Source organism: Pseudomonas sp. P9_2 (genome assembly GCF_034008255.1).
Lineage (GTDB): Bacteria > Pseudomonadota > Gammaproteobacteria > Pseudomonadales > Pseudomonadaceae > Aquipseudomonas > Aquipseudomonas synxantha_A.
On sequence record NZ_CP125376.1, the window covers coordinates 5,407,617 to 5,522,959 of the forward strand.

Consider the following 115,343-nt stretch of genomic DNA (forward strand, 5'->3'; position numbering starts at 1 on the left):
GGTAGAACGCCTGCCCAACCTGCAACGCTGCGGGCAGGTGCAGTGGAAAACGGCGACGTTCTTTCGCGGTGCCCACTGCCTGCCGGTGACCTGGTCATGAGCCGCGCTCGTCCACGCGTGATCGTCGCCGGCACCGCGTTCGGCCGCATCTACCTGCAAGCCTTGGCTCGTGCCCATGAGCGCTATGAATTGGTCGGCATCCTGTCGCGTGGCAATGCCTATTCGAAGGCCTGCGCCGATCACTACGGGGTGGCGCTGTACGAGGCCGTCGAGCAGGTGCCCGATAGCGTCGACATTGCCTGCGTGGTGGTGCGTTCCGGCGCCACCGGTGGCGTGGGCAGCGAACTGGCCCAGCAGTTCTTGCGCCGTGGCATTCACGTATTGCAGGAACACCCGGTGCATCACCGCGAAATCGCCGCGTGCATGCAGGCCGCGCGTCAGGGCCAGGCGGCCTATGCGGTCAATACGCTGTACCCGAATATCCTTGCGATCCGGCGTTTTCTGGCGGTAGCCGCGTACCTGCGTGAGCAACAAGGGCTGGCCTATATCGACGCGGCCTGTAACAGCCAGGTGGCCTACCCGTTGCTGGATATTCTCGGGCGCCTGGCCGGTGGTTTGCGGCCCTGGGTATTTGCGGCGCCGGCCGCCAGTGTCGGTGCGCAGCCCTTCACGCGGTTGAACGCCAGCTTCAATGGCGTGCCGATCAGCCTGCGCGTGCAAAACCAGGTGCATCCCCAGGACCCGGACAACCACTCGTTCCTGCTGCATCGCCTTGAAGTCGGCTGTGAAGGCGGCGTGCTGAGCCTGTGCGATACCCACGGTCCGGTGCTGTGGAACCCGCGCCTACATGCGCCACGGGACGACACCGACCGCCTGATCATGGCAGGCAAAGGCAGTGAACGATTGGCCGGGCCGAGCATGGTGGTGCTCGACCCGCACATACCCGCCAGCTATCACCAGGTGTTCAACCAGCTCTGGCCCGATGCGGTCAGCCTCGCCCTGGATGCGCTGTGCGCCGACATCGCCGAACCGGCGCAGCGCCTGCGCAGCGGCATATGGGCCACCGAGGTGTCGATGGCCTGGCGTGAAATGAACAGCCTGATCGGCATGCCGGAACTGATTGAACCGCCGATTCCCCGCGCGCTGCCGATGACCGAACTGCATCGCTGCGCCGACGCCGTACAGCCGCCTGGCGCTGACCCCAGCGCGCAACTCCTGGGAGCCCTGCCCTTTTGAACACTGCCCAATCCCGTTCGTCCTGCAGCCATGTGCTGCTGTGGGTTCGCGACCTGCACCAGGCGGTGGCGAACTTTCGCGCCGCCGGTTTCGAGGTCATCTACGCCACCGCCGAGGCCCGCGCGCAACACGCGCATATCTGGTTCAGCCACGGGCCGATCATCGAACTGCTCACCACCCCGCGTCATGCCTGGTTGTTCAAGTGGCCCATCGACTGCCTGGCCGGGCGTGGCGCCGGGCGGCGCATGTTGCGCTGGGCTGCCCAGGGTGAAGGTTTTTGCGACCTCGCGCTGCTCTGCGATGACCTGGCCCTGGCACCCCGTCTGACAAACCTGGCGGCCGGCGGCGTGGCCATGGGCCGGGTGGTGAAGTGGCAACGCACCTGTGCGGACGGCAGCCAGACGCGCTTTCGGTTTGTTTACCCACGGCATGAGCGCCTGCCGTTTCTGGTCACGCCCTATTCGCCCTCCCAGCACCCGCAGCGACTGATCCATCCCAACGGCGCCACGGGGCTGGCGGCCATTCACCTGGGCGTAAGCCCCGCCGATCACAGCGCCCTCAACCTGCTCGCGGGCGATGACCCGATGTTGCACCTGCAACCCGCCGAATTTACCGGCGTACAGGCGGTGCAAGTCGCCGGCCTGGCGCAACCATTGACGTTACACGGTGCGCAATTGCTGAGCTGCCCGACTGCACATGGAGATAGCCATGCTTGATGGATTCACAGACTGGCCCGAAGATTTTATCCGCCGCTACCGCGAGCAAGGCTACTGGCAAGGCGTGCCACTGGGCCAACTGCTGCGTGAACAAGCCCAGCGTACGCCGCAGCAAGAGGCGCTGGTGGACGGCAACCGACGCTGGAGCTACGCCGAGCTGGACCAACACGCCGACCGCCTGGCCGCCGGCCTCGCCGCGCGCGGGCTGGTCGCCGGTCAGCGCGTGCTGGTGCAACTGCCCAATATCGCCGAGTTTTTCAGCCTGACCTTCGCTCTGTTGCGCCTGGGCGCGATCCCGGTGTTTGCGTTGCCGGCCCACCGCGAACATGAACTGGCCCACTTGGCGCACCTTAGCCAAGCGGTGGCCTATGTGATTATCGACCAGCACCTGGGCTTCGATTATCGGCCCCTGGCGCGCACGTTGCGTAGCCAGGTGTCGAGCCTGCAACAGGTGTGGGTGGTAGGCGCGGCCGAGGAATTCGTGGCCCTGGCCGACTGCGTCGCCACCCCCCACCCGTTCCCGGCACCGGACGCTCGCGATGTGGCGGTGCTATTGCTGTCCGGCGGCACCACTGGCCTGCCCAAGCTGATCCCGCGCACCCATGACGACTATGCGTGCAATGCCCGGCTGGCGGCGCAAGCCTGCGGTTTCGACCGCCACACCCGTTACCTGGCGGCGCTGCCGGTGGCACATAACTTCCCGTTGGCCTCGCCGGGGGCACTCGGGGTGTTCAGTGTCGGCGCCACCCTGGTACTGGCGCCGGAACCAAGCCCCGACACCGCCTTCGAACTGATCGAGCGCGAACGCATTACCCACACGGCCTTGATCCCGCCACTGGTGTTGCTGTGGCTGGAAGTGGCGCAATGGTCCGACAACGACCTTAGCAGCCTGCAATGGCTGCAAGTCGGTGGCGCACGCCTCAAGGCCGAGATCGCCGCACGTATCCGCCCCACCCTGGGCTGTGGCCTGCAACAGGTGTACGGCATGGCCGAAGGATTGCTGTGTTTTACCAGGCTGGATGACCCGCAGGCGCTGGTCTTCGACACCCAGGGCCTGCCGCTGACCGCTGCGGATGAGATCCGTATCGTCGATGCCGACGATGTGCCGGTGGCTCCCGGCGCCGTCGGTGAATTGCTGGTGCGCGGGCCCTACACCATTCGCGGTTACTACAACGCTCGCGAGCACAACCAGCGCGCCTTTACCGCCGATGGCTTTTATCGCAGCGGCGACCTGGTACGGCGCCTGCCCGAAGGGCACTTGATCGTCGAGGGGCGCAGCAAGGATGTGATCAACCGGGGCGGCGAAAAGATTCCGGTGGAAGAGATCGAGAACCTGCTGCTCGGCCATCCGCTGATCCGCGATGTGGCGTTGGTGGCGCTGGCCGACGAGTTGCTGGGTGAGCGCAGTTGCGCCTGCGTACTGGCCCACGGCACGCCATTGGACCTGGCGTCGATCAACGCCTGGCTGCGCGAACGTGGGCTGGCGGCTTACAAGTTGCCAGACCGCTTGCAGGTGCTGCGCGAGTTTCCGCTGACGCGCCTGGGCAAGGTCAACCGCAAGGCCCTGGCGGAACAGGTGCTGGCCTTATGAGCCCGTGGCTGCGTGTATTGCGTGAGGGGCAACAGCCCCGCGCACGCCTGGTGTGCCTGCCCCACGCCGGTGGCAGCGCGAGCTTTTTTCGGCCGTGGCTGGCGCATTTGCCGGGTGACATTGACCTGTTGGCAGTGCAGTACCCCGGGCGCGAAGAGCGCTTCAACGAAGCGCATATCCCATGCCTGGCGACCCTCGCCAAGAACATCAGCCAGGCGTTGCTGACCTTGCCTGCGCGGCCCCTGTGGCTGTTCGGCCACAGCATGGGCGCGGCGCTTGCCTATGCCGTCGGCACGCTGCTGGAGGCCGGCGGTGTCGGCCCTGACCACGTATTTGTTTCGGCCCACGCACCGCCGCACCGGCAACCCTCCAGCGACCTGCATCGCCAGGACGACAGCGCGTTGATTGCCGACATCCTGCGCCAGGACGCCCAGGCCGCCGACCTGTGGGCCAACCCGCAGTTACGCACGCTGTTTCTGCCGGCGTTGCGCAGCGACTACCAGGCCATCGAAACCTGGCGCCCCGCGAACCTGCAGCCGTTAACGGCACCGCTGGACGTGCTGCTGGCCCGCAATGACGCCGAAGTCAGCCTGGAGCAGGCTCGCGCCTGGGCCGACCTGAGCCGCCATACCCCGGACATCCGCCTGTTCGACGGCGACCACTTTTACCTCAGGCATCAGCCGCGACCGGTGATCGACCACCTGTTGCAGCGCACCACCGACCTTCAGGGAGACGCACGATGAAAACCCCGGAACACTGCACTGGCCTTCACGACATTCGCCATGCCATCGACAGCCTCGACAAGCAGATCATCGACGCCCTCGGCCTGCGCATGCAATACGTCAAGGCCGCCTCCGCGTTCAAACCCGACCAGGCCAGCATCGCCGCACCCGATCGCGTTGCGGCGATGTTGCCCCAGCGCCGGCAGTGGGCGCAGGAGGTCGGGCTGGATGGCGAGTTTGTCGAGGGCCTGTTCAACCAGATCATCCACTGGTACATCGCCGAGCAGACGGCCTTCTGGCTACAGAAAAAGAGCCAGCGCGTATGAACGCGGCCGATTTGCTCAAGACCTTCCAGGCCGCGCACCAACGGGCGGTGGCGTACCAGCGCTCCGTTATTGCCGTCAGCGCCTACCCCGCGCCGACGCTGGCGCCCCTGGCACTGTACGAGGCCCATCGCCAGGGTTTCTTCTGGTGTGCGCACTCGCCGGACTTAAGTTTGTTCGGCCTCGGCTGCGCCTGGCAGATCGAAGCCTCGGGGCCCCAGCGCATGGCCGAAGTGGATCGCCAATGGTTCGCACTGTGCGCCGATGCGCTGGTGGACGGCCCGCATCCGCCCTTGCTGCTGGGTGGTATGCGCTTTGATGAGCAGCAGCCCTGCGCATCCCATTGGGCGCCGTTTGCCGATGCCAGCTTCCACCTTGCCCACTGGTTGCTCAGCGAGGACAGCCACGGGCGCTGGCTGCGCTGCCAGAGTGTGGTCGAGCCCGGCAGCGATCCTGCGGCCTTGGTGCAAGCAAGCCTGGCCGCCCTTGAACAACTGCTCAACCCAGCCGCCCACGTTGCTCCTGCCCCCCATGTATTGGAGCGCGTCGCACTGCCGCGGGATCAATGGCAGGCCAAGGTCGACACCGCGTTGAACGTCATCGCCCGGGGTGACTTGAGCAAGGTGGTGCTGGCGCGGCATATCGACCACCACCTGGACGCCGCGCTCGACACTGGCGCGGTGATGGGCCGCCTGCACGCTCGGCGTAACGCCTCGCACTTGTTCGCGATTCACCGGGGCGAACACTGCTTCATGGGCGCCACACCCGAGCGGTTGCTCAGTTGCGAGGCGGGCCGTCTCACCACCCACGCCCTGGCAGGCAGCACCCGTCGTGGGTGCAAGCCCAATGAAGATCAGGCGCTGGGGGAACGTTTATTGGCCGACCCGAAAGAGCAGCACGAGCATCGACTGGTGGTACAGACCATTACCCAAGCCTTGGGTGACAAGGTCAGCGACCTGCACGCCGCGCCGCACCCCGGCTTGCTGAAACTTGCCACCGTGCAGCATTTGAGCACGCCCATCACCGCGAGGCTCAACGCCGGCAAGCGCCTGCTGGACGGTATCCAAGCCTTGCACCCTACCCCCGCGGTCGGCGGTCTACCGCGCGCGCCTGCGCTGGATTTTATCCGTGAACACGAAGGCTTTGATCGCGGCTGGTATGCCGCGCCAGTGGGCTGGCTGGATGCCGAGGGCAATGGCGATTTTCTCGTGGCCCTGCGCTCGGCGCTGATCACCCCCAGGCACTGCCATGCGTTTGCCGGCTGCGGCATTGTCGAGGGCTCGCTGCCGGCCAATGAGTACGAAGAAACCCAGATCAAGCTGGCAAACATGCAACAGGCGCTGCAACTGGCCTGCCCTGCTGATACTGACGTGGCGTACAGCCAAACTCGCGGCGAAACACCGTATGCAAGTACTGCGCAGAGGTGAAGCCGCAGCGGGCGGCGATGTCGGCGATGGCCAGGTCCTGGTTCTCCAGGCCCTTGGCGGCGGCGGCGAGTTTGAAGCGCAGGATTTCGTCATGCACGCTGCACCCGCGCACCTTGCGAAAGTGCGCCTCCAATGACGAGCGTGAGACCCCGACATAGGCGGCGACCTGGTCGGTCTTGATCCCCTGGCACGCGTACTGGCGGATAAACAGCAATGCCTGCATCACATAAGGGTTACCCAGGGGCTGATGCAGGCTGGAGGCTTGCACGTTGATCGCGTCCGGCGGTACCAGCACCTGCGTGCCGGTGCAGGGTTTGCCGTGCAGCATCTGATGCAGCAAGGCCGCGGCAGTACGGCCCATGGTCTCGGTGCCCTGGATCACCGAACTCAGCGGCACCCGCGTCAGGGTGCGGGTCAGCGGGTCGTTGTCGATCCCGATCAGCGCCACCTCCTCCGGCACCGCAATGCCCGCCGTCAGGCAAGCTTGCAACAACTGCCGGGCGCGGGCATCGGTGACCGCGATAATACCGATGGGCTTGGGCAGGCTGTGCAGCCAGGCAATCTGCTGCTCCACCGCGCTGTCCCACAACGGCGCACTGGTGCCCAGGCCACGATAGATCTCCACCGGCAAACCATCGCGTTGCACCAGGCCGCGAAAGGCTTTCTCACGCTCCTGCGCCCAGCGATTGGCCTGGGCTTCGGGCAGGCTGAAACAGGCAAAGCGCGTCAGCCCGGCCTCGATCAAATGCTCGTAGGCCAGCTTCATCAAGGCGTAGTTATCGGTCGCGACATAGGGAATGCCCTTGGGGTACGCGCTGACGTCCTCGTAAGATCCCCCCACCGCCACCACAGGTATCCGACTCCCGGCCAGCGCCTCGCCGATCAGCGGGTCATCGAAGTCGGCAATGATGCCATCGCCCTGCCAGCGCTCGATACCGCGCAGACGGCAGAGAAAATCCTCTTCCAGGAACAGGTCCCAGGAAGCGCGGGTGCTGCTCAGGTAATTGCCGATACCGGTGATGATGCCACGGTCGTAGATTTTGCTGCCGTTGAAGAGCAAGGCGATGCGGTGCACGGGCGGTAGGGTTTTCATTGTTTTTGTCCTTGGGGCCGGTAGGTGCAGACTAGACCTCGCTGTGCAAAATCGCACTACACCTTGATGATTTTCATAATCAGCGGCCAGGGCGCCGTTGCTAGTATCCAGACACCGCCCAGAACAATAAGGAAACCGCCATGCCGTACTTCCCCGGTGTCGAGAAGGTTCGCTTCGAAGGCCCTGCCAGCGAATCCCCCCTCGCCTTTCGCCATTACGACGCCAACAAACTGATCCTCGGCAAACCCATGCGCGAACACCTGCGCATGGCCGCCTGTTATTGGCACACCTTTGTGTGGCCGGGGGCGGATATGTTTGGCATGGGTACGTTCAAACGCCCATGGCAGCGCAGTGGCGATCCGATGGAGGTGGCAATCGGCAAGGCGGAGGCGGCCTTTGAGTTTTTTTCCAAGCTGGGCATCGACTACTACAGCTTTCACGACACCGACGTAGCGCCGGAAGGCAGCTCGCTCAAGGAGTACCGCAACCATTTCGCACAGATGGTCGATCACCTGGAGCGCCATCAGGAACAGACCGGCATCAAGCTGCTGTGGGGCACCGCCAATTGCTTCAGCAACCCGCGCTTTGCCGCCGGGGCCGCGAGCAATCCCGACCCGGAGGTGTTTGCCTACGCCGCCGCGCAGGTGTTCAGTGCGATGAATGCCACGCTGCGTCTCAAGGGCGCCAACTATGTGTTGTGGGGCGGCCGTGAAGGGTATGAAACCCTGCTCAACACCGACCTCAAGCGTGAGCGAGAACAGCTCGGCCGGTTTATGCGCATGGTGGTGGAGCACAAGCACAAGATCGGCTTTACGGGTGACCTGTTGATCGAGCCCAAACCCCAGGAGCCGACCAAGCACCAGTACGATTACGACAGCGCTACGGTGTTCGGCTTCCTGCATGAGTACGGCCTGGAGAACGAAATCAAGGTGAACATCGAGGCCAACCACGCGACGTTGGCCGGGCACAGTTTTCATCATGAAATTGCCACGGCCGTGTCCCTGGGGATCTTCGGCAGCATCGACGCCAACCGCGGCGACCCGCAGAACGGCTGGGACACCGACCAGTTCCCCAACAGCGTCGAAGAAATGACCCTGGCCACCTATGAAATCCTCAAGGCCGGAGGCTTCAAGAACGGTGGCTACAATTTCGATTCCAAGGTGCGCCGCCAGAGCCTGGACGAGGTGGACCTGTTCCACGGGCATGTGGCAGCCATGGATGTGCTGGCGCTGGCCCTGGAACGTGCGGCGGCGATGGTGCAGAACGACACGTTGCAGCAATTCAAGGACCAGCGTTACGCCGGGTGGGAGCAACCATTGGGCCAGGCGGTGCTGGCAGGTGAGTTCAGCCTGGAATCACTGGCTGAACATGCGTTTGCCCACGAACTGAATCCGCAGGCCGTGAGTGGTCGACAGGAGATGCTTGAGGGCGTTGTGAATCGGTTTATCTACACCTGAGTGTCCTGTGGCGAGGGAGCAAGCTCTCTCGCCACAATGAGAGTCTTCACCTAGTGTCTTTCCAACAACAATAAAAGGACGCACCACCATGAAGTCATTCAAACGCACCCTGCTCGCCACTGCCCTGGCCCTGCTCGCCTTGCCGGTGATGGCCGATCCGGCCCATCCTAAAATCGGTTTTTCCATCGATGACTTGCGCCTGGAGCGCTGGTCCCGCGACCGCGATTACTTCGTCGCCGCCGCAGAAAAACTTGATGCCAAGGTCTTCGTGCAGTCCGCTGATGCCAACGAGCAAAAGCAAATCTCGCAAATCGAAAACCTGATCTCCCGTGGCGTCGATGTGATCGTGATCGTGCCGTTCAACGCCACGGTGCTGACCAACGCCGTAGCCGAAGCCAAGAAGGCCGGGATCAAAGTGGTGTCTTATGACCGCCTGATCCTCAACGCAGACATCGACGCGTACATCTCGTTTGATAACGAAAAGGTCGGTGAGATGCAGGCCAACGGCGTGCTGCAAGCGGCGCCCACGGGCAATTACTTCCTGCTCGGCGGCGCACCGACGGACAACAACGCCAAGGTGCTGCGCGAAGGCCAGATGAAGGTGCTGCAACCAGCTATCGACAAGGGCGACATCAAGATTGTCGGCCAGCAGTGGGTCAAGGAGTGGAACCCTACCGAAGCCTTGAGCATTGTCGAAAACGCCCTGACCCGTAATGACAACAAGATCGATGCCATCGTTGCCTCCAACGACGCCACCGCCGGCGGCGCGATCCAGGCCCTGGCCGCACAGAAGCTGGCGGGCAAGGTGCCGATCTCCGGCCAGGACGCTGACCTTGCGGCAATCAAGCGCGTGATCGACGGCACCCAGACCATGACCGTCTACAAGCCGCTCAAGCTGATCGCCACCGAAGCCGCCAAGCTCTCGGTGCAACTGGCGCGCAGCGAAAAGCCGACCTACAGCTCGCAGTACGACAACGGCAGCAAGAAAGTCGACACCATCCTGCTCACCCCAACGCCGTTGACCAAAGCCAATATCGACGTGCTGGAGAAGGATGGGTTCTACACCAAAGAGCAGATCGGCGGGCAATGACCGCCATGGCCGCCGACTACCTGCTGCAAATGAACGGCATCGTCAAAAGCTTTGGCGGTGTCAACGCCCTCAATGGCATCGATATCAAGGTACGCCCGGGAGAGTGCGTCGGGCTGTGCGGTGAGAACGGTGCCGGTAAATCCACCTTGATGAAGGTGCTGTCGGCGGTCTACCCCTACGGCACCTGGGAGGGCGAAATCCTCTGGGACGGGCAGCCGCTCAAGGCCCAGTCCATTCGCGAAACCGAGGCCGCCGGCATCGTCATCATTCACCAGGAACTGACCCTGGTGCCCGACCTGTCGGTGGCCGAAAACATCTTCATGGGCCACGAACTGACCCTGCCCGGCGGGCGCATGAACTACCCGGCGATGCTGCAACGGGCCGAAGTCTTGATGCGCGAACTCAAGGTGCCGGACATGAACGTGGCGCTGCCAGTGTCGCAGTACGGCGGCGGCTACCAGCAACTGGTGGAAATCGCCAAGGCTCTCAACAAGCAAGCGCGCCTGTTGATCCTTGACGAGCCGTCCTCAGCCCTGACCCGCTCGGAAATCGAAGTGCTGCTGGACATCATCCAGGGCCTCAAGGCCAAGGGCGTGGCCTGCGTGTATATCTCGCACAAGCTCGATGAAGTGGCTGCGGTGTGCGACACCATCGCAGTGATCCGCGACGGCAAGCACATCGCGACCACCGCCATGGCGGACATGGACATCGCACAGATCATCACCCAAATGGTCGGCCGCGAGATGAGCAACCTCTACCCCTCCGAGCCCCATGCAGTGGGCGAGGTGATTTTTGAAGCGCGCAACGTCACCTGCTACGACGTCGACAACCCCAAGCGCAAGCGCGTCGACGATATTTCGTTTGTGCTCAAGCGCGGCGAAATCCTCGGCATTGCAGGGCTTGTGGGCGCCGGGCGCACCGAACTGGTGTCGGCACTGTTCGGCGCCTACCCCGGCCGCTACAGCGCGCAGGTGTGGCTGGACGGCCAAATCGTCGATACGCGCACGCCGCTCAAATCGATCCGCGCCGGGTTGTGCATGGTGCCCGAAGACCGCAAGCGCCAAGGCATCATTCCCGACCTGGGCGTCGGCCATAACATCACCCTGGCTGTGCTCGACACCTATGCGCACCTGAGCCGCATCGACGCTGAGGCCGAACTGGGCAGCATCGACCAGCAAATCGCACGTATGCACCTCAAGACCGCCAGCCCGTTGCTGCCGATCACCAGCCTGTCCGGCGGCAATCAGCAAAAGGCCGTGCTCGCGAAAATGCTGATGGCCAAGCCCAAGGTGCTGATCCTCGACGAACCCACACGCGGGGTAGATGTGGGCGCCAAGTATGAGATCTACAAACTGATGGGCGCGCTGGCGGCCGAAGGTGTGTCGATCATCATGGTTTCCTCGGAGCTGGCCGAAGTGCTCGGCGTGTCCAACCGCGTGCTGGTAATCGGCGACGGCCAACTGCGCGGTGACTTCATCAACGAGGGGCTTACCCAGGAACAGGTGCTCGCCGCTGCGCTCAGCCAACACCCTAATAATCGGAAGACCGCGTAGATGAATCAGGTCAAACAGCTTTTCACCCGCTACAAAATGCTCGCCCTGGTGATCGCCGTGGCGTTCATCTGGCTGTTTTTCAGTTGGCAGACCGAGGGCGGCTTTGTCACGCCGCGTAACTTGTCCAACCTGCTGCGGCAGATGTCGATCACCGGCATATTGGCGTGCGGTATGGTGCTGGTGATTATCAGCGGCGAGATCGATTTGTCGGTGGGTTCGTTGCTCGGACTGTTGGGCGGGCTGGCGGCGATTCTGGACGTGGTCTATCACGTACCGCTGCTGGCCAACCTCAGCCTGGTGGCGCTGTGCGGGTTGATAATCGGCCTGGCCAACGGTTACATGACCGCCTATCTGCGCATCCCCTCGTTTATCGTCGGCCTGGGTGGGATGCTGGCGTTTCGCGGGATTTTGCTGGGGATTACCGGCGGCACCACCATTGCACCGGTGTCGCCGTCGCTGGTGTATGTGGGCCAGGGGTATTTGCCCCACACCGCCGGCATCGGGCTCGGGGTGTTGCTGTTTGCCTTGACGGTGTTCCTCACCTGGAAACAACGGCGCAACCGCGCACTGCATGGCTTGGCCGCGCACTCACTGATGCGTGACGGGTTGCGCGTGGTGCTGATCGGGGCGGTGCTGGCCGGGTTCGTCACCACGCTCAACCGCTACGACGGCATTCCGGTACCGGTGCTGTTGTTACTGGTGCTGCTCGGCGTGTTCAGCTACGTCACTCGCCAGACCGTGTTCGGCCGCCGCGTCTATGCGGTGGGTAGCAATATGGAAGCCACGCGCCTGTCGGGCATCAATGTGCAAGCGGTGAAACTGTGGATCTTCGGCATCATGGGCGTGATGTGCGCCCTCGCCGGCCTGGTCAACACCGCCCGCCTCGCCGCCGGCTCCCCGTCGGCGGGCAATATGGGGGAACTCGACGCCATCGCCGCGTGTTTTATTGGCGGCACCTCGATGCGCGGTGGCTCGGGCACGGTGTATGGGGCATTGCTTGGAGCCTTGGTGATTACCAGCCTGGATAACGGCATGTCGATGCTCGACGTGGACAGTTACTGGCAGATGATCGTCAAGGGCAGCATTCTGGTGCTCGCGGTGTGGGTGGATGTGAGTACGCGGGCAGGACGGCGCTGATTCGCCAGTCCCTCAGTACCATGGCAAACCGGTGGCGTGGCGCACATAGTCATGCCGCCATCCAGCCGACTGAGGGGCTCAGGCAATCAGTAAATGATCTTCCCATCAAATAGATTGTAAACATGCTCCGGCATTTTGGACGGCGAAGCGAGGTACACAAACAACTTCTGGCCCTGCTCTTTGAAAGCCAGCACCTGCAAAAATTCTCCAGCACCTATGGCAACATGGTCCTTCAAAAAGTCTGTCGACATATTCATTTTCGGCACAGACTCATCAAAAACATACACCACCTGCTGAGTGGCACGGGTTCGCTGCTTTGCCGCGCCTTTGGCCCACCCCTCCCATTCGGCAGAATTACGCACCGTTGCCGAAGCAGATTGGACCCCTGGGTCCTGGAACACTTTCCCAACACCATCTTTAAGCCTTTTCGCGCCTTCATCCGTAACAAAAGCTGAGCGATAAGCTTTGCCTTCATAAGGGTTCAATTGATTGAACTCGCCGAGAAACGCTTCAAGCTCAGGCGTGGTCTTACCCGCTCTCAGTGGTCCGTTGACAAAGTCGGAATCCGCGTGAGTGTAGGTTTCAATCCATTCGAACTCACCTGCATTACTCTCGCCCATGAGTGTCACCAGCGTCTTTGTAAACTGCTCGACCTCGTGTTCCTTGACGGGGAGTGCCATGTCGGCATGTTGTTGAGCAACGGCGCCCAACGTTTCCCGTGCCTGTCTGTATTTACGGGAAAAATATTCTTTCAGCCCGCCACCCGGGACGCCCATTTTTGCCCACACTCCCGCCTCATCCGGCTTGGCGGCAATACCGCTATATGCCAATTTCGAGGGGTCTTGCGGGTCGGGTACTTGCAGCTTGTAATGTTCACCATCTGCCACATCGGGTTTGTCAGCAACAAAATACTTCTTGCCCCTGAACTCCACCTCGCGCATTCCCGCAAAGGTTGGCGCTGGTGTGGACGGCGTAGTGGCCGGCGCATTGGATATTCGCGCCAGTTCAACTTCGTCGGGCTGCGCTGTAGGGTGCCATTGGTAACGATCATTGGCGCTGGCGTTAAACGGTATGAGCGGCGGCTCCTGCGCCTCTGCCCCGGCTGGCACCAGATCGTGCGCCAGCTGCAAAGCTGAAATGGCCGCTGCGGCATTGCCGCCCACGCGATCGTTAGCCGTCATGCCATAAATGGAGTCGTGCGCCCCGAAAACGATCTGGCCCAGATTGCCAACGACGGGTGCATAACCAAAGGTACTGCTCCACGCTTCTTTTACTGCCTTCCATCGTTGCTGCGAGGCGCCAAATACCTGTGTCTGGTCCTTCCACACCGCATTATTGGCATTTAACCCTTGGTACGTTGAGGCAATACCGGAACGGAGGCTGCCGTACTTCAAAAAATAATCACTGCCTCGCGACTTCGTATAATTAAATGTTTCCCACACCGGCACAGCCATGTCTTTGACTATATTTTGACGCCCCGGATAGGTAGCAAGATTGCCCGCAATGTAATGATCAAGCACCTCTCCAGCTTTGGGCCAATGCGCGTCTATACCGCCTTGCCTGTCGCTGGCGTTGAATCGACTAACGATGTCATCGCGATTTTCTTTGGCCCACTCGGAAAAGGCTCTATCGCCCGATATTTCACTGGCCTTGCCGCTCTTCAAATCAATCATCAACCCCTTATTGGGTCGATGCTCGACATTCCCATCAAAGGGCAAGTCAGGAATAAAGGCATAGCCTGCCAATGGGTAACCATAGAGATTGGGAATAATGACTTGGCCGTTCCAATATAACGTTCGATAGATCGCCTCTTGTGTTTCAACGCTTAACTGTTCGAAGCCAGTCTTATCGTTTAACAGGCTTTGCAAGGTGCCGCGCAGCACATAGACATCCGCTTTGCCCGAGCGCTCGGCCAGTGGCCCTGATTCATCGCTCATTGGCTTGGCTACCTCAGCTTCCCAATGGCGCTGGAGTCGCGCTCCCAACGCCTCCAGATCACTGACCCTGCTGCGGTCTTGTGGCTCGATTTGGGTTGTTCGGAAATTGACCAGGCCACCTTCCGATGTCCGGTCGTGCTTTAGCGCGCCGGCTGCTATTTCCCATGCAAAGTAGGTGCGTGTGTCCGTGTTGGTTTTTACCTGCGGCGTCCATTTCCCTACGTAAGTGTTGAATGTCACGCTGATTTTTTCATGGGGGTCGTACCCTGCGGCCAACAATCCGGCGCTAAAGTAACCTGCAGGTTCCAGGAACTGACGAGTCTGTTGGAACCGGATATTGCGCTCACCTTCGTTACCCCGTTCTACGCTATCGATCAGCGCGGTAACCCGGAGGGCATAAGCATCGATACACGGCAGCTGTTCTTCCAGGGTATTACGCAAGGAGCCCGTGAAAGGTCCATGGATGATCGCAGTGTAAAGCGCCTCTTGGGACAGAGGTCGTGCCAGAATGCTCGATGTTTCGCTGAGAGGATCAGCTGTATTGTTGCTGGGCAATTCCAGTGCGCTTGTCATCTCTGAATACGAGGGATCACCGGGCAAATAGCAATCGGGGCTCTGTGAAGAAAGATCATTCAAGAACATTGATGAGGTACCTTTTTCAGACAATTGCGATTACCCCACCTGACTGTCTGGTATGGGGCGTCCTGCGCTGGTGGCACTGACATACGCGGATCGTTCCTCGCGCTTACACCGGCCGTCAGGTGAGTCGCGCCTATACGCGAATAGGTTCCTTCAACAGGCACTGCACTTGTTACGTTTCCTAAACAATCCTTGCCGCCTTGTGCCTGCTGAGCAATCGGGGGCAAGCCCCACATTGGCCTGATTTTTTCCTTGGGTTATTGCGCATACAAACTAATTGTCCATAATGGACAAATAAGTTTATTCAGAGGCATCCATGTCCAATACCCCCCTCATCATCGATCAGGCACAGGCCCGTACCTTGCTGGCTCAAATCGACGTGCCCGCTATCCTGCGCAAGCTGTTTCGCGAGCTCGCCGCCGGGCAGGCAGTGCAGCCGGCGCAGCAGTTCGTGGAGTTTCCCCAAGGCGCCGGAGATTTCATCAATTACCTCGGAGTGCTGGCAGAAGATGGCGTGTATGGCGTCAAGACCTCGCCCTACATCGTGCGTGAACAGGGCCCGCTGGTGACGGCGTGGACCCTGCTGATGTCGATGCACAGCGGCCAGCCGCTGCTGTTGTGCGATGCCGCTGAATTGACCACCGCACGCACGGCCGCCACCACCGCATTGGCAGTCGATGCGCTGGCGCCGCTGTCGGCGCAGCGCCTGGCGATTATCGGCAGCGGCAAGGTCGCCCAGGCACACCTGCGCTATGTGCAAAACCTGCGTGACTGGCAGCACATCCGTCTGTATTCCCCAAGCCTTGGCAGTGCCAGCGCCGAAACGCGCGCGCAACTCAACGCGCTGGACCCGCGCCTGAGCCTCGCCGCCAGCTGCGATGCCGCGCTGCAAGACGCCGATGTGATTCTGCTCTGCACCTCCTCGGCAGGCCCTGTGATCGACCCGATGCGCCTGAGCAAGCCCGCGCTGATCACCTCCATCAGCACCAACGCACCGCGTGCCCACGAAGTGCCTCCCGTGTGCCTCGAACAGATGCAGGTGTACTGCGATTATCGCCAGACCACTCCGGATGCGGCGGGCGAAATGCTGATTGCCAGCGAACAGCACGGCTGGGATAAACGTGCAGTGCTCGGCGACCTGCCCGAGCTGCTCAGCGACATGGCGCAGCGCCCGGACCCTCAGCGCCATGTGTTTTTCCGCTCCATCGGCCTGGGCCTGGAAGATATTGCATTGGCCAATGCCCTGTACCAACGCCAGCGCTAATCAGGAGATTCACATGCACCAGGCAGACTTCATCATTATCGGCGGCGGCATTGCCGGCGCGTCCACCGGCTTCTGGTTGTCGCAGCACGCCAAGGTGCTGGTGCTGGAGCGCGAAAACCATCCGGCCTATCATTCCACGGGGCGCTCGGCGGCGCTCTACACCGCTGCGTACGGCACCCCGCAAGTGCGCGCGCTGACCCTCGCCAGCCGGGCGTTTTTCGACCAGCCGCCAGCAGGTTTCTGTGAACACCCACTGCTCACTGCGCGGGGCGAAATGACCGTCGATTTCACCGGTGACCCGGCCGAACTCGACAGTCAATACCTGAGCGCCAAAGCCACCGTGGCACAGGTGCAACGCTTGAGCGCCGACGAGGCCTGTAAACGCTTGCCGATCCTGCGCCGGGAAAAAGTCCACGGCGCAATCTATGACCCAACGGCGTGCGACATCGATACCGACGCCCTGCACCAGGGTTACCTGCGCGGCATCCGTCGCAACAATGGCCAAGTACGCACCGACAGCCATGTGCTGGGCTTGAGCCGCTTCGCCGATGGCCTGTGGCACGTGCGTACCCAAGATGCGACCTTCACCGCGCCGGTCATCATCAATGCTGCCGGCGCCTGGGCCGACCATATCGGCGGCCTGGCAGGCGCGGCCTCCATCGGTTTGCAACCCAAACGTCGCTCCGCATTTATCTTCGCCGGCCCGGACGGCGTCGATGCCCATGACTGGCCGATGCTGGTGGCCCTTGACGAAGCCTTCTACATGAAGCCCGACGCGGGCATGTTCCTCGGCTCGCCGGCCAACGCCGACCCGGTCCAGGCCCAGGACGTGCAACCCGAAGAGCTGGATATCGCCATGGGCATCTACCAGATCGAGGAAGCCACCACCCTGACCATCCGCCGCCCGACGCGCACCTGGGCCGGCCTGCGCAGTTTTGTGGCCGATGGGGATTTGCTCAGCGGTTTTGACCCACAGGTGCCGGGGCTGTTCTGGGTGGCGGCACAGGGCGGTTATGGCATCCAGACCTCACCGGCCATGGGCCAGGCCAGCGCTGCACTGGTGCGCGGCGAGCCGCTGCCCGAGCACCTCGTACAGTTCGGGCTGGACGCTGGTATGCTCTCCCCCGTCCGCCTGGAGCCCCTTTGATGAACACCGCTGAACACGACAACGTCATGCAGAACTTTCGTGCGATTGCCGACGCGATCGCCACGCTATTCTTTCCCCATGCGGAGGTGGTGCTGCACGACCTGCGCACGCAAACCGTCGACTACATCGCCAACAATCTGTCCAAACGCAGCCTGGGTGACGACTCGTCGCTGGAGGACATGCTCGACGGTGACGTCAGCGAAGTGAATATCGGGCCTTATGAAAAGCTCAACTGGGACGGCCAGAAAATCCGCAGCCTGAGCACCGTGCTGCACGACCACAACGGTCGCCGGCTGGCCGTGCTGTGCATCAACCTGAATATCTCACTGCTGGAAAACGCCAAGGCCGCGCTGGATCTGTTCCTGTCGCCGAGCAAGCTGATCGCCCAGCCGGACGCGCTGTTTCGTGATGATTGGCAGGAGCGCATCAACACCTTTCTGCATGGCTGGCTGCGTGAGCGTCAGTTGAGCCTGAACCTGCTGACCCGCGACCACAAACGTGAACTGGTGTTGGCGTTACACGCCGAAGGCGCGTTCAAGGGCAAGAGCGCGTCCAACTATGTCGCCAACGTACTGGGCATGGGGCGGGCGACGGTCTACAAGCATTTGAAGGAACTCAAGGGTTGAGCCCTTTCTGAAGACAGCGCCGCCCCCCTGTGGGAGCTGTCGAGCCCCAGCGAGGCTGCGAAGGGGCCGGCACGCCTGACCCACCGCTTTCGCAGCCTCGCTGGAGCTCGACAGCTCCCACATTGACCGCGTATTTCCCTGGATCAGTCGCCGTAAATATCGGCCTTGAAGTATTGCTGTGAAATCTTCTGGTACTCGCCACTGGCACGAATGCCGTCGATGGCCGCATTCAATTCGCTGACCAACTCGCCATTGCCCTTGCGCACCGCAATCCCCGCGCCCTCACCGACGTATTTCGGATCCTTGAGTTCCGGCCCCACAAACGCGTAACCCTGGCCGCGTGGCATCGAGAGGAAGTCACTCAAGGGGATGGTGTCGGCAAAAATCGCGTCCAGGCGCCCTGCGGCCAGGTCCATGTAGATTTCTTCGTTATTGCTGTAGCGCTTGACGTTGATGCCCTTGGGTTCGAACACCTCGGTGGCATAACGGTCGGTGGTGGTGGCGCGCTGTACGCCGACGTTCTTGCCCTTGAGGCTGGCGTACTGGTCATCCACCACCGCGCCGTCCTTCATCACCAGGCGTGAGGAGGTGAAGTAGTATTTGTGGGTGAAATCCACCGACTTCTTGCGGTCCTCGTTAATGGTCATGGACGACAGCGCCAGGTCGATTTTCTTGACCTTGAGGGACGGGATGAGACCGTCGAACTCACCTTCAACCCACACGCATTTGACCTTCATTTGCGCGCACAGGGCGTTGCCGATGTCGTAGTCGAAACCGACGATCTTGCCGTCGCCGGTCTTGGACGCAAACGGTGGATAAGCGGCCTCGATGCCGATGCGCAGGGTTTTCTCGGCAGCCAGCAGGTGGCTGGCAGCGAACAGGCTCAGGGCCAGGGCGGGAATAAGGTGGCGTTTCTTCATGATCGGGTTCTCGCGGGTTGTTGTTGGTTTGGCAAGAGTGAAGAAAAACGGACAGCAGCTTTTTTGTACTTATAATTCCATACTGGACTTTTATGCTCATCGCGTCAATTCAGAACAAACGCGTACGAAATGTGGGAGGGGGCTTGCTCCCGATAGCGGTGTTTCAGTCACATAGAGACTGACTGACACTCTGCTATCGGGAGCAAGCCCCCTCCCACACTTGGACTTACAGTGCTCGTGAGACCTTACTTCGACACCGGCATCGCAAACTCCGCACCCTGTTCAATACTCTCCGACCAACGCTGCATGATCGACTTCTGCTTGGTGTAGAAACGCACCCCCTCAGTGCCGTAGGCATGCATGTCGCCAAACAGGCTCTTCTTCCAGCCGCCAAAACCATGCCAGGCCATCGGTACAGGGATCGGCACGTTGATGCCAACCATGCCCACTTCAATGCGCCGGGCGAATTCGCGGGCGATGTTGCCGTCGCGGGTGAAGCAACTGACGCCGTTGCCAAACTCGTGGTCGTTGACCAGCTTCACCGCTTCGGCGAAATCGTTGACGCGCACGCAGGCCAGCACCGGGCCGAAGATTTCTTCGCGGTAGATGCTCATGTCTTGGGTCACGTGGTCGAACAGCGTGGCGCCAAGCCAGAAGCCGTTTTCCAGGCCGGGTTCGGTTGGCACGTAGTCACGACCGTCGAGCAACAATTGCGCGCCGGCCTGTACGCCCTGCTCGATATAGCCGCTGATGCGCTCCAGGGCGGCCCGCGAAACGATCGGGCCCATCTCGGCTTTCAAGTCGCGGCCGTCGGTAATGCGCAGCGTCTTGGCGCGCTCGCTCAAGGCAGCGATGACCTTATCCCCCACATCCCCCACCAGCACCGCCACCGAAATGGCCATGCAGCGCTCGCCGGCGCTACCGTAGGCAGCGCCCATCAGTGCATCGACGGTGCGCTCGATATCGGCGTCGGGCATCACCACCATGTGGTTTTTCGCCCCGCCCAGGCCTTGTACGCGCTTGCCGTTGCGGGCGCCGCTCTCATAGATGTACTGGGCAATCGGCGTAGAACCGACAAAGCTCACGGCCTTGACGTCCGGGTGTTCGATCAGCGCATCCACCGATTCCTTGTCGCCCTGCACCACGTTGAACACGCCTTTGGGCAAGCCCGCTTCACGCAGCAGCTCGGCCATGAACAACGAAGCGCTCGGGTCGGTGGGGCTTGGCTTGAGGATGAAGGTGTTGCCCGCCGCGATGGCGATCGGGTACATCCACATCGGCACCATCACCGGGAAGTTGAATGGCGTCACGCCGGCCACCACGCCCAGCGGCTGGCGCATGGTCCAGTTGTCCATGCCACGGGAGACCTGGTCGGAATGCTCGCCCTTGAGCAGGTTGGGAATGCCGCAGGCAAATTCGAGAATGTCGATGCCACGGTCGACTTCGCCCTGGGCGTCGCTGAAGACCTTGCCGTGCTCGGCGACAATGATGCGCGCCAAGTCATCCTTGCGCTCACGCAGCAGGTGCAGGTATTCAAACAACACGCGGGCGCGGCGGATCGGCGGGGTGTCGGCCCAGCCGGCGAATGCAGCCTGGGCGGCAGCGACGGCTTCGCCTACGGTCTGGCGGCTGGCCAGGGCCACGCGCGCGGTGACGTCACCGGTGGCCGGGTTATAGACGTCCTGATAGCGATCATCGCGGCTCACTCGCTGGTCGTTGATGTAGTGCTCGATGGTCGTGGTCATGGCAATGGATCCCAGGTGGGTAGCGTTGGGACACACGATAGGCTTTCGATTTGTTCCAAACCAGAGCAGAATCCAGAACTTATTGTCCTTTTATGCGAACAATACACTCATGGAAAAGGCTGAGATCGAAGGGCTGTGGACCCATATCCACTGGCTGTCGGTGCTGGAAGAACAAGGCACCTACACCGCCGCTGCGGCACGGTTGGGGGTGAGCAAATCGGCGGTCAGCCAGCGCATCTCCGATCTGGAGAAAGCCACCGGTACGCGCCTGGTGACCCGCACCACCCGCAGCGTGCGATTGACCGAAGCCGGGTTGTCTTTGACCCGCGAAGTGCGCAGTGCCTATGCGCAGATTGCCCGCAGCTTCTCGTCGGTGCGCGACTCCGCCGGCGAAATTCGCGGCCTGGTGCGCCTGACCGCCCCCGTGGCGTTTGCCCGGCAACAACTGGTGCCGCACCTTTCCGGCTTTTTGCAGCAGTACCCGCAAGTGCGCATCCAGCTAGACGTGTCCGACGCCTTGAGCTCACTGGCGGCCGAAGGCTACGACCTGGCGGTGCGCCACGGTTTCCAGGTGCCGGAGACGCATGTGGCGTGGAAGCTGTGCGATACCACCTCAGTGCTGGTGGCTACCCAGGACTACCTGCAACGCCACGGTGAACCGCGAACCCCGGCAGACCTGGGCGCCCACAACTGCCTTTACTACCCACGGGGCAGCGACCAGCCGGCCTGGACCTTCGAGCGCGGCAGCAAAAATATCGAGCGCACCACCGTGCCCATCGCCGGCAGCTTTTCCACCAACAACAGCGAGGCCTTGCGCGACGCGGCGCTCAATCACCTGGGCGTCGCCTTGCTGCCGGACTTCAGCGCGCATGCTGCCCTGGCCAGCGGCAAGTTAGTACAGGTGTTGAAGGGCTGGACGCTCAAGGGCGCGTTTGCCGATGAAATTTATCTGATTCGGCCCTACTCGCCCCATGTGCCCAGGTCCGTGACGGTGCTGGTGGGGTATTTGAAGGAAAAACTGTCGGGCGGGTTTCAATTCACTGGCGGCTGATGAAGGCTCGCTCCTACAGAGGACAGTGACCCAATCCTGTTGAATTCTTGCCTGATCCTCTGAACTTGAAGTCGATTGCATAGATAGCTGTTGCGCGGTGGTCTAGAGTTCGACGATGGGCGACGTACAGTCGCACCGTTCCTATAAGAATTTTGCAGCACCAACCGATGATCAGCAGGTGAGCCAGCCATGGAATTACGTATTAACCAAAAGGCCTATCAAGTCGAGGCCGAGGCAGACACGCCGTTGTTGTGGGTGATCCGCGACAACCTGGGCCTGACCGGCACCAAGTACGGCTGCGGCCTGGCCCAGTGCGGCGCCTGTTCGGTGCTGGTGGACGGCAATGTGGTGCGCTCGTGCGTGACGCCGGTAGCCGGGGTGGTCGGTCTCGAGATCACCACCATCGAAGCCATCGAGGCCGATGAAGTAGGCAAACGCGTGGTCTCGGCCTGGGTCGAGCATCAGGTGGCGCAGTGCGGCTACTGCCAGTCCGGGCAGGTGATGGCGGCCACCGCGCTGCTCAAGCACACCCCCGCTCCGTCGCAAGCGCAGATCGATGCGGCAATGGTCAACCTGTGCCGCTGCGGCACTTACAACGCCATCCATGCTGCCATGGATGGCTTGGCCGCCGGGAAGGAGACCGCCTGATGAATATGTCCGAGATTCTGCCCGGCGTTAAATTGGACGAGCCGATCAACCTGTCGCGTCGGCGCTTTCTCGCCAGTACCGCCGTAGGTGCGCTGGTCATCGGCTTTGGCTTGCCCCTGGGCTCGTCGCGGGTGCAGGCCGCCACCGGCGCTGCTGAACGCGGCACCCAAGTGCCGGCGTTCCTGGAAATTCGTCCGGACGGTAGCGTGCGCCTGCTCAGCCCCTTCATGGAAGGCGGCCAGGGCACCCATACCGCCATGGCACAGATCATCGGCGAAGAGTTGGATGCCGACCCCGCCACTTTTATCGTCGAAGCGGCCCCGCCGGGTGAAGCCTACGTGGTAATGGAAAACGGCCTGCGCATCACCGGCGGCAGCATGTCGGTGCGCATGAGCTACCCGACCATGCGCCGCCTCGGCGCCCTCGCCCGCGCCATGCTGATGCAGGCCGGCGCCGAGCAACTGCGCGTGCCGCTCAGCGAGCTGACCACCCAGCCTGGCCGCGTGGTACACGCCGCGTCCGGCCGCTCCGTGGGCTACGGTGAACTGGCCGGTCGTGCCCTCGATATGCCGGTGCCCGACCCCGCTACCATCACCCTGCGCGACCCTAGCCAGTTCCGTTGGATCGGCAAGCCGGTCAAACGCCTGGATGCCTATGACAAATCCACCGGCAAGGCGCTTTACACCATCGACCTTAAACTCGACAACATGCTCCACGCCGCCGTCCAGCACGCGCCGCGCCTGGGCATGAGCGTGGGCAGCCTGCGTAACCAGGCCCAGGTCGAGGCCATGCCGGGGGTGCATTCGGTTCATACCTTGCCAGGCGCCGTGGCGGTGGTGGCCGAACGCTGGTGGCACGCCAAGCGTGCGGTGGAGGCCATCCAGGTTGAATGGCAGGAAGCCGCTGCCGACTCGGCCGTACGGGCGATGCCGGCGGATTTTTCCAGCGACAAATACCGCGACTTCCTCGCCGCCCAACAGGGCCCGGCCCGCGATGACGAAAACCAGGGCGATGTGGCCGGCGCCCTGGCTGGCGCCAAGACTCGGGTCGAAGCCACCTACCATAACCAATACCTCAACCATGCCCAGCTGGAGCCGCCTTCAGCCTTGGCGCGCTTCAACCCCGACGGCACGCTTGAGGTGTGGCTGCCCAACCAGGCGCCGGACATGTTCCGCGCCGACATTGCCAAGCGCACCGGCCTCGCCACCGAGCAAATCACCCTGCACTCCCCGCTGCTGGGGGGCTTTTTTGGTCGGCATTTCCTGTATGACTCGGCTAATCCGTACCCGCAGGCTATCGCGCTGGCCAAGGCGGTCGGCCGCCCGATCAAGCTGATCTGGAGCCGTGAAGAAGAGTTCCTGCGCGATGTGTTGCGCCCGCTCGCCGTGGTGAAGTTTCGTGCCGCGCTGGACGACAAGGGCCTGCCGGTAGCCATCGAAGCGGTGAGTGCCACCGAAGGCCCTACCGAAGCCCTCAGTGGCAAACAGGGCGAGCAGATCGACCCCACCGCCCTGGAAGGCCTGTCGGGCAAGAGTTATGCAATCCCCAACAAGCGCATCGCGCAGATCTACGTCAAGGGCGCGCCCATGCTCGGCTACTGGCGTTCAGTGGGTAATTCCCTTAACGATTTTTTCTACGAATCATTCCTGGATGAGCTGGCGGACAAGGGCGGCCACGACCCGTATGAGTTGCGCCTGCACCTGCTGCGCGACAACCCGCGGCTGACCACCTTGCTGCAAGCGGTGGGTGAGCTGTCCGGTGGCTGGAAGCGTGGCCCCTACACCGCCGAAGACGGCACACGCCGTGCACGCGGGGTGGCCATGGCTTCGCCCTTTGGCTCTCACGCGGCGGTAGTCGCCGAAGTGTCGATAGAGAACGGCCAGGTCAAGGTCCACCATATCTGGGAGGCCATCGACCCGGGCAGCATCGTCAACCCGGCGATCATTCAAGCCCAGGTCAGCGGCGCGGTAGCCTTGGGGCTCTCGCAAACGTTGCTGGAGGAAGCGGTGTACGTGGACGGTATGCCACGGGCGCGTAACTACGACCTGTATCCGATCCTGCCGCCCTCACGTATGGCGCAGGTGCACGTGAAGATCGTCGAGAGCGGCGAAAAGATGGGAGGCATCGGTGAACCGCCATTGCCCGCCGTGGCACCGGCGGTGGTCAATGCGGTGGCACAGTTGACCGGCCAGCGCATCCGCAGCTTGCCGTTGAGCCGCCACACCTTCAGTTAACCCACAGGGAACGCCCATGAACAACCGCCGATTCGCAAGAACCGCAGGCTGGCTGGCGCTGCCCTGCCTGGTCGCCGCAGGCCTGCTGGCCTGGTACGTCACCCGCGAGCCCGCCTCGCCGTTTGAACAGCAACAGGCCACCAGTTTCGACCCTGCCTTGGTCAGTCGCGGCGAATACGTCGCGCGGGTGAGTGACTGCGTGGCTTGCCACAGCCTGGCCGGCAAGCAGCCTTTCGCCGGTGGCCTGGAAATGGCCACGCCTCTGGGGGCGATCCACGCCACCAACATCACCCCCGACCGCGAGCATGGCATCGGCACCTACAGCCTGGCCGACTTTGATCGCGCCGTACGCCAGGGTGTCGCACCGGGCGGCCGTCGGCTGTACCCGGCCATGCCCTACCCGTCTTACGTCAAGCTCAGCGACGACGATGTGAAGGCGCTGTATGCGTTTTTCATGAAGGGCGTGCAACCGGCCAACCAGCCGAACATCCCCAGCGATATTCCCTGGCCGCTCAACCTGCGCTGGCCCATCGCCCTGTGGAATGGCGTGTTTGCGCCCATTGCCACTTACGCCGCCAAGCCCGACCAGGACGCTCTGTGGAACCGTGGCGCCTACATTGTCCAGGGCCCCGGCCACTGCGGCAGTTGCCACACACCGCGTGGCCTGGCCTTCAACGAGAAAGCCCTGGACGAATCCGGCGCGCCGTTCCTCTCCGGAGCGCTGCTTGATGGCTGGTACGCACCCAGCCTGCGCCAGGACCCCAACACCGGCCTGGGCCGCTGGAGCGAAGCGCAGATCGTGCAGTTCCTCAAGACTGGGCGCAATGCCCATGCTGTGGTCTACGGCTCGATGACCGAAGCCTTCAACAACTCCACGCAGTTCATGCAGGACGAGGACTTGGCTGCTATCGCCCGCTATCTCAAATCACTGCCCGGTGACCCGCAGCGTGATGGCAGCCCCTGGCAGTATCAGGCGGTGACAGCGAGCCAGGATGTGCCCGGCGCCCACACTTACGCGACCCGCTGCGCCTCCTGCCACGGCCTCGACGGCAAAGGCCAGCCCGAATGGATGCCGCCCCTGGCCGGCGCCACGTCGGCACTGGCCAAGGAAAGCGCCTCGGCGATCAACATCACCCTCAACGGCTCGCAGCGCGTGGTGGCGGCCGGAATGCCGGACGCCTACCGGATGCCGGCGTTTCGTGAGCAGCTGTCCGATCAGGAAATCGCCGACGTGCTGAGCTACGTGCGTGGCACCTGGGGCAACAACGGTGGCGCGGTCGATGCAAAAGCGGTGAGCAAATTGCGCGGGCATACAGACCCGGCGAGCAGCAGCCCGATCATCCTGCATATGCGCTGAGTGATGCATGAACTGTGGGAGGGGGCTTGCTCCCGATGGCGGTGGCTCAGTCACAGTTATATTGACTGACACACCTATATCGGCAGCAGGCCCCCTCTCACATTTGGCCCGGGGACCTCTACTTGCTTTCGTCCGCCTTGCCTTCCTGCATCTGCACCGAAGACTTGCTGCCGCTGGTGTTGTCTTTGGTGGTGTTATCGGAACTGTCAAAACAACCGTGCAGCATGAACACACTGCACAAGCCCAGGCACATATATAACTTCTTCATGAGATTCCCCTAGCGATGTTTGGGTGATGCATCAGCCTATGCTGTATCAGGCTGGCGCAACCGCCCATATGTTCAACGCGCAGCCTCAGCGACTGACGAGTGGCTTGCCATCAACTCGCTAGCATTTGCGCACAACTAATTTGAGCTACCCTTGATCCGTTAAAGCCTGCTATCCGGTGACCCCATGGACACATTGACCAAAGCGCAAATCCAGCGCGCGCTTGCGAGGCGGCTGTGCAACTGCCGTGTCTCCTGCACGATCAATCCGGATAACAGCCTGTCGGTGACGGTGCTCGCGCCCGATGCCAACCAGTTCACCATCGCCAACATCAACCGTGCCCAGTATCACGGCGAGCCAGGGATCAATCGGCTCGTTCGGGAAATCCTGGAAGACATGGTGGTTTCGCGACAATCGTCGCGCCTCTCCTCCGTGGAGTAAACGCAAAACACAACGAGGCTTGCCATGCACGAAGGTGCACCTATCACGGCGTTGTCGTTGATGCCGAGTCATCTGGATTGAACAATCACTGACCAGCGCTTGCCTCACAGGAACACGGCTGCATCCGCCGCCCTTCGCATGAGGTATTGCAACATGTCTTACGATTATCAAGGCCCCGCCAGCATCATCACGGCTTCGCGTCACCTCGGAACCCAAGCAGATGAACGCCTCAACGAACACGTTGACGTAAATCTGACAGGGAGTGGTAAACCAACCCTGGTTCGCCTGGACTTTGACACTCCACTGGAGTGGCCCGGCCATCCCAATTTCGTCATGGTGAACTTGCCAGACGGCACCTCTTTCGGCGGTGTAATCGCTGAAATAGAGCGGCCAGCTGACGGAGCTGGGTGGGTAAAATTTACCGTGGATGACTGACTTCCACAGCGCTGCCAGCCCCCCATCGAATTGCCCGACAAGTTCTTTGAATTTTTTTTGACGTCAATTATCTGTAGTTCATGAGCATAGGGAGGCCTCATGAAAACCAACGAGCTATTTACCATCAAGTATCAACTTCACGGCGAGCCGAGGTCCTTTATCGTGCGTACGGCACGCATGAACAATGCTGAAGCATGGCATTGGGCCAGTTGCGATGCCGGCGTGGCGGTCATTCCCAGGTTCGGTCAAAACAACCTCAAGCGCGTGTCCAAGCCGATGGCGGAAAAATACGGCATTACCGATGTGCGCTGGTGCGGGGCAGAAGAAATTCAGTGGGCGGAGGGTGTCACACAATGAACAGTCAGGTGCTGGATTACACAATCAGTCAAAGGTGGGATGAGGAGATTGCGCAGAACACCCAGATGTTTTTCGAAGCGGATCGACTGGATGCGCAGGCGTATAACATCATCGAACACTACAGCGGCGATGCAACGACCTGGGCGCGCTTCACGGAGGCGAAGAAGCTTGCGGATGCGCAGCGGACTGCGGCTTATCGAGAGTGGATGCGTATACGGCGGGCGATGAGAACGTAGGAGCGAGCTTGCTCGCGAAAAACGTCAACGATAATGCGTAAACCTGAAGGGACGTGGCGCTTGTGAGTCTTTCGCGAGCAAGCTCGCTCCTACAAAAAAGACACGCCCCGTCCGGGGCGTGTCAGTCAACAAAGCGTGGACTGGTTTGTCGCTATCGGGGGCATGGGTGTCTACACACCTTTGGTGTGACGCCGGACCTGTGGGAGGGGGCTTGCCCCCGATGGCGACCTGACAGTTGACCAGGATGTTGGATCAGACCGAGTACATATCCGTTATTTAGGTAACGGCTGCTATTGGTTCCGCTTTTACAGCGGGTCACTTTGAAAAGCGCAAAGTAACCAAACGCTCTTGCCCCACCACTCGGCACCTCGCTTAGGCTCGGTGTGCCCGTAATCCGCCATGGATTTGGGGGGCCGCCGCCACGCGCCATCCATGGCGCGGGGCGGCTAAACCGGCATCCCTGCCGGTTTACCCCCCAAATCCCTGTCGAATTCCGGCCAGCGTGGTTTAACGGGGCGCCTCAGATCAAAAGCAGATCAAGAGCAAGATCAAGAGCGGCTCGCTTCGCATCGTGGTTAGCGTCGGCAGTGGCTACAAAAGTTGTGTAGATACCCATGGCTATCGGGGGCAAGCCCCCTTTCACATTTTAACGCTGCTTGAATCAGGGGGATGTGCCGATTCAAAGAATCGGCTTGCCCCCCGTCACGCCATAGCGTTCGCCAGAGATGTAACTGCCTTCATCCGACGCCAGCAACACATAGATGGGCGCCACTTCCACCGGTTGGCCTGGGCGGCCCAGTGGCGTGTTGCCACCGAAATCCTTCACCGACTCCTCGGGCATGGTCGACACGATCAACGGCGTCCAGATCGGCCCCGGCGCTACGCTGTTCACCCGAATTCCACGCTCGCCCAGCATCTGCGCAAGGCCGGCGGTGAAGTTGGCAATGGCACCCTTGGTGGCCGCATAGGGCAACAGAGTCGGGTTGGGCATATCGGAATTGACCGACGAGGTGTTGATGATCGAACTGCCTTGCGCCATATGCGGCAGCGCTGCCTTGCAGATGCGAAACATCGCCGTGATATTGACGTTGAAGGTTTTCACCCAATCCTCGTCGGGAATATCTTCCAGGGATTTATAGGTCATCTGGAACGCAGCGTTATTGACCAGCACATCGATACGACCGAACTTCTCGACGGTGTCATTGACGATCGCCCTACACTGCGCCGCATCGCCCAGGTCGCCGGGCAGCAACAGGCATTGGCGCCCTGCCGCTTCGACCCAGCGAGCGGTCTCCTTGGCGTCCTCATGCTCGTCCAGGTACGACACCGCGACGTCCGCGCCTTCGCGAGCAAAGGCAATCGCCACCGCACGCCCGATACCGCTGTCGGCGCCGGTGATCAACGCAATCTTGTTGGCCAGGCGCCCCGAGCCTTTGTAGCTTTGCTCACCGCAATCCGGCACCGGGTCCATCTTGCGCTGGTCGCCCGGAACGGGCTGCTGCTGGGGATTGAAGGGTGGTTTTGGGTAGTGGTTCATCGGATTCCCTCCTGTGTATGAATACTGTTGCGAGGGCGTGCCGAGCGCGATAGTTCAGAGCAATTTTCATAAAATCGGATAACCGTTGCCGACAGATTTCCCTTTTTGTTGTAGAAGCGAGCTTGCTCGCGAAAATCGTCAACGCTGACGCGTACTTTCTGAATGAACACGGCGCCTGAGAGTTTTTCACGAGCAAGCACGCGCCTACCGTTGCGTAATAAAAATGTGCTATCCCTATGCGCTAGGGACTCATACATGAACGTGAAGCCGGCACTCGCCACGTGGAAGAAAAAACCAGAACGCCCATGACTGAACACCGCCCCCCCACCGCCACAGAGTGGCTGATCCGCCAGGCCCAACCCGACGACGTACACGCCCTGGTTGAACTGGACGCCTACGCGGCTGCCCATGCCCACCGCCGCGTATTTATCCACGACGCCGTGGTTAACCAGCAATGCCTGGTGGCAGTCAGCGACCACGCGTGCGCCGGGTACCTGGTGCTCACCCACGACTTTTTCGATCACGGCTTTATTGCCCTTGTGGCGGTATCACCGACCTGCCAGCGCCAGGGTGTGGCCCTGCGCCTGCTGGCGGCGGCCGAGGCGGCCTGCAAGACGCCGAAGTTGTTCGCCTCCACCAACGCCTCCAATCGCGCGTCCCAGGCATTGATGACAAAGGCCGGATTCATACCCAGCGGGCAGATCGAGAACCTCGACGAAGACGACCCCGAGTGCGTGTACGTCAAATTCCTGCGCTGATCTGCATCAGGCCCAGGCGATCACCCACGCCGCCAGGTAAAGGCCCACACCAAACACGCCATGATTGATCAGGCTGCGCAGTCGGTTCTTGCCTGGCGTCGGCGTCCTGGACGATGCAAACCCGGCCCCCATGGCCGGCTGTATCACAAACAGCGGAACGGCCACTGTCACAACACCCCACGCCAGTGCAGGTACAAAGGTCGGCGCCAGCAACCAGGCATCGCCTTCAATCCACACCAGCACCCACGCGAACACCACTCCGGTGACGTAATGCGCGATCCAACCCAGGGCTACTTCACCTCGAACGGGAAGCGCTTGCCCAATGCTTGAATGCGCAAATCGCCCCCGGCACGCATGGCCGACCCAACGCCCAACGAACGCAAAATTCAGGGTCGGAACGCCAAGCACCTTCATCAGCAGCATCCACATATCCATCACCACGGTAGCCCCTGCCCCCAACAACACCACCTGTGCAACCCCTTCCAGCGCTGTCATACCTACCTCTTAGTCATGGACCCATTCAACCTGCGCAGGCATCATAGAAGTTGAAGTCAACTTCAAGTCAATGGTCTGTCTATGGATATCACCGAGGTCGTCAAACGCACGGGCATTGCTGCCCATACGCTGCGTTTTTATGAAAAGAAGGGGTTGATTACATCGACCAGCCCGCCCGGTGCTCGCCGTCATTTCGCAGCAGCGGTCGTTGAGCAGTTGGCGGTCATCGCCCTCGGGCGGGCGGGTGGCCTGTCGCTGGACGAGATACACGCCATGCTGTCACCCAATGGCCAGGCCAATGTGGATAGAGCGGTGCTGCTGGCCAAGGCCGACGAGATTGATGCCACGGTCAAACACCTGCAGGCGATGAGCCGGGGCTTGCGCCATGCGGCCGCCTGCCCTGCCCCCAACCACGCACAATGCCCGACTTTTCGCCGCCTACTCACCATCGCAGCAGCAGGAACCTTCAAGCGCGGCAGCGCCGGTCTCGCCAGGGTTCGGCCTGCTCACTCAAACACTGAGGCACTATGATTCGCCACTTTCAACCTGCCGACCTGGAACCCGTCCTGGATATTTGGCTGCAAGCGTCCATCCTGGCCCACCACTTTATCGCCCCCCCCTTCTGGCATGACCAACTGGGCGCCATGCGCGAGGTCTACCTGCCCAGCGCCGTGACCCGTGTGTTTGAAGCCGACGGGAAAGTGCTGGGCTTCAGTTGCGTATATGAAGACACCCTGGCGGCGCTGTTTGTCGCGCCTGAGCATCAGGGCAGTGGTATCGGTACACAATTGCTCAAGGACGCGCAGGCAGCCAGAACCTCACTTCAACTGAGCGTGTATTCGCAGAATGTTCCCAGCCTTCACTTCTACAAGAAGCACGGTTTTACCGTATTCAGAGAGCAACGGGACGAACACACAGGTCACCTTGAAACAGTGATGGGCTGGGCGCCTGATGGATTATTTGACCCACTGCCCTGATTACTCCAACCCGTATTGCACTCGACCTTTCCCATAAACGCCGCCAGCGCCTCCGGATCAGGCAACGGCGCCGCACTGATCAGCACGTTGGGCACATGGCACCACGCAAGCGCGGGCGAAGCGCGTTCGCCCTGACCATAGATCAATACATGACGAATCTGTGGGTTGTCCCTGATGAACCAGAGCAAATCGAATTTCACGCTGTGCGCCAGGGCGGCATTGATGATCAGCACATCCAGCGGCGTATCGCCGAACTCCACAGCACTGAGGACTTCATCCAGCCGGTGTATCGGCGCGATACGGTAATAGCCCAACTGGTTCAACGCCCGCTCGATTTTCAAGCGGTAGAAGTGCTGCCCATCGGCAATCAGAATACGTAGCGCTTTATTGGTCATGTCCCCACCACTCACTGATAAATGATCGTGAAGGTTGCCGACGCATTCGCCGGCCCCGGCGTAACCTTGGCCCCGGTTTGCAGGTAGCGCGCGCGCAGCGGGATGGAATAACTGCTTTCGGTACTCCTGAGGGACAGGCCCGCATTTCGGTTGCTCGCCAATGGCAGGGCAACGCCGTTGCTGGTGGCGACCTGAATGCCGACGCCAGTCGCGGCAGGCGCATTGCCGGCCGTGCTCGGGTCGAGGCTCAGAATGCCGTTGCTTGCATTGATGGCCGTCCGAGCCGGGTCGATGCGGTATTGCAGTGTGTTGTTGACGCGGGTCCCGCTGGTGCCGGTGCCGGTGGGTGAGTTACCGCTTTGTGAAATCCAGCCGGGACCGGTAGTGGAAAACATGCCGTTGAACGCCGGGCAGTCATTCAAGGCGATGGCAAAATCCGTCCAGCCCGTGCTGCTGTTAAGGCCAGTGAATTTATTGACCAGGTGTGTGCCCATGGGCACCGAGACATCCGGTGTACTGCAGGTTCGCGAAACAATCTGGATGCTGCCGGAAATGCCCATCCTGAAGCCGTTCATTCTGGCGTCGCCGAAATTGCCGAACAGACTCACAATCGGCAATGTATTGCCCACCAGCACACCCGGCGTCACCTCGCCAATCTTGATCAAGATCAGCTCAAAGTTCGAAGGCCCGTCAAACGGCACGAGGCATCGCCACCCGGGCGTACACGTGGTCCATGCCTTGGCGCTTTGCCTGGGCAGCAGGCCACCGTTGCTATTGAAAGCAACGCCCAATCCGGGAACGCTGGTTCTGTAGACCTTATTGGCATAGGTGCCAGTGGTCATATTGGCAAGGGCATAGCTGGATTCAACCGTGAGTTCGGTCCACTGTTGATACGGCGCGAAAAGGCACTCAAGCTTGACCGCCTGGCCTGTCGCCATATTGAATCTTTGACGATAGACCTCAGTGCCCACCGGCACATCACGCCCGACGGTGATCGCCGAGATCTGCAACGGCATGGAGCCAACGGCAGGCCGGACACCGTCCATGTAGGAACAGGTGACCGCCATGGCCGTGCCGGCCGAGGCCCACAAGGCCATGCCCAGCAACCCCAGTTTGATAAAAGAACCGATGTTCATAACGCTACCTTTTGCTGGGTGTTGGGCTGCACGCTGTCAGCGACCTGTTTGCCGGCCGCACACACGGCGTCCACTTGTTGCAGCTGTTGCCCATCGCCAGGGCCTGGCGGGATCGTCAGGGCGCACTGCTGCTGCGCCCGGCTGCCCCAATTGACCAGCAAGCGGCGCGTCTCGGGTTTGATCCGCGCATACAGTTGCCCGCCCTGCCCGACCACGCCCACGGTGGCCCCCTCGCCGTCGGTCACCCCCGCGCCGAACGGCAGGCTGCTGCCGTCGTCCAGGCGCACATTGAGCAACACCGCCCGGCCCTGGTTGGTGGTGTATTTGAGGTGCACGACTGCACCGGCACGCGGCGCGGTCTGCTGGCTGGTTTCGCTCAACTCAACGTCCAGGGAACTGCCGATCGGGTCGATCGCCACCTCGTTCAACTCATACGGGCGCAGGTACGGCACCACGGCGTTGCCGCTGCCGTCGAGCCTCAGGCCCGGGTAGCCGGAGACCTTCGCCCCCTCGGCGCCTGGCGCGCTGACCACGGCCATGGTTTCGCCGCGGTAAGGCGTCATGGTCACACCATCGCCATGGGCCACTACCGTACCGCTCGCGCCCACCGATGCGCTGGTATAGCCATCGCCTCGGCCCAGGGCGGCACTGAGCATGGCGCGGGCGCCGGTGTACTGGCCGTTGAGGGCGGCACTCTTGGTGTTGCTGGCGCCGTCATGACCGAAGGTGGCGCCATAGCCATATTGGCGATCCTGGCCGGCAGTGCCGCTGATACCCGCCTGCTCGCTGTAATTGCCGCGAGTGTCACGGCCCAGTTGTGCGGTGACTTGCGGCCCATAGCCCGAGCCGCCAAATTCGAGCGGCATGCTCATGGTCAGCAGAAAACTGTTTTCCATATCGCCCAGGCCCATGCGGCTGCGGTTGGCATTCACGCTGAAACTCACCCGGTTGAACTGCTTGCTGTAGCTGAGCTGGTACTGCACGTCGCTGCCCTGCTGGTTCCAGTAGTTCTGGGCATAGCCGCTGATCGACACCTGGCCCCAAGGCCCGAAGCTCTGGTCGGCGGTGAGTGACAAGCGGCTGCGCGGGCGGCCGAACTGGCTGGTGTCCCAACCGTTTTTCTCGGCATCGAGCAGCTGCACGGCATTGCTGAAATCCAGGTAGTCACGGGTGGAAAAACGGTAGGCCGCCACCGAAAAGTTACTGCCGGTGCTAAGAATGTTCTTGCTGTAGGACAGGCGCATGCTCTGCCCCTTCGCCCGACCGGCAGCCAGGTCGGTCTGGGCGTGTGTCACGTCCACCGCCAAGGCGCCGATCGGCGTGCCGAACGCCAAGCCTGTGAGGACAGCCGCGTAGTGATCGCTCGATTGCACACCGCCGAACCCGGTGAAGGTGTTGTTCAGGCCATATTGCAGCGTGCCTTGCAGCAGGCGCGTCTGCTCGTCAACGAAGTTGTTGCGGGTTTCACCGGCGGTAACGCTGAAACGTGACGTGCCAGGACGCAGCAACTGACTGACCGAGGCATAGGGCACGATAAAGTTTTGTTCGGTACCGTCCGCCTCGGCCACGCTCACGTTGAGATCGCCCCCGTAGCCGGTGGAGTACAGGTCGTCAATCACGAAGGCGCCGGGGGCGACCGTGGTTTCCAGCAGCACGTTGCCGGCCTGGCGAATGGTGACGCGCGCATTGGTGCGGGCGATGCCACGAATAACCGGCGCATACCCGCGCATGGAGTCGGGCAACATGCGGTCATCACTGGCCAACTGCACGCCGCGATAAGACAAGGTGTCGAAGATCTCGCCGCTGGTGTTGGACTCACCCACAGTCAGCTGGCTTTTCAGCGCAGTGATATCGCGTTGGGCGTAGCTGTCCAACGCCTGGTACTGGCTACCGTTGCGCGATTGCCAGCCTACCGATGCATTGTGACGCAAGCGCCAATCGCCAAGGTTGAGGCCGGCATTGAGCCCCAGGAAGGCCGAGTCATTGTTGCCACTGCGGGTGCGGTTGCGATTGGCATTGAAGTTGTAACTGAGCAGGCCTGCGGTGACGCCACGGTCCCACAGTTCAGGGCTGACATAACCCCGCGAATTTCGCTTCAAGGCCGCCTGGGGGATGCTGAGGTCGAGCGCCTGGTTCTCCGGGGAAAAGTTCGCACTGGCACCCTGGATCAAACTGCTCAATGCCGTGCAACCTGGACCGTCAAGCGCCTGGCTGGCTTCGGGCGACAGTTTGGCGATGTTCACGCCCTGGCGCTCAAGCAAACCATGGTCCATGCACACCACCGGCTTGCTGCCGTCAGGCTGGGCCTCGATACGTATGTCCTGGCGACTGTTCAACTGGCCGTTGAGCACAACGTCCGCACGGTACTGCCCAGGGGTCACCGGGTTACCGGCCTGGTATTTGCCGAGGTCGAGATTGCGTGAGTCTTCCGGCAGGAATGCATCGTTGAACTGCACCTCTTGCGCCATCGCGGCGTGTACGCCCCAGGCGCCTGGCGTGACGGCCAGTACCTTGAGTATCAAGCGGGTGAGCGGATTCAGGGCGAAGCGAGGCTGCGCCCCCAGAGGCGGCCTGGAGCGGGAAGAGGTCTGCATAAATGACTCGCGGGTAAAGACGTCAGGAATTGATCAGGGCTTGAGTGCTTTCCGAGTCGGGATCAGCGCGCCGTAATCGTTGATTGCGCTGAACTCCACCTGTGCGCCTGCGGCGGGTGGGGTTTTAAGAGTCGGCAGCGGAAATTGCCGGGTTTGACCCGGGCCCACCATGCCGTCCTCACTGCGCGCGCGCTGACCGCCGGCCACCAGGTCCAGCTCGACCAGCGATACGTGAAACGCCGACGGGTTGAACGCTTGCAGGGCAAGGCCCTGGCCATCGCGGGCCGCAACCAGTTGCCATTGCACCTGCTCGATCGCTTCGCTGGCGGTGCCTGCAAGACCGGTCGGGCGATAGAACAATTTGATCCGCGAACGGAAGGCCATTTGCAGAGTGTTCAGGTCTTCCCCAGCCTCGGGTTTAGGCGGAATTTCCAGCACGTTGAGCCAGAAAACCGACTCCTTGTCCTGGGGCAGCGCTGTCCCTGTGAATAGCACTCGCAGGCTTTGGCCCTTGGTCGGGTCGATACGCGCCACCGGAGGCGACAGCAGAAACGGCGCCTTGGAGCTGGTGGGGGTGGACTCCACACTGCCGGTGTCAATCCACGCTTGCATCAACGCGGGTTGAGTACCGTTGTTATTGAGTTTTACCGTGACTTCTTTCTGGTCCGCCGGGTAGATCACGCGGGTACCGGTGATCACTACACCTGCCAGCGCCTGGGAACACCCAAGTGCCACAAGGCTTGCCAGAAGCAATTGTTTAAATGCAAGTATGCAAGGCATGACTTAGTCCCAATGCCGCCCCGAAAACACGCCCTTTAAATAAACAACAGGGCGTGCCTTCATTACCGGCGACTTACTGATAATTGATGGAGTAAGTCACGTTGCTGATAACGGTGCCCGGCGTGGTCGCGGCCTGGGCATAGTACTGAACTGCGTATGGCAGGTCTGCGCTGAGTGAGGTGGCATCGATGTCGATACGGCTGGTGGACGCCACTTGTGCGGTGTCACCGGCTTTGATGGCCTTGCCATTGGATGCGTCGACCAATTGCAGTTGGACCTTGGTGGCACCACCGCCGATGTTCTTCAAGTTGCCGCTGGCCGGGTCAACCGAGCCGCCGGCTTCAAAGAATGCAGCCGCGGTTTTCAGCGCTGCCGAGCATTTGCTCAACTGAATGCTGAAACCGGTCTGGCCCGCCACCTGACCAGCAGAGGCCAGGGAAGCAGTGGAGATAGTCGGCAGCGTGACGGTGGTGCCTGCCGAGCCGGCCGCCCCATTCACTGCAACCTGGCAGGTCTCGGCCTTCAGTTCACCGTTGAAATTGATGGTGCCATCCGAAGCCATGGCAGCGGAGGTGGCGGTTGCGGCGACCAATGCAGCGAGGACGCGGGCTTTGTAATTCATGAGTAACTCCGAGAGAGCGATATACCAGGTAAGTGAAGAAGTTTCCGGTGCTGGATAACTTCTGTGTTGTTGCGCAGTGAAGTGTAGGGAGTCCGCGCAACACCCAATATAGGAGTGCTCCTAAAAACAACTAAGCCACTCAATATTTTCAACAATTAACGTCTGTTTCGCTCGGCAAAAACTTACGCACTTCAACTTATGTTATTTGTTGGGAGGGTCACTACTTCGTCTATAGGAGTGGTCCTAAAAACCAGGCTGTCGAGGCAAGACGCGTTATTCAATAACCGGCCGCAGCCCAGTCTTGCGCCATAAGATTGAGTTGATCCGCAACCGCTACGGTTGGCCAGTTCACTTCATCGTGCAACAACGACTCGATCCCTTCGGCGCCGGCCGCTATCGCAGTCCAGCCTACCGTCTGTGCAGCCCCCTTTAGCCGATGCGCCGCCTGCAGGGCAACCGGGCGATCACGCAGGGCAACAGCGCTGAACAGACGGTTCAGATCCTGGCGCAGCGCTTCTTGCTGCCCTTCCCGCTCCTGCCCTGAGACGCTGTGTACCTGCGCCGCTGGTATCAGGACCTGATCGCACCACAGCTCGATCATTTGCTGCAATTTGTCCTGACGCACCGGCTTGCTCAGCACGCCGTCCAGGCCGGCCTCAAAACAGCGTTCAAGATAGTCATTACCTGTTACCTGCGACATCGCAATGATTGGACAATGCCCGCGCTGTTGTTGGCGCTCCACGTCGCGCATAGGGCCGCTCAGGTTGAACGCCTGATGCTCATCGATCAGCACCAGATCGACCCTGTGCTGATTGAATAGCGCCAGCGCCTCGTCACCCTCGACCGCCAGCCGTACGCCCAGGCCAAAATCTTGAAGCAATGCCTGCACTGCTTGCTGATCGGTATATTCGCCTCCCGACACCAGCACCCATAATGAAACCTCCCTGGACGCCGCATCAGGATCTGCTGCCCGCACAGGCGGCTCAAGCGCTCCAGCCCACTCGACGGGCAACCTCACTTCGACCTGGGTGCCGCTCCCCGGGACGCTGCTCAAGGTCAGCTCACCGTGCATCAACTTCACCAAACGGCGACAGATCACCAGCCCCAAACCGGTGCCGCCACTGCGCTTGAATGATTGCCTGGCGCGGGCATAGGGCCGAAACAGAGTAGCTTGCGCCTGGTCGGACAACCCAATGCCGGTGTCGACCACGCGAATCACCGCCTGCGAAGTTACCCCCGGCGGTGCGTCGGGCAACAGCAGCTGCACCTCCACTCGGCCGTGCTCGGTGAACTTGATGGCGTTGGAGATCAGGTTACGCAGCACCTGGGCCACCCGCTGGTCATCAACCAATGCTGAAGCAACGGGGCGTTGACCGGTCAATGTCAACGTCAGCCCCTTTTCCTCGGCATAGACTCGGTAATCATCCACCTGCTGTTGCAGCAATGACCACAGATCCACCGGCTCAAGATTGAGCTGCAATTGCCCGGCCTCCATCTTGGAGATATCCAGCACATCGTCGACCAAGCGCAGCAAGGTATTGGCGCCGGTATTGGCCAGGTCCGCGAGGTGCCGCTGTTGTTCGTCCAGTGGCGTGTGCTCAAGCAGCTCAACCGCCGCCAGCACCGCGTTCATGGGTGAGCGCACTTCATGGCTCATGACCGCCAGGAACATCGCTTTCTCGCGCTCGCGCTGCACGACGCGCCGCCGCTGGACCCGGCTTTGCCACACCAGCGTAATGAGCAACAGCACAATGGCCAGCAACAGCCACAACTCACCCGCGTAATGTTCGGCGATGGACCTGATGGTCGGGATATCCAGGTTCATGTCGGCAAACCAGGCATCGAAGATCGCCTTGCGCTCATCCCCGGTGATGGAGGCCAATGCCTTCTCCAGGATCGACAGCAGGATCTCATCGCTGTCGCGCACTGCCATGCTGACACCGGTGTGCAGTTGCGGCACCACGCCGGATATCTGCAAGACGCCCTGATACTGGCGGGAAAGATACGGGATCAACAACCACTCCGAAGCGATAGCGGCGTCCGCCTTGCCGTCCTTGACCATCGCCATCATGTCGACCGCGTTCTGGGCGGCTATGAGCGTGACCCCTGGGGCCTCTTCACGCAGGAAGGCGCCATAGACTTCGCGCCCCAACATGGCCAAGCGTTTATGGGCCAACTGCTCCAGATTCGCCAGGGGCTGATCGCCAAAACGACTGACGAGGATCGTCGAGCTGGTGTTGTAAGGCACGGTGTAGAGCATCCCACGATCCTGGGCCGGGTCGTCGGAACGACGTCGAGTGGACAATATGTCCACCTCACCGCCGATCAGCATCTCCTTGCGCGCACTGCGCGTGGTGGTCAGCACCGGCTCGAAATGCAGACCGGTACGCAACCCGATCAGCCTCAGGTACTTGGCCGACAGGCCGCGCAATTGGCCGCCGCTCATGTATTCGAATGGCAGCAGGTCCTCGAACACCCCCACACGCAGTACCGGATGGGCAGCGATCCAGTCCACCTCCTGCTGCGTCAACGTCATCGGTGGCGAACTGGCGTATACGCCTACCGACGCCGGAAGGCACACCAATGCCAGTACCAGCAGCAGGCGCCTCATCAGCGCGCCGTCCGCTGCGCACGCGTCGCCGGCAGTATGTCGAGCACTGTATCGCCGCTCAACGCGGCCCAATGCTGCAACAACGGCCGCAGGACTTGGGCGTGCACCGGTCCCCACTCTGTTTCGCCATACAGCAGACGCTCCATGTACTCGGCGGCCTGCGCCAGTGCCGACCACTCCATGATCAACGCCGCACCGTGCAATCGATGAGCCACGTGTTGAGCCGATTCGCGGTCGCACAGGGCGATGGCTTTGACCAGGTTTGCCAGGTCACCGGCCATTTCACGGTTGATTGCGGCTTGATCCAGCAAAGGCGCCATCAAGCTGGTACTGGGGGCGGCCAGCTTGACCCCGCACCAGCGTTCAATGACTTCGCACAGCTGCCCAAGGCGTATGGGCTTGCTCAGCGTCGCGTCCATGCCCGCCTCAATACAGCGTTGAAGATGACGGTCGCCGGTCAGGGCAGAGATCGCGATAATCGGGCTGCGTGTGCGCCCCAGTTGTATTTCCAGGGCGCGCAACCTGCGCACCAGGCCATAACCGTCTTCATCGGGCAAATCACAGTCCATCAGCACCAGGTCGTATACGGCTTCCCTGAACAGCCGCCAGGCTTGCGCGGCGTCGGCAGCGATCACTGGCTGGCAGCCGAATGCACTGATCTGCGCACGCAAAACCTCCTGGTTCGCATAGGTATCTTCCACCACCAGAATCTGCAGGCCGCTTACGGTTGGCAGGGCTGAGGGTGCCGCTTGCGGCATCAAGACCGGTGGCTCCTCGCCGATGCTCACCGGTAAGCGGATAGCCACTGTCGTGCCTGAGCCCTGCTCGCTCGTCAGCGTCAACGTCCCCTGCATCAAACCCACCAGTTGCCGGCAAATCATCAGGCCCAACCCGGTGCCCCCTGTGCGCCGGGAAGACTCTCGGGCCTGGGCATAAGGACGAAACAGGGCGGCCTGCGCTGCGTCTGAAATACCGACTCCACTGTCGCGAACCTCAATCTGCAATTGCGCGGTGCCGTCCGCTGACACCGCTAACGCTACGTCGATGTCGATACCGCCCATGTCGGTAAACTTGATGGCGTTGGATAGCAAGTTATGAAAAATCTGCGTGAGCCGGGAGCTGTCTAGCAACAACAAGGGCAACTGCGCCTGAATATGACAGTTCAAGCTCAGGTGTTTTTCCCGCGCGCGCAGTCGATGCAGCCCGACTACACCTTGAACCAATGCCTCAATGTCGATTGCCTCGACAGCCAGCCTTGGCGGTTTGGCAATTGAGCCGGGCCTGTCCAAAACATCATCCAGCAGCCGCCCCAAGGCGTTGGCACCACTGTTAGCCAGATGGGCCAAATGGCGCTGCTGCTGGTTGAGCCGGGTGTGCCCGAGCAATTCCATTGCCGCCAGCACTGCGTTCATCGGTGAACGGATTTCATGCCCCATCACCGCCAGAAACATGGTTTTTTCCTGCTCGTTACGCACCGCCAGGCGCCGTTGACGCTGGCCTCGATACAGCAGTGCGCACAGGCTGACCAGCACGAGCGCGCCAAGGATCAACACATGCAAATAATGGGCGGCGATACTGGGCAGCGATGGAACATTCAGGTACAGATCCTGGTACCAGCGCCCATACAGCCGGTTGCGTTGCTCGACGGTGATGGAGGCGAACACCTTCTCCAGTATTGAATACAGCATGACCTGGTCTGTACGGGTCGCCATGCTCACATCCAGCACCTGGCTGCCGAGCACACCGGATACTTCCAGAATGCCCTGGAACCGTTGATACAGATAAGGCGTTAGAAAGATGGCTGACGCGATTGCCGCATCGGCACTGCCGTCTTCAACGCTGGTCAGTATCTCCAAGGCTGAAGCGCTTTTTTTGAAAGTGGCCTGCACCCCTTTTCGGCGAAAGATCTGCTGGTAATACGTACCATCGGGTATCGCTACGGTCTTACCATGCAATTGGTCAATATCGAAAACATCGGGGCTCTCGACACGCGTCACAATGACCGGTGAGGTCGATTCGTAGGCAAGCGTTCGAAGCCCCTTGGTAGTGGGTTCAGACCTGAAGCGTAAATAAGACGACAGCAGGTCAACCTGGCCTTCCAGCAACATTTTCTCGCGCTCGGCCAGCGTTTTTCCAGGTACGAACGTGAACTGAAGGCCGGTCGCGGCCGTGACGAATTGCAAATACTCTATCGACCGCCCGCGCATGACTGCGTCGCTGATGTATTCGAAGGGCATCAGGTCTTCGACCACGCCGACCCGTAATACTGGATGCGTCTGGACCCAATCCTTTTGCTCTGCACTCAGCTCGACCGGACCGGCCCTTGCAGCAGGCACCATCATTATCAGCAAGCTACATAACGCCACGGTACACAGCGCCCTTTTCATGGAGTACCGATGATCTTGTTGAGCTTGAACAGCTCATTGTTAGACGTCACCCCAAGCTTGCGGAATGCAGAAGTTTTTTGCGTGCTGATGGTTTTGATGCTGCGATTGAATTTCTCGGCAATTTCACTCACGGTCATGCCTGCCAGATAACAGCGAATGACTTCCTGCTCGCGGCTCGTCAATTCCGCCAGGGCCAGCGCATCGCGCTCCACGTTGGTGCTTTCACGCGTCTCACCCGTGACCGTTTCCGCCAAGCGATAGGTCATGTCGGTGTTCAAATACACGGCGCCCGCTGCGACTTTGCGAATCGCTTTCACCAACTGGCTCATGTCTTCGCCCTTCCCCACAAAACCACGTGCGCCCACGCGCATGGCCAGGCCCACTGTCGCCGGATCATGATGGCTGGACAAGATCAGAATATGGCATTCGGGAAATTTGACGCGCAACGCCCGGATCAGTGATACACCGTCCAACTCATTGGGATTAAGAGAGAAATCCAGCAGTAGTAAATCTGCCGGTGCCGTAACAAGGCCGGCAATCAAGTCGCGACTTTTTTCATAAATGCCAACCACTTCAAAGTTCGCCTCGGCTGCCAACGTATTGGCAAGGCCATGTCGAACGACGGCGTGGTCATCCAATAACGCAATGCGTATGGTTTTCATCGTGATCGTACCCTCTCGGCCCGGCGCGCGCCGCACCGTCGAAACACAGGGATAACTCATCGATACAACGTCTAATACGCACATGAGTATATGCAATAACCGCAAAATGACACGCGCACAGCAGATGAATCCGCACCGCTCAAATTCCTTCGATAATATGCCTGATCCTGAATAACTCATTGTTCGACATCACCCCCAACTTGCGAAATGCGGCGGCTTTTTGCGAACTGATGGTTTTGATACTGCGGTTGAATTTCTCGGCGATCTCGGTGATGGTCATGCCGGCCAGGTAACACCGAATCACCTCCTGTTCACGTGCAGAAAGGCTGACAAAGCGCAGGGCTTCATCCCGGCCGTTAGCCTCGCCGTCATAGCTCACGGCGGTGGCCTCCGCCACGCGGTAGGCCATGTCCGGGCTCAAGTACACGGCGCCTGAGGCCACCAGCCGGACCGCGCAGATCAACTGCTCCATGTCTTCGCCCTTGCCCAGAAACCCGCGTGCGCCCACCCGTAACGCCAGGATTGCGGTCGCTGCGTCATGGTGCGTGGAAAAGATCAGGATCCGGCAGGCTGGAAACTTCACGCGCAGCGCGCGAATCAACGAAATACCATCCAGCTCGCAGGGGCCCAGCACAAAATCCAGCAGCAATATCTCGGCCGGTGCTGTCGCCAGCCCGGTTATCAGGTCACGGCTACGGCTGTACACGCCGACCACTTCAAAATCCGGTTCCTGTACCAGTCGATTGACTAAACCATGTCGTACAATTGCATGATCATCCAGCAAAGCAATGTGTAAACGTTTCATAGATCAAGGAACACTCTTTATAACGAGCAAAAAGACGAGAACAGCAACTTTATTGACTGTTAATTGGTTCTCGACTTCTCAAGCGCAAGTTCGCCAGCCGAGCTGGCCACGCCTCAGCAGCAGGACATTCAAAAGTACTGAACAATTGAAAAATCAGACGATGCGAAACTTAATGCAATTGCATTCAGATGAATATCAGACTGCTCTTAAAAGCGTAGGGCTCACTCAGCCAGCGATGTACCGGGACTGCTCTGTTGAATCACAAAGTTGAGGAAAGCATCGATTTCCATTGGCCGCGCCAAGGCATAGCCTTGTCCGATCCGGCAGCCCAAACGGTGCAGCAGCGGGATCGTCGACTCATCCTCGATCCCCTCCGCCACCAGGCTCAGGTTGAGCAGCCGCGCCCAGTTGACGATGCCGGCGATGACATTGCGCGACGAGGAATGCTGTTCGACACCCCGGACAAACGAGCCATCGATTTTCATCTCGTCAAACGACAGGTTTGCCAGTAAGGCAAAGGTTGCCGCCCCGGTACCGAAATCGTCCATCGACACCTGGAAACCCTTGGCCCGAATCGCAGTTAACGAAGCCGACAGGTGCAGCTCATTGGGTTCAGGGACGTCTTCGGTCAGCTCGATCTTGAGCAGGCGATTGGGCAGCTCTGCCTGGCGCATTCTGGCCGCCAGGCGATCGGCGAAGTTGGGCGTACAAATCGTCTTGGCTGAAGCATTCACGGCGATGGGAATCTGGATGTTCGCGCGTTTGAGCGACAGCATGACCTTGATCGTCCACATCTCCACCAGGCTGAACAACAGCAAATCCAGGCCCAGGCGGTTGACCAAAGGCATCAGTACCGAAGGCGGTACTTCACCAAAGCGTGGGTGCTTCCAGCGCACCAACGCTTCGGCCCCCACAATGCGTCGGCTGAGCAATTCGAACTGCGGTTGAAACACAAAGCGCAGCCCGTCGCCGGTCGTCAGCGCATGGATCACCTCATCTTCGGCCAGGGCGTCGAAGGTGTTTTTGCGTAGCGAGGGGTCGGGTTGCACGCGGGTCAGTACCGTGGCGCGCAATGCATCGCCCAGGTCCAGGGTGCCGCCTTCGCGCACGATCTCGACGAAAATGCCCGCCGCCCTCGCCAAACGGGCATGGGACTCCAGGGCGCTGACGGCGACTCCACCCATGTACTTGACCCACAGCGGCTTGGCCGACCTTTCACGTGCAGACGTACGTGCACCGTCAGCGGCCCCACCCGGCGCGCCCAGCGTGGTTTCGCCCATCCAGAAAATGCCTGGAAACTGGGCCAGTTTGCCTGACTCGTGACGGGCCTTGAGCAAGCTCGGCAACATCAAGCCATCGCCGCATTCAGGGCGAATTTCACACACGATGACATCGACCGGATAATCATCCAGCCACGCTTGCAGCGCATCCAGCGAGTCGACGTTGGCCAGAGGCAGAACGCCCAAGCCACTCAAGGCGGATGCAAGCCGATGTGCGCACGCCGCATCGGATGCCAGCGTGATTACACGTAACGCGCTGAACTCGTTGGGCACGGCGACATTTAGGATCATGACAAGGATTTTCCCGAGACTATTTCTTCAGGGAAAAAGCTTATCAGCGCCAAAAAAGAAACAAATAGGACTGGGACTAAAAGCCAGGGTGGCTGCCATCAGCCTTTATTGAGCCGCATCCGCCCCATCACGCATACGCCGGATATCCCGTAAGGGCGGCGCGCCAAACAGTCGCTTGTATTCGCGGCTGAATTGCGAGGCGCTTTCATAGCCCACCAGGCTGCTCGCCTGGCCTGCGTCCAAGGCCTGATTGAGCATCAGTTGCCGCGCTTCCTGCAGACGCATCTGCTTCTGGAACTGCAAAGGACTCATGCCGGTGATATCGCGAAAATGCTGACGGAATGTCGCTGGGCTCATATGCGCGTGTGCCGCCAGAGCGTCCAGGCTCAAGGCTTGCTTGAAGTTTTTCCTGAACCAGGAAAGCGTCTTCGCCATGCGCTGACGCGGCGTACCGTCGCCGATGATATGCCGCAATTGGGCGCCCTGAGGGCCTGCCAGCAAACGCACAATGATTTCCTGTTGCAGCAGCGGTGCGAGCGACGCAACCAGTTGCGGCTCATCCAGCAGCCTCACCAGTCGCAACAAGACATCCAGCAGCGCCGGCTGCAGCACGTTGACGGAGATAGGTTCGTAGCCGGCCTCGGGCGACAGGGTCGACTCCATTTCGAAGGCCACTTGGGCGATCTGCGCAATGTCCAGGGTCAACATCATGCCCAGCAGTGGCTCGCGTCGTGAGGCGCGTGTGACGTGGGCAGTGACCGGTAGGTCGAAGGTCGACAGCATCAGTTGACCAGGGCCGTAATTGAATAACCTGTCACCGACCATGATGTGCTTGTGGCCCTGGGTAATGATGCCCACGCCCAGGCTGTAGATGCACGGCATCGGCTCGCTGACACCGTGCCGGCGGTGCAACGTCAGCGCGGGCAGCGCCGTTGCAAAGTCACCGTCGGTCCTGGCAAAGCGCTCGATAGCGTTAGACAACTCTGCAATCGGGGACATACCTGCGTCTTTCAATCGAATCACCCTGCCTTGGCGAATTACCTGCCTGAATCGACAAAGGGTAGCAGTAAGTATTGCCGGTAAAAATGCTGATTTGCCCAATCCTGCGGTTCAGGCAAGTAATCGTCATTTTTGTGCAAACGCTGGCCGCGCGGCTCACCTAACCTGCCTGTCTTGCACCGTGAGTTCGCCTGAAGGACCATAATTATGAAAACAGGACTGATCGCCTTTCTCCTGGCGTTGCCCATTTCAAGCATGGCGCTGGCCGACAGCACAGGCGCTCCCCTGCCCGCTGCCGGTAGCGTCAGTAAAGCCGAAGGCTTGAAAGCCTGGCAGCGGATCGAGGCGGTGGTGACGCATCCGCGTTGCGCCAACTGCCACGTCGGCCCCGATAACATTCCCATGTGGACGATAGCCGGCGAGAACAAGACCCGCCCGCACGGCATGAACGTCCACGCCGGCGACTCGCGAATCGGCGTGGAGACCCTGTCTTGTTCAAGCTGTCACGCCAGTTCCGCCACGCCGAACGTCGCCGCACATATGCCGCCCCACGTCGGCCTGCCGTGGCAGCTTGCCCCGGTGGCCTTCGAGTGGTTCGCAAAGACCGGCGCCCAAATCTGTACACAACTGCGAGACCCCAAGCGCAACGGCGGTCGGGATGCGGCGGGCCTGGTCGAGCACCTGCACCATGACGCCAAGGTCGACGGCTTCATTCCCTGGGCCTGGGCGCCAGGGCCTGGACGCTCCACCCCACCCGGCAGCTTCGAGACGCACGTGCAGGACATGACCGTGTGGGGCGCCGCAGGCCAGCCCTGCCCTGAATAAGCCGTTGCAATACTAACGAGTCGGAGAACTCCTTGATGATCACGCTTAATATCAATGACCAGGACATGCGTGTCGACGTCGCCCCCGATACGCCATTGCTGTGGGTGCTGCGCGACACCTTGCAACTGACCGGCACCAAATTCGGCTGCGGCATGTCGCTGTGCGGGGCCTGTACGGTACACCTCAATGGCCAGGCCGTACGCGCCTGCGTTACGCCCGTGTCGGCAGCAACCGGGGCCAGGATCGTCACCATCGAAGGTATCGGCCAGACCCCGACTGGCAAAGTGGTCCAGGACACCTGGCAGCGCCTCGACGTGGTGCAGTGCGGTTATTGCCAATCCGGCCAGATCATGAGTGCCGTGGCCTTGCTGCAAACCAATCGCGCACCTTCCGATACCGACATCGACCGGACCATGGGGGGCAACGTCTGTCGTTGCGCCACCTATGTACGTATTCGTGCGGCCATCCATGAAGCGGCCAAGTCGCTGGCCTGAGCAACGAGGTAATCAGCATGATCCGGTCTATCGAAAACCAAAGCCGCCGTCGCTTCCTCAAGGGTACGGCGGGCCTTACCCTGGCCATGTACTTGCCCTGGTCGGTGGCCGATGGCACCAGCGGCAAAGGCCGCCAGGGCACGTTCGAGCCCAACGCCTTCCTGCGCATCGGCGAGGACAACGTCGTCACCGTCATCTCCAAGCACCTGGAAATGGGCCAGGGGGCCTACACCGGCCTGGCGACCCTGGTCGCCGAGGAGTTGGATGCCGACTGGGCACAGGTGCGCGTGGAAAGCGCCCCGGCCGAATCGCGTTACAACAACTCGCTGTTGGGCATGCAAGGCACTGGCGGCAGCAGTTCCATCGCCAATTCTTGGGAGCAACTGCGTACAGCCGGCGCCACCGCACGCGCCATGCTGGTGTCTGCCGCGGCCTGGTTGTGGAAGGTGCCGGCGCAGGAAATCGAGGTCGCTGATGGTGTGGTTCGGCACCCGGCGTCAGGCAAACAGGCGACACTGGGCCAGTTGGCCAAGCTCGCCGGCGAACAACCGGTACCCGCCGAGGTCAAGCTCAAGGAGCCCGGTGCGTTCAAACTGATCGGGCGCCAGCGCCTTGCGCGCAAGGATTCGGCCGACAAGGTCAATGGCAAGGCGATTTACACCCAGGACATTCATTTGCCTGGAATGCTCACCGCAGTGGTCGCCCATGCGCCGCGCTTCGGGGCCAAGGTGAAATCCTTCGATGCCAGGGCGGCCCTGGCCCTCCCCGGCGTCATGCATGTGGTGCAGGTCCCCAGCGGTGTCGCGGTGGTGGCAAAAGACACCTGGAGCGCCAAGAAAGGCCGTGACGCCCTGACGGTTGAGTGGGACGAAAGCGGCGCGTTCAAGCAAAGCTCCGGGCAGATGCTCGAACGTTATCGCGAACTGGCCAAAACCCAGGGCACAATTGCGCGCGACGAAGGTGACGTCATCGCCGGTCTGGCAGGCGCGGCGCGGACGCTGCACGCCGAGTACGATTTTCCGTTTCTCGCCCATTCGGCCATGGAGCCGATGAACTGCGTGGTCAGCTTGACCAAGGACGGCTGCGACACCTGGCATGGCGCGCAGATGCAGTCACATGTGCAGAAGGTGCTGGCGCAGTTGTTCGACTTGCCACCTGCGCAGGTTCGCGTGCACACGCTGTACGCCGGCGGCAGTTTCGGTCGGCGGGCGAGCAAGGACGCGGACTACGTGCTGGAGAACGCACACATCGTCAAGGCCATCGATGGCAAGGCCCCGGTGAAGCTGGTGTGGCTTCGCGAGGACGACATGCAGGCCGGCCACTACCGACCGATGTATCACCACCGCTTGAGCGCCGGCCTGGATGAGCAAGGCCGACTGATCGCCTGGCAGCACCGCCTGGTGGGCCAGTCCGTATTCGCCGGCTCGCCCTTCGCCGCCTTCATCAAGGATGGCATCGACTCCACCTCGGTAGAGGGCGGGTCGACGCTGCCGTATAGAATCCCCAATCTGCGCGTGGACCTGCACACCCCCGACGATATCCCGATACCGATACAGTGGTGGCGGGTAGTGGGCCATTCCCATAACGCGTTTTCCACCGAATGCTTTTTCGACGAGCTCGCCCAAATGGCCGGGCAGGATCCGGTGGCCTGGCGCCTGGCAATGCTTGAGGGGCACTCCCGTCACCTTGAAGCGCTCAAGCTGGTAGCGTCGAAGGCCGGTTGGGACCAGCCGTTGGCACCCGGCAAACAGGACGAGCGTCGGGGCCGGGGCGTGGCGTTGCATGAAGCCTTTGGCTCGGTGGTAGCCCAGGTGGCCGAGGTGACCGTGCAACGCGATGGTACCTTCAAAGTGGACCGTGTGGTCTGCGCGGTGGAATGCGGCATTGCGGTCAACCCCGATGTCATTCGCGCTCAGGTTGAAGGTTCGGTGGGTTTCGCGCTCTCCGCGGCCCTGCGTGAAGCGATCACGTTGACCGACGGCAAGGTCGACCAATCCAACTTCCACAACAACGAGCCCCTGCGCATCTATGAAATGCCTGAGGTGCTGGTGCATATCGTGCCGTCGGCAAGCGTGCCGTCCGGCATTGGCGAACCGCCAGTGGCACCGCTGGCGCCTGCGCTGGTCAATGCCCTGGCGGCGGCCACCGGCACGCGTATTCGGCGTCTGCCTATTGGTGATCAGTTATCGGTTTGAAGCCTTGTTCAGGAACCTTTTCTCGAATACACAATCTGTGCATTTCCCTTGCGACCTAATTTGAGAACTGCGCGCATGATTCTGAGAAAAGCCTTCCTGTGCCTTTTACTGCTAAGCGCCGGCTTCATCGCTGGCTATGCGGCCAAGCCCACTGCGCAATTGGAAGTCACGGCAGGCCAACTCATGGAGTGTGGTGAAGTGATGATTCCGACGCTGGGTATGTGAGGTTAGAGCAGACAATCAAGGCCCCGTGGCTTGCAGGGAAAATCCATTGCGTCCCGCAGCCTTCGCCGAGTAAAGCGCCTGATCAGCCGCCTCGATCAATCCGAGCGGCGGTTCCAGACGCAAACCCGTGCCCGCGGCAATGCCGATACTCACACTGACGTAACCGAACGGGCTGCCTGGGTGCGTGATGTTTTCGTGCTGCAGCGAGTCAAGGATCCGTTGCGCGACCACCGCCGCGCCTTCGCTGTCGGTGCCGGGCATGATGATCGCCATTTCCTCACCGCCATAACGCGCCACCAGGTCTGACGGTCGTCGCGCGCATCGTTCCAATAGCCTGCTGACCCTCTGCAAGCAAGTGTCGCCGACCACGTGACCGAAGGCATCGTTGTAGCGTTTGAAATGGTCGATATCGATCATCAACAACGCCAGCGACGTGCCTTCGCGCTGCGCCCGGCGTGCTTCCAGAGCCAGTGTTTCATCGAAACAACGGCGGTTCGCCAAACCGGTCAACGCGTCCTTCATCGCCAGGAACGCCAATTGACGATTGGAATCGAGCAACTGTTGCTGGGCGACGCGCAGCGCCTCTTCCGCCGCGGTTCGCCGGCGAATATCCAGGATCAGGAACCAGCCGATCAGCCCGGTCAACCCCAGCAAGCCCGCCACCACGACTGCCGACAGTGCCGCCTCGATGCGCCACGCCGCGAGGGCTTCATGCTTGCCCAGCGCGACGGTGGTAATCAGCGGCAGCGTTTCGCTTTTGCGAAAGGCATATAGCCGCTCCACACCATCCAGGCTGGAGGTATGCGCGGTGGTGCCAAAAGGCTGATCGAAATACTTGGCATAGATAGGCGACTTGGAAAAATTGCGCCCCATGTCCTGTTCACGAAAGGGATAGCGCACCAGCAACGTGCCGTCGGTGTAGGACAAGCCGATGGCACCCTCCTGGCCAACGTCAAGCTTGCCGAACACGCGCAGAAAGTTTTCCACCCCCAGCGTCACCGCGACCACCCCGGCAAAATTGCCCGATGCATCATTGAATCGGCGGCTGACGGTAACCACCCATTCCTGATTGGCACGGCTCTGAATCGGTGGGCCAATGAACGGCTCAGGGCTCGGATCGTCACGATGATGAATGAAATAGGCGCGATCGCTGCTATTGGCCCCCTCTGGAATCCGCCGGTTGGAGGACATCAACCAGCCGCCCTGACGGTCATACACCGTGATGCCACTGAGCTGCGGCATCAGCGGCTGCTGGCGGTTGATCAGCGCATGGATACGCTCGATTTGCACAGGGCCACTGCCTTCGGTTTCGAGGCGCTCGACCAGGCCCAGCAACAACAGCGCGCTTTGCCGGACGATACCTTCGGTATAGGTATTGAGTGCCTGGGTCAGGTTCAAACCATGCACATCCACTTCCGCCAGCGCGCGCTCACGCGAAGACAGAACCTTCCAGATCGTCAACGAGGTCAGGGAGCAACCAATCACCAACAGCAAAAGCATCACAAGGCGGGTATCGCGCTTCACGTCAGCACCTTAAGGAAGTCCGGTTTCCAGTCCAGCCATCATTCGAACGTCGGCACTTACAGAGGCCACCGGTTTCTGGGCGCAAGCATACAAGCACTCTGCTTGCACTGCAGCAATAGCACCCACAGAAATTTCCTACACCAACTGCCTCACCTCCGCTTGAACCAGACCATACGGCTCACGCCCCACCCTGCTGAAAACTCAACAGCGCCTGCTCAAGATCATCTATCGCGCCTTCAACCTCTGCCACACTCGCCTCAAGTGAAACAACCGAGGCTTCAGGGCCAGTGTAAGCAACCTCCAGGGCCCGGCACCGTTCTACCAGTTGCTCACCTTTAACCACACGGGCAACGGGCCGATGGCGTTGACCGCGAGGATGCGCTGCATGCGCTCCAGGCTCAGATCCTCCGGACGCGACTGAGTCGCCAGCACGCCGGCATTATTGACCAGTACGTCGAGGCGCCCGAACCTGCGGTCGATGGCCGGGCGGTCGCGGCACCCACTCCGCGACTGCCTCCGGTGATCAGGATCAGCGGTGCCTGCGAGACGTCAATCATTGAAAATACCTCCTTGGGAGATGGCTGTATCAGCCGATGATGAGGGTGCCGCTGGCGATCACCACGCACGCCAGGACCCTGCGCGCGGTAAGGGTTTCGCCAAGAAAAAAGTAGCCAATCAACATCGCGAACAACACGCTGGTTTCGCGCAATGCCGATACCGCGCCCAACGGCGCTTCGTTCATCGCGTAGATCACAATTGCATAGGCCAGCAAAGACACCAGCCCGCCGACCACTGCGGCCAATGTACCGGGCCGAGCGCTCCATAAGCTGCGGGCATCGCGCAGGCCGATGTACACCGCAGGCATCATCACGCCCCACAGTGCACACATCCATACGGTATAGGCCAGCGGCGCACCGGAGAGCCTGGCGCCAATGCCGTCGACAACGCTATAGGCCGCGATGAAACAGCCCGTTCCCAGCGCATAAGGCAGGCTGGGAACCGATAACCGACGCCCGCTGAAAGCCAAGGAAATAATCGCGCCTGACACCAGTGCAATCCCCAGCAACTCGCCGGGGGCGATGCGTTCTCCGGCAAATACCGCAGCCCCCAGGGTAATCAGCGCCGGCGACGAGCCCCGGGAAATCGGATAGATCTGCCCCAGGTCGCCCACCCGGTAGCTGCGCACCAGGAACAGGTTGTAACCAACATGCAGCAACGCCGAAAGCACTCCATAGCCCCAGCTCTCAATCGCCGGCGTCACCATGAACGTAGCGGCGATGAGACTGGTGAAGGCAATGGCCATGCACATGACAGTCATCGACCATAGCCGGTCGGCACCACCACGCAATAGCGCGTTCCAGCTGGCATGAAGCAGTGCGGCGAACAGCACCAGGAAGATGATATGAGTAGGCATGCGCCATCTTAGGCAAGCCAAGCCCCCGGCTTACAGCGAAGTCTGCTCATCACAGCATGAACAGATACTCATACCTCATTGATCCGCCCGTTGTACTTTCAGCGCCTCGCTCATCAGCCATTGACGAAAGCTGAGGATATGCGGCTGGGTTTCGATGCCCTTGGGGCACACAAAATAGTAGGCAAGCGGTGACGGGAACGGCACATCGAACAGGCGCACCAGGCGGCCGTCACTTATTTCCTGCTCCACATGCCCGCTGCGCACCAACGCGATGCCATGGCCGAGCAAGGCCGCCTCGACGGTCATGTTGGTATCGCCAAACCTGACGCTTTCCCTGAGCGGCGTAAAGGCCAGCCCCACGGCTTGAAACCAGACCTCCCATTTCGGTGCCAGCTCGGCGCCATCGCGGGCCAGCAGCGGGAAGTCCAATAAATGGGCGGGGCTGCCCGGGGTGCCAAGGCGCCGCAACAGTTCGGGGCTGGCCACGGGAAACACCTGCTCGCCGAACAAAAACTCCGAATACAGGCCCGGGTAATTCCCCTTGCCCAGCCGGACCGCGACATCCGCTTGGGCGTCGGAAAAGTGGATGACGTCGTCCGTGGTGTCCAGCGCAACCAGCAGCTCGGGGTGCTGGCGAGCGAGGTTCGGCAAGCGTGGCAGCAGCCATTTCAAGGCAAAGGAATAAGTGGTGCTGACCTTGAGCCGTACCCTGCCCTTTTGCTCGCGCAGGTCGGCCAGGGTCGCCTCCAGGCTCATGAAGAATTCGCGCACGATGGGCGCCAGCGTAGCCCCCGCCGGGGTCAGGCGTAACGACTGGCCACGCTCGAACAACGCCAGGCCCCACAGCGCTTCCAGGTGTTTGAGCTGGTGGCTGACCGCGCTCTGGGTCACGTGCAACTCCTGCGCGGCCGCGGTAAAGGTCGGGTGGCGAGTGGCGGCTTCGAAAGCGCGCAAGGTCGCGGTGGGCGGCAGATCTCTCATAGATAGGGTGTCCGGCAAGTTAGCAGTAAGCGCTGAGCATGAGCATTGACTCATGTTAGCCCTAAAGCACCAGGTTCGCGTATTGCTCCAGCAGCTGCGCCAAGTGCTGATATCCGCTCGCCAGATGAGGCGCACCAAGCCTGCTCAACGACCGGGATGTGCGCCGCGCCTGTGCGGCGCCGATCGCGGGATGATGGGCATATCGTGCAACCCGCCGCGCACCGCTTTGCACGCATCGGGCCACGGGAGATGCCGGCTCAATACCGCTGGCTTTGCGCTGTAGCCGATTCAATTGCTTGCTCAGTTGCAGCGACAAGTAGCCCGCCGGGTCAGCGTGCGGGTGATCAGCGCCAAGCAAACTCTTCAACGTAACTAACCGGTGTTGTTGCTCCGCTTGCCATTGAGCATGATCGATTGTACGTGCCTGGCGTAACAGCAGGCGTGTGTGCCGGTGCAGCGCACGTGTCAATGCGCGTATCTGCCTGGCTGGATCTTTGGGCAGGATCTGAAACGCCAGGAGGCACACAATCATCGCCACGATCCAGGCCAGCGCCTGGTTGGCGAAACCGACGAAATCGTAGGTGGCGGTCATGCCGGTGCTGACCAAGGTGTTGAAGCCGATCAGGTAGGCAACCCCTTGCAGGGCATGGCGCGGCTGGCTCGTGGCATGGATGCCGAACGACCAGAAGCCTGCCATGACCAGCAACAACAGAGGGAAGCCGTTGATCTGTGGCATCAACAGGAATTTGCACAGCGCCGCCGCCACAATCGCGTAGAGCGTGCCGCGGATAAAACCGCTGATACCTTGGGCTGGCGCGGCAGCTGTCGCCACCAAGGTGCAGTACGGCCCCAGCACCGCCAGTAATGTGGGCCCTTGATCCCAGCCGCTGAAATACCAGATCGCACCCGCACTCAGTATGGCGAGCAGTGCCCGGATGCCGTTTCGCGCCGCATCCGCGTAATGGCGGTGATACCCCACGGCGCGTACCGGTGCGCGGCGAGCCTGGTCGAGGCTGGCGAAGTTCAACAGGGCCTCGCCCAAGTCCGCCAGTTGGTCGTCCAAGCGTTCGCTGCGCAACCGCAGGTGTGGGCTTGAGTGGGCGCAATCCTCCACCCAGCGACGCAGTTGCTCCAGTGTCGCGGCCGCGGCGCGAAAGTCGCAGCGAGCCTGCGCCAGGCATTCACTCAGTTGCTGCAAGCCTGTGCTTATGCGGGCGCGCAACGCGGGGTCGATTGCGGGGTCGGGGTCGTCCGGGTGCACGTCGAGCACAGCCGACTGTAGATGCGCCAGGCCGGCCTGAATCGCCAGCTGCCGCGAGCGGATCAGCGACGATTCGCCACGGCCGAGCCCAAGCTGGTCGTCCACCTTGCTGATATCGATCGCGAGCTGGTGCCGTTGTGTCGCCAGCTGCGCAGGCTCTTCGCCCACAAGGCTTGCCGCGAGCAACCGGGCACTGCGCGCGCAGGCGTCGACGAGCGAGCTTCGAACTTTATGCGCCATGGTCTTGGCGCTGAACAGCGTCGCTACCAGGCTCAAGCTGAGCACGCCGAGCGCTACCGCCGTGCCACGGGTGATGATGTGGTCGAAGCCCTGCTCCGGGGCGACGATGGCAGGGCCCAGCGCCAAACACACCGTATAGCCCGCCACCACTGCTGCGGTGGCCTGGTAATGACGCAAAACCGTCATTGCACCGACGCACAGGCCCAGCCATATACCGACGCCCAGTATGAACAACAGCATCTGTTGCGCGAACAGCCCCATCAGCACAAAGGCTGCGACCATGCCGACCAGGGTGCCCAGCATCCGGTACACACCCTTGCCTCGCACTGCCCCTTGGATGGGCTGCACCAGCAACAACACCGTGGACGCACCCGAGAATGGCGAATCCAGATGCAGTTGGAAGCCAAGCCAGAGTGCCAGGCTTGCCGCCAGGATACTGCGCAGCACGTAGGCCAACGTCGCAGACGTCCAGGGCCGAGGGATCGCCGCGAACAAGCGTGTCGCCAGGCCAGTCATCACATGAACGCCTGCAACCATTGGGTGAGTCGCCAGCGCGCTGCGGCGCCCGGCTGCGTCACTTCGACACTGGCGGTCATGCCCGCCGCCAACTCTACCCCGTCCGGCACCTTGTCCAACTCGATGCGCACGGGCACTCGCTGGGCCAGACGAATCCAACTGAAGGTCGGGCTCACCTGGGGCAAGCCGCTGTCGTTGCGCAACTCATTGGTGTCGGCAATGCCTCTGCCCAGGCTTGTTACGTGGCCTTGCAGCAGCGGGTCAAAGCCCATCAGCTTGATCGACACCGGTGCGCCGATGAGTACACCCGGCAGCTTGGTCTCTTCAAAATAGCCCGTGATCCAGAAACTATGAGCGTCGACCACGAACAGGTTGGTAGCACCCGCCTGCGCATAGTCACCAGGCTGCAACCGCAGTTGCGTGACGTAGCCGTCCACTGGCGAACGCACAGTCGTTCGGTCAAGGTCGAGCTGGGCCTGGGCCAACTGGCTGCGTGCCGCGTCCAAACGTGCTTGGGCCACGGCCAAGTCACGCGCTGCGTTGTCGATCTCTTCCCGGGCGATGGCGCCGCCCAGTTGCGCGCGCCGCTTGAACTGCGCACTGCGCTGCTCGAACACACTCCGCGCTTCTGCGAATTGCGCTGCGCGCTGCTGCTGGGTCAATCGATAAGCACGCGTATCGATGCGATAGAGCAAAGCACCCTTTGCCACCCATTGGTTGTCACTGACCCATAATTGATCGATTTGGCCGGACACCTCGGGCGCAATGCGGATCACCTGCGCACTCACCCGCCCATCCCGCGTCCAGGGCGCCAGCACGTAAGCCCGCCAGAGTTGCAGGCAAAACACCAGGGCCAGCACGCCAAGCCCCACGGTGGCGGCAGTTTTAAGCAGTTTGACGATAGACATGCACGGCCTCGCTCAGCAATGGACGACCATCGTCGACACGACGATGAGCGAGACGAAAAAACGCGCCAGCGCCGGGTGCCACGCTCGGTCCAGCCAGCGACCGGCCAGGCGTTCGAGCAGCCGGTAGGCCAGGAGGGACGCACCGAGGTAGATCAACAAGGGCGGAAAGTAGAGGTTGGCAATCGAGATTTCGCTAAGCATGGCAAGCACCGGGATTCGGAAGGTTCTAGCAATCGCCCGCCCAAGGAAGGCAAGGCTTGTAGGTGATGCTAGGGAATTACTGCCACTGCCGATATTGAGTACACTGCCAAAATATAATCAAATCCGGACAACCTTGGATGACCTTGCATGGCCGAAATCCACGTCGATCAGTTTGAGTACGACACCCTGTCCCAGCCCGCCGTAGCGCTGATGCTGGAACCCCAGCGCAACGACAGCGAGTCTGCCGTACACAAGCACCGCAAGGGGCAACTGGTGGTGGCGTGTTGCGGTGGCATTGTGTGTACGGTGGAAGATGGCGTGTGGATGGTGCCGTCAGGGTTCGGCGTGTGGATTCCGGGGGGCGTCGCCCATAGCAACCGCGTGACAGCCAACGGGCAGGTGTGTTTTCTGTTCGTGGAGCCCGGCGCTGCATCGCTGCCGGATCGCTGCTGTACCTTGGCGCTGTCGCCATTGATCCTTGAGCTGATCCTGCACCTGAGCGGCCAGGCTCAGGATTACCCGGCCGATTCACGCACTGCTCGATTGGCCCACGTACTGCTCGAAGCGCTTGAACTGGCCCCCACCGAACAACTCTACCTGCCTCTACCCGCCTCAAACCCGTTGCGTACCATCGCCCGAGCCCTGGCGCGAGATCCCGCCAACCGCGCCACCATGGCGAACTGGGCACGCCACGTGGCCATGAGTGAACGCTCGCTGGCCCGCCTGGTAAAAGCCGAAACCGGCCTGACCTTCGGACAATGGCGCAAGCAATGGCAGATCATCGTCGCCCTGCAAAGCCTGGCCGAAGGGCAATCAGTGCAGAGAACCGCTGAAGCGCTCGGCTACGAGTCAGTCAGCTCGTTCATCACAATGTTTCGTAAAACCCTGGGCACCTCACCGGCCCGTTACCTGCGCAATACCGTGGGTCTTACCTAAGACTCCAGCGTCAGCGCAATTTTCAACCGCAGATCCTGTTCCGCAAATGGCTTATGCAACACCGGACAGCCCCTGAACTCTTCCGGCAGGCCACTGCCGCCGTAGCCCGTACTGAACAAAAACGGAATGTGGCGTGCGCGCAGAATCCGCGCCACTGGGAAGACATATTCTCCAGCCAGGTTCACGTCGAGGATCGCCAAGTCGACATCCACCACCCCTGCCACGTGTATCGCCTTTGCGAGTTGGGCCACGGAGGCGACTACGGTGCACTCCAGGTCTTCGAGCATTTCCTCGATCAACATGGCGATGGTGCCCTCGTCTTCAACCAGGAGCACTCTGGTGCCTGGGAACGTGGTCATATCTGGTTCTCAGCGAGCATAAACGAGAAGCGGCAGTGAACGCCCTCCGTATTCACTGGGTTCGCGTGTGGTTGTGGGGGGCTGGTCAACATTCAACATACTTGATCCTCAATGCACCTGTGTTGAAAAACGCGACTGCTATTGCCGCCTTTCGCTCTTCCCTGAGTGTATGTACTGAAAAAGCATTCCACCTTGGATAAATTTCATTCACACGCAAGACCTTGCCTCGAACGCTGGAAGCGCTGAATGGGAACGAAACATGAAGCCTACCGCTCAGTATAGTGTTGCCGCTTCGAGTTTATCCGCCGACGTAGCATGAGGAGAGACTGTGTCCACTTCCAAGCTGACCTCGCGTGTTCTCAATACGCCGCGCCATACGACGCACTATGTAGAGATGGGGCCGGCAGATGGGCCATTGATGCTGTTCCTGCACGGCTGGCCGGAGCTCAGTCTGATCTGGCGCGCACAGATACAAGCATTCGCAGCACAAGGCTGGCACTGCGTTGCACCCGACATGCGCGGTTATGGTCGTTCTTCTGCACCCGCGCCCACGCAGGCGTACACCCTTGAAAACATCGTGGCCGACATGGCAGAACTTCACGACCATCTCGGCGGCAGGCCCGCCATTTGGGTAGGCCACGATTGGGGCAGCGTCGTGGCGGGTGAACTGGTCGCTCATGAGCCTCAGCGCAGTCGCGGTGTTGTATTGATTTCGGTCCCGTACTTCCCCGCCACTAACGCGCTGCCAACGCTCGTCCCACTGGTTGACCGCTCAATCTACCCGGCGGACACGTATCCGGACGGTCAATGGGATTATTACCGCTACTACAACACACACTTTGCGTGCGCTGTCGCTGACCTTGATGCGGATAAAGCCGCATCGCTGGCGTCGATTTATCGCCGAGGCGATCCGGCGAATATCGGCAAGATTGCAGCGAATGCCGAAGTGACCCGCAAAGGCGGGCGGTTCGGCCAAGCGCACCGGGCCCCCCTCACCCAGCCAGACCTTGCACTCTGGCCGCCGGCAGACTTCGCGCAATTGGTGCGCAGTTTCCAGGCGCAGGGTTTCCGCGCTCCCTGCGCCTGGTATTTAAACGACGATGCCAACATTGAATATGCGCACCGGGCGTTAAATGGCGGCCTCTTGTCATTGCCCGTACTGTTTGTGAACGGCGACTACGATCAGATGAACACCATCAAAGGTAATCAGCTGGGCGATCCAATGCGGGCGGCCTGCGTAGATCTCACCGTGGCAAGCCTACCCGGCGGTCATTGGTTGCCGGTGGAATGCAAGGTAGAACTCGTTGAAGCCATAAGCACCTGGCTACGCAAGCTCAATTTGGCCGCCCAGGGTGCTCCGTAATCGCCGCATAGATTTCAGATCTGTGAGCGGTAAACAACGCCGGTACATTCAAAAAAACCGCCATACGATCAGGTCCCACTCTTGACCTTGCTCCAGACCCGCGTGCGCACGCGCTCCAACTTCAACGGCAGCGGCTCCAGCGCAAACAGCGTATCCAGCACTGCCTTGGAAGGATAAACCCCCGAATTATCGCGCACCTTCTCATCAACCAGCGCTTTGGCGTCCTTGTTGGCATTGGCATAGCTGAGGTAGTTGGACGACGCGGCAATCACCGGCGGGCGCAGCATGTAATCGATGAACGCCAAGCCCTGCTGGGGATTCGGTGCATCGTTGAGCAGTACCAGGTTTTCCACCCAGATCGGCGCGCCTTCCTTGGGAATGCTGTACTGGATCCGGCGACCATTACCGGCTGCGTCGGCCGCTTTGCGAGCGTCCATCACGCCACCCGCCCAGCCGACGACGGCGCAGATATCACCGTTGGCCAGATCGGTGATAAAGCGCGAGGAGTCGAAGTAGCGGATGTGTGGGCGAAGTTTCAACAGCAGGGCCTGGGCCTTCACATAGTCGTCCGGGTTCTGGCTGTTATAGGGCAGCCCCAGATAGTGCAAGGCGATCGGGATGATTTCAGCGGGCGCATCCAGCATCGCCACGCCGCACTCGCCCAGCCTGGCGAGGTTTTCTTCCTTGAAAATCAGGTCCCAGGAATCTACCGGTGCGTTGTCACCCAGGAGCGCGTGGACTTTGGCGACGTCGTAACCGATGCCGGTGGTGCCCCATAGATAAGGCACGGCAAAACGATTACCGGGGTCATTGCTGCTGACCTTTGCCAGGATATCCGGATCCAGATGTGACAGGTTGGTCAGTTGCGAGCGATCCAGTTCCTTGAGTACACCGGCCTTGATCAGGTTCGGCAACAGGTCGCCGGTAGCCACTACCACGTCATAGCCGCTGCGCCCGGCCATGAGTTTGCTTTGCATGACCTCACTGTTGTCGAACACATCGTAGGCCGATTGAATGCCGGTCTGCGCCTGGAAATCCTTCAGCGTAGTGGGCGCGATGAAGTCATACCAGTTATAGATATTGACCTTTGACTCCGCCGCCTGAGCGCAAGCCATTACGCCGCTGATCACGGCAGCCAGTCCCCATTGCATACATCGAATAGCGATCATCACAAACTCCTGGGCCGGCACCTGCGCACCAGCTGATTATTGTTATGGAGGGTACAAACGCGGTCAGCGAATCAGCAGTTCACGGCGGCCGTCGGGGTGCTCCACAGCCTCGCCTTGCAACAGCAACCGACGATCATTGAGGTAGTGATAATCCCTGCGGGCCGTATTGATTTGAGTAAGGTCCAGACTGATCACCTGGCGTGTTTCTTCGCGCCCGGCTTCGTACAGCACGCGTCCAAACGGGTCGACCACCGCACTGCCCCCGGCGAACACCAAGCCGTCATCGCCCTGCCCTGCGCGGTTGACCATCACGCAGAACACCTGGTTCTCCTGGGCCCTGGCCATGATCGCAGTGCGATGCACCGGACCGTAGGGGTCCATATTGCCGTTGGTGACAATGATCAATTCAGCACCCAATTGCGCCAGCGCCCGCGCCGTTTCCGGCAGCTCGATGTCGTAGCAGATCAGCAGGCCCACACGCACGCCGTTCCAGAGCGTGGTGACAAAGCGATCACCCGGTGTAATGTCGGCGCGCTCGGAGGGCCACAAATGGGTTTTTCGATACTCTAAAGCGATGCCCTCAGGTGTGATCAATACCGAGGTGTTGTAATAGGCGCCCGCATCCCGTTCGACCAAGCCAATCACAACCGAGACATTGCGTTGGCGCACCGCCTGTTGCACGGTTTGCAGCGTCGGGCCGTCCAGGGGCTCGGCGACGTTGGCCAGTTGTTCACCACCGACAAAGCCCATCAAATGGGTTTCCGGAAATACCAGCAAGTCGGTATCCGCGTTGCAGTTGGCGATGGCCTCCAAGGTGCGTCCCAGGTTATAAGCGGTATCACCGTCGCGGCCGGCTAACTGCAAGAGTTCGATGTTCATGGCAGGTCCTTGGGCGAAATGGAAACCCGAATTTACCCGGGCCTTCAAATGAGTATGGGGTGCGGCGTAATGGGAAAAAATCACTTCAATGGGGTACCCCGCAATGGGTAGTGAAACCAATTTGACCTTGCAGGACGTGGCCTGGCATGACGCGGTCGGGCGGATGATCGAAAACCTCGACCAACCGCACTTCTGGGCCTCCATGACGCGTTTGCTCGGGCGCTATGTGCCGGTGGACAGCTGGGTGGTGCTGATCTTCAACCCTGGCAGGCCACTGGTACTGGCTGAATCGCCTACGGAGGAAGGTGGCACCGACTCGCTGTTCCAGGACTACCTCAAGGGGCTTTACCTGCTCGATCCCTTTTACCTGGCCAATCGTGAATCACCGCGAAGTGGGCTGTTTCAACTGGACGACGTTGCCCCTGAGTGTTTTGAGCAGACCGATTATTACCAGCGCTACTTTCGCCTGAACGTGGTCGCCGATGAAATCCACCTCAATGTGCAACTCGATCCCCAGCGCACCCTGAGCCTGTCGCTGGGCAGCCGTTGCCGCTTCAGCCAGGAGCAACTGGCCCTGCTGCGGTTGATCCAGCCCTGGGTGGCCGGCCTGATGCGTCAGCGCTGCGTGCTTGAACAGGCTTCGAACAGCGCGCCGGCAGCAGAGCCGACAACGGACTGGCAAGAGCGCCTGCTGTCGCCGACGCTGCAGATCAGCTCAGCGTTGTCGACCCGTGAGGCCGAGGTGGCGCAACTGATGCTCAGTGGCTGCTCGAATAAAGAGATCGCCCGCAAGCTGTCGATCTCTGCCGAAACGGTCAAGGTGCATCGCAAGCACATGTACAACAAGCTGGGGATCAAATCCCAGTCCGAGCTGTTCCTGTTGTTCCTTCAGGCTCAGGAGTGAACCGGGGCCGTCCAACCCACCTTTGCCATCGCTGCCAGCAATTGTTCGGGCTTGAGCGCCAGCGCTTGCCGGCCACGGCCCTGAAGGTCGTTCGCCGCCAGCAAAGCATTGAGAATTGCCTCTTCGACGGCGTCCGCCGCGGCCACAAACAACGCGGAGATGTAGTCGTTGTTAACCATCTGCAAGGCCGTGGTCGGCGGGCCGGGTTGCCCGAGATTGGCAACCGGCAAGCTGGCATTGCCCACCGAGAACGCAATGAAGATGTCGCCGCTGTCGTCTTCGGTGCCGCCACCGACCCGCGCCAAACCGATACTCGCGCGCTGTGCCAGGCGGGTACATTGATGGGGCAGCAAGGGCGCGTCGGTGGCGATGGTGATCACGATGGAACCCATGCCAGGCACGCCGACGTTCACCGACCCGTCATAAGGCGAAGGCGTGTCTTGCAATACGCTGCCCACCGGGTAACCCGCCACGCGCAAGGCGCTGCGTACGCCGTAGTTGGCCTGCACTAGTGCGCCCACGGTCCAGCCGCCCTCTTCTGCGCTCAGCACGCGAGACGACGTACCAATCCCACCTTTGAATTCATGGCAGATCATGCCGTTACCGCCGCCCACGCAGCCTTCCTGCACCGGGCCGCTGCGTGCATCCGCCAATGCCGCATGCACATGCTCGGCCGTGATGTGCTGGTCCCAGATATCACTCAAAATGCCGTCGTAGGTTTCCAGCACCACCGGCATGCACCAGTAGGTGTGTTGCTTACCCATCTCGCGCTCTGCAGCCACCAATGCATCCCGTACCACGCCGACGCTGTGGGTGTTGGTGTAGGCAATGGGTGTAGTCAACAAACCTGCTTCGCGAATCCACTCCAGGCCGGTGGCATCGCCATTGCCGTTGAGTACGTGAACGCCGGCAAAACACGGCGCCAGATGAGCTGCGACCGGCCGCGGTTCGATGATGGTCACGCCGGTATGCATCGAGCCGTCGGTGCTTTCGGCATTGAGGGTGTGATGGCCGACGCGTACGCCGGGCACGTCGGTGATGGCGTTGAATATTCCGGGGGTGCCAGTGCCAATGGTGATGCCCAGGTCTCGTAAGCGCATGTTTTAACTCTCAATAGTCGAGTGAAGAACGTGCGTGAAGTTTAGGTTGGCGGCGGGTGCGTGACGATAACCTCCTGTGGTTACCCTCGGAACGTTAGGCTATTCGTACGATTTATCGCAGAACTTATACGACCGCACCCGCCCCCTTTGTGCGCAATTTCCTTGAACCGCCGAGCTTCATCTTATTTTTTCTTGCGCTCGGCCTTCTTAGCATAGGCGGATGAAATCAACGCCCGGCAAGCTCGGCCTCCACGCCTGTATCACAACCATCCTGTATGTAACGACGCTATGGCTGTTTACGGCGATTCAGGTCGTGCGCGCGGCCAGCTCGATCGATACCGTCACCAGCACTCAACGCCTGCAAGACCACCAACTGAAAAGCTTACAAGCTCAGGCACTTGGAAAGCCGGATGCACTGACCGCAACGCCCCTGCCCTTCGCCAATGCGCTTAAGCTGCCGGAAGAATCACCCTGTTTCTTTATCCGCACTGTGGAGTGGAAAGGTGCAGATGATTTCGACTGGCTGGAGCGCGCGCCAGCGATCCTGGGGCACTGTGTGGGTGGCGAAGGGTTGACGGTTTATCGCCGTTGGTTAGCAGCACAACTGATGGCGCGCGGATACATCACTACCCAGGTGTTGATACCGGCTCAAGACCTGAGCAGCGGGCACTTGATCGTCCAACTTATCCCTGGGCGCATGGGCAAGATTGATCAGCCACCGGCATCGCTTGGCTGGCCAGGCATGGCCTTTCCCGCAGCAAAAGGCGAACTGTTGAACGTGCGTGACCTGGATCAGGCGTTGGAAAATGTGCGCCGTCTGCCAGGCCAGGCAGCGACGGCGCTGAATCTGATTCCGGGCGCCGACCTGGGTGAAAGCGATGTGATCATCCAGCAACCGCCGCAGGCACGTCGGGTGTTTGGCTTGCTGACCGTCGATAACAGCGGTATCGACGCCACGGGCCGTCACCAACTCGGTGGGATTGTGGCCATCGACTCGCCGGCCGGGCTTTACGACCAACTGTTGCTGACCTACAGCACCGACACCGACCTCAATAACCACACCCGTGGGACCTCGGCAAAAAGTCTGGCCTGGAACGTGCCCGCAGGCTATGCCCTGCTGTCGTTCGGTGCCAGCGAGTGGACCAGCAAGCAAGCCTTATTCAAAGACCCCGGCGGACGAAGCATTGCATTCAGCTCCCGCACCCGACGTATAGATGCCGGGCTGGACTACGTGGTGAGTCGCTCCAATCGCAGCAAAAGTGTGCTCAACGCTCGCCTGGTCAATCGTGAGGATCGCGCCTGGGTAGCCTCTACCGAACTGCAGCAATTGCACCGGCAGATCACCAGCTATGAACTTGGCCTGACCCACCGAGCAAACCTGCGCTTTGGCAAGTCAACGGTGCAGGCTGGTGTGCGCGGCTCACTGCCCGGACTCAGCAAAACGCCCGGCGCGCTCTATGAGCAACAGGACTGGAACGGTCGCTATCACCTGTTCACTGCCAAGGCGGCGTTTGAGATTCCGTTTGACCTGGGCGCAATGCGTTTGGGCTATCGCAACGCGCTGGTCTACCAATATGCGCCGGTGCCAGTGCCGTCGACCGAATACATGCAGATCGGCGGCCGCTACAGCGTGCGCGGGTTTGACGGTAACACCACCCTCGCCGGCCCCACTGGCTGGACCCTGCGCAATGAGCTGTCCATCACCGCCTTCAGTGGCAGCCAGGCGTATGCGGCGCTCGATGCCGGTGCGGTGTCGCCGGTGGGCGGCCAGCGGCAAGGTCGACAGCCATTGATCGGCGCAGCTGTCGGCTTGCGCGGCAATGTCAGCCGCTTTGGTTACGACCTGGCCCTGGGCATGCCGATCAAGAGCACCGACGAGATGAGCACCGCCACGCCCACCGTCGATTTCTCTCTGAGCAGCCGTTTCTAGGCGAACGCTTTTTCCCAGGGATGGGAATCCGAGTGCCACCCAGTGCACTCACCCGGCGCCCGCAGTCACTGCTGCGGGACGCCTCTTTAAACCTTCAACCCTTGAGGTCTGTATGAACCCAATGATTCAACCCACTCGGCGCCCGTCCAAGCGCACGCTGCTGGCCCTCGCCCTAATGGGCAGCCTGCCGCTGCTGCAAAATAACGCGCAAGCGCAACCCGCCCTGACGTTGGACCCAAGCGCTGCGCGCAATGCAGCACTGTCGCAGATCAACGACACCCCGGTGGTCAACATTGCCGCGCCGAATGCCGCCGGTGTTTCCCACAACCGCTTCACCGAGTTCAATGTCGGCCCTGCCGGGCTGATCCTCAACAACAGCACCGCAGGTGCCCAAACCACCCTGGGCGGCGCCATTGCCGGTAACAGCCTGCTCAACGGAACCTCTGCCGGCGTCATTCTCAATGAAGTCACCGGTAAAACCGCCTCAAGTCTCAATGGCTTGATTGAAGTCGCAGGGCCGAGCGCCCGCGTGATCATCGCCAACCCCAATGGCATCACCGCCAGCGGCGCTGGCTTTATCAACGCCAATCGCGTGTCGTTGGTAGCGGGCACGGCGGTACTGGACGCCAACGGCCAGGTGGCTCGATTGCAAACCGACCACGGCCAGATCCGCGTGGAAGGTGCTGGCCTTGACGCGTCCGGTGCCAACGAGGTCGACCTGGTCGCACGTACCCTGCAGATCAATGCGCAGTTGCAAGCCAAAAAGCTCAACGCCGTGGCCTTGAAAGGCGAAGTCGACGCGATGGACCCAACCACTGTGCTCAAGCACCTGGGTGCGGATGGCAAAGCCGACATCGCCATCGATGTGGCCCAGCTGGGGAGCATGCACGCCGACTCGATTCGCCTGGTCGGCAAGTCGACTGGCGTAGGCGTGAACGTTCAAGGCAACGTCAAGGCCCTGACCGGCGACTTGAAAGTCACGGCCGACGGCAAGGTACAAATCGCTTCCACAGGCGTGTTGGACGCCAAGCAGGCATTGTCGATCGCTGGCGATCTGAACAATCAGGGCGTGCTGCGTAATGGAGGCCCGTTGAGTCTGGTCGGCAATATCGACATCCAGGGCCCGATCCACTTCGGCGGTACGACTGGGTCTGGTAGCAGCCTCAAGCCTGGCACCATTGTGACGGGTGGAGCCGCCGCAAGCGCTCAAAATGGTGTGGGTGTGGTGATCAATCGACCGGTCGCCTCACGCCCTGCTTATGTCGTCGCGCCGCCCGTATGGAGCGCGCCTGTGGTGAGCTATCCGGTGTTCAACTGGAGCGCCTATCCGTCGTTCGCCTTTAACACTGCAACAAGCCTGAAACAACCGACCCGCATCCTCCCGCAACCACGCTACTGGTAAACCGCTCCAGCCGGGCGTGGTGGTCCACACCCGCCCGGTCACTTCTCAAGCGTTGCTGACGCTGCTCCCTGGACGATGACGAATGAAGCCTGGGGTTTCGGGCATGGTGCCAATCGCACCGGTCCGTATCATTTGCCAATGGGCAAAGCCCTCTAAACCGCATTCACATCCCGCTTGCAAACATTCACTCGGCAAAAGCCCTGAGCGCTGGGCTGGGAGACTCATGTCCGTCGATATCAATAAACACAGCTCAAAAGGCTTGTTGTTTTTTCTTGCGCTGTCACTGACCGCAGCGCTCATGAACAGCAGCGCACCCACGCCGCTGTACCCGTTTTACCAAGAACATCTGCAGATCAACGCTGTGGACCTGACCTTTATATTCGGCGCCTACGGTGCCGGTGTTTTGCTGGCTTTGATCACCCTGGCGCGCATCGCCGGCCATGTCAAAGACCAGCGTTTTTTGCTGCTCCCAGCCATTGCACTGGTGCTTATCGGCGCCTGGTTGTGCGCCGAATGCGATTCGTTGTGGGCCCTATGTGCGGCCCGCGCCATCTCGGGGCTTGGTGCGGGAATCATGACCACTGCCGTGAACGTAACGCTGGTACGGTTCGGCCCGCTCGACAACGGCAAGCTGGCGGCGACGCTGGCCACCTTGGCAATGATCCTGGGGTTGGCTTTCGGCCCGGTACTCAGCGGCGTGGCGTTGCAACTGAACCTGTACCCCGCCAGCCTGCCCTTCTGGTCGATCATGGCCCTGGTCGCTGTCGCCGCCCTCGGCATACTGGCGCTCTGGCCGCGTCACACCCTCCAGGCCCAAACCGCCGCTCATACAGTACAAGCGTCGCTACGTGAAGGCCTGCGGGGTATTGGTCGGCCCTTCCACTTGTGCGCATGGTCGGTGTTTTTCAGCTGGTCGTTCACGGCCTGCGTTTTCGTGATTGGCCCTGGCGCTGCCGAACAGCAACTGGGCTTGAATGACCGTGGGATGTTTGGCTACAGCATGGCGGTATACCTGTTGATCGCCGGGGCCAGCCAGCTGTATTGCAAACGCCTGGATGCAGCGCGCGCGTTGCGTTCTGGCCTGCTCGCCCAGTGTGCAGCGTTCCTGCTCCTGCTGACGGCCTTCTCGGCCCATTCGCTGACGCTCGCCGCGTTGGCCCTGGTCATCGGCGGCTATGCCTACGGGGCCATTTTTGTCGGCAGTGCGCGGCTGATCAATCAGCTGGCACCTGCCAACTGCCACGCCAAGTTGGTGGCGTATTTCTATATGACCATCTACCTGTTCAACGCTGTGCCTATTCCGCTTGGGCTACTGGTGGATTCGATGGGGCTTGCCCCGAGCGTGCTCGCCGCCTTGGTCTTTTTTCTGGGGCTCGGTGCCGTGCTGGCGATTCTCGCTGCACGGGTCCGACTCCCTCATGCGCATCAACAACCCGGTTGAGCGCTCGTCACCGTTGAACCCTCAGGGTTCTTAATTTTTTGCCTTACGTCAGTACCGGAATCATGAATAAAAAACTTAAAGTGTGCGTCACGATTGCTGCGGTGCTCGCCATTGGCGGCGCCGTCGGCCTGTACCGGCAGTCCACCTCTGCCCAACCTACCCAAACGTCGGCCGGAACGGCTGCGCCGGCCATCCAGGTGGCCGTCGCCACCGCCACGCAAGCCGATATGCCCAACACTCTGGCGGGTATCGGCGAACTGGAAGCCACCCGCCAAGTCATGGTCACCGCCGAAAGCGGCGGCCTGGTACGTTCCATTGCATTCCAACCCGGCGAGCGGGTGAAAGCCGGGCAAACCCTGGTGCAGCTCAACGATGCGCCGGAACAAGGCGAACTGGCCAGGCTTCAGGCCCAGGCCGCCAACGCCAAGGCCCAGTTACTGCGAACCCAGCGTTTGCTGCCTCAGCAGGCGGCGACGCAAGAGGAACTGGATCAAGTGCAGTCCGCCTACTCCCAGGCCCAGGCCGATATCGTGCGGATCAAGGCGCTGATCGATCAAAAACGCATCAAGGCGCCCTTCACCGGCGTGCTGGGTGTGCGCAAGGTCAACCTGGGCCAGTTCGTGCAGGCCGGCGATGCCATGGTGTCGCTGACCGACGCACAGACGCTGTACGCCAACATCACCCTGCCCGAACGTGCCCTGGCACAGCTCAAAACGGGCCAGGAGATGAGCGTCAGCGTAGACGCGTACCCGCAGCGCTTGTTCAAGGGCCACGTCAGTACCCTCGAACCGCGTATCGACCCTGGCACCCGCACGGTGCTGGTCCAGGCCACGGTTCCGAATCCGGACAACCTGTTGTCACCCGGCATGTACGCCAATGGCGAAGTCCATCTGCCAGCCAAAAAAGACGTGATCAGCGTGCCTGAAACAGCCGTGAGCTACAGCGCCTACGGTGACTTTGTCTACGTGGTCGAGGGCGCTGATACGCAGCTGACCAACACCGTACGCCAGGTCTACGTGAAGACCGGCGAGCGCTCGGACGGCCGGGTCGTGCTGCTTGACGGCGTAAAGGCCGGTGATCGCGTGGTCACCTCCGGGCAGTTGCGCTTGAGCAGCGGCGCCCTGGTACGCATCGCGCTCAAGGACACCGTCGGGCTCGATCAGGCCGCAAGCCGCTGATACACCAAGGATCTGAAAAATGAAATTCACCGACTTGTTCGTGCGGCGCCCGGTGTTGGCGCTGGTGGTCAGCACCCTGATTTTATTGATGGGGCTGCTGGCCATAAACAACCTGCCGATTCGTCAGTACCCGCTGACGGAAAGCTCCACGCTGACGATCACCACCCAGTACCCCGGTGCTTCGCCGCAACTGATGCAGGGTTTCGTCACCCAGGCCATCGCGCAATCGGTCGCCACCGTGGAAGACGTCGATTACATGAGTTCGACGTCGACCCAGGGCAAAAGCGTGATCACTGTGCGCATGAAGCTCAACGCCGACTCCAACAAGGCCATGACCCAGGTGATGGCCAAGGTCAACGAGGTCAAATACCGCTTGCCGGAGCAGGCTTACGACCCGGTGATTGTGAAATCCTCCGGTGAAGCCACAGCCGTGGCCTATGTGGGTTTTTCCAGCCCGACCCTGTCCACTGCTGCACTCTCGGACTACTTGCAGCGCGTGGTGCAACCGCAACTGTCTTCCATCGAAGGGGTCGGCAGCATTGACCTCAACGGCGGGCAGAAAATGGCCATGCGTATCTGGCTGGATGCCAATCGCATGGCCGCCCACGGGATTTCCGGCAGCGATGTGGCCCAGGCCCTGTTGAATAACAACGTGCAGGCTGCGCCCGGCCAGGCCAAGGGTTTGTATGTGGTGTCGGACATTCAGATCAACACCGACCTGGTCGATGTCGCCGAGTTTCGCCAGTTGGTGGTCAAGTCCAGCGCTGCCGGTGTGGTGCACCTGAACGATATCGCCACGGTGGAACTGGGCGCGGCGTCCACCGACACCAGCGCCACCATGGACGGTGTGCAAGCGGTGTTTTTCGGTTTGAATGCCGCACCCAATGCCAACCCTCTGGTGATCGTCAAGAAACTCAACGAACTGCTGCCGGGCATCCGCGCCAACCTGCCGCCGGACGTGAAAGTCGCTGTGCCGTTTGAGCTGGCACGTTTTATCAGCGCATCGATTGATGAAGTACTCGGTACGCTGGGCGAAGCCATCGCCATCGTGGTACTGGTGATTTTCTTGAGCCTCGGCTCGGCGCGGGCGGTGATCATTCCGGTGGTCACCATTCCCCTCTCGATGCTGGGTGCAGCCGCGTTCATGTCGATGTTCGGGTTCAGTATTAACTTGCTGACCTTGCTGGCGATGGTGTTGGCCATCGGCCTGGTGGTGGATGACGCGATCATTGTGGTGGAGAACGTTCATCGTCATATCGAAGAAGGCAAGTCTCCCACTTATGCAGCCCTGCTGGGCGCACGTGAGGTGGCAGCGCCGGTGATTGCGATGACCCTGACACTGGCGGCGGTGTATGCCCCCATCGGCCTCATGGGCGGGCTGACCGGCTCGCTGTTCAAGGAGTTCGCCTTCACCTTGGCCGGCTCGGTGGTGGTCTCGGGCATTATCGCGCTGACGCTGTCGCCGGTCATGAGCTCACTGCTGCTCAATAGCCAGATGAACGAAGGCTGGATGGCGCGCAAGGCCGAGAGCTTCTTCCATCGCCTCGGCAGCGCTTACGGCCGCGTGCTGGACCTGTCGCTGCATCACCGTTGGGTCACGTTCACAATTGCGGTCATTGTGTTGATCAGTGTGCCGTGGCTGTACAGCCGTGCCCAAACCGAACTGGCGCCCACCGAAGACCAGTCCACCGTGCTGACCGCAATCAAGTCACCACAGAACGCCAACATTGATTACGTCGAGAAGTTCGGCAAGCAATGGAACGACGTCATGGTGACCTTGCCGGAGCAGAGCAACCTGTGGCTGATCAACGGCAGCAACGGCGTATCCAACAGCATCGGCGGGGTCAACTTCGTCGACTGGGAAAAACGCGAGCGCAACGCCGACCAGATCCAGGGCGATATGCAAAGTCGCGCCAACACCATCGAGGGCAGCAACGTCTTTGCCTTCCAGTTGCCTTCACTGCCGGGCTCGACCGGTGGCCTGCCGGTACAGATGGTGATCAAGAGCGCCGGTGACTACAGCGTGGTCTATGAGGCGATGGAAGCACTCAAGCACGCTGCACGTGAAAGCGGCTTGTTCATGGTGGTCGACAGTGACCTGGACTACAACAACTCGGTGATCAAGATCAAAGTCGACCGTACCAAGGCCAATAGCCTGGGCGTGACCATGAAGGATCTGGGCGACACCCTGGCGGTGCTGGTGGGCGAAAACTACGTCAACCGCTTTGCCATGGACGGTCGCTCCTATGATGTGATCCCGCAAAGCCTGCGTGGTGAACGGCTGACGCCAGAAGCACTGTCGCGCTTTTATGTGACCAGCGCCACGGGTGGGCAAGTACCGCTGTCCAACCTGGTCAGCGTCTCCACCGGGGTCGAGCCCAATCAACTGACCCAGTTCGACCAGCTCAACTCGGCGATCTTCCAGGCGATTCCTGCCCCAGGCGTGGCCATGGGCGACGCGGTGAAGTTCCTCGAGGCGCGAGCCAAACTGCTGCCGCCGGGTTTCACCTACGACTGGCTTTCGGATGCTCGCCAATACCATCAGGAAAGCGGCGCGCTGGTCATGGCGTTCCTGTTCGCAATCATTGTGATCTACCTGGTACTCGCTGCGCAGTATGAAAGCCTGCGTGACCCGTTGATCATTCTGATCAGCGTGCCGATGTCGATCTGCGGCGCCTTAATACCGCTGGCCCTGGGCATGGCGACCATCAATATCTACACGCAGATCGGCCTGGTGACCCTGATCGGACTGATCAGCAAGCACGGCATCCTGATGGTGGAGTTCGCCAATGAGATGCAGGTCAAGCAGGGCCTGGATCGTCGCGAGGCGATTCTGCACTCGGCGAAGATGCGCTTGCGGCCGATCCTGATGACCACGGCGGCGATGGTGGCGGGCTTGATTCCCCTACTGTTCGCCTCCGGTGCTGGCGCCCACAGCCGTTATGACCTTGGCCTGGTGATCGTGGTGGGCATGTTGGTGGGTACGCTGTTCACTTTGCTGGTTTTGCCGACCATGTATTCGTTCATTGCCGTCGACCATCGTATGGCGGCCACCACACCCCGCGCCCGTGCGCTGGCCGCTGCCGATGCAGCCGACGCCGCCACGGCTCAGTCGGTGTAAGGAGACACACATGCACCCCTTTAATACCTTCGTGATTCGTCCGCTCGCGCTGCTGGTCTGCTCGGCCTGGATGACGGGCTGTACCGTTGGCCCGGACTACCGGGCCAGTAGCGAGCCCGCAGTAGAGCTGACTCAAAGCCCCGATACCGCCCTGTATAGCAGCACCCGCGTGCAACAGGATTGGTGGCGACAATTCCAGGACCCACAACTGGATGCGCTGATCGATCAAGCGCTGTCGCGAAACCATGACCTGCGCATTGCACAAGCCCGGTTGCTGGAGGCACGTGCGGTGCTGGATCAGCGTCAGTTGGACCAATTGCCAACGGTGACCGCCAGCGGGGCTTATTCCCGTAGCCTGTCCCAGGCCAACCCCGGCCCGAGCAGTGAGCGCAACCTGGCCAAGACCTATCAGGCCGGCCTGGATGCGCAGTGGGAGCTGGACCTGTTCGGACGGCTGCAGCGCCTGTCGCAGGCGTCTTCGGCACGCGCCGAGGCCGTCGCGGCGGACCTGGCACAAACCCGCATCGTAGTGACCGCCGACGTGGCGCGTCACTACTTCGAACTGCGCGGCGCGCAACGGCAATTAGCGGTGGCCCAGGCCAACCTGAGTAATCAGGAAACAACCGTGGCGCTGGTACAGGGCCGCGTGGATGCCGGGCGCGGCACCGCCGACGAACTGGCCAGCGCCCTGGCCGAGCGCGCACGGGTGCAAGCCACACTACCGAGTCTGGAAACCCGTCAGGCGCTCAGCCGTTATCGACTCGCCGTACTGACGGGCTTGCGGCCCAAGGATCTGCAAGCGCTGACCGACCTGAAACCCTTGCCGGCGCTGGTCACGCGCTTGCCGATTGGCCTGATCAGCGACTTGCTGCGCCAACGCCCCGATGTCGCCAGCGCCGAACGCGATTTGGCGGCCTCGAATGCGGACATTGGTGCAGTGACGGCCGAGCTTTACCCACGGATCGACCTGGGCGGTTTTCTCGGCTTTGTGGCCTTGCGCGGTGGGGATTTTGGCGACAGCGGCAGCCGCGCGTTCAGCGTAATGCCCTCGGTCAGTTGGCCAGCTCTGCACCTGGCCAGTGTCAAGGCAAGGCAGCGCGAGGCGCAGGCGCGTGAAGTGGGTGCCCAAGCGCGTTATGAGCAAGTGGTGCTGAATGCGATTGAGGAAACCGAGGGCGCGCTGACGACCTATAGCCTGTCGCAGCAACGGGTTCGCAGCCTGGCTGAGGCTGCCGCGCAAAGTGAGCGTGCGGCTCGACTGGCACATGCGCGTTATGAAGCAGGTAGCGCGGCGTATCTGGTAGAGCTGGATGCTCAGCGTACGCAACTGAATGCGCAGGATGCGCTGACGCAGGCGGAGACCGCGTCGTATCTCGATGTGGTGCAACTCTACAAAGCGTTGGGTGGGGGATGGCGTGCGCAGGAGCCGCTTGTATCCAAGTAACCCAGGCCGCCCCAAGCGGGGCGGCATATCAGCTTATAAGCCCGCAATAGCGCGTTCGACGCGCTGGATAAACGCTGCAACGTCTGCATGGGTGTGGTCAATCCCATCCCGTGCGACAGCGGCCTCCAATTCGCGACACTGCTGGATCAAGCTCTTAGCCTTGCCTACCGCCAACGCGCCGCGAATACGGTGAAGCAAACGCGTCGCCTCGTGAGCGTCTAGCCCAGCGCTCAACGTTTTGAGCTCACCCAAATCCTGGGCAATAGTCTCAAGGAAAAGCTCCAGCATCCGCTCTGGCACGTTTATCTCGTCTACATCGTTTACCTGTACAGCGCCCTCGGAAGCCTGGGCCAGTGCAGGATCAAGCACACTGCGCAGACACAGATAAAGCCCCTGAATGTCCATCGGCTTGGATAACCAACTGTTCATGCCCACACGGATGCAATGCTCGCCCTCCTCGCGCAACGCATTAGCGGTGACGCCGATAATCGGCATATCCACGTCACGCTGGCGCAGCGTGTCAGCCAACTCATAGCCATCCATGAGCGGCATGTTCACGTCGGTCAGCAGCACGTCATAGACTTTCAGTTCCAACTGCTCCAACGCCTGCACCCCATCAGCCACTACATCCACCGTACAGCCGATACGCTCCAGTTGCTCCTTGATCAGCGCTTGATTGACCGGGTTATCTTCGGCCACCAGCACATTCAGGCCCAGGTGCAGCTGCGTCACCGGTGTTTGCTGCAACGGTGCCTCCGGTTCACCGCTGATCGCCATCACCACTGCACGGCAGATGGACCCGACACTGTTCTGGTTCACCATCAGGTCCTGGCCGATGAACTGCGGCGTGCTGCTGAAATCATGCTGGGCAAAGACGTTGGTCGCGCCTGAGCGTCCCACCTCCACCTGTTGCGGCATGACCGTCAAGATGGCATCAGGTGCTGCGCCAGCGTCATCGCCCATGACGGTAGTGTGTGCATCGTGCCATTCCAGCCAGGCGCACAGGTTGTCGGTCAAGGTTGCATAGGGTGTACGAACATCGATGCACCTGCCTGATAACTGGGGCAATAAAGATCGGGGGGCCTCTAGCGTTTCAAGGCTCAACTCAAATATGAATGTACTGCCCTCACCCGGCGCACTGTCCACGGTCAACGCACCTCCCATCATCTGGCTGAGGTGGGCGCAGATAGGCAGCCCGAGCCCGGTGCCTGCGACGGTGTGATGTTTGCTGTCGGCCTGGTAAAAACGCTCGAACAGTTGCGCCTGCACCACTTCGCACATCCCTGGGCCGCTATCGACCACGCGCCATTGCAGGCTCACCTCGCCTGCGCAGACTCCGATAGGCGACAGGAAGACTGCGACATGCCCGCTCTGGGTGAACTTGATCGCATTATTGAGCAGGTTGCCGACGATCTGCTGAATACGCAGGCGGTCGCCCTGCACCAGGTTCGGCACGCGAGGGTCAACACAGCAGTAAAGCGCCAGCCCTTTATTCGCAGCCATCGCCGAGAACCCGCGTACAGTTTCTTCGAGCATTTCCAGTGGCTGGAACGCGACGGACTCCAGAACCAACTGGCCCGCCTCTATCTTGGACAGGTCCAGCACATCGCTGATCAAGTGCATCAATACCGCGGACGAACTATCAATGGTGCGCAGGTAGCCACGTTGGCGTTCATCCAGAGAGGTCATGCCCAACAGCTCCAGCGTGCCCAGCACACCGTACAACGGCGTGCGTAGCTCGTGGCTCAGGGTGGCGACGAAGTTGCTTTTCTGTTCATTAGCCGCATCCGCCGCCTGGCGGGCGAGGAGCAACGATGCAGATGCTTCGCGGTGGGAAGAAATATCAGTGAAGGTACACAGCAACACGCTATCGCCCAGATATTCGGTGGGTGTATAGCGCACGTGCAAGACCCGCTGATTGACCAGCAGGCAGCCTTCACCGGTAAGGGGTTTATTTTGCTCAAACAGCGGCCATAGCGCCATCATTTGTGCAAACTCGGTCGGCTCGCCCAACCATTGCGTATACAAACTGTTCTGCGTCACCAGTTCGATCTGCGGCCCCTTGACCACACACAACGCCAGCGGCACCGTTTGCAACAAAGACAGGTTGAAGTCATGGTTGACCAATAACTCCCGAAAGTCATTACTCGCCGGCACCACGATGCGCCGTCGATACCATCGGATGACCGACCAGCCACTGATGACGCATAAACCCAACAAGCCGACCAGCCCAAGCAACTGCCAACGTGCATCCAGGATCAGTTGTTTATAGGGGATACGATACAGGGCCTGCCAGGCGCCCATATCCCCGGCACTGCGCTTGATCAGCAGCCCTGAAGTAGTGAAATGGAAGCCGCTTTCATATTGGTAGATCTGTGGCGACTTGCCGCCCACTACACGCGTGCCGTCCGGCGCGACGATGTCGACATTGCTGTACAGCGGCAGATCAAAAAACTGCTTTTCTATCCTTACCCCGGGCGTGTCAAATTCGTCCCAATACAGCAAGGTAGCTGCCACCAATTCCCTGGGGGGGCCCTTTCGTTCCCACTGGTCCTCTTCAATGCGACCGGAGACGTAGCCCAGTATTTGTTGAATGTCCTCACCGCCCAAAAAGAAATGACTGGGCCGCCAGCGCACCAGCAAGTCACTGCTCAAGGGCGGCAGCTGACGCGCAGATTGCTTGACCTCGTTCAAGACTTGGGGAAAATTGCGCTGGCCTGGATGAGGCTGGGGGCTGATCGCAGGAATCGCGATGTCGAAATCGCTCGACAGATCAAACACGAACATTTGCGGCGACGCGAAGGTTGAACCGCTCCAGAAGTCGCCATACACATTTGCCAGCGCACCCCCCAATTGCAACTGTTGGCTCAATACACCGTCATGCGCGTCGGCGGCCTTGATAGGCAATGCCGCCGAAAACGTTGTGGCGACCTGGGACGCCTGGCCTTCATAAATGCGCATGTTGCCCTGCGTCGTATGCTTGACCACATAGGCTTCAGGGTTAAATACCGGTTTGTATTCCAATTGGCTGCTGGCCTTAATGGCCCGCAACAGAAATATTTCATGGTCGTAAGCACGACCCACGAAACGCATAAAATGATAATCGACTTTAAGCACTTCCCCGCGAATGACCTTGTAGGTCACCCAATAGCCGGCCACGGCGAAGAACACTAGCAACAAAAAAGACACCAACAGGCCGAAACCCAGGCGCAGCGAGACTTTTTCAAGTTTACCGACGCTCGATTGCCTATAGCGCATACGCGGTGCCATTTGCAGCGTTCATGAGGGTGCTTTGAGCCTTTGAAAGTTCATGTGCGGTTACCGGACAACCGTCCGCTCGGGTGAGTCTATAGGCTTTTCATTAGTTGGTAAGATTAGTCCTACGCACACGCTCGAAAGAGCTGACGTTTATGGTTACGCATATCCCGCAAAATTGACTCATGGTCATCCCTTGCAGGGCATTACATGAAAACCTCAGCCGCACTCAGCCTAAGTCAGATTCCAGCCGCCCCCAAGGTTCAAGAGCCCGACGCCCAGGAGCTGCGCCAAGGGTTGGCGGATCACGCGTTTGTGGGTTTTTACCAACCTCAGCTTTCGTTGAAAACGGGTACGATTAGCGGCTTGGAAGTTCTCGCCCGCTGGCGGCACCCTCACAACGGCCTGTTGACGCCCGGTTATTTTCTACAGGCCCTGGAACGCCATGACCTGATGGATGAGCTGTTCCTGCGCCTCTTCGAGCAAGGGCTGATCCTGCGCCAAAAACTGGCCAGCCTGAACCTGCCGTTGACGATGTCATTCAACCTTCAACCGTCTCAACTCAGCAACCCCATACTGAGCCAGGCGATTAAAGTGCTGCTGCGTGCACATGAGTGCCCTGCCCAAAGCATCATCTTCGAGATCACCGAAACCGGCACGCTCAATCCGTGCAGTGTCGCCATGAACAACCTCTTGCAACTCAAGCTGCTGGGCTGCGGTTTGTCCATGGATGACTTTGGCACCGGTTTCTCGTCACTGGAGCGCTTGTGTGATGTGCCTTTCACCGAGCTCAAACTCGACGCCGGTTTCGTACACAAACTCGACACGCACTCGGCCTGCACCGCCATTGTCGCCCACACTGTAAGCCTGGCAGCCAGCCTGGGTGTGTCACTGGTGATCGAGGGTGTCGAGACCCCGGCCCAGCTCAAACGGCTCAAAACCCTGGGCGTGTCCATTGTGCAGGGATACGCCGTTGCGCCGCCGATGGCGGATACCGCGCTGCTGCCTTACATCCTTGAATACATTGCGGGCTCACAGGTGGTGCTGACGTCAGTCTGAACGCCCATTCACATCGCTCTAACTTCCCACCCCATCCGCCACGTCCGTGGTCGACCTTGAGCCGGCCAGCGCGGCGTACTTGGCATTTTGCAGTCAGGTATACGTTTTCATGTCCACGCTCAAAGCCTTCGTGGCTTTCTTCACCGTACTGCTGCCGGCTGTATCGTACGGCGGTGCCGCAACGATACCCATGCCGCAACAGCCCCTTCACTTGCTTAGCCAAGTGAGTCAGGAACCACAAAAGCTGCAATTACCGGAAGCAGACTGGGCCTGGTTGCGCCAACGGCGTGTCCTCACCCTGGGCGTGGTCGCACCGTTCACCCTGCCCTTCGACATGGTCTACGGCAACGGTGATTACGAGGGCATCAGCGCTGACGTGGCGACAATGCTCAAGCAGCAACTGGGCTTGGATATCAAAGTCGTCGGGTTTGCTGACCGAGGGCAAGCGATGGCCGCCTTGCGAGCCGGCGAAATCGACTTGATCAGCCGGTCCAGCGACTATGATCGCGACTCTTCTGACACGGTGGTGACGCTGCCGTACAGCGTCAATGCCCCCGTACTCTATCAACGCCAGGACAGCGACATTGCGGTTCCCTCAGATCTCAATGGACTAACCGTAGCAGTCTCCAAGGACTACCTGCCATACGCGCTACTGACCGACCGCTATCCTCATGCACAGTTTTTTACCTACGGCACCACCGCGCAAGCCCTGGCCGCCGTCGCGTTCCAGAACGTCGACGTGTTTCTGGGCGACTCGGTAACCACCCACTATCTGGTCAACCATAGCTTTTTCAGCTATCTCAAATTTATCCAGTTCGTGAAAATCGACTCAGGTGGCTATGGGTTTCTGCTCAAGCAGGAAGATCAACGCCTGCTGCGCATTCTAAATGCCTCGCTGACCACATTCGGCCAACTGCGCATGAGCTACCTGATCAAGCGCTGGACCGGCGGCGGCACGGTAATGCCGGACGATAATGTGCATCTGAACGCCCAGGAAAAACGCTGGCTGGCCCAGCACCCAGTGGCGCGCTTCATGATTAACGATGACATGGCACCCTCGGCGTTTTTTGACGCCAAGGGCCGCTTCAACGGTGTGATATCCGATTTGTTCGAGATCATCACCCAACGCACCGGGCTCAAGTTCGAGATTCAACGTGCCTCCAGTTTTGAAGGCATTCAGGACGCTTTACGCGACGGCGATACTGATTTAGCCGTGTTGACGGCCAGCCCGGAGCGGCTGAACCATTTCCGTTTCAGCCATCCATTCGCAACCAGCTCGTTTGCGCTGGTCGCGTCGACGGCTGAATCGGGCCGAGAGCGTTCGAGCCTCAATGCTCTGGCCGGCAAGCGCCTGGCCATTGTCCAGGGGCACGTGCTGATCGACAGCATTCGCAGAGGCTTTCCCACGGTGCAGTTGATCACCCCAACAAACAACCTCGAGGCCATGCGCATGGTGGTCAATGGCGAAGCCGACGCAGTGTTGATGACCCTGTCCATGGCTCGCTACTACACCGCGCGCCTCTATGAAAAAGACCTGCGCGTGGCCGGGGTCGTCGACGGCCAGGCGGCCACCGCCAACTTCGCCATGCGCCGTGGCGAAACCGAGCTGCAGTCGATCATGGATAAAGCTCTGCTGAGCATCCCACCTGACGAGCTTAATGCAATCACCATTCGCTGGCGCGCTAATGCGGCCATGAGTGGCCAGAACTGGCGCGACTACAAACTGGTCATCCTGCAGATCATCTGCTGCGCATTGCTGGTGCTGCTGATTTCGATCATCCGAATCGTGCAACTGCGCCGTCAGATCCGGCGCCGGGTCGCAGCTGAAAAAGCCCTGAATGATCAGTTGGAGTTTCTGCAAACCTTGAACCATGCCATGCCCGTGCCGGTATATGTACGCGACCGCGAAGGACGCCTGCTGTCATGCAGCCGCAGCTATGAACATGTCATGAAGCTCTGCCAATCCCAAGTGCTGGGTAAAACCGCGTTGCAAACGAACCACGGTGATATCGAACTTGCGCCCTCGCTTCACCAGAGTTATCTGCAAGCGATGGAGGATGGCAACGCCATCGAACAGCAACTGCAGATCACCATCGAGGGACAACCCCACTTCATCGAGCATTGGATTCAGCCGTTTCGTGACTCTAATGGCACGATCGCCGGAGTGATCTGCGGCTGGCAGGACATCTCGCAACATCATCAACTGATTGAGCAACTGCAGCAGGCTAAAACCCAGGCTGACGAGGCCAGCCGCGCCAAAACCCAATTTCTTGCGACCATGAGCCACGAAATCCGCACGCCCATGAGCGCGGTGATAGGCACATTAGAGTTAGCGCTCAAACGCGCTGATCATGGCGTACTGGATCGGGTGAACATCGACGTGGCCTACACGGCCGCCAAGAACCTGCTTGAACTGTTGGGCAATACGCTGGATATCGTACGCATTGAATCCGGGCACTTGAGCTTCTCACCACGCCGGGCCAACCTCAAGAATCTGGTGGAGATGGTGGCGCGGGTATTCGAAGGGCTGGCGAGAAAGAAGAAACTGGACCTGATTCTGGAAATCGACGCCGGTACCACCCTGGACGTCTCTATCGACCCTCTGCGCTTCAAGCAAGTACTGTCGAATTTGGTGAGCAATGCGATCAAGTTCACTGAGCGCGGCCGTATCGTCATCCGCTTGGTATGCCGCGTGTTGAACGGGCAGACACTCAACATGCATCTGCAAGTTCAGGATACCGGCATAGGCATCAGTGAGGCAGACCGGCAGACGCTGTTTCGCCCCTTTGCGCAAGTGATTCAGTCGGACCTCTCGGTCCATGGCGGGAGCGGCCTCGGGTTGGTTGTGTCGCGGTCGCTGTGCGAGATGATGGGTGGCCGCCTGGAACTTACCAGCACGCCGGGGCAAGGCACTACGGTCAATGTAACGCTCAAGCTCAAGCTTCTGGAACCGCTGCCTGAAGAAGAACTGCCATTGCCCGCGTCCTCCGAGGCTACTCCGAGCTGGGCCATGCGAGTGCTGATCGCAGACGACAACACCTTGAACCGTCAAATGCTGCGCGCGCAGCTGGAGTACCTGGGCTGCAAGGTGATTGAAGCCAGTAATGGACTGGAGGCGTTGGAGGCCTGGCGTGCCTTTCCGGTTGACTGGCTTATCACGGATTACCACATGCCGGTCATGGACGGAGTAGAACTGACACTGGCGATCCGCAAGGAAGAACAGCAACGCAACGCCAGTGCATTGACGATTCTGGGGCTGACAGCCGACGCCCAGCAGGAAGAAATGGACCGCTGTCTTAATGCTGGCATGGGCGACTGTCTGATCAAACCCATCAGCCTGGCCATCCTCGAACAGCGCCTGGCATCACTGGAGCCAGCGGATAAGCCAGCCTATAAAGGCGCCAAACCGACGCTGCATGGGCCTGAATTCGACATGAATCTGCTCCAGCCGATTACCGGTGGCAACCCGGCAATCATTCAACAACTGCAAGCTGAATTGATGCGCAGCAATCAACAGGATATCGAACAGTTGCGTGACTTCAGTGAGACACGGGACCTCGCCGGCATTGCCGAGCTGGCTCACCGTTTGAGGGGTAGCGCAGCATTAATGCGCAATGACTATCTGCTTGGGTTGTGCAAGGAACTGGAGCATGGCTGCCGAACCGGCGCCGAGGACGTACCGGCGCAGGTCAGGCAGGTGAAGAAGGAGTTACGGCGCATTCAAAACATGCTCGAGCCCTAGGCTGTGAGCGACTACGCCAAGCCATTGCGCTTGGCCAACTCGCCCAGGGCAATCAGGTTTTCCACACTCAGCTTGCGTTGCAGGCGGATTTTGTATGTGCTCACCGTCTTGTGGTTGATCATCAACTCATCGGCAATGGCCTGGTTGCCCATACCCCGCGCCAGCAGTTTCAACACGGTGATCTCACGATCGGACAGTTGCGCAATCAGCTGGCTTTCCTCGCTGGCGGCCTGGGTATTGTCGCGTAACTGGTGGATGGTGTTGGCCGGAAAATAGCTGTAACCCGACAGCACCGCCTTCACCGCGCCTATCAGTTCGTCCAGATTGTCATCTTTGCAGACAAAACCTGCCGCACCGGCTTGTAACGAGCGCATGGCGAAGTTGCGAGTGTCACCAGAGGTGAGGATCAACACACGGGTGGAAATGCCGATAGCCTTCAAGTGCGCGATGACGGAGAGGCCATCCATTTTCGGAATACTCAGGTCAAGAACGATCAGATCTGGAAGCAATTTTCGGATAATTTCCACCGCGTCCACACCGTTGTCGACTTCGGCGACAATCGAGTGGCCTTCTTGCTCGAGCATCACGCGCACAGCCATGCGCATCAGGGGGTGGTCGTCGACGATGACTATGTTGCCCATGGTCTGGTTATTCCTGAGGTAATATATTCATAGATAATGCCTTGCATGCAGAGCAAATCAAAGGATTATACGCACAAGCGCAAGGAAAGCCTTCTGGCTCAACTTGAACTATTTAGGGAAAAAATAAAGTATACCCAAGAACAAGCATTATTTGTAGGACAACGTAACTGTCACACCTGCCCTCACTGAACCCGGGCGCGCCACGGTTGAGGTTCGTATATAGCGAACGTTCATGGCTTTGCTTATCATGCCACCGCCATTTGGCATGCTTCCGAACAGGCGTATCGACGTAGAACCGAACTTAACGGGCGTCATACCATCGACCACCTGTAATGAGACACCCGAGGCCTTTTTCGCCGCATCAGCTAATGTGAGCGTCGAGGACTGGTTGGCTGAATCGTTAACATCGCTCATCGAATAGCTGACCTGATAAGCGGGTGTACTACCGGCACAGGTTAACCCTAGTTGAAAGCTGGCAGCCTCGTTGCTATCCCCTGGCATAGGAATTGCCGAGAGATTTACTGATTTCAGCTTTAACTCAGCAGGAATTGCCAGTGTGCATGAAGGATCATTCACAATAAATGAGAAGGCCGAAAGATTCATGCCTGATTCGGCAACGAACCCCACAGAGGTAATCTTACCTTTGACTAACCCAGCGCTATTAATTGTGTACACACCAGGCGTCATCGATTTTGACGGAGAATAGAACTTGATTCTCACAGTAGCAGGAAGCTTGAATTCGGTAATCACGGGGGGGTATATAGCGTGGGAGTATGATGTACCAAACGGGCGAAGAACTCCGTCAGGCCCTGCCACACCGCCAAAATAAAAAACATCACTCTCGCTCGTCGTGTATAGCTTGTAAGAAACGCCCTCGAACAACTGCGTCTTGCCGGAATCGCTGCCCGCCGGCGTTATCTCATTTCTCAAGAGATAAGAACCGCTCATACCATTGCAGCTAACTTGAAGCTCTGCAGTGTGCCATGATTTCGACAACATGCCTCCCGTGTTATTGGCTATAGGTGGGATCCATGGAGCGAGGCTAAACCCCGACTCTTGCACACACCCAGCCGCCACTACGAATGGAGCATATGCGGCCAGCAATACAATAATAGCTTTGAGAAATTTCATTTATTTACTCCCAACATAATGAATCGTCGACTTTCGCGCTACCTCCTTCACTAAGAATTGCTTAAACTATAAATATCACTTACAAAAAGCGTCTTAACTAAACCCTGCATGAACAGACCGAACTACAATCTAACGCCTTATGAATAAAGTAGACACTCCTAAATTTGCCGAGTGCCTAGTCGTCATTTGGCGCATTATCAATACGTATTGATACCTACCTCCCTATATCCAATACCAAAAGAATATTGACATCCTATCCCCTATATCTTCCATATAAAAATACCAGCTTATCTCTCCGATCTACAAACACACACCGCTGTACTGCTCGTACATCAACTCTTTATTAACCGGCGGCAGATCATATTTAACTTCACACGCCAGACTACCCCATTTGACTTTGAATGTGCCCACATCTTTCAAACCAAAAACAAGTAGTTTCGAAGCGTTATCCACCAACCCAAGAACCTTCCCTTCATCGTCATATGCCTGCGCGCCAAATGGTAAATGCGCACCTTTGCCGTCCGTTAAGTTAAATTGAAGTCTACGCCCTGACTCGACCTCAAAGTGAGTTTTAACAACTGCGCCGCGAGTCGGCACTACTTTCTTCGAACTTTCCGCCACTTCGATACTGCTGCCCATCGTACTGGTATCCAAATTAATCCAGTTATAACGATAGGGCTGCGCATAAGGCACAACCGCATAACCCTTGCTATCGGTTCTTACCGCATTGGATGAATCAATACCGATACCTTTGGTATCAGGTATTTCGACCAAGGCAAATGTTTCACCCACGGGCTGCCCCAACGTGACACCACCGCTGTGAACGACAACCGAACCTGACGCGCCGACATCCAAATGCTTGTTATCACGTCCCTGCCCATAGTTACCGCTGACTTTTGCAGTCGGCGTATCCCAGTTGACACCGAAACTGGCAGAGCTGCCGCTGGTTTTACTGTGGCTGCCTTGCGCTGAATAATTTAGAGTGTTTTCATCATTCAAGTTACCGGACAGTCCTGTCTGAATCGCAGACTCACCCTGGTTTGAGGTGGTAACGCTGGTGTACAGACGCTGCGAGCGGCGAGTGTCGCCAAACGGAATGCTGAACGATGCCGTCATCTGATTATCGGCACCTTGGCTCCCAGCCTGCCCTTCGGTACGGGATACCGCAAAGCTGTAGCTGATATCCGAATAGTTACCGTTGTAGCCGAACTGCCAGCGCCGGGTACTGCCTTGCCTGTTCCAATAACTGGTTTCGCCGAGGCTCAAAAACAATGAGCCACGTCCGTCCAGAGATTGGTTGACGTTCACATCAAAGCGACTTTTCTGTCGGCCATAATAAGGTGTAGCGACGTGCTCTTGTTCTTCAACATGTTGACTGAAGGTGCGATAGGACTCAGTGGAGTAGCGATAACCGACCATCGTAAAGGTGGTATCGGTCTGGCTAAGTGTCTTGGAATAAAGGAATCGCGCACTCTGGCCGACGTTTTTACGCCCGGAACGCTCTTGCGAACTGCTGTTGGTGACGTCAAAGGATAATCCACCCCACGGAGAGTTAACCCCCACCCCCAGGTTTAATGCCTTATACGCCTGGGCCGCTATCAGGCCACCGTAGCCAGTGAAATTATCCGTCACCCCGTACACCAAGGTACCTTGGGTAAACTTAGGCGCTGCTTGGCCTTCATTAGAATATTCACCTGCCGCCAGACTGTAGCGCGTGTTACCACGACGGGTCATGACCGGGAGATAAGAATAGGCCTGGGAGTATTGGCGCTCGCGCCCGTCAGCCTCAATGATCTTGATGCTCAGGTCGCCGTTGGACCCACTGGGGTAGATATCGCTGATCTCAAATGCGCCCGCAGGGACAGTGGCCGAATAGATGACGTAGTTGTTCTGGCTGATTTCAACCGTCGCATTCGTTTCCGCAATACCTCGCACCACCGGAGCAAAGCCCACCTCATCATCGGTCAACATGCCCAATTCCGAGGATAGCTGCGCGCCTTTGAATCTCACGCTGTCAAAGATTTCACCCTGGCTGTACAACTCCCCCGCCGCGAGCTTACCTTTAAGGCTGCGAATGTCGCGCTCTACATAAGTACGGTTGCTGGTGAATTTGTCACGTACCCCCGTAGAACCTGAAATCGACGACTCATTGCGCAGGCGCCATGCGCCAATATTCAAGCCGTTGCGCAGACCGACATAGCGGTAATCGCTATTGTAGCCCTGGTTGATATTGCGGCTGAAATTGGTCTGGTAATTTGAGTAGAACGCAGTAATACCGTCATCCCATAATGACGGATCAACATACCCACGAGACTGGCGCTGGATATACGCTTGAGGCATGCTGATCTGCAAAGCCAGTGCCGTGACGTCGAACTCCACGCCCGCACCAGGCGCAAGCGACTCTACGTCAATCAATGTTTTATCATCTGCCTTCGCGGCAATCAGCTTTTCCTGCTCCAGGCGAACGACGTTGACGCCCACTGCCTTGAGCACCGAGAGAGGTATGAGCGGCTTGACCTCATTGTCTTTACCATTGGTAGCAAACTCAATACGCTGGCGCAGGATGAGTTGCTGGTTTAGATAAATATCGACATTGTAGTGACCAGGGGCAACCGAACTTCCCTGCTCGAAATACTTCAACTCAACCGGCGCACCCTGCTTACTCAGAAATGCACTATTGAATTCGACCGCAGACGCAACCGAGGGAACCGAGGCGCCGAGGGCAAAAAAACCCGTCGACCCAAGACTCCCGAGCAGCGTCATCGTGCGCCGACTCCCTGATCGAAACACCCACATAAGATTATGCCTCACAACTATCAACGCTTACTCTTAAGCGGCAACCAAACAGAAAACCTGAAAGATTAACCAGCAGCCCCTTCACCCACATAAGCTATTGGTGCCCCATAATCGTTAATGGCTTTATACTCAACGCTAAACCGCTCTTTGGAGGCCAATATGCCTCCCGAATCAACCGGGAATTTTAACGTTGCGCCAGGGCTGATCATTTCTGCTTGAACCGTATAGCGCTTGCCTGACTGCTTTAAATAAACCTCTCCAAATGAGATATAAAATGGCGATGTATTACTTGCGACAAGCCACGCCTTTCCGGACTCATGAATCAGCTGCCACTTCAGTTGCTTGGCGGACTCCTCCTCCGAACCTATAAGGCCTGTAGGACGGTAGAAAATCTTGATACGTTGGCGAATGGCGATCTGTAACGTATTATCCGATTCTGATTTTTGCGGTATTTCTTGTACGTTTAGCCAGAACACAGACTCTTTATCCGCTGGCAAGCCTTTGCCCGCATAAAAAATGCGCAAACTTTGTTGTTTACTGGCCCCGAGACGACTAAGTGCAGGGGTTAAAGCGAAAGGCACATCTTGTTCTGAAACATTGGCCGCTGGCTCTATCCATGACTGAACCATGATGTCTTTATCACCATCATTCTTGACCATGATTGAGGTTTCTTTAAGCTTCTCCTGATAAACAACACGTGTACCACCCAATGTAATACCCGCACTTGAAACACCACTGAACAGCAACACACATCCCGCCAAAAAACATTTGGATAGCAGCTTCATTATATTTTGCCTGTGCAGAAGCTGGAGAAGCACTTACGTGCTTCTCCAACAAATGACTTACTCGTAGGTCAGCGTAAACGGCAGGTTGCCATTGGCCGTACCCGGTACGACTACGTCACCGTTGGCGACATAAGAAGCACGCAAGTTCAAGTTAGCCGAGTATTTAATATCTGGATCAGTACCGGCCTTGATCAAAGGGGAGTCAAACGAACCGTTACCGGCCAAATTAATCAGGTTATTGCTGGCGTCATACAGACCGATCCCCACGCCAGTAGCAGTGCCCGTAGTTTTCAGCAAATTGTTATTTTTAAGATCTACACCGCTACCCGAATTCGGATCGAATTTCACCTTAACTGTGGTCAAGCCAGCAGCGGTATTACCGCAATCAAGATTGATATTGATCGCCGAGCCCGCAACGATTCCTGTCTGGCTATTTTTCAACGAGTCGATGCTCACCTTACCCATTTTTACGTCAATAACTTTCTGGGTGGTACCCGTGACACCGGTACCGGCACCGGCACTGATACCGCAAGAAGCCGCAGTCACTTCACCGGTAAAATTGATAGTACCGTCAGCAGCCATAGCAGACGTAGCGAAAAGCCCAACGATGGACGACGCGAGAATTAGTTTGAATGGAATAGACACGACTGTGTACCTCTAGGTTGGCAACAACAAATAGATAAGTTCACTCTTCTTAAGAGTTCCTGAATTCTACCCATCTCACACAAGCAGCCAACCGCAGCGATCCACACAGACCAAAGATAGATCCTCAGACGCTGTAGGACTATTCCTACACCGTATAAATAATTTTTCTCTGCCGACATCAACCCTAACAAAACATGATGAATTAGAGCATATAAAATATGATGAAATATATTCTGACGGGAATTCCGATAGCGGAAAACCAATCACACACCGAGAGGGATCATTGATATTTCTAACACGATTCACATTCAGGCATGAAGTGAGTCACATCATCAGTGGAAAAGAAACTCGACCGCACCGAGACAAAAAAATTGGCGTGCCTCTGTGAGGCAACGCCAACCTAAACTTCTACATTTTAACCTTGCATGTTTTTATCGATTCTAAAGCACTCAACATGCGCAAGGCGCTGGTGGGCGCAAAAAAATCAACTACCCAAATGAATTGCCTGTTTTTATCTTTCGGCGAACCATACATTCGGCAACCTTGCTTGTACCGTCACAGTTTTGATCTGCGTGTAGGCATTCAGGGTCTCCCGACAGAACTCTCGGCCAATACCACTATTTTTATAGCCGCCAAAGGCGGTGCCATCGGTAATGTTCGAATAACGATTGACCCACACCGATCCCGCCTCCAACCTTGCTGCGGTTTCCATAGCGTGCTGCAAGTTACTGGTATAGATTCCGGACGCCAAACCGTATTCGGTGTCATTGGCCTGGGCGATCATCGTTTCATAATCATCCCACACGATCAGCGAGAGTACCGGGCCAAAAATCTCTTCCTGGCAGATGCTCATGTCATTATGCGTTAGTAACAAGGTTGGCTGGATGAAGTAACCGTATTCACTACCTGATACGACTGCGCGACCGCCCCCCGCGAGCAGCTCGGCGCCCTCCTCTAAGCCCATAGTGATGTAGCTCAACACACGCTCACCTTGTTGCGCGTTGATCAGGCAACTGACCCGCGACTCTTCGGACAGCGGAGACCCCACTTTCACACGATTGAACGCGGCAATCAGCTTTTGCTTGAACACTTCAAAAATCGCGGCATGCACAAACAAGCGGGTGCCGGCCAGGCATGACTGCCCGTTGTTATGAATAGCTGCGAAGGTGGCGTTATCGACCACCGCATCAATGTCGTCGATATCGGGGAACACAATATTGGCGCTCTTGCCCCCCAGTTCGAGTGTCGCGGGCACCAGACGCCGGGCGGCCACACCGGCCACGGTGCGACCGACTTGCGTACTGCCAGTAAATGACAGCTTCCTGACCAGAGGATGCTCGCTCAACGCCGCACCGACTACCTCACCCAACCCGGTGACCATGTTTACCACCCCGGCTGGGAAGATCTTGTTAATCAGCTTGCCTAATTCAAGCGTCGATAAAGAAGCGTTTTCATCGGGCTTCAGGACAACGGTATTGCCGGCTACCAATGCCGGAGCGAGCTTGAACGCAGCCATAATCGCCGGCGCGTTCCAGGGAATGATCTGTCCGCACACACCCAAGGGTTCACGCTTGGCAATAGCGTAACCACCGTCGATTTCCCGACCAGTGTCTTCATGAGCCATGATCACTGAGGCGAAATAGCGATAGTGCCGGACGGCGGTAAGGTAGTCCTTGCGTACTTCGCTGATGCAACGGCCCACGTCATGGGCATCGATCATGGCCAGGCGTTCACTGTGCTCTTCTATCTCGTCCGCCAGCAGATTTACCAAACGTGCGCGCATCTGCTGGCCCATGGCACGCCAGGTTGGAAACGCTGCATGCGCCGCATTAACGGCGCGGTCGACGTCCGTGGCATCGCAATAGCGGATATAGGCCAAGTGCCTGCCCGTGGCGGGGTCGACTGCGGCAAACGAGCGCGATTTATCGTCAGTTTCAAACACCCCGTTGATCAGTGGACCATAAGACGCATCAAAATGGATATGCATGGAGAACCTCATATTTAAAGGTGAAATCTGGATGAACCCTGATATAAAATTGCAATTACTTTATTTTTCGTCCAATCAGGTGCTGCATGGATCCTCTGTCCGACGTCCTTTCATTGTTGAGAATCCGTAATTACCACTCCGCCACGCTGTCCTTGGGCGGTGATTGGGCCTTCACCTTTCCTGAACGCGAAGGCATCAAGTTCACCGCGGTGGTCAAGGGCAGTTGCTGGCTGCAAGTGGATGGAGAACAGCAACCGCAGCGACTGCATCAGGGCGATTGCTTTCTGATGACCAGAGGCATGCCTTTTTCGCTCTACAGTGATATGTCCCAGCCGGTGATGAATTCCGACGGTCACTTTCAAACCCTTGCGGCGGACGAACTGGCCCTGCATTACGGCGGCGATGAAACTCAGTTGGTCGGTGGCCGCTTTGACTTCACCGGTGTCCCTACTCAATTGCTACTCAGCGGCCTGCCCTCGCTGGTTCACGTACAAGGCAATGAACCGCAGGCCTCGGTCCTGCGCTGGGCGCTGGAGCGGTTCACCTCGGAGTTGCAGCAGAAGCGCCCAGGCCGCTCGCTGATGAACGAACACTTGGCGCACCTGATGCTGGTCGAAGTTTTGCGCACTCACTTGGCGACCCTGGAAAGCAGCGGCATCGGGTGGTTTTACGGTTTGGCCGACCGCAACCTCAGTGTTGCCTTGAGCGCGATGCACGCCGACCCAGCCCATCGCTGGAGCGTCCAGGAACTGGCGCAACTGGCAACCATGTCGCGCTCGGCGTTCGCGTTGCGCTTCAAGCAGGTGGTCGGCGCAGCCCCCATGGAGTACCTGACGTACTGGCGCATGTTGCTGGCCAGTGATCGGTTGAAGAACTCCGATGACTCGGTGTCCACCATTGCGTTCTCATTAGGTTATGAGTCCGAAAGCGCATTCAGCACGGCATTCAAGCGCGTCATGTTGCAGTCGCCCCGCCACTATGTGCGCGAGCATGCCGCCCAGGTTTAGTGCAGCCCGCCGCCGATTATCAGGGTTTCACCGGTGATCCAGCCTGCATCCGACGACGCCAGGAAGGCGACGGCGGGTGCAATATCCTCTGGCTGGCCGATGCGCCCCAGCGGCGTGATGGCTTCTATTTTTTCGCGGAACGCGTCTTCGAAAAAACCGCTGGCATGTACGCCTTCGGTGACAACCAACCCTGGGTTTACTGAGTTGACACGGATATTTTTGGGGCCTAGTTCATTGGCCAGGGTACGGGTGATGGCGTCCACAGCCGCCTTGGAGGCGGTGTACACCGCCGAATTGGCCGGTGTGAACGAGGTGACGCTGGAGCTGATGTTGACGATGCTGCCGCCCTTAGGGTTGAACACTTCAACTGCTGCCTGGGTACACTGGATCAATCCCAGGACGTTGAGGTTGAACTGGCGATGAAACTCCGCCTCAGTAATGTCGGCCAAGGCGCTGGTCGAGTAGACACCGGCATTGTTGACCAAAATATCGAGGTGACCATGCTCATGCACAATGGTCTTGAACAGCACCTTGAGGTCGGCGCTGTTGGAGACATCTGCCTGCACTGCATGTGCCCTGGCGCCGGTTTGCAGGATATGTTCAACCACCCGGTCAGCGTCCTCGCGGCTGTTAGCGTAGTTAACGATGACGGTGGCGCCATCCTGGGCCAATTGTTTGGCAATGGCCGCGCCAATGCCCTTGGAGGCGCCGGTCACCAGCGCGACTTTCTTGTGCAACCTTATCATGTTCACTTCCTTTCTGTTGCTGGCTGAAACTCAGTGAATCCAGCTTAAGAGGATGTGGGGAACCGGTTAATAGCCAATGCTCCAGAAAAGCTCTTTGATCGTCCAGCTGACAAACCGCACATTGATAATTGACGCGAGCCACTGACTAGTCGTACGTAAAAGTCACACTGACCGCCGCGGTTATTTTTCCGGGCGTGGCGACTTTTTCCGTTCGAATGTACTGAACGCTCATCGCCTTACTGAGAGCTCCATGCGTCAAACTACCCATTGAAGATTTCACCGGCGGAGAAAAAATAACGGCCCGGCCTTCGTCCGACAATTGCAACGCTATGCCATTCGCCTTCAAAGGTTCATCAGCCAGGGTTAAGACAGTAGATGTATTCGCTGGGTTATAAACGTCAGTCATCGCGTAACTGACCTTGAATGAGGGGGCGCTAGCATTGCAGGCTAAACTTAAGGTGAATGCCCCCCCTTCTACCGTTGAACCTATCGCAGGAATAGAAACGATGCTTACCTGTTTCAACTTGACGATGGCGGGCGTTGTCAGTACACACGACGTACCTTTTGCCACAAACGAAAAGCCTTCACTTTGCATAATCCATTTACCAGAATAGACGCCGGGCGTCGAATAGTTAATATCACCTCGAACAAGTTCTAAAAGATCTATATTGCGCACACCGGAAGAAAGGCTCTTGCTGGAGCTATAAAACCTTATTTTAACTAAAGCTTTCAGATCAAATGCTGAGGTCCCGGAACCGGGACCCGTTACTTTGGAACTTACGTAGGGAGCCGAACCGAACTGCTGCTCTGCTCCATTATCTACTGCAAAAGTACCAAAATAGAAAACATCAATAACATTCGTTTTATAGAGTTTGTAACTAACCCCTTCAAACATCACTGAAGTGCCGGCAAAGGCACCAATCGCACTCATTTGGTTATTATAGGTACCATTAGCCATCCCAACACACTTGAGCATCATGGTACCCGTGTGCCAAACAGTAGATATCACCCCCCCACTGTCGTGCGGCACATCCGTAATTTTTGGATAGATCTTATTCCCGCTGATTGTACAGCCTGCCAACGCCTGGCCCGGCAACGCAGTCAGTAGACCTACAACAATAGCCCAGAGACCTCTTCTACATCTGCGAAAAACCCACATACACTTAGTGCCTTTATTAAACGTTGCGCTGGCGTTGCGCTCGCTTTCGTAAGAAGGCCATACACAACAGTAAACACGTAATTACCAAGGGCACCGATACGAGATTGAGCCATCTTATACGCACACCCAACTGCTCGATCTGAAAGTTGAGATGGCTCGCGACCTGACGCATTTTCTTGTCTAACGCATCTTTTTCATTGCTGAACTGATCAAAAGTCGCTTGCTGCTCTGCCGTCCGAGGCATATCCCGCCCCTGTTCAGCGGCCAACGCAGCGAGACGCTTTTCAACCAGATCGAGCTTATCTTGCAGCTCGCTTCTCATGTCGCGATAACGCTCGCGGGCTTGCTGCTGCAACTGTTCGACCACAGTGAACGTTCGGCTGTAATGCCCCCGCGAGCGTAAGCTGATCAAGGCATCCGACCCGGACAGGCTGTCCAGCGCATTGAGCACCAACACCGCATTGTCAGCCCATGGCACCGTGACCGGACGGCCCCCTTGCTGCTGCACATCCGCCCACAGGTTGTCGCTCAATACGTCTGTATCCGCCACCACCACGACGTTGATATTCTGCGCCTCGGTAAGCGCTCCGGGAGAGTCCAGGAAAGCCGAGCGTGCCGCCCCTTGCAGGCGTACCGCGATCAGGTAACGCTCGCCTGTAGCCTTGAAGCTCTTGGACAACTCATCAGGCTTTTCCAGATGATTCAGAAGCGCTGTCTTGTAGGGCATAGCCTGCTCCGAACTGTGCAGCAGCGGTGTCAGAGTAGTTGTTGCACCCGGCAAGGCGCTCAAGATACCGGCGGTGGTCAGGTTAAGGCTGCCAATACCAGCAGTAATCACATCCTGTTCATTCATCGCAGAGGGTGACAACCCCAGGGCAGTCGCTTGCCAGACCGGCTCTGCGCCTTGTGCCAATGCCACAAACTGACCGTAGCGGCTGTCGCCCAACACGCTATCGGGTAGAAGCTTGATGCCCCACGCCTTGAACAAAAGCGCGAGGTCAGAAGACTTGTCTTTGCTGGGTATCCCAAAATAGTAATCGCCACGATCCTGCTCGCTATAAGGGTCGACGAACACCAGCAAACGCCCACCACGCAGCACAAACTGGTCAATAGCGCGCAGTGTCGTCACAGGCAACCGTTTGGGATGCACGAGCATCAGGACATTGAGTACACTGTCGATGGTGTCGACATCGGACGCCAATTCGCGCACTTCAAACGCATTGTTGATCTCCTGCATAATGCGCCACGGCTGCCGGGTTCGCCCCGACTGCACATCGAAGCCACCTGCCAATGGCAACGAAGACATCAGCCCAATCACGGGCCGCGCAGGCCGAGTCAACTTCTGCAATGTGCGGCTGATGTCGTACTCAAGGAACGTTTGTTGTTCAAGCGCAAAGAACCCAATGCTGGCGTGGTGCGCCTGGGCGTCAACGATGGCCAACCCAAAGAAAACCGCAGCACCCGCCTTGCCGATAGGGGCAGGTTGCAGGCCAAGTTCGACTGCTCGGGCTTCGTCTGCTGAAAACGGCGCAGGGTCAATCATGTGCACCCGTAGTCGGCCATTTGACACACGCTCATATTCACGCAGCAGTGCCTGGATGCGCACCGCGTAACTGCGCATGACCGTAAGGTCCCTGGCGGCCTGGCTGGAAAAGTAGAAGTACAGGTCGGTGGGTTCCAACACGGCCTGAATGATCTGACGCGACCCCGGGCTCAGGGTGTAAAGCTGCTGCTCGGTAAGGTCCAACCGCATGGACGCCAAACGTGGTGCCAACTCGAAGTTGACCGCCACGAACCCAGCGATAATGACCATTAGGCGCAAGCAAGTGCGCGTCACCGATTTGAATGACATGGCGTCATACTGCCTTTTTCAATTCAACCGCAATCACGGTAGCGGCGAGCCAGCCTATGATCTGGCTGAAAAAGTACAACACGTCCTGTGGGTCGATCACACCTCGGCATAGTCCCTCGAAATGTGTGAGGAAACTCAGCGAAGCCACGCCATCGAGCCAGGGCAAACTTGACCAACCACGCAAGACATCCAATACCACCGGGAAGCCACAGGCCATGAATGCCAGACATAACGCCATCGCAGCAAGGAAGGCAATCAGTGGGTTCTTGGTCAGTGCCGACAGGCACCCGCCAATGGCCAGGCAACTGCCAGCCAGCAGCCAACTGGCCAGATAGCCACAAAGGATAACGCCGTTGTCCGGCGCCCCCAGGTAGTTAACTGTAATCACCAGTGGAAACGTCAACGCCAGCGCCAACCCGCTGACCACCCAGGCGGCGAGGAACTTGGCTAAAACCGCCTCAGCCGTACCCACCGCGAGGCACATCAACAGCTCGATAGATCCGCTCTGCCGCTCGATGGACCACATACGCATGGCAAGGGTCGGCAGCAGCAACGCATATAGCCACGGCAGATAGTCGAAGAACGGTGCCAGGTCGGCCTGGTTACGCTGGTAGAAGTCGCCCAGGTAAAACGTGCTGATACCGCTGAGCAGCAGTAGCAAGAGGGTAAACACATACGCGACGGGAGTGACGAAATAACTGCACAGTTCGCGCTTGAACACCGGCCAGAACGTCCTCATGGTTGTTGCTCCCGGGTCAGCAGCCGGAAGACTTCCCCCAGCGAGCCCCGCTCGACTTCCTGGCGTGGTACATCCCAGCCACGGCTCACAATCAGCGAATTGATAGCCGGTAATATTACCGCTCCAGTGCGCGCCAGCACCCGTACGCTGAAAGGTTCAGGCCCCGCCTCGATACCTGCAACGCCTGGCAGCATGCCAAGGGTCATGACATCCAGAGGCCGGGGTGCGTACAACGTCACAGCCTGGTGATAGCGCGAACGACCTTCCAGTTCCAGCGGCGTGCTGTCGACCAACAGCCGACCTTTATCCATGACCAGCACACGACTGCACAATGCAGTGACCTCTTCGAGGATGTGGGTAGAAATGATGACGATTTTGTCGCGGGCCAACTCCTTGATTTGCTCACGCACGCGGTACTTCTGATTCGGGTCCAGACCATCGGTGGGTTCGTCGAGGATCAGTATCTTGGGGTCATGCAAAATCGCTTGTGCCAATCCGACACGGCGCTGGAACCCCTTGGACAGGGTGTCGATGGTCTGGCCGCGTACCTCCATCAGCTCGAATTGCTCAAGCATGGCCGTGACCCGCAACGTCTTTTCGCGTCCACGCAAGCCACGTACTTGAGCAATAAAGCCCAAAAAACTCGCGACGGACATTTCGTTATAGCAAGCCGCTGTTTCAGGAACGTAGCCGATCAGACGTTGAGCGTGGCGCGTCTGACGGCGTATATCAAAACCAAAGAGGTTGGCGGTGCCTGAGGTGGGCGACACGAACCCAGTGAGCATACGTAGGGTGGTGGACTTTCCCGCGCCGTTGGGGCCGAGCATCCCCAGCACCTCACCCGAGATGGCCTTGAAAGACACATCGTCTACTGCCAGGGCTTTGCCGAAACGTTTGGTCAAATGCGTTATATCAATCATGGTTGCCCAGTTACCTGCTCAGACGCGGCGAAGCGTCTGAGAGTGCACGCTTCGTTTCGCGACGCACCTTATCGATAGGGTACGGATCCTGAAACCTCATCAGCGGTGAATCCGATTGTTCCTTGGCGCGAATCGAACTGTCCATTGGCGAGTAGGATTTATCTGACAACGCTATTGGGTCCAGTTGGCTATTCTGCTCACCTCACCGCCACCCCCTCAGCCTCACGGAGCCGGATTGCTCATGTTATTGCGAACGCTTGAAATACCCGATGCCCATGGTCAATTGCTCAACGCCGTGGTCCTGTGCGGTTTCACCGCGACCAGTCTCAACCAGCAGTTCCTGGTTTATAGCCTCAATGAAAAATCGGGCGATGAACTGGTAAGGATTTACCTGACGTATCTTGAAGGTGAGGATCAGAGGCTGCGCATGCGCGATGCTCCGCCCGAGACACTTACGACGGCAGCTCAAGTACTCAAAGATGTTTTGCGCGATGCGTGCGCGAGTGACCCAAGACAAACCGAAGATACTTATGCGTTGATGGACCTGTCCGACAGCGTCATTGAGTGCAGCCCTGTAGATACGCATTACAGCTTGAAAATCAGTGACGCGTGGCTCATGAGTCTCTTGCATTACGACCCACAGTCCAAGGCCAGTCCCCTGCCCCTGCAATCGCAGCAGACTGGCAATTGCGCACCTACAGCAACACGCGTGACGAGCAGTTTGACGGGTGAGTCGGTGAAGATATGCGACGTACAAACCACTTCGTCCAAAATTGATGCGAACCTGAAATCACTTGTCGCCAGCATTACCAACCATAAGGAAATATTGCTGGGCAAGTATGTACGACTGGATGAGCGTCAACGCGAACTCGAACAGCGCGAACAGCAGTTAATGAACCGTGAGCTTGCATTAAACCAGCGTGAGGACGAACTAATGACCAGTATCAGTTCCTTACACGCAGCTGAAATACAACTCGATGCACTGCTCGACAACTGAAACAGCAGCGAGGCAACTGACGTGGCACGACTGCCTGGATGAGCTGTTGCGCATGGCTGGTGCCCAGCCGCAAACCACGCACCTGAACAGCTAACGCCAGCCTAGGACGAAGGACAACCTAACGTCGTGTCCGGGATTAGTTGACCGCTAAAACATGATCCGGCACGTCGATATATGTATCAAGAGGAAAATTGCAAACAAATTCGCCAAACCGACCGAAGAGAAAGTCTGAAATTTCCTCAAGCATGTGCGAACTATCTGATAGCAGCGCCGGTGCCGCCGGAGCATGATGCCGCCTTACATTATAGCAGGTGCTTAGCCTTCCTAAGCTATCGCACGCCAACACCCAAACATCATAATCGAGACTCTAGTATGCCCCCGAATATGTTACTGACCAAGCAGCTCACTGCAGCTCTCCTTTTATTATTTCCTACAATTACTTTTGCAGTGTGTACATATGATCTCCCTAGCAGTAGCACAAATTTAATCCGGATCAATATACCAGAAACTATAACGCTTCCGCGAGACCGCGCTTCAGGTACGATCCTATTTGAATCCCCCGTATTCACACAGAACGTAAGCGCTAAGCTCACATGTTCAACTGCGGGACCTTTTGGCGTAAAAAATAACTTAGGAAGCGCCGGAATAGGAACTACGGAGTTCCCTATCGGCAATACTGGGCTTTCTTGGGTAGTTCTTCGACAGGAACGCTTAGGGCAGTCGTACGGCTCTGTGAATATCAACCCTGGCTCTTATGACAATTTCACTGCAAGAACACAAATTCGCATTATAAAAAGCGGAAATATAACTCAGGGCGCGACTATTCCCTCAGGTGAATTCGGCAGCCTGGTGGCCGATGGATTGGTGACGGATACTTACACCTCAAACAAAATTACCCATATAGTTACCAGCGCCTGCGAAACACGCAACGTCAATGTAAAAATGGGCCAACACCGCTTAGAGAATTTTTCTAAAGATAGCTCTGCCGCGTCAACGGCAATCCCTTTTAGTCTTGGGCTTTTTAACTGTCCGACAGGTATTAATAGCGTTACATATACACTTACCCCTACATCGTCCTCGCCCTCATTGAGCGACGACCAAGGTCTAATCAGTCTCACTCAAGCCTCTACGGCTAAAGGTATAGGCTTGCAAATAACTGATGGCAATCTAAAACCTGTTCCATTGAACAAGGCAATAGCTTTCAACGAATACTCAACCAAAGGTGGAAATTTCACCATTCCTTTGAGCGCTCGCTATGCGCTACAGGCTACTGGAACAGGAGTGGTTCCAGGTACAGCGAATGCCGAAATAACATTCACCATGAATTATAATTGATCTAACGATCACTTTTTATATTGAGCGGCAAACCTAAACTGCATGAATTCCGAAAAGTTTCCGGCGACCACTATCTGGCCCCTCAGGCCTGCGACGCGTCTTCGTTTGGGCGACTCAGCTAGCTCCCTGCTACCGCACATAGCCCCTTCTACTATTCGCCTGGGTCCGACAGTCCCACACGCAGCAATTTGCTGGTTGAGCGCTGTCCAATTTGCACACACCCATCATTCAGTGATCGCAGGTCTCGAAGTAAATCAGCCCAATGCCGCCTGACTCAAGGCGGCGGGGCCGCGTTTATACCTCGGCAAACGCTTGCTCCTCCCGCCGGACAAACACCGCTAGCGCCTCAACGTTACGCTTTAACCGCTGTTGCACCACCGCGGTCTCCAGATCAGGGCATACCTCAATCAAGCGCTTGCCCTTAGCAGCGGCCAACGCCTTGGCGTCCGGCCAAGTCCTGGGCAATGACTTCAAAAAAAATTCAAGCATACGTTCGGGCACTTGGATCTCATCCACACCGAGGCCCTCCGGCGCCACGGACACTTGAAACACTACGGGTTTCAGCAACCCAAACTTTTACCTACTTGCCTACTAAGCCCTCGAAGAAACAACGATGGCTAACTCAGATCTGCTCACTTCACTGCTATCAAAGCTCTACGATAACCAACTGGCCCTAGGGATGGTGTGTAAGCGAACAGCCAACACACGTACAGCGCCCCCCCAAAAAATTAAGAGCGATGGTGCCCCTTGGCTGTCGCCAACACAGCCTGCGTTTGGGCTAGGCGAACAGGGTCCAACTGCCAGTCGGTACCCTTAACCCGCGATTTACCTGCCAATCGCGCAAACGCTGGCACCGTCGGAATGGTGGGCGCATCGTAAGCGGCCAGCATCGCAATACGCTCCCGCTGAATATCCAAAACCGTCTGCTCCGCTTCCTTGACCACGCCCTCCTCCGCCGCGACTTCACACGTCGCAACAACCAACTCGAACAGCGAGCGCAGCATCTACTCATCCGCGAACAGGCACTAAACCAGCGTGAGGATGAATTACTGACCAGCATCACTTCCTTACAGGCAGCTGAAGAACAACTCGATGCACTTCTCGACAGATGAAAAAATCCAGCAAGAAAACAAAACTTATTGGTTATCCAGAAGATCGACATCCGTCACCTGCTGTATTCCATCAAGGAAAAGTAAAGGTAAACTCCGCCGCTCCATTCGCAGCACCCGCTTTCAATGCCTCACCCTGCCCCTGGCGAACATAATGCGCGCTCAACGGTATTTTGGCTCCATCGCCAGCCCGTTTCATCGGATAAGCCGCGCCGTCATAACGAACCACCTGATGCGTCAACTCATTGATCATGACTATCCCAAAACCCTGGGCACTGGTCACAGAGGGTTCAAGAGTCAGTATCGTGGGGTCCGCAGGCGGCCCATACTTGTCAGTGAATGTAATCTCTGGCTTGGCATTGGCCGCGCACTGGCTCAACTCGATGGCGAAGTGCACAGGCATTGAAGTCGCACCCACCTGAGGAAAATCGTTCAGGCTCATGCGCCCCAGTTGCACCGGTATCGTCTGGTAGGTTTGCACGTCACAGGTATTTGGGATTTCAATCGGGCCACCATTCCCCATATTGATAGCAGCGGGCCCCATCAGCAGGTAGGGCGCGCGACAGATGCCAATCGGTATGTTGTCTGTAGGTACCTCCACACTGCTGCCAAAAGCAGCTTTGCCCCTGGGTAAATCCACCGCATAAAGCGCAAGCCGAGAACTGCCGGCGACACGATCAACGATCAATTTTCCGGCAGGCAGTTGGCTGGGTGCGACCGTCAGAATCAACTGTTGCATATAATTGGTAACCATCGTTGAACCACGCGTTTGCGCAGCGGACGAATCATATTGAACACGCTCTTTCTCCATCGCTACCGGCAACGGCGTTTGCAGCAGTGGTCGACGTTGGCCGTCCGATGAGTTCACATATATTTTCAGGCCAATGCCGTCAACGTTGGTGGGGGCAATTCCGTCTGTCAGCGGTGTACCGGGTCCCCAATACCCCATAGAAACCAACTCATGGGCAATGCCGGCAGCCGGGGCAAAGTTGTAGTTGGCATTCAGCGCTACAGCGCGCTCCCATAACACCGAGCCAGTGGGCGTATTACTCGTCAAAGGTGTCACTTGCGACCACGGCCTGCCCATACCGTTGCTGAATGTGCAAGACGTCGCAACACTGTCGACCAACGTCCCGGCTTCAGCCGCCACGCCACATATAAACAGCCATATGCCGACGCACGCTATGGCCGACCTTGAACGCCGAACATTTAGTATTGAATTCATATCAGGCATCGCAGAGTCAACAGACGGCCTGACGCATCACCTGCGTCAGGCCGTCTGGGATTAGAAGGAAAGGTTAACGATCAACGAATGGAGCCAAAATTTATGCCGTACAAAGGCACAAGCGCAGCCTCTCCGGAGACGCCATTGAATGCCATATCACCGAAGTTAGCCCCGACCAGGCCACCAAAGGTCTGGCCATAATAAGGCGATAACACGGTGAGCTTCCCAGTGGCGACAGACAGGCGAACGTTTCCGGCGTTCGTGCCGACCAAGCCCCCCAGGGTGGCATTGCTGCCACCACTGACCCCGCCAGTTGCCGATGAGTTGATGATAGAGCTCTGGTTTAGACCGACCAAGCCGCCCACAATCGCACGCACGCCCCCCTGAACGGTGCCACTGGCCATGGCCGATTCAATATGGCTGCTGAAGTTGCCGCCATGGGTGCCGACAAGGCCGCCGACATAGCTGCTTTCCCCACCCACCACGGCGCCACTGGCTTCAACCGACTGCAACTCGCCAGCATTGGCCCCTACCAGGCCTCCCACCTGACTTGAAATCGACCCGCTGGTTTTTCCGCGAGCCACAGAATGAGTGATGGAGCCCTCATAGTTGTTCCCCACCAGACCGCCAACCCGAGCATTGCGCCCGCCTGTGACAGTGCCCAAGGCTTGTGCCGTATCAATGGTGCCGGAAATATTATTCCCCACCAAACCACCAACATTCTCCCCAGCGCTATCCCATACATCGCCGCCAGCCTTGACCTCTTTGAGCCTGCTACTCTGGCTAGTTCCCACCAAGCCTCCGGTACCGATGGCGCCGGACCCTGTAACTTTGCTGGTGGAGGTTGACTGGATAATGTCGCCGTTTTTGCTGAAGCCTACCAGACCGCCCACATTACCGGCCCCGGTGCCCCGTACTTCACCCGATGACGCCGTGCGCTCAAGCAAACCGTTGGAGTTGAAACCCACCAGGCCGCCCACATTGACGCCGGCGCCGTTGCCATTTGTCAACCCGGTACTGATGGCATCAGTGATGAAGCCACCCTGGTTGGCACCCACCAGCCCGCCAACGCCACCCATGGCGTCTCGCTGCATGGCGCCGCCCACCACGGTATTTGAAACCACATGGTCTAACCGTGCCGTACCGACTGAGGTCGTAACGTTTTCACCGACCATACCGCCGATGGCGTGCGTATACGCGTTGCCCGCCACGCGCCCGCTGGACACGGCATTTTTGATTGTGCCACCGTAGTTTTGCCCAACAACCCCACCGACGCTGTTCGCCCCGCTGCTGCCAGCGTTGACCAAGAGGTTGCGGGCAGTCACGTTGGACAATGTACCGACGTTCAGCCCCACTAGCCCTCCGATCGCTGCAAACCCATAGGCTTGCGACCCACCATTATTGATGGTCGCACTGTCCAGTGTCAGATTGCTGATCGTGCCTGAGGAGACCGCAAATAACCCACTGTTACTGCCGGTGCTGGAGATCCACAGGTTGCTCACGGTGTTGCCTAAACCGTCGAAAATACCGCCGAACGCGGCTTTATCACCAATAGCCTTGAATTGAGCTGAACGGCCAACGATGTTATTACCCAGCACGTAATGGCCGTTAAGGTTTGCGTTGATGTTCTGTAATTGCGCAAGGTTCTGGATCACGGTGTACCGATCACCATTGGACGCGTACGTCGCCCCTGCGCCAGACAAGGTCAACTGGCCGCCCGTGCCTAATACCGAATCCCCTACGTGATTCAATGTGAGGTCGCTGAAGAGTCCGGTCAGTGAAACCTTACTGTTTACGTTCACATCACCACCGGCATTGAGCGCGACACGCGCACCGCCACCGGTCGCATCCACGTTACCGTCGAGGTTGACGTTCCCGGTCGCGCTCAAGGTCAGACCATTGGCGCTGTTCCAGGCTATCGGCCCAGCCAGGTTCAAATCACCGTCGGTACTGACCAGCTCAATATTGGTGCTGGTCAAGTTGCGCGACAACGTGTCGGAGTAGGCGGTCTTCCCCGCTGATGCTGCAGTTGGCTGAATCTGGACTGTCTTGGCGCTGACTTTAAACGTACCGGTCTGACCATTGGTGGCCAGTGTATTGACCTGGGTTCCCAGTTGGGTCTCGACCGTGGCGCCCTTGGCCTCGATCATGCCACCGCTGCCATAGGTATTTTGGGCGTGAGCCTGCAGCGAACCGCCGACCTTGACCGTACCTGCATCGCCGCCATCCAGCGTGATACGGCCAGCTTTGCCGCTCAAGGTTTTGGCTTCGATGGCGCCCTGGTTATTCACCACCGTTTGCAACATCGCATTGGCGCTTTTACCTGTCATCAGCACCTGGCCACCGTCGGCCTTGAGCAAGCCGCCGTTCTGCGCCAGGGCGTTGATCGCATCACCGGTGACCTGAAGATTGAGCAGTTGGTTGCCGTCGAAATTGACCGTGAAATCATTCCCAGCGCCCAACGCAACCTGGCCCATCTGGGCCTGGATAACGCCATCGTTGCGCACCTGGTTGCCAAGTAGCGCAATACTGCCGCCCGGCTGCGCGTTGATCGTGCCGCTGTTGCTGATTTCAGCATTGGAAACACCGCTGAAGGTGTATTTGCCAGCGAGGAAATCCGCGTCCTTGATGTCCTTGGTGGTAGCAATCAAGCTTCCGACATTGATCTGTGCGCCTTGACCGACCACGATCCCGTTGGGGTTGACCAGAAACACGCGACCATTGGCGTCCACTTGCCCCTTGATGCTACTGACGTTAGTACCGATTACCCTGTTGAGCGCAATGGAAGTGGTGCTCGGTTGGTTGAATACCACCTTTTGTCCTGCCGCAACGCTGAAGTCCGCCCAGTTGGTAATCAACTTGTCGCTGTGCTGGTTGATCGACATTTGCGAGTTGGATTCGAATCCCAATATGTCGCCCTTGCCGGAGACTACCGTACCGCCTAACGGCAAAGCGAATGCCGGTGCAGCGCCCAACAACGCCAGCGTGCCGATGGCCGAACATTTGGCGCCGGTTTTGCAGTGCCGGCGAGCCCCCTCGTGAGCAACCTTCCAGCAGCTCATCGCGTGGTTCCAGACCAGTGAGTAAACCTTGTTCACATGAATTTCCTCTTCCTTAATGACGCCTTGCATAGCGTTGCAAGGCGGTACTGCTTCCAGGCACAAATGTGCTTAGAAATACTGAATGGCGCTGAACCACACGCGCGGATCCTGATGCGGTGCGTCGTTCTGCTCAGTCCCGTGGATGGGCCATGCTGCGGTGACGCTAAGCTGTTGCCCGGCGCCGCGCCAACTGGCGCTAACCCCTGCGGCCGTGAGTGATCGCTGATTGCTTTGCGCGGTCCAGGGCCGCTTGCTGACCGTGATCACGCCCCGGTCGGCGAAGCCGCTCAATTGCACGCCCGGCGCGGCCAGATAGCGCAGCTCGGTGCTGGCCTGCCAGCCCTGGTCGCCGCTGCCGGCGCCCAACGCGTAGGCACGAACACCATTGGGGCCACCGAGGCCAAACTTCTCCGAACTGTCGAGGTTGTTACCCGCCCACTGCGCATTCAATTGGCTGTACAGCTGCCAGCGCGGGCTCAGGTACTGCAAGCGGCCGAGGCTCAGATTGGCGCGTGTGAAATGTCCCGCGGCGCCGGCGCTGAGCCTATCCATGGTGCGGTCGATGGCTTCGCCGATACCCAGGCGCCCCGCGCTGTAGCTGAGCGAGACAAAACTTTGCCCACCGCCCAGCCAGCGATCCTGGCCACTGGCGTTGATGCCCAGGGTCCACAACTCCACATGCTTGGGGCTGCGCAGGTCGAACAGGTCGATATCGTCTTGCAGTTGCTTGTCGTCGAACTGCAATTGCGCGCTGAGGTTGAAAGTGCGGCTGCGAATCAAGGGCTGCAAAGCGAAGAAGCTGCGCACAGTGGCTTGGCCTTTTGCCTCCAGCACTTCTACGTCCTTGCCCAGTTGGTAGCTCATGCGCGAATAGGAAGTGCCAAGGGTGGTCGACCACGGGCCCACGGGCAGGCTGTAGCCGAAGCGGTAGTAACGTTGGTGCTGATCGCTTTGCAGCAGGCGCATGTTGAGGGCATCACCCAGGCGCAGCGGGTTGTTTAAAACCAGGCTGGCGCCAAGGCGATATTCGCCGGTGTAGCGGTCGCCGTAGTTGTCGGCTTCCAGGGTGCCGGCGTACCAGGGGCCAGGCTCGGCATCGACCACCAGGTCGGTGCTGCCGGGCAGTGATCCGGGGCGCAAGGTGCCTTTTACTTCCACGCCTGGAAGATCGCTGAGCAACAACAGGCTTTGCTCCAGGTCTGCGTCGTAGACCGCCTCACCCGGACGCAATGCCGATAACGGTTGCTGCAACACAGCATCGATCACGCGGGAGCAATTGTTCAACTCGATGCGGCCGTAATGTCCCTCCAGCACCTGGATACGCACGATGCCTTGATCAATGTCCTGGGCGGGCAAAAAAGCCCGCGCCAGTGCATACCCGTGAGCCTGGTAATACTGTGTGATGCGTTGTGCAGCGGCGCGTAGCCCGGCGAGGTCCAATGACTGGTCCGGCAAGTCGGCCAGCAGTTCAAGCAGTTGCTCGCGATTGAAGACCTGGTTGCCGTCGATCACAAAACCTTTCACTTGCAACTGCATACCGCCGCCAGGCGTTGCCTGAGACGGTGCTGAAGGCGGGGGCATGTCCACCTGCACCGGCGCAGAAGGCAGGGGTGCCGGTGCCAGGGATTCGATGTCACGCATCACCTGGCCCGCACTGGGCACTTGTGCCCACGCCGAGGGCACGCCAGAGAGCGCCAGCGCGACACCGACGGCGAGCAAGGGCCTCGTCGCGAAACCGTTAATCATGGTGAATCGGCGCCCGTGCATCGATCATTTCTCCCCTGTCTGCAACAAATTGGTAATGGATAAAAGTGGGTGTCGCCGACGCCCCTGTCAGGGGGAAATCCGCACAGGTAAATGGTGCAATCGTGGCGCTGTCAGCGGTTCCCGGTTCCAGGTGCAGCGCCGTGAGCGAGACAAAAAACGGTGCCTTATTGCAGGCTTCAAGGGCTTTGCGGTGTGCTCGCCAGGTCAACTGTCGGCCCGCCTCTTCCGCGCTACCTAACAGCCCCGCCGGCCGGAAAAGCAGCTTCATGCGCAACCGATATGAAAGCCGCAGCAGATGCGTACTGCTTGGCGGCTGCGGTGGCACTTCAAGGAAGTTCAACCAGAACAGCGACTCGCGGTCGGCGGGCAGCGCTTCGCCGGTGTAGCGGACTTCAAGCGCACTGCGCTGCCCAGGGTCCAAGCGCAACAAAGGACTGCTGACCACGAACGGCACGGACAGGCATGAGGGGTCTTGATTGATCTGGCCCCGGTCCAACCAGCTCTGGGCCAGGATCGGCGCTTCGCCGCCATTACTGATTCGTACCGTCAGTGCCCGTGCATCGGCTGCGTAGACGAAGCGTGTTCCCGTCACCGTCAACGCTGCCTGGCTGCTACTGGCATGGGCCCAAATCAGCAGGCACACGGCATAAAGCGACCTCACAACACACGCTCCTTGCCTGCAGGCCGGGCGTCTATGTCGTGACACACCAGATTGAGCAGCTCGAACGCGCTGCCTTCACGGGCGTGGCGCTCGGGCAGCGCATAATCCACTTGGCATTGCTGGTCGGCATCGCTGCCCCACTCCACACGAATCGAGCCGCGACTCTTGTCACTGCGTACCACCAGCCGGCTGCCCTGCCCCACCGCACCAATGACTTGGCCGCTCTGCACATCAATGGCTGAGGCAGCGAACGGCAGGCGCTGACCATTGCTGCGTTGGCTGTCGATCAACAACGGGCGGGATTTACGCGTCGGAAAATCAAGCATCACTACGGCGCCAGCACGGGGGGCGACACTGCGCGAGCTGACTTGAAGTTCGACGTCGTTGGGCACGCCCTGCGGATCGACATCGATCTGGTTGAGCTGATAGGGGCTCAAGCTGGTGATGACCGCGTAACCATCCTTGCCAATGCTCGATCCTGCATAACCGACACTGGCGCCTTCGGCGTCAAGCGCTCTGACCACGCCCACTGTCTCGCCAAGGGTTTGTGCGAACGTCGCGCCGCCCGGGTGCAGGACCACGGCGCCCGATGCACTGAGTGACTGCTGGTGATAATCCGGCCCCTGGGAAAGACTTGCACCGAACGCGCCTTGGGGCAGACGGTAGTTGACGCTGGCATTGCTGGAGGCACCGCGCTGCCGGTCGGCATGGGCGACCGAAACGGCATAAGAGGCATCGCCGCGCTCATTGAAGCCGCCGGATATACCGGTAGACATCTGCCGGCCTGAGCGACGGTCATGGCTGGCATAACTGTTGATCACCGCACCGCCATGACCATCGCGGCCCAAGGGAATCGACAGCGTGAAGGTGAGCTGCGTGTCGTCTTGATCCCCTGCATATCGCAGCCCGCCCGGCGAGGCGCTATGGCTACGCTGAGCCGCAATCGAGTAGAAATTGCCACGCCACTGATTGCTGTAGCCCATGGAGAAACTGAGGGTCCGCCCCCCATGCTGCCAGTACTGGCTTGAGGAACTGTTGAGATAGACGCTGCCTCCATCGGCGCCCAGCCCCTGGCTGATGTTGGCGTCGAACCGCGCGCGTACGCGGGCAAAGTCTGAGGTGCGCCCTGACTCGTTGCGCGTCCGATCCTGAAGCGCTACGGCATCGTGAAGCCCCAAGTACCCTGAGGTTGAATAGCGATAGGCGAGCAACGAAAAATTCGTGTGGCTATTGGGCAGGTTCTTGCTGTACGACAGACGCAAGCTGGAACCCTGTTGAGTCTGCCCTGCGGGGAGTTCGGTGCTGGCTGCGGTGAGGTCGGCGGCGAAACCGCCGAACCGTGTATTAAGCGCCATGCCTGCCAGGCCGGATACATAGCCGGGGGTCAATGCGGTGCCGCCGTAACCGGTCAGGTTGTTGTCCAGCCCGCGTTGCAGGGTGCCTTGCATGACAACTGGCGGTCGGCCACGCAAGCCGGGATCGACCAACTGACCGGCAACCAAGCTGTAGCGTATAGAGCCTGGACGGAGTAACTGCACGGTTGTGGCAAATGGCACGACGAACCCATGTTCGCGACCATCGGCTTCGGTGACTGTCACCCGCAAGTCACCACCAAAACTCGCTGCTTGCAGGTCGGCGATCTCGAAGGAGCCCGGCGCTACGGTTGTTTCATAGACCAGGTAGCCACGCTGATAGACCGAAACCTTGGCATTGGAGGTCGCGGTGCCACGTACCACCGGGGCGTAGTATCGCTGCGTATCAGGCAACATGCGGTCGTCGCTTTCGAGCTGGACGCCGCGAAACGACACCGCATCGAACAACTCACCACTGGTAGTGCTCTCACCGACCAGCAACTGCGACTTCCAGTCCGTGAGGTCGACCTGACCATAAGCGTAACCGCGCTGGTAACGCCCACCCAATGTGGGTGACCAGGTCAGGCTGGCGTTATGCCGCAGCCTGACACCGCCCAGGTTCAGCCCCATGTTCAACCCTGAATAGGCATGCGTGTCGCGGCGCCCTTGGCTCTGAACGCTGAACAGGTTGGCGTCGTAGTTCAGCAAACCGGCTGTTACGCCACTGTCCCAACTGGACGGATCGACATAGGTGCTCGCGGCGGGCCGTTGCAGGTAGTACTGCGCCACAGTGATGTGCAGTTTCTGTTCGGGCAGGTCAACACGGATGGCTGCACCCGGCACGAAACGCTCAAGCTTGTCACAGGTCAGTCCTTGCGGGAGGACCGCGCTCTGTTGATCACTGCCACGCCCTCTGAGACTACGGGTGAGGTCTATACCCAGACGCGTGAGTAAGTCGCCGCTATAGCACGGTTGTGCATCCGCCAGCCCGGCGACCGCCCGTAACTCGATCTCCTGCGTCGCGCGCCATTGACCATTGACCAGAATATCCAAGCGGTAAGATCCCGGAACATTGCGGTCCGGCTGTTCAAAACGGGTGGTGTCAATGGCCATGCCGGACGCTCCTTGCATTAACATCTGTGAATCGAAAATGATCGGCTCATCAAGCTGGCTGGGCGTCATAGGCTCTGCCTTTGGCGAGTCCTGAGCCCATGCTTGAAATTGCCCTCCCAACAAAACGGCAATGAATAAAAACAGTGCCCAGCGACGACGTTCATTCGCCCATGGCATAGCCAGACCACCGAATGTTCTCGGTCGAAATCGAACAGGTAAAAACATAGTCAGTCCCATGCCGCGGCTGTGCGCCGAAACCGGATAGAAGCGCGAGGCCTGCGACGTTATTCGCCTAAGGGCTGCTCATACATCCGCCTTGCGCCATAGTCATTGATGGCTTCGTAACGCACTTTTAGCCGAACAGCGTGGCGGTTAAGGCGGGTTGAGGTTGTGAGCACTGTCTTGCCGAACGGGGCAACCATTCCGGTTTTGACGGGAAACGCCTGGCCATCGTGGTCGACTTCGATATGGCCGAAGGACACGTAATACGGCGTCGGATTCGCCACCTCGAGGTTCGTCGCCCCCGTGCTTTTGGGCGCCGCCACAAGCGTCCATTTGAGCTGCTCGGGAGCAGCGTCTACGCCCGATGCAAGCGCAGTCGGACGGTAAAGCAGCTTGAGTCGCGTCCTGAAGGCAAACTGCAACACCGCATCATCCGAAGCTCTGCGCGGCGGAGTTTCCAGCACATTGAGCCAGAACAGCGATTCGCGGTCGGCGACAGCGATGGATTGGGTACGACTGATCCTCAACACCGCTCCACCACTGGGGTCAATCCGGCTGACAGCAGGCGCGACAACAAAGGGAACCTGAACATCCTCAGGGGCCATCTCTGCATGCCCATCATCCACCCAGCTTTGCACCAGTACCGGCTCACGACTTGAATTTGCCAGCCTGACCGTAACGTCATCCACATTGGCAGGGAAAATCACTCGAGTGCCTTGCACCACAATGGCTGCCTGGGACGCCTGCACAAACAGCCCGAGGAACACAGCGCCGAAGGCGAGAGAAAACGTACGCGTTATCGGCGCCATGAACCACCTCCTGCATCGTCAGCGGTTATTGATAGGCCAGCGTGTAGCGCACGAACGAAATGCCAGAACCCGGAGTGACAACAGGCGCGGTCGATACGTAAGACGCCTTGTAGGACAGGGTCGCAGTATTGCCTTTGACCACTGCCACCTGAGGCGTTGTTTCCCTTTGGCCCAGCTGGATTTTCTTGCCATTGGCCGTATCGTTGAATACTTGAATCTGCACGCCTGTTGCAGGTGCACTGCCGATCAGCTTGAGATTGCCGGTAACCGAATCGATGTTTTCAACTTGATCGAAATCGATCGAAACCTTGGCGTCGTTAGTGCATTGCGCACCCGACAATTGCAGCTTGAACGGCACAAACGGTGACGCGCTGCCTATCGCGGCGAATGTACCTGGCGCGATCCGCCCCAGTTCCACATTTGTCACGTTGCCGTCCCCTGGCGCCTGGCCGTTAATGTCGCAAGTCACATCTGTGATGCTTCCTGAAAAGTTCACAATCCCATCCGCCGCATAGGTCAGCGAAGGCGCAACTAAAGCACATAGAAAACTGGTTACAACCAGCTTTTTCAACGAGAAATTTTTCACATCATATCCTTATCAATTAAGTTCACGACCATGCAAATAGCAAGTGCAACGCACGATGGTGCGACCACTTAGTTATATGCCTACCGACATCTACCGGAAGACCAGAGCAACGATACAGGAAGCCCGTTCTATTTCTTTATAGATCATTCCTACAAGGACTAAGGACATTTCGCATAGACGATATTTTCTTGCCAATGTCTCTAAAACCACATTTAAGTTAGTGGCACCTTCATCGCATGAGACCTGTATCACTTGCGATGAACTTGGCCCTGCGTAAGCAGTTGGAACGTTACCCTAAAAGGATTTTACGGATGAGCACCATTGTCATCGCCGACAACCATGCGCTGATGCGTTATTCGATCAAGAGGCTACTGGAACAAAACGGCCACACCGTCGTCGCCGAAACTGGGAATGGACAGGAAACCCTGTATATGGCGAACAAACTTGAGCCGAACCTGCTCATCCTGGAACTCGAGCTGCCAGAAATGCATGGGTTGGACGTCATCTCTTTACTGACCCTGGGTAAGTGTTCAAGCAAAATACTCGCGCTCACTGCCTATGATGCGGAGAATTATTTGATCCGCTGTTTAAAAGCCGGCGCCTCGGGCTTTGTCTCAAAAACTGCTGAGCTGAGTGAAATACAAAGCGCTGTAAAAGCGCTGCTAAGAGGTAAGTACTACTTTCCACATGTCACACAAAGAATGGCACAAGCGATTAAGCATACTTATTTATCACATACACCAAAGCCAATAAAACTCACAAGGCGCGAAACCGATATCTTGGAGCTTCTGGCAAAGGGCTATAACAACCAAGAGATCGCCAAGCTCTTGATGATCAGCCATAAGACTGCAAGCGCTTACAAGCTTAGATTATTTCATAAATTCAATACTTCCCACCTGCTTGGCATGATTGACGCAGCGCGTCGGGGAGGTCACATCGCGGGGAGTTTAACGGTCTTATAACAGCGAAACTGCGGTCAGTATTTATCCACTTGAAACCGCTCATATCTGAACTGAACCGGCAGTTCATTTCACGATGCGCAGATATTAGTTTCAACCGGTTAATGATGTAAACACCGTCCCGACTAACGCGTTTCAAGTGATTCCGTTATCCGACATCATGCAAAGCAACGAAAGACCCCAAAGCGCCTACCCCCCAAATCGCAGGCAAAAAAAAGCCACTCGTTAGAGTGGCTTTTTCATTAATGCTTGGAGCGGGAAACGAGTTTCTTACTAAACGTCTATCCCTTTGAAAACGTTGAGTTCTTAAGTTTTACAACGCTTTCTATGGACAGAATCATGGACTACTTCTTTGAGCATGACAAGCCTGTGAATCGCGCTAACCAACGAGCTAAGCCTGAGCCTCTTGTGCCTTTATTACATACCGGAAACTTAGAGCAACCCCAGAGCTGCCCACCCGCATGTTGAATCGCCCCGGACTCTCTAGGCACCTTGCAAGCTCATTGCGTAACGCTTTTCAAACTCTACCGGTGACAGCTGATTGTCGAAACCAAGGCGGCGTTTTACGTTGTAGAACATCTCGATGTAATCGAACACATCACTACGAGCATCTTCCCGCGTGATGTAGATTTTTCGCTTGATCCGTTCCCGTTTCAAAAGCTGGAAAAAACTCTCGGCCACGGCGTTATCATGACAATTGCCTCGGCGACTCATGCAGGCAACCAAATTGTTTGCACTCAAAAGCTGCGCCAATCGGAGCTGCTGTACTGGCTGCCCTAGTCGGAATGAACCATCACCTCCTGCTTCGGTTTACACCTCCAAACCGCCATCAACAACGCATCAATAGCCAAATCACTGGTCGTCTGCGCCTTCATTGACCAGCCAGCGACCTGACGAGAAAACATATCCGGCACCACCGCCAAATACAACCGGCCTTCATACGTACGAATGTAGGTGATGTCGGTGACCCAAACCCTGTTGGGTTCCACGACATAGAACTGGCGCTTCAACAAATTGGGTGAGGCGACCGCTGACTTACCGCCGTACTTTCCAGGGCCGCGTCGATAACCTGTTTGAGAGCGCAGCCCTCCACGACGCATCAGCCTCGCCACACGATGCCGACCACAGTCTTCACCGACCTCGCGCAGATCGTTATGGATTTTGCGATAGCCATAAATGCCGCCACTTTCCAGCCATGAATGCTTGACCAAACCCAGCAATCGTTACTCGTCCTTGGCGCGCGCCGGATCGGTGAATCCCGGCTACTACCGGCTACATCCACCACTTGGCCCCACACGCCAAAGCGATGAACGCAAGCACCCCGAGCAGCCACCAGAACAGGGTGCGCCTACGCACAGGCGAAACCGTAGGTAAGTATTCAGCAGGCGCCTCAGGTGACGGGGCAATCGGCTCAGTCACCACGGGCACCAAAGGCGCCAACGCGGGCGGCGGGCTGGTGACCGGCGGCGGCCCATCGGGTTCGGTACGACGCGCTAGGCGCTGCATCAAGCCACCAAGCTGCTGACTTAGCGCCAGCAGCGTGACCGGAGGCTCCTGCCTCTGGCTAACCAGTAGCCTTGCCAGCCTCTCCAGCTCCTTGTCCAGATGGGCCAGCGCGGGTAATGCCAAGCGTGTGATTGCCAGGCTGCGCAGTACCCTCTGCCATTGGGCGAACAGCCAACCCAGGATCTCCAGGCGTGCTGACACCCTGGGTGGCCACAGGCCGGATTCGACGCGGCAAACTGCATCGATCATCATCACACCCTGGGTCATGCCGTCCACCCCCCGTAGATGACTGCAAGCCAGGGCAAAACAGGCGGTGGTTTGCAGGTCGGCGCCATTTTTTTCGAACAGGTCCAGGCTTAATTGCTCCACCTGGGCCCAGTCCACATCCGGACAGGCCGGATGCGTCAACTTGGCCAGCTCATTACGCAGCAAGGCACACTCACGCAAGCCACTCGGGTCGCCGCCAATGCGCACCTGGTTTTCTAATAACGCCGTCATTGCGTTTCCTTCAGGGTTCATGGGTTCGACAGATAATTTTGTCGCCGCAAGTGGCGTACCAGCACCTTGCCCTCGGGCGCCAGCGTGGCGCCAAAGGTCACCTGCTCACCCGCTTTGAGCTGGACATCGAGGGCATATTCCAGATGGCCCGGCAGCGTCTGCGGCAACAGGTCGACCTTGACCGCCGCCAAGCGTGGCTCGTACTTGAGCAACGTGTGCATCAGGGTGTTCATCAGCGCGTGCGCCGTGGCGGGCAGGCCTTGCAGAATCTGGCCCATGTCCGGCAAGCCGTAATCGGGCAAATGGCTCAGCGAGCCCGCGCGGCTGTTGAGGATGCGTTGCAGGTTGTCGAGCACCGACAGGGTTTGCTGGTCTTCTTCGCGTACGCGATGCAGGTCTAGCTCACCGTCGAAGTTCTGCAGCAGGATTTCGTAAAGCGAAGGGTTGGATTCGCCCATGGCCTACTCCCCCAGCGCGGCTTGCAAGGTCAGGCGGTTGTTGCCCAGTTCGATCACTCGCGCGCGGTCCGGGTCCAACTCTTCGCGGGGCAGGGTCAGGCGCCAGGTGTTGTCACGGGTATCCGGGTTGCGGAACAACGCCACCACCGTGACGAATTTCGCATCCTTGTGCAGCGGCATGTTCAGTTGCGCGCCCTCTCCCGGCTTGACCACTTGGGCGCGCTGGTCCAACAGGTCGGCACGCAGCAGCTCATCGGCATCGCCCAGCACACGTTCATAGGTCGCCTTGTTGATCAGCGTGTCGTCGCGCAACTGATACACCCGCACCAGGGTCGGCACCGACAGGCCACTCATGTCGGTCACGTCAGTGTTCATCGCCGCCCGGCCGGTAAAGTCCAGGTGCAGGGTGGTCACTTGCTTGTAGAAGATCGACTGGGTCGTGGACACGGTGGCGTCAGTGACCTTCTGGGTCAGCCCACAGCCGCCCAGCAGTGCCCCGAGCACCGCCACTGTTACTGTATTAAAAACGGTACGCGACATGCTGTGCCTCTCTGAACTGGGGGTTACCTTGCAGGCCCTGATAGCGGCCCAGATTGATGGTGATGGTGTCATCTGCACCGGCTTGCCAGGCGGTGCCGCCCAGGCCCAGCACGCCGGTCATGCCCAACAGCACTGGCGGGCCGCCCAACACGGGTTTGGGCAAGCTGCGCACCGGCAGCGACAACTGCAACTTCGCGGTGCAACGCCAGCCCAGGTACACCCGCAATAACACCAACAGGTCCGTGTACAACTGGCCGCCTGGCAGCCAGCCGTGGGCCTCGTCCAGGTCTTCGGTGAACAGCGCCAGGTGCAATTGGCTGTTGGCATCAAAGCCGGCACTGCCCAGCGGCGTGCCCTGGGACAAACTCACCGGGCGGCTGGCGCACAGGCTGGCCGGCTGCGCCAAGGGGATTTTGCGCGGCCAGTGCGGGGTTATCTTGGGTTGGGTGTTGGGGGCCAGCAACTTGACCAGCGCAGCGATGCCTTCCGCGTTGCGGGTCGGCAGGCGCATCACGCCCAGCAACGCGAGAAAACGCGAAATCGGCGTGGCCACCTGTTGCGCCGTACCGGGAATGCCCAGGCCCACCAGCCCCAGCAAGCATTGCGAAGTGGCATCGCGGCCACCGCTCTCGAACGTCGCCGGGTAAGAGTATT

At 58.9% G+C, this 115,343-nt stretch carries 97 protein-coding genes and 2 pseudogenes (2 of these 99 cut by a window edge); 44 read left to right on the forward strand and 55 right to left on the reverse strand.

Annotation, left to right across the window (positions count from 1 at the left end):
• The 7 genes in view from QMK52_RS23735 to QMK52_RS23765 are tightly spaced (each overlapping or abutting the next) and all read left to right on the forward strand, a layout consistent with a single transcriptional unit that may run on beyond the window.
• Positions 1-100 carry the final stretch of a cytochrome P450 gene (locus QMK52_RS23735; protein ID WP_320403524.1) on the forward strand. Its footprint begins 1,079 nt before the window's first position, so only the last 100 of its 1,179 coding nucleotides appear in the window; the start codon falls outside the window, past its left edge; its stop codon occupies positions 98-100.
• Positions 97-1,236, forward strand: coding sequence for a Gfo/Idh/MocA family oxidoreductase (locus tag QMK52_RS23740; protein ID WP_320403525.1), 1,140 nt, complete (start codon positions 97-99; stop codon positions 1,234-1,236). Before QMK52_RS23735 ends, QMK52_RS23740 begins: the two co-directional genes overlap by 4 nt.
• Entirely contained in the window at positions 1,233-1,952 is a 720-nt protein-coding gene (locus QMK52_RS23745) for a VOC family protein (RefSeq protein WP_005787438.1), read from the forward strand. The genes QMK52_RS23740 and QMK52_RS23745 overlap by 4 nt, the downstream gene beginning before the upstream one ends.
• Entirely contained in the window at positions 1,945-3,543 is a 1,599-nt protein-coding gene (locus QMK52_RS23750; RefSeq protein ID WP_320403526.1) for a (2,3-dihydroxybenzoyl)adenylate synthase, read from the forward strand. Before QMK52_RS23745 ends, QMK52_RS23750 begins: the two co-directional genes overlap by 8 nt.
• Positions 3,540-4,286, forward strand: a complete 747-nt coding sequence (locus tag QMK52_RS23755) for a thioesterase II family protein (RefSeq protein ID WP_320403527.1) — start codon at positions 3,540-3,542, stop codon at positions 4,284-4,286. The genes QMK52_RS23750 and QMK52_RS23755 overlap by 4 nt, the downstream gene beginning before the upstream one ends.
• Complete coding sequence (locus tag QMK52_RS23760) at positions 4,283-4,591, forward strand: isochorismate lyase (RefSeq protein WP_194440476.1); 309 nt, start codon at positions 4,283-4,285, stop codon at positions 4,589-4,591. Before QMK52_RS23755 ends, QMK52_RS23760 begins: the two co-directional genes overlap by 4 nt.
• Entirely contained in the window at positions 4,588-6,015 is a 1,428-nt protein-coding gene (locus QMK52_RS23765; RefSeq protein ID WP_320403528.1) for an isochorismate synthase, read from the forward strand. Before QMK52_RS23760 ends, QMK52_RS23765 begins: the two co-directional genes overlap by 4 nt.
• Here QMK52_RS23765 and QMK52_RS23770 read toward each other — a convergent pair.
• Positions 5,903-7,108, reverse strand: coding sequence for a XylR family transcriptional regulator (locus tag QMK52_RS23770; protein WP_005787430.1), 1,206 nt, complete (start codon positions 7,106-7,108; stop codon positions 5,903-5,905). The two genes, QMK52_RS23765 and QMK52_RS23770, sit on opposite strands and share 113 nt — an antisense overlap.
• A 140-nt stretch (positions 7,109-7,248) precedes the next feature.
• On the opposite strand from QMK52_RS23770, the gene xylA reads away from it, so the two are divergent.
• From xylA to QMK52_RS23790, 4 genes are all read left to right on the forward strand, one after another.
• Positions 7,249-8,565 (forward strand): xylose isomerase, encoded by a 1,317-nt coding sequence (gene xylA / locus QMK52_RS23775; protein WP_320403529.1) that lies wholly within the window; start codon positions 7,249-7,251, stop codon positions 8,563-8,565.
• Positions 8,566-8,653: 88 nt separating this feature from the next.
• The gene (gene xylF / locus QMK52_RS23780) at positions 8,654-9,655 is read left to right on the forward strand and encodes a D-xylose ABC transporter substrate-binding protein (RefSeq protein ID WP_005787426.1); all 1,002 of its coding nucleotides are present in this window, start codon (positions 8,654-8,656) and stop codon (positions 9,653-9,655) included.
• Positions 9,652-11,208: a D-xylose ABC transporter ATP-binding protein gene (gene xylG, locus QMK52_RS23785; RefSeq protein ID WP_005787424.1), complete on the forward strand. Its 1,557-nt coding sequence runs from the start codon at positions 9,652-9,654 to the stop codon at positions 11,206-11,208. Before xylF ends, xylG begins: the two co-directional genes overlap by 4 nt.
• Positions 11,209-12,345, forward strand: a complete 1,137-nt coding sequence (locus QMK52_RS23790) for a sugar ABC transporter permease (RefSeq protein ID WP_005787421.1) — start codon at positions 11,209-11,211, stop codon at positions 12,343-12,345.
• A gap of 86 nt (positions 12,346-12,431) precedes the next feature.
• Here QMK52_RS23790 and QMK52_RS23795 read toward each other — a convergent pair whose 3' ends face one another.
• A complete protein-coding gene (locus tag QMK52_RS23795) occupies positions 12,432-14,924 on the reverse strand; it encodes a hypothetical protein (RefSeq protein ID WP_320403530.1) in 2,493 nt (830 codons plus the stop codon).
• A gap of 313 nt (positions 14,925-15,237) precedes the next feature.
• Between QMK52_RS23795 and QMK52_RS23800 the strand changes: the two genes are divergently transcribed.
• Genes QMK52_RS23800 through QMK52_RS23810 form a run of 3 tightly spaced genes read left to right on the forward strand, consistent with a single transcriptional unit; the run spans position 15,238 to position 17,958 of the window.
• The gene (locus tag QMK52_RS23800; RefSeq protein ID WP_320403531.1) at positions 15,238-16,185 is read left to right on the forward strand and encodes an ornithine cyclodeaminase family protein; all 948 of its coding nucleotides are present in this window, start codon (positions 15,238-15,240) and stop codon (positions 16,183-16,185) included.
• A gap of 13 nt (positions 16,186-16,198) precedes the next feature.
• Positions 16,199-17,332, forward strand: coding sequence for an NAD(P)/FAD-dependent oxidoreductase (locus QMK52_RS23805; RefSeq protein WP_005787409.1), 1,134 nt, complete (start codon positions 16,199-16,201; stop codon positions 17,330-17,332).
• Complete coding sequence (locus tag QMK52_RS23810; RefSeq protein ID WP_005787407.1) at positions 17,332-17,958, forward strand: transcriptional regulator; 627 nt, start codon at positions 17,332-17,334, stop codon at positions 17,956-17,958. Before QMK52_RS23805 ends, QMK52_RS23810 begins: the two co-directional genes overlap by 1 nt.
• 143 nt (positions 17,959-18,101) lie before the next feature.
• On the opposite strand, the gene QMK52_RS23815 is transcribed toward QMK52_RS23810, so the two are convergent.
• Positions 18,102-18,878 carry an ABC transporter substrate-binding protein gene (locus QMK52_RS23815; RefSeq protein WP_032876562.1) on the reverse strand — a complete coding sequence of 259 codons (777 nt, stop codon included), beginning with the start codon at positions 18,876-18,878 and terminating at the stop codon, positions 18,102-18,104.
• A gap of 245 nt (positions 18,879-19,123) precedes the next feature.
• A complete protein-coding gene (locus QMK52_RS23820) occupies positions 19,124-20,623 on the reverse strand; it encodes a CoA-acylating methylmalonate-semialdehyde dehydrogenase (RefSeq protein WP_320403532.1) in 1,500 nt (499 codons plus the stop codon).
• 109 nt (positions 20,624-20,732) lie between these two features.
• Between QMK52_RS23820 and QMK52_RS23825 the strand changes: the two genes are divergently transcribed.
• From QMK52_RS23825 to QMK52_RS23840, 4 genes are all read left to right on the forward strand, one after another.
• Positions 20,733-21,674, forward strand: coding sequence for a LysR family transcriptional regulator (locus tag QMK52_RS23825; RefSeq protein ID WP_005787401.1), 942 nt, complete (start codon positions 20,733-20,735; stop codon positions 21,672-21,674).
• Between the two features lie 189 nt (positions 21,675-21,863).
• Positions 21,864-22,322 (forward strand): (2Fe-2S)-binding protein, encoded by a 459-nt coding sequence (locus QMK52_RS23830; RefSeq protein ID WP_005787393.1) that lies wholly within the window; start codon positions 21,864-21,866, stop codon positions 22,320-22,322.
• Complete coding sequence (locus tag QMK52_RS23835) at positions 22,322-24,556, forward strand: xanthine dehydrogenase family protein molybdopterin-binding subunit (RefSeq protein ID WP_005787391.1); 2,235 nt, start codon at positions 22,322-22,324, stop codon at positions 24,554-24,556. The genes QMK52_RS23830 and QMK52_RS23835 overlap by 1 nt, the downstream gene beginning before the upstream one ends.
• A 16-nt stretch (positions 24,557-24,572) precedes the next feature.
• Positions 24,573-25,913, forward strand: a complete 1,341-nt coding sequence (locus tag QMK52_RS23840; RefSeq protein ID WP_005787389.1) for a c-type cytochrome — start codon at positions 24,573-24,575, stop codon at positions 25,911-25,913.
• Between the two features lie 118 nt (positions 25,914-26,031).
• Here QMK52_RS23840 and QMK52_RS23845 read toward each other — a convergent pair whose 3' ends face one another.
• Complete coding sequence (locus tag QMK52_RS23845; RefSeq protein WP_005787387.1) at positions 26,032-26,181, reverse strand: hypothetical protein; 150 nt, start codon at positions 26,179-26,181, stop codon at positions 26,032-26,034.
• Positions 26,182-26,365: 184 nt separating this feature from the next.
• Here QMK52_RS23845 and QMK52_RS23850 point away from each other — a divergent pair, with 184 nt between their 5' ends.
• The 4 genes from QMK52_RS23850 (at position 26,366) to QMK52_RS23865 (ending at position 27,648) form a co-directional block, all read left to right on the forward strand.
• A complete protein-coding gene (locus tag QMK52_RS23850) occupies positions 26,366-26,620 on the forward strand; it encodes a hypothetical protein (RefSeq protein ID WP_005787385.1) in 255 nt (84 codons plus the stop codon).
• A gap of 153 nt (positions 26,621-26,773) precedes the next feature.
• Complete coding sequence (locus QMK52_RS23855) at positions 26,774-27,055, forward strand: hypothetical protein (RefSeq protein WP_005787384.1); 282 nt, start codon at positions 26,774-26,776, stop codon at positions 27,053-27,055.
• 99 nt (positions 27,056-27,154) lie between these two features.
• Positions 27,155-27,412 carry a DUF6555 family protein gene (locus QMK52_RS23860; RefSeq protein ID WP_005787382.1) on the forward strand — a complete coding sequence of 86 codons (258 nt, stop codon included), beginning with the start codon at positions 27,155-27,157 and terminating at the stop codon, positions 27,410-27,412.
• Complete coding sequence (locus tag QMK52_RS23865; RefSeq protein ID WP_005787380.1) at positions 27,409-27,648, forward strand: hypothetical protein; 240 nt, start codon at positions 27,409-27,411, stop codon at positions 27,646-27,648. The genes QMK52_RS23860 and QMK52_RS23865 overlap by 4 nt, the downstream gene beginning before the upstream one ends.
• A gap of 679 nt (positions 27,649-28,327) precedes the next feature.
• On the opposite strand, the gene QMK52_RS23870 is transcribed toward QMK52_RS23865, so the two are convergent.
• A complete protein-coding gene (locus QMK52_RS23870) occupies positions 28,328-29,185 on the reverse strand; it encodes an SDR family oxidoreductase (RefSeq protein WP_194440463.1) in 858 nt (285 codons plus the stop codon).
• A gap of 305 nt (positions 29,186-29,490) precedes the next feature.
• Here QMK52_RS23870 and QMK52_RS23875 point away from each other — a divergent pair, with 305 nt between their 5' ends.
• Positions 29,491-29,943, forward strand: a complete 453-nt coding sequence (locus QMK52_RS23875; protein WP_320403533.1) for a GNAT family N-acetyltransferase — start codon at positions 29,491-29,493, stop codon at positions 29,941-29,943.
• A 6-nt stretch (positions 29,944-29,949) separates the two neighbouring features.
• Here QMK52_RS23875 and QMK52_RS23880 read toward each other — a convergent pair whose 3' ends face one another.
• Positions 29,950-30,438, reverse strand: a complete 489-nt coding sequence (locus QMK52_RS23880; protein WP_078821008.1) for a DUF2938 domain-containing protein — start codon at positions 30,436-30,438, stop codon at positions 29,950-29,952.
• Between the two features lie 81 nt (positions 30,439-30,519).
• Between QMK52_RS23880 and QMK52_RS23885 the strand changes: the two genes are divergently transcribed.
• Both QMK52_RS23885 and QMK52_RS23890 read left to right on the forward strand, forming a co-directional pair.
• Complete coding sequence (locus tag QMK52_RS23885; RefSeq protein WP_078821007.1) at positions 30,520-30,969, forward strand: helix-turn-helix domain-containing protein; 450 nt, start codon at positions 30,520-30,522, stop codon at positions 30,967-30,969.
• Complete coding sequence (locus QMK52_RS23890; RefSeq protein ID WP_078821006.1) at positions 30,966-31,415, forward strand: N-acetyltransferase; 450 nt, start codon at positions 30,966-30,968, stop codon at positions 31,413-31,415. The genes QMK52_RS23885 and QMK52_RS23890 overlap by 4 nt, the downstream gene beginning before the upstream one ends.
• Here QMK52_RS23890 and QMK52_RS23895 read toward each other — a convergent pair.
• The 11 genes from QMK52_RS23895 to QMK52_RS23945 form a co-directional block, all read right to left on the reverse strand.
• The gene (locus QMK52_RS23895; protein ID WP_179119818.1) at positions 31,358-31,810 is read right to left on the reverse strand and encodes a response regulator; all 453 of its coding nucleotides are present in this window, start codon (positions 31,808-31,810) and stop codon (positions 31,358-31,360) included. The genes QMK52_RS23890 and QMK52_RS23895 overlap by 58 nt on opposite strands.
• A gap of 11 nt (positions 31,811-31,821) precedes the next feature.
• Positions 31,822-32,946: a fimbrial protein gene (locus tag QMK52_RS23900; protein WP_194440462.1), complete on the reverse strand. Its 1,125-nt coding sequence runs from the start codon at positions 32,944-32,946 to the stop codon at positions 31,822-31,824.
• Positions 32,943-35,540 carry a fimbria/pilus outer membrane usher protein gene (locus tag QMK52_RS23905; RefSeq protein ID WP_194440461.1) on the reverse strand — a complete coding sequence of 866 codons (2,598 nt, stop codon included), beginning with the start codon at positions 35,538-35,540 and terminating at the stop codon, positions 32,943-32,945. The genes QMK52_RS23900 and QMK52_RS23905 overlap by 4 nt, the downstream gene beginning before the upstream one ends.
• 33 nt (positions 35,541-35,573) lie before the next feature.
• On the reverse strand, positions 35,574-36,320 hold the full coding sequence (locus QMK52_RS23910; protein WP_078821003.1) for a molecular chaperone: 747 nt from the start codon (positions 36,318-36,320) through the stop codon (positions 35,574-35,576).
• A gap of 73 nt (positions 36,321-36,393) precedes the next feature.
• Positions 36,394-36,942, reverse strand: a complete 549-nt coding sequence (locus tag QMK52_RS23915) for a fimbrial protein (RefSeq protein ID WP_078821002.1) — start codon at positions 36,940-36,942, stop codon at positions 36,394-36,396.
• Positions 36,943-37,219: 277 nt separating this feature from the next.
• Positions 37,220-39,553, reverse strand: a complete 2,334-nt coding sequence (locus QMK52_RS23920; RefSeq protein ID WP_078821001.1) for an ATP-binding protein — start codon at positions 39,551-39,553, stop codon at positions 37,220-37,222.
• On the reverse strand, positions 39,553-41,940 hold the full coding sequence (locus QMK52_RS23925) for an ATP-binding protein (protein ID WP_320403534.1): 2,388 nt from the start codon (positions 41,938-41,940) through the stop codon (positions 39,553-39,555). The genes QMK52_RS23920 and QMK52_RS23925 overlap by 1 nt, the downstream gene beginning before the upstream one ends.
• Entirely contained in the window at positions 41,937-42,602 is a 666-nt protein-coding gene (locus tag QMK52_RS23930; protein ID WP_078820999.1) for a response regulator transcription factor, read from the reverse strand. Before QMK52_RS23930 ends, QMK52_RS23925 begins: the two co-directional genes overlap by 4 nt.
• Before the next feature lie 139 nt (positions 42,603-42,741).
• Entirely contained in the window at positions 42,742-43,407 is a 666-nt protein-coding gene (locus QMK52_RS23935) for a response regulator transcription factor (protein ID WP_078820998.1), read from the reverse strand.
• 221 nt (positions 43,408-43,628) lie between these two features.
• The gene (locus QMK52_RS23940; RefSeq protein WP_078820997.1) at positions 43,629-44,978 is read right to left on the reverse strand and encodes an EAL domain-containing protein; all 1,350 of its coding nucleotides are present in this window, start codon (positions 44,976-44,978) and stop codon (positions 43,629-43,631) included.
• A 105-nt stretch (positions 44,979-45,083) separates the two neighbouring features.
• A complete protein-coding gene (locus QMK52_RS23945) occupies positions 45,084-45,977 on the reverse strand; it encodes an AraC family transcriptional regulator (RefSeq protein WP_122735686.1) in 894 nt (297 codons plus the stop codon).
• A 207-nt stretch (positions 45,978-46,184) separates the two neighbouring features.
• Between QMK52_RS23945 and QMK52_RS23950 the strand changes: the two genes are divergently transcribed.
• The 4 genes from QMK52_RS23950 (at position 46,185) to QMK52_RS23965 (ending at position 49,716) form a co-directional block, all read left to right on the forward strand.
• Entirely contained in the window at positions 46,185-46,802 is a 618-nt protein-coding gene (locus QMK52_RS23950) for a hypothetical protein (protein WP_078820995.1), read from the forward strand.
• Positions 46,803-46,837: 35 nt separating this feature from the next.
• The gene (locus QMK52_RS23955; protein WP_078820994.1) at positions 46,838-47,296 is read left to right on the forward strand and encodes a (2Fe-2S)-binding protein; all 459 of its coding nucleotides are present in this window, start codon (positions 46,838-46,840) and stop codon (positions 47,294-47,296) included.
• Between the two features lie 17 nt (positions 47,297-47,313).
• The gene (locus QMK52_RS23960; RefSeq protein WP_194440459.1) at positions 47,314-49,491 is read left to right on the forward strand and encodes a xanthine dehydrogenase family protein molybdopterin-binding subunit; all 2,178 of its coding nucleotides are present in this window, start codon (positions 47,314-47,316) and stop codon (positions 49,489-49,491) included.
• Between the two features lie 75 nt (positions 49,492-49,566).
• Positions 49,567-49,716: a hypothetical protein gene (locus QMK52_RS23965; RefSeq protein ID WP_164699489.1), complete on the forward strand. Its 150-nt coding sequence runs from the start codon at positions 49,567-49,569 to the stop codon at positions 49,714-49,716.
• Positions 49,717-49,731: 15 nt separating this feature from the next.
• Here QMK52_RS23965 and QMK52_RS23970 read toward each other — a convergent pair whose 3' ends face one another.
• The 7 genes and pseudogenes from QMK52_RS23970 to QMK52_RS24000 form a co-directional block, all read right to left on the reverse strand.
• Positions 49,732-51,240, reverse strand: coding sequence for a sensor domain-containing diguanylate cyclase (locus QMK52_RS23970; protein WP_320403535.1), 1,509 nt, complete (start codon positions 51,238-51,240; stop codon positions 49,732-49,734).
• Positions 51,241-51,588: 348 nt separating this feature from the next.
• Positions 51,589-51,797: pseudogene (locus QMK52_RS23975) on the reverse strand (SDR family NAD(P)-dependent oxidoreductase); the annotation flags it as partial.
• A 29-nt stretch (positions 51,798-51,826) separates the two neighbouring features.
• Positions 51,827-52,654, reverse strand: a complete 828-nt coding sequence (locus QMK52_RS23980; protein ID WP_320403536.1) for a DMT family transporter — start codon at positions 52,652-52,654, stop codon at positions 51,827-51,829.
• 75 nt (positions 52,655-52,729) lie between these two features.
• Positions 52,730-53,635 (reverse strand): transcriptional regulator GcvA, encoded by a 906-nt coding sequence (gene gcvA / locus QMK52_RS23985; protein WP_005787360.1) that lies wholly within the window; start codon positions 53,633-53,635, stop codon positions 52,730-52,732.
• A gap of 61 nt (positions 53,636-53,696) precedes the next feature.
• On the reverse strand, positions 53,697-55,652 hold the full coding sequence (locus tag QMK52_RS23990; RefSeq protein ID WP_005787359.1) for an FUSC family protein: 1,956 nt from the start codon (positions 55,650-55,652) through the stop codon (positions 53,697-53,699).
• A complete protein-coding gene (locus QMK52_RS23995) occupies positions 55,652-56,560 on the reverse strand; it encodes an HlyD family secretion protein (RefSeq protein WP_005787357.1) in 909 nt (302 codons plus the stop codon). The genes QMK52_RS23990 and QMK52_RS23995 overlap by 1 nt, the downstream gene beginning before the upstream one ends.
• A 12-nt stretch (positions 56,561-56,572) precedes the next feature.
• The gene (locus QMK52_RS24000; RefSeq protein WP_005787355.1) at positions 56,573-56,761 is read right to left on the reverse strand and encodes a DUF1656 domain-containing protein; all 189 of its coding nucleotides are present in this window, start codon (positions 56,759-56,761) and stop codon (positions 56,573-56,575) included.
• A 147-nt stretch (positions 56,762-56,908) separates the two neighbouring features.
• Between QMK52_RS24000 and QMK52_RS24005 the strand changes: the two genes are divergently transcribed.
• Positions 56,909-57,697: a helix-turn-helix transcriptional regulator gene (locus QMK52_RS24005; protein WP_320403537.1), complete on the forward strand. Its 789-nt coding sequence runs from the start codon at positions 56,909-56,911 to the stop codon at positions 57,695-57,697.
• Here the strand turns inward: QMK52_RS24005 and QMK52_RS24010 are convergent.
• Positions 57,694-58,056: a response regulator gene (locus QMK52_RS24010; RefSeq protein WP_005787350.1), complete on the reverse strand. Its 363-nt coding sequence runs from the start codon at positions 58,054-58,056 to the stop codon at positions 57,694-57,696. The genes QMK52_RS24005 and QMK52_RS24010 overlap by 4 nt on opposite strands.
• Positions 58,057-58,384: 328 nt before the next feature.
• On the opposite strand from QMK52_RS24010, the gene QMK52_RS24015 reads away from it, so the two are divergent.
• Positions 58,385-59,419 (forward strand): alpha/beta hydrolase, encoded by a 1,035-nt coding sequence (locus tag QMK52_RS24015; protein WP_005787347.1) that lies wholly within the window; start codon positions 58,385-58,387, stop codon positions 59,417-59,419.
• Positions 59,420-59,487: 68 nt separating this feature from the next.
• On the opposite strand, the gene QMK52_RS24020 is transcribed toward QMK52_RS24015, so the two are convergent.
• Together QMK52_RS24020 and QMK52_RS24025 are read right to left on the reverse strand one after the other, a co-directional pair.
• On the reverse strand, positions 59,488-60,588 hold the full coding sequence (locus QMK52_RS24020; RefSeq protein WP_320403538.1) for a polyamine ABC transporter substrate-binding protein: 1,101 nt from the start codon (positions 60,586-60,588) through the stop codon (positions 59,488-59,490).
• Positions 60,589-60,651: 63 nt separating this feature from the next.
• Entirely contained in the window at positions 60,652-61,467 is an 816-nt protein-coding gene (locus QMK52_RS24025; RefSeq protein ID WP_320403539.1) for a carbon-nitrogen hydrolase family protein, read from the reverse strand.
• A 103-nt stretch (positions 61,468-61,570) separates the two neighbouring features.
• Here QMK52_RS24025 and QMK52_RS24030 point away from each other — a divergent pair, with 103 nt between their 5' ends.
• Entirely contained in the window at positions 61,571-62,371 is an 801-nt protein-coding gene (locus tag QMK52_RS24030) for a LuxR C-terminal-related transcriptional regulator (protein ID WP_320403540.1), read from the forward strand.
• On the opposite strand, the gene QMK52_RS24035 is transcribed toward QMK52_RS24030, so the two are convergent.
• A complete protein-coding gene (locus QMK52_RS24035) occupies positions 62,362-63,471 on the reverse strand; it encodes a P1 family peptidase (protein WP_320403541.1) in 1,110 nt (369 codons plus the stop codon). The genes QMK52_RS24030 and QMK52_RS24035 overlap by 10 nt on opposite strands.
• Positions 63,472-63,691: 220 nt before the next feature.
• Between QMK52_RS24035 and QMK52_RS24040 the strand changes: the two genes are divergently transcribed.
• The 6 genes from QMK52_RS24040 (at position 63,692) to QMK52_RS24065 (ending at position 73,987) form a co-directional block, all read left to right on the forward strand.
• Complete coding sequence (locus tag QMK52_RS24040; RefSeq protein ID WP_320403542.1) at positions 63,692-65,401, forward strand: ShlB/FhaC/HecB family hemolysin secretion/activation protein; 1,710 nt, start codon at positions 63,692-63,694, stop codon at positions 65,399-65,401.
• A gap of 112 nt (positions 65,402-65,513) precedes the next feature.
• Positions 65,514-66,803, forward strand: a complete 1,290-nt coding sequence (locus QMK52_RS24045; RefSeq protein WP_198708391.1) for a filamentous hemagglutinin N-terminal domain-containing protein — start codon at positions 65,514-65,516, stop codon at positions 66,801-66,803.
• 223 nt (positions 66,804-67,026) lie between these two features.
• Positions 67,027-68,244 (forward strand): MFS transporter, encoded by a 1,218-nt coding sequence (locus tag QMK52_RS24050; RefSeq protein WP_320403543.1) that lies wholly within the window; start codon positions 67,027-67,029, stop codon positions 68,242-68,244.
• A gap of 62 nt (positions 68,245-68,306) precedes the next feature.
• Positions 68,307-69,422, forward strand: coding sequence for an efflux RND transporter periplasmic adaptor subunit (locus QMK52_RS24055; RefSeq protein WP_122735711.1), 1,116 nt, complete (start codon positions 68,307-68,309; stop codon positions 69,420-69,422).
• Between the two features lie 19 nt (positions 69,423-69,441).
• On the forward strand, positions 69,442-72,543 hold the full coding sequence (locus tag QMK52_RS24060; protein WP_122735713.1) for a MexW/MexI family multidrug efflux RND transporter permease subunit: 3,102 nt from the start codon (positions 69,442-69,444) through the stop codon (positions 72,541-72,543).
• A gap of 10 nt (positions 72,544-72,553) precedes the next feature.
• Entirely contained in the window at positions 72,554-73,987 is a 1,434-nt protein-coding gene (locus QMK52_RS24065; protein WP_320403544.1) for an efflux transporter outer membrane subunit, read from the forward strand.
• A gap of 33 nt (positions 73,988-74,020) precedes the next feature.
• Here QMK52_RS24065 and QMK52_RS24070 read toward each other — a convergent pair whose 3' ends face one another.
• The gene (locus QMK52_RS24070) at positions 74,021-77,257 is read right to left on the reverse strand and encodes a hybrid sensor histidine kinase/response regulator (RefSeq protein ID WP_320403545.1); all 3,237 of its coding nucleotides are present in this window, start codon (positions 77,255-77,257) and stop codon (positions 74,021-74,023) included.
• A 195-nt stretch (positions 77,258-77,452) separates the two neighbouring features.
• On the opposite strand from QMK52_RS24070, the gene QMK52_RS24075 reads away from it, so the two are divergent.
• A complete protein-coding gene (locus QMK52_RS24075) occupies positions 77,453-78,301 on the forward strand; it encodes an EAL domain-containing protein (protein ID WP_320403546.1) in 849 nt (282 codons plus the stop codon).
• A 109-nt stretch (positions 78,302-78,410) separates the two neighbouring features.
• Entirely contained in the window at positions 78,411-82,043 is a 3,633-nt protein-coding gene (locus QMK52_RS24080; RefSeq protein ID WP_320403547.1) for a transporter substrate-binding domain-containing protein, read from the forward strand.
• A gap of 11 nt (positions 82,044-82,054) precedes the next feature.
• Here QMK52_RS24080 and QMK52_RS24085 read toward each other — a convergent pair whose 3' ends face one another.
• From QMK52_RS24085 to QMK52_RS24110, 6 genes are all read right to left on the reverse strand, one after another.
• On the reverse strand, positions 82,055-82,684 hold the full coding sequence (locus QMK52_RS24085; RefSeq protein ID WP_005787308.1) for a response regulator transcription factor: 630 nt from the start codon (positions 82,682-82,684) through the stop codon (positions 82,055-82,057).
• A gap of 147 nt (positions 82,685-82,831) precedes the next feature.
• Positions 82,832-83,815: a fimbrial protein gene (locus QMK52_RS24090; protein ID WP_320403548.1), complete on the reverse strand. Its 984-nt coding sequence runs from the start codon at positions 83,813-83,815 to the stop codon at positions 82,832-82,834.
• A gap of 300 nt (positions 83,816-84,115) precedes the next feature.
• Entirely contained in the window at positions 84,116-86,578 is a 2,463-nt protein-coding gene (locus tag QMK52_RS24095; protein ID WP_122735724.1) for a fimbria/pilus outer membrane usher protein, read from the reverse strand.
• A gap of 98 nt (positions 86,579-86,676) precedes the next feature.
• Positions 86,677-87,396, reverse strand: coding sequence for a molecular chaperone (locus tag QMK52_RS24100; protein ID WP_005787304.1), 720 nt, complete (start codon positions 87,394-87,396; stop codon positions 86,677-86,679).
• Positions 87,397-87,453: 57 nt separating this feature from the next.
• Positions 87,454-88,041, reverse strand: coding sequence for a fimbrial protein (locus QMK52_RS24105; protein WP_005787302.1), 588 nt, complete (start codon positions 88,039-88,041; stop codon positions 87,454-87,456).
• Between the two features lie 511 nt (positions 88,042-88,552).
• Positions 88,553-90,028 (reverse strand): aldehyde dehydrogenase family protein, encoded by a 1,476-nt coding sequence (locus QMK52_RS24110; RefSeq protein ID WP_198708538.1) that lies wholly within the window; start codon positions 90,026-90,028, stop codon positions 88,553-88,555.
• An 86-nt stretch (positions 90,029-90,114) separates the two neighbouring features.
• Here QMK52_RS24110 and QMK52_RS24115 point away from each other — a divergent pair, with 86 nt between their 5' ends.
• Complete coding sequence (locus QMK52_RS24115; protein WP_005787298.1) at positions 90,115-91,035, forward strand: AraC family transcriptional regulator; 921 nt, start codon at positions 90,115-90,117, stop codon at positions 91,033-91,035.
• Here the strand turns inward: QMK52_RS24115 and QMK52_RS24120 are convergent.
• The 5 genes from QMK52_RS24120 to QMK52_RS24140 form a co-directional block, all read right to left on the reverse strand.
• Complete coding sequence (locus QMK52_RS24120) at positions 91,032-91,781, reverse strand: glucose 1-dehydrogenase (protein WP_320403549.1); 750 nt, start codon at positions 91,779-91,781, stop codon at positions 91,032-91,034. The two genes, QMK52_RS24115 and QMK52_RS24120, sit on opposite strands and share 4 nt — an antisense overlap.
• Positions 91,782-91,926: 145 nt before the next feature.
• Complete coding sequence (locus tag QMK52_RS24125) at positions 91,927-92,739, reverse strand: fimbrial protein (protein WP_320403550.1); 813 nt, start codon at positions 92,737-92,739, stop codon at positions 91,927-91,929.
• A gap of 217 nt (positions 92,740-92,956) precedes the next feature.
• A complete protein-coding gene (locus QMK52_RS24130; RefSeq protein ID WP_320403551.1) occupies positions 92,957-94,792 on the reverse strand; it encodes a Gldg family protein in 1,836 nt (611 codons plus the stop codon).
• Between the two features lie 4 nt (positions 94,793-94,796).
• Positions 94,797-95,531, reverse strand: coding sequence for an ABC transporter permease subunit (locus QMK52_RS24135; RefSeq protein WP_186560747.1), 735 nt, complete (start codon positions 95,529-95,531; stop codon positions 94,797-94,799).
• Positions 95,528-96,451, reverse strand: coding sequence for an ABC transporter ATP-binding protein (locus tag QMK52_RS24140; RefSeq protein ID WP_186560745.1), 924 nt, complete (start codon positions 96,449-96,451; stop codon positions 95,528-95,530). Before QMK52_RS24140 ends, QMK52_RS24135 begins: the two co-directional genes overlap by 4 nt.
• Positions 96,452-96,692: 241 nt before the next feature.
• Between QMK52_RS24140 and QMK52_RS24145 the strand changes: the two genes are divergently transcribed.
• Both QMK52_RS24145 and QMK52_RS24150 read left to right on the forward strand, forming a co-directional pair.
• Entirely contained in the window at positions 96,693-97,448 is a 756-nt protein-coding gene (locus QMK52_RS24145) for a hypothetical protein (protein WP_320403552.1), read from the forward strand.
• 732 nt (positions 97,449-98,180) lie between these two features.
• Positions 98,181-98,783, forward strand: coding sequence for a fimbrial protein (locus tag QMK52_RS24150; RefSeq protein WP_320403553.1), 603 nt, complete (start codon positions 98,181-98,183; stop codon positions 98,781-98,783).
• 294 nt (positions 98,784-99,077) lie between these two features.
• Here QMK52_RS24150 and QMK52_RS24155 read toward each other — a convergent pair whose 3' ends face one another.
• From QMK52_RS24155 to QMK52_RS24195, 9 genes are all read right to left on the reverse strand, one after another.
• A complete protein-coding gene (locus QMK52_RS24155; protein ID WP_198708530.1) occupies positions 99,078-99,335 on the reverse strand; it encodes a hypothetical protein in 258 nt (85 codons plus the stop codon).
• Between the two features lie 176 nt (positions 99,336-99,511).
• On the reverse strand, positions 99,512-99,787 hold the full coding sequence (locus tag QMK52_RS24160; RefSeq protein WP_198708529.1) for a hypothetical protein: 276 nt from the start codon (positions 99,785-99,787) through the stop codon (positions 99,512-99,514).
• Positions 99,788-99,965: 178 nt separating this feature from the next.
• Entirely contained in the window at positions 99,966-100,958 is a 993-nt protein-coding gene (locus QMK52_RS24165; RefSeq protein WP_320403554.1) for a fimbrial protein, read from the reverse strand.
• 239 nt (positions 100,959-101,197) lie between these two features.
• Positions 101,198-104,215 (reverse strand): filamentous hemagglutinin N-terminal domain-containing protein, encoded by a 3,018-nt coding sequence (locus tag QMK52_RS24170; protein ID WP_186560735.1) that lies wholly within the window; start codon positions 104,213-104,215, stop codon positions 101,198-101,200.
• A 72-nt stretch (positions 104,216-104,287) separates the two neighbouring features.
• Positions 104,288-105,964 (reverse strand): ShlB/FhaC/HecB family hemolysin secretion/activation protein, encoded by a 1,677-nt coding sequence (locus tag QMK52_RS24175; protein ID WP_320403555.1) that lies wholly within the window; start codon positions 105,962-105,964, stop codon positions 104,288-104,290.
• The gene (locus QMK52_RS24180; protein ID WP_242462655.1) at positions 105,957-106,646 is read right to left on the reverse strand and encodes a molecular chaperone; all 690 of its coding nucleotides are present in this window, start codon (positions 106,644-106,646) and stop codon (positions 105,957-105,959) included. The genes QMK52_RS24175 and QMK52_RS24180 overlap by 8 nt, the downstream gene beginning before the upstream one ends.
• Entirely contained in the window at positions 106,643-109,180 is a 2,538-nt protein-coding gene (locus QMK52_RS24185) for a fimbria/pilus outer membrane usher protein (protein ID WP_194440432.1), read from the reverse strand. Before QMK52_RS24185 ends, QMK52_RS24180 begins: the two co-directional genes overlap by 4 nt.
• Positions 109,181-109,395: 215 nt before the next feature.
• A complete protein-coding gene (locus tag QMK52_RS24190; RefSeq protein ID WP_194440431.1) occupies positions 109,396-110,142 on the reverse strand; it encodes a molecular chaperone in 747 nt (248 codons plus the stop codon).
• 25 nt (positions 110,143-110,167) lie between these two features.
• Positions 110,168-110,728 carry a fimbrial protein gene (locus QMK52_RS24195; protein WP_194440430.1) on the reverse strand — a complete coding sequence of 187 codons (561 nt, stop codon included), beginning with the start codon at positions 110,726-110,728 and terminating at the stop codon, positions 110,168-110,170.
• A 311-nt stretch (positions 110,729-111,039) separates the two neighbouring features.
• On the opposite strand from QMK52_RS24195, the gene QMK52_RS24200 reads away from it, so the two are divergent.
• Positions 111,040-111,690 (forward strand): response regulator transcription factor, encoded by a 651-nt coding sequence (locus QMK52_RS24200; protein ID WP_194440429.1) that lies wholly within the window; start codon positions 111,040-111,042, stop codon positions 111,688-111,690.
• Positions 111,691-112,170: 480 nt separating this feature from the next.
• Here QMK52_RS24200 and QMK52_RS24205 read toward each other — a convergent pair.
• The 5 genes and pseudogenes from QMK52_RS24205 to tssG form a co-directional block, all read right to left on the reverse strand.
• Positions 112,171-112,910 (reverse strand): annotated as a pseudogene (locus QMK52_RS24205) (IS3 family transposase); the annotation flags it as partial.
• 49 nt (positions 112,911-112,959) lie between these two features.
• Positions 112,960-113,691: a type VI secretion system ImpA family N-terminal domain-containing protein gene (locus QMK52_RS24210; protein WP_164366045.1), complete on the reverse strand. Its 732-nt coding sequence runs from the start codon at positions 113,689-113,691 to the stop codon at positions 112,960-112,962.
• A 17-nt stretch (positions 113,692-113,708) separates the two neighbouring features.
• On the reverse strand, positions 113,709-114,149 hold the full coding sequence (tssE, locus tag QMK52_RS24215; protein WP_122735743.1) for a type VI secretion system baseplate subunit TssE: 441 nt from the start codon (positions 114,147-114,149) through the stop codon (positions 113,709-113,711).
• Between the two features lie 3 nt (positions 114,150-114,152).
• Positions 114,153-114,689, reverse strand: coding sequence for a type VI secretion system lipoprotein TssJ (gene tssJ, locus QMK52_RS24220; protein WP_320403556.1), 537 nt, complete (start codon positions 114,687-114,689; stop codon positions 114,153-114,155).
• On the reverse strand, positions 114,670-115,343 hold the 3' portion of the coding sequence (gene tssG, locus QMK52_RS24225; protein WP_320403557.1) for a type VI secretion system baseplate subunit TssG. It continues 424 nt past the right edge of the window; only the last 674 of its 1,098 coding nucleotides appear in the window; the start codon falls outside the window, past its right edge; its stop codon occupies positions 114,670-114,672. Before tssG ends, tssJ begins: the two co-directional genes overlap by 20 nt.

Bases quoted from the DNA above. Each gene is read 5' to 3' on its own strand.
- QMK52_RS24100 (WP_005787304.1), bottom strand. From the start codon at position 87,396: ATGAAGCTGCTATCCAAATGTTTTTTGGCGGGATGTGTGTTGCTGTTC.
- QMK52_RS23890 (WP_078821006.1), top strand. From the start codon at position 30,966: ATGATTCGCCACTTTCAACCTGCCGACCTGGAACCCGTCCTGGATATT.
- QMK52_RS23915 (WP_078821002.1), bottom strand. From the start codon at position 36,942: ATGAATTACAAAGCCCGCGTCCTCGCTGCATTGGTCGCCGCAACCGCC.
- QMK52_RS23910 (WP_078821003.1), bottom strand. From the start codon at position 36,320: ATGCCTTGCATACTTGCATTTAAACAATTGCTTCTGGCAAGCCTTGTG.
- QMK52_RS24000 (WP_005787355.1), bottom strand. From the start codon at position 56,761: ATGCTTAGCGAAATCTCGATTGCCAACCTCTACTTTCCGCCCTTGTTG.
- QMK52_RS24130 (WP_320403551.1), bottom strand. From the start codon at position 94,792: ATGTCATTCAAATCGGTGACGCGCACTTGCTTGCGCCTAATGGTCATT.
- QMK52_RS23875 (WP_320403533.1), top strand. From the start codon at position 29,491: ATGACTGAACACCGCCCCCCCACCGCCACAGAGTGGCTGATCCGCCAG.
- xylF (WP_005787426.1), top strand. From the start codon at position 8,654: ATGAAGTCATTCAAACGCACCCTGCTCGCCACTGCCCTGGCCCTGCTC.
- QMK52_RS24030 (WP_320403540.1), top strand. From the start codon at position 61,571: ATGGGTAGTGAAACCAATTTGACCTTGCAGGACGTGGCCTGGCATGAC.
- QMK52_RS24125 (WP_320403550.1), bottom strand. From the start codon at position 92,739: ATGGCTAATGGTACCTATAATAACCAAATGAGTGCGATTGGTGCCTTT.
- QMK52_RS23825 (WP_005787401.1), top strand. From the start codon at position 20,733: ATGGAAAAGGCTGAGATCGAAGGGCTGTGGACCCATATCCACTGGCTG.
- QMK52_RS23955 (WP_078820994.1), top strand. From the start codon at position 46,838: ATGATCACGCTTAATATCAATGACCAGGACATGCGTGTCGACGTCGCC.
- QMK52_RS23750 (WP_320403526.1), top strand. From the start codon at position 1,945: ATGCTTGATGGATTCACAGACTGGCCCGAAGATTTTATCCGCCGCTAC.
- QMK52_RS24210 (WP_164366045.1), bottom strand. From the start codon at position 113,691: ATGACGGCGTTATTAGAAAACCAGGTGCGCATTGGCGGCGACCCGAGT.
- QMK52_RS23920 (WP_078821001.1), bottom strand. From the start codon at position 39,553: ATGAGGCGCCTGCTGCTGGTACTGGCATTGGTGTGCCTTCCGGCGTCG.
- QMK52_RS24055 (WP_122735711.1), top strand. From the start codon at position 68,307: ATGAATAAAAAACTTAAAGTGTGCGTCACGATTGCTGCGGTGCTCGCC.
- QMK52_RS24065 (WP_320403544.1), top strand. From the start codon at position 72,554: ATGCACCCCTTTAATACCTTCGTGATTCGTCCGCTCGCGCTGCTGGTC.
- QMK52_RS23925 (WP_320403534.1), bottom strand. From the start codon at position 41,940: ATGAAAAGGGCGCTGTGTACCGTGGCGTTATGTAGCTTGCTGATAATG.
- QMK52_RS24160 (WP_198708529.1), bottom strand. From the start codon at position 99,787: ATGCTGCGCTCGCTGTTCGAGTTGGTTGTTGCGACGTGTGAAGTCGCG.
- tssE (WP_122735743.1), bottom strand. From the start codon at position 114,149: ATGGGCGAATCCAACCCTTCGCTTTACGAAATCCTGCTGCAGAACTTC.
- QMK52_RS23980 (WP_320403536.1), bottom strand. From the start codon at position 52,654: ATGCCTACTCATATCATCTTCCTGGTGCTGTTCGCCGCACTGCTTCAT.
- QMK52_RS23815 (WP_032876562.1), bottom strand. From the start codon at position 18,878: ATGAAGAAACGCCACCTTATTCCCGCCCTGGCCCTGAGCCTGTTCGCT.
- QMK52_RS23855 (WP_005787384.1), top strand. From the start codon at position 26,774: ATGTCTTACGATTATCAAGGCCCCGCCAGCATCATCACGGCTTCGCGT.
- QMK52_RS24115 (WP_005787298.1), top strand. From the start codon at position 90,115: ATGGATCCTCTGTCCGACGTCCTTTCATTGTTGAGAATCCGTAATTAC.
- QMK52_RS23860 (WP_005787382.1), top strand. From the start codon at position 27,155: ATGAAAACCAACGAGCTATTTACCATCAAGTATCAACTTCACGGCGAG.
- QMK52_RS23840 (WP_005787389.1), top strand. From the start codon at position 24,573: ATGAACAACCGCCGATTCGCAAGAACCGCAGGCTGGCTGGCGCTGCCC.
- QMK52_RS23790 (WP_005787421.1), top strand. From the start codon at position 11,209: ATGAATCAGGTCAAACAGCTTTTCACCCGCTACAAAATGCTCGCCCTG.
- QMK52_RS23940 (WP_078820997.1), bottom strand. From the start codon at position 44,978: ATGATCCTAAATGTCGCCGTGCCCAACGAGTTCAGCGCGTTACGTGTA.
- QMK52_RS23755 (WP_320403527.1), top strand. From the start codon at position 3,540: ATGAGCCCGTGGCTGCGTGTATTGCGTGAGGGGCAACAGCCCCGCGCA.
- QMK52_RS23820 (WP_320403532.1), bottom strand. From the start codon at position 20,623: ATGACCACGACCATCGAGCACTACATCAACGACCAGCGAGTGAGCCGC.
- QMK52_RS23995 (WP_005787357.1), bottom strand. From the start codon at position 56,560: ATGTCTATCGTCAAACTGCTTAAAACTGCCGCCACCGTGGGGCTTGGC.
- xylA (WP_320403529.1), top strand. From the start codon at position 7,249: ATGCCGTACTTCCCCGGTGTCGAGAAGGTTCGCTTCGAAGGCCCTGCC.
- QMK52_RS24070 (WP_320403545.1), bottom strand. From the start codon at position 77,257: ATGGCACCGCGTATGCGCTATAGGCAATCGAGCGTCGGTAAACTTGAA.
- QMK52_RS24020 (WP_320403538.1), bottom strand. From the start codon at position 60,588: ATGATCGCTATTCGATGTATGCAATGGGGACTGGCTGCCGTGATCAGC.
- QMK52_RS24025 (WP_320403539.1), bottom strand. From the start codon at position 61,467: ATGAACATCGAACTCTTGCAGTTAGCCGGCCGCGACGGTGATACCGCT.
- QMK52_RS24085 (WP_005787308.1), bottom strand. From the start codon at position 82,684: ATGGGCAACATAGTCATCGTCGACGACCACCCCCTGATGCGCATGGCT.
- QMK52_RS23845 (WP_005787387.1), bottom strand. From the start codon at position 26,181: ATGAAGAAGTTATATATGTGCCTGGGCTTGTGCAGTGTGTTCATGCTG.
- QMK52_RS23805 (WP_005787409.1), top strand. From the start codon at position 16,199: ATGCACCAGGCAGACTTCATCATTATCGGCGGCGGCATTGCCGGCGCG.
- QMK52_RS24185 (WP_194440432.1), bottom strand. From the start codon at position 109,180: ATGACGCCCAGCCAGCTTGATGAGCCGATCATTTTCGATTCACAGATG.
- QMK52_RS24035 (WP_320403541.1), bottom strand. From the start codon at position 63,471: ATGCGCTTACGAGACCTGGGCATCACCATTGGCACTGGCACCCCCGGA.
- QMK52_RS23900 (WP_194440462.1), bottom strand. From the start codon at position 32,946: ATGAACATCGGTTCTTTTATCAAACTGGGGTTGCTGGGCATGGCCTTG.
- QMK52_RS24120 (WP_320403549.1), bottom strand. From the start codon at position 91,781: ATGATAAGGTTGCACAAGAAAGTCGCGCTGGTGACCGGCGCCTCCAAG.
- QMK52_RS23930 (WP_078820999.1), bottom strand. From the start codon at position 42,602: ATGAAAACCATACGCATTGCGTTATTGGATGACCACGCCGTCGTTCGA.
- QMK52_RS23895 (WP_179119818.1), bottom strand. From the start codon at position 31,810: ATGACCAATAAAGCGCTACGTATTCTGATTGCCGATGGGCAGCACTTC.
- QMK52_RS23760 (WP_194440476.1), top strand. From the start codon at position 4,283: ATGAAAACCCCGGAACACTGCACTGGCCTTCACGACATTCGCCATGCC.
- QMK52_RS23835 (WP_005787391.1), top strand. From the start codon at position 22,322: ATGAATATGTCCGAGATTCTGCCCGGCGTTAAATTGGACGAGCCGATC.
- QMK52_RS24045 (WP_198708391.1), top strand. From the start codon at position 65,514: ATGAACCCAATGATTCAACCCACTCGGCGCCCGTCCAAGCGCACGCTG.
- QMK52_RS24145 (WP_320403552.1), top strand. From the start codon at position 96,693: ATGTTATTGCGAACGCTTGAAATACCCGATGCCCATGGTCAATTGCTC.
- xylG (WP_005787424.1), top strand. From the start codon at position 9,652: ATGACCGCCATGGCCGCCGACTACCTGCTGCAAATGAACGGCATCGTC.
- QMK52_RS23870 (WP_194440463.1), bottom strand. From the start codon at position 29,185: ATGAACCACTACCCAAAACCACCCTTCAATCCCCAGCAGCAGCCCGTT.
- QMK52_RS24060 (WP_122735713.1), top strand. From the start codon at position 69,442: ATGAAATTCACCGACTTGTTCGTGCGGCGCCCGGTGTTGGCGCTGGTG.
- QMK52_RS23830 (WP_005787393.1), top strand. From the start codon at position 21,864: ATGGAATTACGTATTAACCAAAAGGCCTATCAAGTCGAGGCCGAGGCA.
- QMK52_RS24140 (WP_186560745.1), bottom strand. From the start codon at position 96,451: ATGATTGATATAACGCATTTGACCAAACGTTTCGGCAAAGCCCTGGCA.
- QMK52_RS23765 (WP_320403528.1), top strand. From the start codon at position 4,588: ATGAACGCGGCCGATTTGCTCAAGACCTTCCAGGCCGCGCACCAACGG.
- QMK52_RS23965 (WP_164699489.1), top strand. From the start codon at position 49,567: ATGATTCTGAGAAAAGCCTTCCTGTGCCTTTTACTGCTAAGCGCCGGC.
- QMK52_RS23770 (WP_005787430.1), bottom strand. From the start codon at position 7,108: ATGAAAACCCTACCGCCCGTGCACCGCATCGCCTTGCTCTTCAACGGC.
- QMK52_RS24050 (WP_320403543.1), top strand. From the start codon at position 67,027: ATGTCCGTCGATATCAATAAACACAGCTCAAAAGGCTTGTTGTTTTTT.
- QMK52_RS23905 (WP_194440461.1), bottom strand. From the start codon at position 35,540: ATGCAGACCTCTTCCCGCTCCAGGCCGCCTCTGGGGGCGCAGCCTCGC.
- QMK52_RS23795 (WP_320403530.1), bottom strand. From the start codon at position 14,924: ATGTTCTTGAATGATCTTTCTTCACAGAGCCCCGATTGCTATTTGCCC.
- tssJ (WP_320403556.1), bottom strand. From the start codon at position 114,689: ATGTCGCGTACCGTTTTTAATACAGTAACAGTGGCGGTGCTCGGGGCA.
- QMK52_RS23865 (WP_005787380.1), top strand. From the start codon at position 27,409: ATGAACAGTCAGGTGCTGGATTACACAATCAGTCAAAGGTGGGATGAG.
- QMK52_RS24200 (WP_194440429.1), top strand. From the start codon at position 111,040: ATGAGCACCATTGTCATCGCCGACAACCATGCGCTGATGCGTTATTCG.
- QMK52_RS23950 (WP_078820995.1), top strand. From the start codon at position 46,185: ATGAAAACAGGACTGATCGCCTTTCTCCTGGCGTTGCCCATTTCAAGC.
- QMK52_RS23885 (WP_078821007.1), top strand. From the start codon at position 30,520: ATGGATATCACCGAGGTCGTCAAACGCACGGGCATTGCTGCCCATACG.
- QMK52_RS24040 (WP_320403542.1), top strand. From the start codon at position 63,692: ATGAAATCAACGCCCGGCAAGCTCGGCCTCCACGCCTGTATCACAACC.
- QMK52_RS24080 (WP_320403547.1), top strand. From the start codon at position 78,411: ATGTCCACGCTCAAAGCCTTCGTGGCTTTCTTCACCGTACTGCTGCCG.
- QMK52_RS24090 (WP_320403548.1), bottom strand. From the start codon at position 83,815: ATGAAATTTCTCAAAGCTATTATTGTATTGCTGGCCGCATATGCTCCA.
- QMK52_RS24005 (WP_320403537.1), top strand. From the start codon at position 56,909: ATGGCCGAAATCCACGTCGATCAGTTTGAGTACGACACCCTGTCCCAG.
- QMK52_RS24190 (WP_194440431.1), bottom strand. From the start codon at position 110,142: ATGGCGCCGATAACGCGTACGTTTTCTCTCGCCTTCGGCGCTGTGTTC.
- QMK52_RS23850 (WP_005787385.1), top strand. From the start codon at position 26,366: ATGGACACATTGACCAAAGCGCAAATCCAGCGCGCGCTTGCGAGGCGG.
- QMK52_RS23960 (WP_194440459.1), top strand. From the start codon at position 47,314: ATGATCCGGTCTATCGAAAACCAAAGCCGCCGTCGCTTCCTCAAGGGT.
- QMK52_RS24135 (WP_186560747.1), bottom strand. From the start codon at position 95,531: ATGAGGACGTTCTGGCCGGTGTTCAAGCGCGAACTGTGCAGTTATTTC.
- QMK52_RS24110 (WP_198708538.1), bottom strand. From the start codon at position 90,028: ATGCATATCCATTTTGATGCGTCTTATGGTCCACTGATCAACGGGGTG.
- gcvA (WP_005787360.1), bottom strand. From the start codon at position 53,635: ATGAGAGATCTGCCGCCCACCGCGACCTTGCGCGCTTTCGAAGCCGCC.
- QMK52_RS23740 (WP_320403525.1), top strand. From the start codon at position 97: ATGAGCCGCGCTCGTCCACGCGTGATCGTCGCCGGCACCGCGTTCGGC.
- QMK52_RS24010 (WP_005787350.1), bottom strand. From the start codon at position 58,056: ATGACCACGTTCCCAGGCACCAGAGTGCTCCTGGTTGAAGACGAGGGC.
- QMK52_RS24075 (WP_320403546.1), top strand. From the start codon at position 77,453: ATGAAAACCTCAGCCGCACTCAGCCTAAGTCAGATTCCAGCCGCCCCC.
- QMK52_RS24175 (WP_320403555.1), bottom strand. From the start codon at position 105,964: ATGATTAACGGTTTCGCGACGAGGCCCTTGCTCGCCGTCGGTGTCGCG.
- QMK52_RS23990 (WP_005787359.1), bottom strand. From the start codon at position 55,652: ATGACTGGCCTGGCGACACGCTTGTTCGCGGCGATCCCTCGGCCCTGG.
- QMK52_RS23945 (WP_122735686.1), bottom strand. From the start codon at position 45,977: ATGTCCCCGATTGCAGAGTTGTCTAACGCTATCGAGCGCTTTGCCAGG.
- QMK52_RS23935 (WP_078820998.1), bottom strand. From the start codon at position 43,407: ATGAAACGTTTACACATTGCTTTGCTGGATGATCATGCAATTGTACGA.
- QMK52_RS23800 (WP_320403531.1), top strand. From the start codon at position 15,238: ATGTCCAATACCCCCCTCATCATCGATCAGGCACAGGCCCGTACCTTG.
- QMK52_RS23880 (WP_078821008.1), bottom strand. From the start codon at position 30,438: ATGACAGCGCTGGAAGGGGTTGCACAGGTGGTGTTGTTGGGGGCAGGG.
- QMK52_RS24095 (WP_122735724.1), bottom strand. From the start codon at position 86,578: ATGACGCTGCTCGGGAGTCTTGGGTCGACGGGTTTTTTTGCCCTCGGC.
- QMK52_RS23810 (WP_005787407.1), top strand. From the start codon at position 17,332: ATGAACACCGCTGAACACGACAACGTCATGCAGAACTTTCGTGCGATT.